Origin of the sequence: Shewanella halotolerans, assembly GCF_019457535.1 — a bacterium.
GTDB lineage: Bacteria > Pseudomonadota > Gammaproteobacteria > Enterobacterales > Shewanellaceae > Shewanella > Shewanella halotolerans.
Map to the genome: position 1 here is coordinate 3,802,692 of NZ_CP080417.1, position 115,343 is coordinate 3,918,034.

The window sequence follows — 115,343 nt, forward strand, 5'->3', positions numbered from 1 at the left end:
AGGCAATCTTGAGGCGGCTATCACTGGGCATAGAGGCTCCTTTTGCAGATAAGATGAGAGACGTTAATCATCAATGCTAATGCCTACTCTAATCCATCTTTCGATGCGCGTCTTTAATCAAGCTGTCGAGCAAGGCGCCGATCCTTCACCTATACCCATACTCAAAACTACACTCACACCCACATTCCTAAACCTCAGTATCGACACAGAATTTATTCATACTAATCATTAAAAGATCATCTGCTTAATTAAATAAATCTTTTATTAACTAGAGCCAAAAAAACTAAATCCTGTACAATTAAGTGCTGCCATCAAATATTTAAAGTTAAAAACCCAAAAGCCAAATCTTTAAAGCCAGCTACAAAAATATGCAAAAACTGATATCACAAATTATTTCTAATTTAGAATAACCCGGAAGATAACACCTATCGGTAAACAACTAGATAATAAAAAGTTAATAAGTTTCACATTAAAGACTGCAATCGAAAAATGAATGTGACAAAGACCGCAATATTGAGGTTAATGTTATTTTCATATTGAATAAAAATTATCGGTTTCATACATTGAATATTCGTCTCGAATTTAAATGTATCACCTTGTATCAAGTTGGTGGTATATCAATTCTCACTTAGCTGGTTATATGTTGAAACAAGGATCTGTCACACTATCGAGCTTAAGCCTGTTACTTGGGCTACTGGTACTCACTCAGCTGAGCGGCGGCCTAATGGCAAAGCAACAAGCCAGCAGTACCTGCCAAAGCCTGAGCTGCAGCGCCATCCAGGGAGATCGCCTGGCCACCAAGGAGGTCGCCCCTGCAAGACAAGACGCAGGTTTATCTTCCTGTTGGCACCACACATATCAGCAGCTATTTCCCAGCATGCCACCGCTAAGTGGCGAGACCCACGAAAGTCAGGGCAACGGCATGACACTGACTGTTGTGATCTTCTGCCTGTTATTTCTCTCTGCCGGACTGCCTGGTTACGGGCAAACGAAATACCGTACCCCAAAATCTATTATCGAGTGCAGCTCTTTATTAATGAGCTGGATTAAACCTATTAAGGGCACTCCATCTTAGCCAACCAAAATACCATTTTGACTCGCGTAGATAGATAGCGCTGAGCCACTATTTATAACGCGATCAATTTTGACGGACAAACCTAGCCGCCAACCAAGCTATTTCTTTTAATTTATTTTAGATGAGGTTTATTTCATGCCTTATGCACACTCACGCCTGTCGAGTGCGAACCCTTGCGCGCCTATTTTCTTGCCCAAAACAGCCATAGGGAAAATAGCCATGTGGAAAAAGACAATTTGGAAAAAAACCATGCGAGAAAAAACGGCGCAGCAAATAACAACATCTCTGTGCTTCATATTGGCTCTGCTGCTTTCGAATCAGGCATTGGCCGATAATGAAAACGTCGCCGCCGCCATAGACACTAACACCTCTCATTGCTCAGGCTATGTCAGTGCCAGCGCCGCCAGCAACACCTTCGAGCAATCGGCCCCCAGCTCCTACCAGGCCCTCAGTGCCAGCGGCAGGATCGCCTACCGCGACACCTGGGGCAGCATACGTCTCTCCAGCGGTGGCGAGGTGGAGACGCGGCATAACCAGAGCTATTTCTACGACACCTTCTTAGAGTATCGCACCCCGTCCAAGGCTCTGGGCAATGACTGGAGCTATGTGGGCAGTGCCGGGGTCTATCTGCCTACCGGCCATACCAGCAAAGAAAACAAGTTAAGGGCCGCCCCTAGGTTGGCGGGCTATCTCTTCTACCGCCCGAACCAAGACTGGAACTTCTATCTCTCACCCCGGCTTAAATATAACGCCTATGAACATGAGATAGGCCGTCACGGCGAGCACTTCATCGAGCACAGCATCAGCCTGCTGGCCGATGCCACCTGGCAGTTCATCAACAACTGGTATCTGGATGTCAACGCCTCCTACACCATGAACAAGCCCTTTAACACCAGTCGTTACGACAACCGTTTCACCATCAGCGAAGAGATCGGCTGGTCCTTTGCCCCCACTTGGGTGGCGGCCATAGGCCACAACAACAGCGGCTATTTCTTCGACCCGGATCGCGGCCCGTCCCACAGCTTTACGCTCTACGACGAACGCAACTCCGTGTTTTATCTATCGATCACTAAATATTTATAAAAAGCACTTATAAATTAAACAACTAGGAGAGGTTTCAATGTACAAGAGCACTGTCGCCATCGCCATATTGAGCGCGATAGGATTGAGCGCCTGCGGCACAGACGAGCCGTATCAGGAGGTCAAGAAAGATGAGCGGATGATCGCCGTCAAAGACTTCAAAGATGCCACCACCAGCGGCGCCACGGGGGATCAACTTACCTCCTCGACCACCACCGGCGAGCTGGCCAGCAAGCAACCCGAGCGACTCTTTCTCTACACCCGCAGCCTGGGTGAAGTACCGCGCTACTCGGCCCCCATCCATGGTTTCTCTCAGGGAGAAGCCAAGCTGGTAACCCTGCGGATGACGGAAAACGGCATCCAGCTGCGTCAGATCGACAGAGACAACATAGGTCTGGACCACGACTCGCGCTTCGATAACGAGTACAACAAGGCCCCAGTGTTGACCATTCCCGGCGACTACATCGACTTCCAGTGCCAGGAGGATAACTGGGGCGACTGTACCAACCGTGAGGAAGAGGTGACAGATCGCAACATCACCTGGGATCAGAAGAAGTTCTTCATTCCTAAGTTTGAAGGGGCGCAGATCGCCGAGGAGAACTACACGGATCTGGTCACCTTCAAGCAGTGCACCACAGAGACAGAGTCGGCCCACCTGGTAAAAGATGGCAACTGGGAAGGCTATGAGATGGACTTGGCCAAGGGGGTGATCAACTTCGAGATCGAACACACCTATCAGGCCAATCCCGCCTGTTTCGGCAAGTTCTTCAAGGGCAGCTTCGACAACCTCTCCTTCACCACCACGGAATATATCTCTGTCGTGGCCTTGGATCAGTTGGCCAGCAAGGACTTTGTCACCATCCCTTATAGTGAGGATGAGAACGGCACCTTCGGCTTCTTCCGCACCCAGCATGAATACCGTGACGGCAACAATGCCGATGGTAAGGATGGCTATGTGCGCCAGTACCTCAACCATTTCAACCCCAAGAAGGAGGCGATCACCTACTTCTTGAGTAACAACTTCTTCGAGCCAAAGAATCAGCCCTTCCTGGACGCGGCCAAACAGAGCATTACCGCCATCAACATCCAGAACAAGCTGTTCGAAACCGGCCTGCCGGAGCTCAAGCTGGCCCAGGCCAACGAACGCAGACACGGAGACTTGCGCTACAGCAACATCACCCTATTCGACGAGCCGTTAGATAACGGCCTGGCCGGTTATGGCCCCTCTGCCGCCAACCCGCTCACCGGCGAGATCGTCAGCGGCCGGGTAGACCAATACAGCGCCAACCTGCAACAGGGCTCGACCCGCTACTACCGCAGGGTGCAGCTGGACTACAACCGCGGCATGCTAGACCCTAACTCAGTCAAAGATCTCACCGGGGTCGACTACACCCCATCACAGGAGGCGGTGGATCGCGCCAATCAGGTGGCGGCCAACAAGCTAATTGCCGAGCAGAACAGTCAGAGCCAAGATCCTATGGTGCAGCAACCGCGCACCGAGGCTCAGCCGCAGACCATCATCCCGGATCTCTCCACAGATGATGCCAGCAACGCCCCCTTCGAGGAGCTGGTCAATCAGCAGAACAAGACCGAAGCCTTCTGGGCCGAGCATAATCTGATGAGTGTGGATCAGGCCTTCGGCCTCACAGGCGGCGCCCTGCGCGAACTGCCTCGCGGCATTCAGGGCTATGAGATTGACTGGAAAGACACTCAATTCTGGGTCGATGGCATCATAGGCGGCAAGCTGAAGGATATCGAGAAGATGTCCACCAGCTTCCAGGAGGATCTGGTGACTAAGCTGGCGGCTCAGGCCTTTGCCGGTACCCTCACCCATGAGCTGGGCCACACCCTTGGCCTGAGACACAACTTCGCCGGTAGCCGGGATCAGGCCAACTTCTTCAACGAAGAGGAGATCGCCAAGTTCAGCCAGGCCTTCAGCGAGGCGGGTTACCCGCATCTGACGGTCAAGGCCGATTTCTCCAGCCAGATGGACTATAACGCCGACCGTTTCGCCACCACCTTCCAGAAATACGATCTGGCGGCGCTGCGCTTCGGCTATGGTCGTCAGGTAGAGACCAAAGATGGCAGCCTGGTATCGCTGGAGGCGGCCGATGCCAAGCGCCGCGAGGAGCTACGCCAGGGCAATATCACGGGCGAGATCCAATATGGTGCCCTGCATCAGATAGGCAAAGAGCACGACCTGCGTTACTTCGCCTTCTGTACCGACGGTCATGTGACCCTCAACAGCAACTGTAACCGCTTCGACGCCGGCACCAACAACGACGACATAGTGCAGTACTATATCGACAGCTACCACGACAGCTATGACACCATGAACGTGCGTCACAACCGTCAGACCCTGTTCGAAGATCATATCCTGCCTTACACCATCAATCGTCTGCGAGGCTTCAGCGACATACGCCAGTTCGTCGAAGACACTGCCACGGTTGAGGAGCTATTTGCCTTCGATCAGAACGAGCTGGCCGAGTTCTGCCCAGGCCATGAGAACTACTGGTTCTGCGCCTCGCAAAGGGCGGTGGAAAAGGCGGCCGATACCTTCCTTACCGCGGCCGGTCTGAGCGACATCTACCTGCATGTCACCTATCGCATGAACAGCGATGACAGCCGCGCCCTGACCAAGGTGCACTCGCTGGAAGATATTCTGACTCGCCTCTATCGTCTCAATGCCGGCAAGCTAGATGAAGGCTTCGAGCTGGGTCAGATCATCACCGCCTACGAGCAAGCCCCTGAAAAACTGAAAGAGCTGCTGCTCAAGGCCGATATCGTCGAGGCCTACCAGGACTTGCTCTATGCCGACGTCAGCGCCAACAAGGGACGCCTGCTCAACGGCGTCAAGGCCCCGGCATCGAGCCCGAACCATCCCTATGTCAACGAGCGCGACGTGCTGGGCATGTGGCCCGATAAACTGCTGGCGATGCGTCAGCTGCTGACCCGCAAGTCGCCTCGCAGCACCACGGGCCGCACCTACTACGCCCTGGTTGATTATCCTAAGGTGAAGGATCAGCTCGAAGGCATGCTGTGTCAGATGACGCTGGGCAACACGGTTCAGGAGATCAACCAGTACCTGACCAAGCCTGTGCTGAGCGACAGCTGTAAGGCAGTAGATGCCAAATACTATGTCAACGACGTCGATTATGCCGACCAGCATATCGAGGCGCTTCCTAGCTACGCTACCTCTCTGGGACGCTACTTCGGCTTCCCCCAGAGCAGTTATGAGATGAAGGGTAAGAGCAACCTGCTGCAGATGATGCTCAAGCAGGTAGTGCTGGCATCGCGCGACAGCGATTATCGTGGCGAAGAGAAGGCCAGAGTGTGGCGCGAGTATGTGGGCATTCATCTTGCCAGCGACGCCGTTGCCGCCAGCAAGCAGATCAGCCTACAGGGCAAAAACTATGTGGCGACCGAAGAGAACCAGCTGGCTCTCATGCTAATCGACCAGATAGACACGCTCAAGGCACTCATCGCCAGCTCACCCGAGCTGATGAAGCATCAGATGAACAGCAAGGGTGAGACCTTTCAGCAATTGGTGGTTGACCCCATCATCGCCCGCGATGAGCGAGTGATCACTTACCTGCCAGTGCTCTAAGACTGCGGATATCGTTCAGCAATAGAAAAAGAAGCCGCTCGTCGGCTTCTTTTTTGCTTTAGGGCTAATGAGTTAGCCATGAATCTTAACAAGTGAATTCTCGTTAAGTTTCGCCCTCCATCTCCCGAATCTTTACCTAGCTAGCGCCATGCCTGGGATGCAACATCTGTAGCAAAATGTATCATCTTGTTTAGACAGTTGTTTCACTACCCAATAATGGTTAACTTATGCCTGACAAATGTAAAGGAGAGCCCCCTCGATGGAGCCCGATGAGCAGCCATCTAATCAGTTAGCCAACACAGAGCCATCGGCAGAGAAAAGTGCCGAGCCAACGGCGGACCTGATCGCCGAGCTAAAAGCCGAAAATGCGGCGCTCAGACGCGAGAACGCCAAGTTAACGCTGCTCAACGATCGCGCCGAAGAGAAACTCTTTGCCGCACTCGATGGCAACCGTCTCTGCCTGTGGGAGCAACATATTCCCAGCGGCAACCTGACCATCTTCAACATGCGGTGGGGCGAACTGCTGGGCTTTAGTCGCGAAGAGCTGGCGGCCCATGTGGACAGCTGGAAACAGAATCTGCATCCGGAGGATAAGGAGTGGGTGATCAAGGCCTTCGAAGATCATGTAGAGGGCAAGTCAGACTACTATCAGGCGGTGCACCGGATGATCCACAAGGATGGCTCGGTCACCTGGGTGTCCGATCGTGGCCGTATCGTCGAGCGCAAGCCGGATGGTACGCCGCTACGCATGATGGGGACTCACATGGATATCACCCAGGAGAAACGCTACGAACAGGAGCTGTCTGAGCTGGCCCACTGCGACCCTCTCACCAATCTGAGCAATCGTAAGGCGATCACCCTGGCATTTGAGGAGCTGTATCAGCGAGACTCGGGCAGCATCTTCTTCATCGATCTCGATGGCTTTAAGGAGCTCAACGACAAGCTGGGCCACAAGTTTGGCGACCATCTCTTGGTCCATGTGGCCGACACCCTCAGGGGCGTCATAGGCACTCAGGCCCAGATCGCTCGTCTCGGCGGCGATGAGTTTTTGATTCTGCACCCAAGCCAAGACCAGAACCTACTGAGTGAGCGGGCCCAGTCGCTGTTGGATGTCTATCGTCAGGCGATCATCTTAGAAGGCACAGAGGTCAAACTCGGCCTGAGTATCGGCATCTACTGCTTCACCCCAAGTGATGACTTTGCCAGCGCCTGCGAATTTGCCGACGCCGCCATGTACCGGGTCAAGGCCCAGGGCAAACACGACTACCAGTTCTGGCAGGCCGAGCAAGCGGCCGAGGGCTAACCGCTATACTCACCTGAGAATTGAACTCACCCGAAGATTTTACTTACCCTAAGATTTAACTTATCTGAATATTTAACTTACCTAAGCACCTTGCTCAAGAACGCCTGGGTACGCGGTTCCTGGGGCTGACCGAACAGCAGCGAAGGCACATTGCTCTCCACCACATAGCCGCCATCCATGAAGATCACCCGGTCGGAGACATCCTTGGCAAAGCCCATCTCGTGGGTGACGATCACCATGGTCATTCCCGCTTGGGCCAGCTGCTTCATCACATCCAGCACGTCGCCCACCATCTCAGGGTCCAGCGCCGAGGTGGGCTCGTCAAATAGCATAAGCTCAGGCTTCATCGCCAGGGCGCGGGCGATGGCGACCCTCTGTTTCTGTCCGCCTGACAGGCTGGCGGGATAGGCGCTCGCCTTGTCGCTCAGCCCCACCTGCTCCAGCAGGCGCATCGCCTCGCTATCGGCCTCGGCCTGAGTCATCAAGCCCAGTTTCACCGGTGCCAGGGTGATGTTTTGCTGCACCGTCTTATGGGGGAAGAGGTTAAAGTTTTGAAACACCATACCCACCTTCTGCCGCAGCTTGTCGATGCAGGCATCTGGCGCGGTGATCGACTGACCATCGATCACTATCTCCCCCTGAGTGGGTTGTTCCAGCAGATTGATGCAGCGCAGGAAGGTACTCTTGCCGCTACCGCTGGGGCCGATGACGCTGACCACCTCACCCCGGGCGATCGATTCATCGATCCCCTTGAGCACCTGGTTGTCGCCGAAATATTTATGCAGATTGCTAATCTTAATCACTTTGCTTAAGCCTCTTCTCAAACTTCGACAACATAAAGGTGAAGCTATAGGTCAACGCCAGGTAGATGAGTGCACAGGTAAACAGGGGCACGCTGTCTTCGAAGGTGCGGCTACGGATGATCTCACCCGAGCGCATCAGATCCACGCCGCCGATGAAGCCTATCACCGCAGTCTCTTTCAAGAGCACGATAAACTCGTTACCCAGGGCAGGAAGAATGTTCTTGATCGCCTGGGGCAGGATCACCTCCTTCATGGTCACCGCCTGCGACAGGCCGAGGGAGCGCGCCGCCTCCGTCTGCCCCTTATCCACCGCCTGTATGCCGGCGCGAATGATCTCAGAGATGTAGGCACCGCTGTTGAGGCCGAAGGCAATGATGGCCGCGCTCACCTTGTCCACATCCCAGGTAGCCAGCACGATAAAGTAGAGGATCACCAGCTGCACCACCACTGGGGTGCCGCGTATCACGCCCACATAGAGGTTGGCCGGCCAGCGCAGATACCAGCGGCTCGACATCTTCATCAATGTGGTGGCTACACCCAGTATGGCCCCCAAGATCATGGCGAACAGGGTCACGATCAGCGTCACCTTTAAGCCATTGAGGATCAGGTAGATACCTATGAGTCCATCTTCACCTATGGGCGTAAACAGCGAGGAATTAATTGCATCTAACATGGCGGCCTACTTCATGTGTTTGGCGAGCAGGGCGTCGTATTCACCATTCTGCTTCATGGTCGCCAGCGTCTTGTTGATGCTGGACAGCAGTTCGGGCTGGCTTTTGGCCACGGCGAAACCATAAAACTCTGGGGGGAAGTCCAGGCTGATAAGCTTAAGCTCAGGGTTCTTGGCCAGGTAGTTGGCGGCCGGCTCGCTGTCGAACAGCACGAGATCCACCTTGCCGTTCTTCAGCTCCATGATCGCCTCGAAACCGGTATTGAAGGCGGTCACCGACTGGGTGTACTTCTTGGCCATCATGTCGGCGGTTGAGCCCAGCTGCACCGCGAAGTGTTTACCGGCGAGATCCGCCAGGCTGTGGATGCTTTCATCCTGCTTATTAACCAAGACCACCTGAGTCGCCTCGTAGTAGGGGTCGGAGAAGTCGACGCTGGCCTGACGCTCTGGAGTGATGGTCATGCCCGAGGCGATCATATCTATCTTGCCGGCGTTGAGGGCCACTATCAGCGAGTCGAACTTCATGTTCTCCACCTTGAGCGTCTTACCCGCATCCTCGGCCACCTTGCGGGCCAGATCGATATCGAACCCCATCACCTGATCGCCGCTGACACCGCCCACATATTCAAAGGGCGGAAAGGCGGCATTGGTGCCTACCACCAGATAATCTTTCTCTTTGCCACAGCCACTCAGCAGCAACAGGGCCGTAAAACCGGCTAACAGGATAGATTTGTTCATTATTTACTCTCTTACCACGAATATTCGCTCAATTGGCCACGACTATAGGCAGCCCGACTCACACAGTCAATACTTATGCGATAAAAATGACTATTTAATCAATTTGTTTGCTTTTTATTAACATAAACTTGCCTATTAGTCAGTGTAGCTCGGCCAGCCCAAAGCGGCGCCAAGCCAAACTTGCAGACTTGCACCAATGCAAGCCATGGCGGCACCAAGTTGGTGAGCCCTGTGCCCGATGTCACACTTGTCAGACGCAATCAAAAACCATTAATAACCATAAAAATCAATTGATTAACAACATTTGAAAAAGTTGGCACAATACTTACATATTACTTTGTAGGTAGTCATTGGGGCGGGCTGAATTGCCAGAGATAAATGAGGTACCACCCTATAAGGAGTTGTAGATGAAACCTTGGTTAATGGCGGTCAGCCGCTTCGAAGATTGGCAGTTTATCTTTCACCTCGGCATCAGCCAGTGGGATGTCGAATAGGCTAACACGCGGATTCATCCATAAGGAGTCACAGATGAGTACAGTATCTAAGAGTATCACGCCTAAGATGGCAGAGCGGATCGTCGCCGAAGTCAAAGGGAACAACTGCCTGTTATCGGATGTCGCCAAACAGTTTGGCGTCTCCACCAAGACGGTCTACCAACTGGTTCGCCAGAGTGAGCAGCAAGGCGGGCGCGTGGGCGTGCTGCGCGCCGAGATCGACCGACTCACTATGCAACTCAATCAGCTCATGCGTGAACTCAAGCTTATCCAAGGATAAGCCTATTCACCAAGAGCTAAGTCGATTCGCCAATGGCTAGGGAAGGCAAGATAACAAGATGGAAACAGAATAAGTGGTCTGCAGGAAGCATGTGATTTCAGGTTAGAGGGCAGCAAACATAATAGCCTAAGTCGAGGGCCAGAGACCGACGACGGGCCTGAATCGCAAAACCATTTAAAAAGAGGTGTTTTACAGGTGGCACCTCTAGCGCTCCCCCAAAGGCGCTTTCGCCTGGTGATAGGCAGGATGCTCTATCACCAGGTTTTTTCTTTTGGGAGAAGCCCCTCTCCGACAGCCCCAAAAAAATTTTCAGTTTATTTAACCCCTTTTCAGAGATCCTGCGTCTATATGCTCAAACAACCGATACCTATCTACTGATTTGTCACTATTACGTGCGTTTGGAGTATTCGATGAAAAAGACCCTGATTGCCACCCTATTTGGTTCATTGGTTTTCACCGGCAGCCTGCTTGCTTTACCTAACGCGGCCGCCGCAGAGCTAAACTTCCCCCATATCGAAACCGTCGGCACCAGCGAACTGGTCGTCAAGGCCGACATGGCCGAGCTAACCGTCGAGGTGGTGACTAAGGCCGACAATCCAGCCAAGGCCAAGGCGGGATCAGACAAGGCGGTCAGCGACTTCCTAGCCAGGTTAGCCAAGGCGGGGATCGCACGCGAGGATGTTCAGAGCGCCAACCTGAATCTGCGTCCCGACTATCTGTACGACCCTGAAACGCGCACCAACAAGGAGATTGGCTACCTCGCCAGTCGCCAGGTGGTGGTCACCCTAAGGGCACTGGACAAGCTCAACGACCTGCTCGACAGCGCGTTGCAGCAAGGGATCAACCGCATCCATCAGATCAACTTCAAATCCAGCAAGGAAGCCGAGATGATTGAACAGGCCAGGCTGATGGCGATCAAGGACGCCAAGCAGAAGGCCGCCGCCCTGGCCGAAGGCTTCGGTGAGCGTCTGGATGGTGTATGGGAGATCCGCTATCAGGCTCAGGGGGCGGTGCGCCCCATGGTGTATAAGATGAGTGCCGCAGCCCGTGGTGATGTGGCCGAGAGTTATCAGGAGGCCCAGACCAGCATCAGCGATCGTGTCGAGGTGATCTACCGCCTCAAGTAATGGCTCATAGAAGACTTAGTCCATACCAGCTTAAGTCCAAGCAAGACATGGCTCATACAAGACATGGTCCATACAAGGCTTAGACCTTCAGGCCCGCTGGCTGACACCGGCGGGCTTTTACATGTGTTATGCTCAGCTAACTCCCAGTAACTGAGCCTTATCCGCTATCGTCATGTCCACACTCAAGCGTCTGTGCCACCTCTTAAGCCTGGCCCTGTTACTCGTCGCCCTCTCCGGCTGCTCAGATAAGCAGACAAGCCAGCCGCCGCAGCGCCTTAAGCGACTGGTGGAAGACAACCTGGTGGCAGGGCTACTGGCAGAGGATGCCAGCCTGGCCGTCACATTGAGTCGAAGTCGGGATCTCAGCGTCTGGAGCCTCCCCGAGGGCAAGCAGCGCTTTCACTGGCCGGCTACCGCCTTCGAGCATCCGGGTTATCAGCTGGCCATGTCGGGCAACAAGCGCTATCTGGCCTATGGCGGCAAACGCCAAATTACCCTGATAGATATCCAGCAAGGCAATATCCAGCTGACCTGGCAGGTCAACGGCTTTGACGACTACGCCAGCATCTCGACCTTGGCGCTTAATCAGTCGGGCAGCCGCATCGCCATCGGCATGAACGAAGGCAGCGTGATCTTGGTGGATTTCACGGCGCAGCAGTTTTCTCTGTTTAAACAACACGACGCCGAGGTGGCCTTCCTCACCTTTGGCAGCTCGGATGAGCGCCTGTTATCGGCCGGCCATGATGGCAAGGTGCTCTGGTGGGTCAGTGGCAGCGGCGAGATAATAAAGCAGTTCTCCCTGCCCCAGCGCATCACCAGCCTGGCGTTTGACGAGGCCGATAGGTGCCTCTTCTTCGCCGACAACCTGGACAATCATCAGCTGCTGGCATTCGACACAGGTGAGGCGCTGAGTAAGCTGAACTACTTCGAGCGCTACCGCTATTTTCGCCGCGCCCGCTTCATTCACAGAGGCGATGAGTTGATCACTGCCACCTCGAAACAGACAATCTTTCGCTGGCAGGTCGCCACCGGCAAAGAGCTAGCGCGCTGGCAACTCACCCCCTTCTCCATGGGCACGACCGTCATGGATATGGTGAGCTATGGTGGGCAGCTCATCACCCTCAGCTCAGACGGCGCCCTAGAGTACTGGCAATTGGGCGCTGGGAATTGAGCACTGGGAATAGAGTTAAACGCTAGCCCTTAATTGTCGCTATTAAGCCCAAGCCGCTTAGCCAGGGGCTCTATGGCCGCCCCCTGCAACAGGATGGAGAAGAGCACGATGAAAAACACCAGATGCACCATCTCCACCGCCCCCTCGACACCGGCCGCCGCCGGGATCAGCGAGAAGACGATAGGGGTCGCCCCCTTGAGACCTATGGAGGAGATAAACAGCCGCTTCTTCCAGCTCGCCTGACGAAACGGCAGATAACAGATTTGCACCGCCAAGGGCCTGGCTACCAGCATCAGTAGCGCCGCCGGAATAAGCGACAGGAAGAACACACTAAACAGGGTCTGGGGGAAGATCTGCAGCCCGAGTATGATGAACATCAGCGACTGCGCCAGCCAAGAGAGGCTGTTAAAGAAATGCCGCGTCACCTCCACGCCCCGGCGTATGCCGTTACCCATCACTACGCCACACACATAGGAGGCGATCAGGATATTGCCGCCAGCCAACTCGCTGCCATAGGCTGCCAGCACGAAACTGGCGAGCACAAACACAGGGATCAGGCCATACTCCTCGAGATGTATGCTGTTCAGTGCCCACACCGCCAACTTGGCCACCACGAAGGCAACGCCTATCCCTAAGGCGATCTGCAAGCCTAGCATCTGGCCTATCGCCCAGGCTGATACCGGCGCGTCCGGCGCCAGAGCGATACCTGTGAGTATCATCACCATCACCAGGGCGACCGGGTCGTTGGTGGCCGACTCGAACTCCAGCACGGTATCCGTGCGCTCCTTGAGCTTGAGTTTCTTCGACTCCAGAATCGAGAACACGGCCGCGGCATCGGTCGAAGAGACCACGGCGGCAAACAGCAGGCAGATCACCAGGCTCCATTCCGTCAGCGGATAGAGGAGTGCCCCCAGAATAAGCGTGGTCAGCAGCACCCCAAAGGTTGCCAGCACCCCGCCCTCCTTGTAGGCCAGCTTAATGCTCTCCGTCTTGGTATTAATGCCGCCGACGAAGACGATCATGTTGAGGGCGACCGCCCCGACCGTGGAGGTCAGGGTGAGGTTATCGTAGACAAAATTAAACTCGCCATTGCCCAGGCTCAGGCCCACGCCCATAAAGATCAACAGACTGGGCAACCCCAGGGTCTTTGAGGGGTGATGCAACAGGATCCCCACGGCGATCAGCGCGGCGATCCCTAACAAGATAACCTGGTAGGACATAGGTCTCCTTCTGGCAGATGAATAGGCTGGGACAATGAGATTTGCCCCCCAATTTTAGCAGAGGATCTATTAATTGGAGATGAGTTAAATGATTGATTAACTGTTTTTAATTGAAAAAAAGCCCGAGCTGAGTCGGGCTTGCTTATCGCTATTTGGTCTTGGATGCCAGATAGGGCTTCACCAGCAGGAAGACCCCCACCAGCAGGAAAGGAATACTCAGCATCTGACCGGCGCTCATGGTCCAGTCCTGGGCGTAGGCCGCCTGCTTCACCTTTACGAACTCTATGGCAAAACGGGCACTGAACACCCACACCAGGAAGAGGCCGAACAGGGCGCCCTGCTTCTGCTTCATCTCTGTGGTCTTGTAGATAACCCAAAGGGCGATGAAGATGCTCAGGTAGGCCAGCGCCTCATACAGCTGGGCCGGATGGCGCGGCAACATGTCCACCCGCTCGAACACTATTGCCCAGGGCTTGTCGCTCGGCACGCCAAGGATCTCCGAGTTGACGAAGTTGGCCATACGCACGAAGAAGCCGAAGATGGCCGTGGCGATCGCCAGACGATCCAGCAGGAAGAGGAAAGGTAGCTTCATCTTGCGATGGTAATAGTAGAGCGCCAGGATCGCCCCCAGGCCGCCGCCATGGCTGGCCAGGCCGCCTTCCCAGATCGCCAGAATCTTAGCTGGGTGCGCGAAGTAATAACTGGGATCGTAAAACAACACATGGGCCAGACGCGCCCCCACCACTATGCCGATAACGCAGTAGATCAAGAGGTTATCCAGTGACTCCACATCCAGGCCTTCGCGCACATAGATGCGTTTCATCACCTGAAAGCCCGCGGCGATCGCCGTGGCAAACAGGACGCCATACCAATGTATCGTCAGCCCCATGAAAGAGACCAACACTGGGTCCATATTCCAAATAAAGTGATCCAAAAACCTAAACTCCCTCGCCTGAGGCCAATTGGCCTGGTGAATAACGCTGCTGACAGGCAGTTTTACGCGCTTCGACTTGCTTATTCAAGGTCTTGTGGCGATTTTCAACATACAGATACAAAAAAGCCCGGGAGAGCGTCCCAGGCTTTTGTTTATTTATTTCAAACAAGCGCGATTTAGTCCACCAGGCTCTCGAACAGCGTCTTAAACTTGGCCAGCCCCTCGGCCATGATCTCATCGCTGATGGTCAACGCCGGCAGGAAGCGGATCACGTTGCCGTAAAAGCCACAGGCCAGCAGCACCAAGCCATGGGCCGCGGCGTTGGCGATGATCGCCTGTGTCAATGCCGTGTTGGGCTGCTCACTGTCACCGTCGATCACCAGCTCCATGGCGATCATGGCGCCTTGATTGCGCACCTCGCCAATCAGCTGTGGATATTGCTCCTTGAGGGCAGAGAGTGCCTGATTGAAGGTGTCGCCTATCTTAACGGCACGCTCCACCAGCTGCTCCTCTTGCATCACCTCGAGCACCGCCAGCGCCGCCACACAGCCCACGGGTGAGCCGCCATAGGTGCCGCCAAGCCCGCCCGGCAGCGGCGCGTCCATTATCTCGCTCTTACCCACCACGGCGGCAAGTGGGAAGCCACCGGCGATCCCCTTGGCCATGGTCATCAGATCCGGCTCGACGCCCGCGTGCTCGCAGCTAAACATCTTGCCGGTACGGCCAAAACCTGTCTGGATCTCATCCATCACCAGCACGATACCATGCTGATCGCACAGCGCCCTGAGCGCCTGTAAGAACTCAGGTGGCGCGGCGTAGAAACCGCCCTCTCCCTGCACGGGCTCGACCACGATCGCCGCCACATCACAGGGGGCGATATCCACCTTAAACAGATGCTCGATCGCCTTGAGGGAGTCTTTCACGCTCACGCCATGGAAGGCCACCGGATAGGGCGCGTGGAAGATATCCCCGGCGAAGGGGCCAAACTGATGCTTGTAGGGGGTGATCTTACCCGTCAGCGCCATGGTTAGGTTGGTGCGGCCATGGAAGCCACCGTTGAAGGCGATGACGCCGCGACGCCCTGTGTGGGCCCTGGCGATCTTGACGCAGTTTTCCACCGCCTCGGCGCCCGTGGTCACGAAGATCGCCTTCTTGTCGCTGTCGCCTGGAGCGATGCGATTAAGCTGCTCCGCCAGGGCTACCGCCGACTCATAAGGGTTCACCATCACACAGGTGTGGCTGAAGTTATCCAGCTGCGCCTTCACCGCCGCCACCACCTTGGGATGGCTATGGCCTGTGTTACACACAGCGATGCCTGTGCCGAAGTCGATGTAGCGCTTGCCCTCGACATCCCACAGCTCGGCGTTTAACGCCCGCTCCACATAGACGGGATAGGCGTTACCTTGTCCCCTGGCGATCGCCTGTACCTTACGCGCCTGTAATTCTACGTTGCTCATCGTCTCTATCCTTCCGTTTACTTATCCAAGCCACTACTTATCCAGGCCACCGAGGCACAGGTATTTAATTTCCAGGTAATCGTCCAGGCCATACTTGGAGCCTTCACGGCCGTTGCCCGACTGCTTCACCCCGCCAAATGGCGCGGCGGCGTTGGAGATGATCCCCTCGTTGACGCCCACCATGCCATACTCCAGCCCCTCGGCGACGCGGAAAATGCGGCCGATATCCCGGGCGTAGAAATAGGCAGCCAGGCCATATCCGGTATCGTTGGCCATGGCCAGCGCCTCAGCCTCGCTATCGAAGCTTATGATAGGGGTCACAGGGCCGAAGATCTCGTTGCGAGCTAGCGGCATCTCGTTGGTCACATCTGTGACGATCACGGGTGCCAGGAAACTCTCGCCCAGTTCACTCGGCTGACCGCCGATCACCAGCTTGGCGCCGCTTGCGACAGTATCATCCACCAGCTTAAGCACGTTTTGCACCGCATCCTTGGAGATCATAGGGCCGACGGTCACCCCATCGCCCAGGCCATCGCCCAGCTTGAGATTGGCCACGGCGGCGGTAAATTTTTCGGTAAAGGCCGCGGCAATTCCCTTCTGCACGAAAATACGATTGGTGCAGACACAGGTTTGCCCGGCGTTGCGATACTTGGAGATCAGGGCGCCCTGCACAGCGGCATCGATATCGGCATCGTCAAACACGATAAAGGGCGCATTACCCCCCAGCTCCATGGAAACCTTCTTCACGCTGGTCGCGCACTGGGCCAGCAAAATCTTGCCCACGGCGGTAGAGCCGGTGAAGGTGAACTTGGCCACATCTGGATGCTGGGTTAGCACCTTGCCCATGCCCACGGCATCTTCGCCCACCACTATGTTGAACACCCCGGCAGGGATACCGGCGCGCTCGGCCAGCTCGGCCATCGCCAAGGCAGACAGCGGCGTCAGCGGTGAAGGGCGTGCCACGAAGGTACAACCGGCCGCCAGCGCAGCCGCTGCCTTACGGGCGATCATGGCGTTGGGGAAGTTCCAGGGGGTGATAGAGGCCACCACGCCCACAGGTTGCTTGATCACCAGAATACGCTTGTCGTTGGCGGGCGCCGGAATGGTGTCGCCATAGACACGCTTGCCCTCCTCGGCAAACCAGTCGATAAAGGCGGCGCCATAGGCGATCTCCCCCTTGGCCTCGGCCAGGGGCTTGCCCTGCTCCAGGGTCAGCAAGCGGCCCAGATCTTCCTGGTGCTCCATCATCAGGTTGAACCATTTACGCATCAGGGCGGCGCGCTCGTTGGCCGAACGCTTAGACCACTCCGGCAGTGCCCGCTTGGCGGCCAATATGGCCTCCTGGGTATCCTCGAGACTGGCGTCAACCACCTGGGCGATCACCTCCTGGCTGGCCGGGTTCACCACGTCGAAGCGTTGCTCGCCCGCCGTCCATCTGCCGTCGATATAGGAGGAAAGTTTGATTAACTGAGTGTCTTTAATTCCCTGCATAACAGTTCCCTGCATAAATAGTTTGAATCTAAAGGGCTACGCCTGAGCTTGAATCAAGACGGGCGCGCTAATTTCTCTATTGAATAGCAAAACTAACTCAGGTTAAATACCAAATATTCAACAAAAAGTTTGAAGCAGGTAAAACTAATGAGCAAACAGTCCATCATCCCTAAGGCGATCACCGAATACGATCTCAGATTACTGCGCATCTTTCGCACCGTGGTCGAGAATGGTGGCTTCGCCGCCGCAGAGAATGAACTCGGGGTCACCCGCTCCACCATCAGCGTGCATATGTCGAACCTAGAGAGTCGCATGAAACTCAAGCTGTGTAGCCGGGGACGGGGCGGATTTGCCCTCACGGAGGCGGGCCAGGCCGTGTATCACGCCTGTATCGAACTATTCGATTCCCTCAACGATTTCTCGATGTTTGTTAACAACTTGGGGGAGGAGTTGATCGGCGAGCTGGTGATCCTCTGCGCCGATCAGCTGGACTACGGCATGCAGCAGAAGCTGGCCCAGGTGATCGCCTACATACACCAACGTCAGCCGCAGCTACACCTTATTCTTGACGGCGAGGCGCTGCACCAGATTGAGAAGTCGCTGCTACAGGACAAGGCCCATGTCGGCCTCTTGCCCAGCTATCAACAGATCCAGGGCCTCAACTATCAGACCATCTTCAGCGAGCCCATCTACCTGTGTTGCAGCGCCAAGCATCCCTATTTTCATCTGAGCGACGAAGAGATCAGTGCCGAGATGCTGGCCAAGACCCCCTCAATCCACCCAGGTGTCGATATCGACCCCGAGGGTAGAGAGCAGCTCAAACGCCTCAACCTGTCGGCCAAGGCGTATCAGTTTGATACTCGTAAAACCTTAATTCTATCGGGTTGCTACATAGGTTACCTGCCCCTAAGCTACATACAGGAGGAGCTGAAACAGCAGGAGATCAAGATCATTCACGGGGATGAGGCCTGTTACCAGTTCAACCTCTCCATGGTGGTCAAGCAGTCGGCGCGTGAGAGCGCCAAGGTAGAGCTGCTCACCCAGGCCTTCAACGAGGTGTTTGGCCTGGAGCCGGGCAGTGATTCAAAAAAGGCTGCGGCCACACCTTAGGTAGCCGCCTAAGGCATAGACCGCAGCCAAGTTGTCCTATGACCATCAACGGCGTCATCAAAAGCAATATCTAACCAAACATTAAATATAATCAGCGGCCATCCCGGCCGCGCAAGCATAAATAATTTGATAAAGGGCCCCACGCCTCAAATGGTGCAGGGAGCGTAAGACGCAGGGCCAGGACTCGCTTTACGTTTTGGTTAACCCATTAAATACCCAGAGTAAGCTTATACTTGATATAGAAACGGGTATCGGTCAGATCCTCTCCATTGTCATAATCCACAATGGCGTGTCTCGCCCGCACACTTAAACCTTTCATCAAACTATCCAGTGAATAGCTGACCGAGAAGTTGGTTTCGCTAAAGTCACTGCCCGAAGTCTCAGGCACATCGAAATCACCATAGAAGACGTAAGCGCTCAGCCCTTTTGCCCCCAGCTTATCGAAGTCGTAGGCCACTCTCAGGGCATTGACCGTCTCGTTGGCACGGGCCGATTGATTGACCTGCAGGATCACCACCTTGTCATCACCCCAAGGGGTCAACACGTTATCATCCCCTGACTTGGCATACATATAGGTGAGGTTTACTCCGGCATATTTTAGGCCGAGGTGCGCGCCATACTGATAGGTATCCAACTCGCCGGCGGTCTCCTTACCAGAGGATTGCTGGGTTAGATAAGAGGGGGTGACATAGAGGTTGGCATCCCCGACATTCATCGACAGATTCAGTTTCACAAAGGTCTGATTGAAGACATCTTCCATGCGGTAGTGCCAGAGATCGGCAGCGCCTTTCACGCCATCGAACTGCAACTTGTATTTGCCGCCCAGGGCATAGACAGGGTTATCGGCGACTTCGACGACCTGACCTGTCGTGCGTCTCACCTCACTGGCGACAGCCTCTGCCACTGTCACAAATTGATTGTCGAACCACCCCATGGAGTCAGTGATATAGAGGGCCGAGAGGGTGAGATTATCGACGCTATTGTTATAGGCGGTAAAGCCACGGAAGGTGCGGGGAATGGCGCGGATATCATGGGGGTTCATCATAGGGGTACGCAGCTCTTGCGCACCATATTTAAACTTGGTGTTCCACCACTCGCCCTGGATGAAATACTCCTGCAGGCGATTCACGTTCTCGTGATTCGGTCCCACCAGGCCATAGAAGCTATCCGAGTCATTGGTCCACAAGGAGTTGGCCGAAGCAAAGCTGGTGCCTATGCTGATGCCATTGACGGCGGCAGTGTTGTAATAGAAGAGTCCACCCAGCGAGGTATCGTGCTTGGTATTGGTGTCTCCGTCGAAATCACGGGTAAAGTCGAAGAGTCTCAACTCGCCCCGCAAGCTGCCTTGACTGAACATCTGATCTAAACTGGTGTCAGCGGCAGCCGGTAGCGCAATAGCTGACATCACCAATAGCGATAAATAGTTTTTTTTCATCATCTTATTTCCCTGTCTCTCGAATAAGTCCGACATCAAGCAGACCTTTGAGAGAATCATTCTTTTGTCGTTATTCGTCGCTGCGCAGCAACACCAAGCCTGAGGTCACCCTTGTCCCTTCGGTGACACTCGATTACATAACGCCAACAATTTAACGTTATACGTTAAATGTACGACATTTAAATTTGGCGGTATATTGCATCGATTGAGATATGAACAGTCGCTCACGGATTTATGTAAAGTGGGGAAAGGGTCACTTTTGTGATAATCAATTGTTAAAAATTGCTAACGCGACTATTGAATTTTTGCGGCAGGGGCTGCTAGGGGAAATAGTGGTAATTCAGCATGAACTACTCAGAAGATGACTAGCTATGATATAATTTTCATCCACTTAATTTTATGGAATTTATCTTGAACACTTTTCAGCCAATCAAACAGGTCAAGGCCTCTGAAGAGGTGTCTAATCAGCTCAAACAAGCCATTTTCCAAGGCAAGTTTAGTGTCGGCGATAAATTACCCTCAGAGCGGGAACTGATCGAAAGTTTCCAGGTGAGCCGCACCGTGGTGCGCGAAGCGATCAAGAGTCTTGAAGCGAAAGATCTGGTAGAGATCAAACAGGGAGCCACCGGCGGCGCCTTTGTAAAAGCCCTCACCTTCGAGCGCCTGAGCAACGACTGTAAGGATCTCTTCTTTCTCGGCCAGATGTCGTTTAGCGAGATCTGCCAGGCAAGATTGGCCATCGAGCCCATAGTGGCCGGCCTCGCCGCAAAATACTGTACCCAAGAGCAGGCCATTCAGCTGCGTGAAGCCAATGCCCATGAGAGCGACAGCCTGGCCTACCCAGAAACGGTATTTCTGCGTAGCCGAGTCCATTATCTGTTGGCCGACATGTGCCAGAACCGTTTCCTGATGGCGATAGACAAGTCACTGATCCAACTGGTTGCCTCTATCGTCCAGCAATTTCAGCCCGATACCGACAAGATACACCCGGCGGGCCTGCATAACTCTATCGTAGATGCCGTCATCGCCGGCGATGAAAAAGCGGCCGAAGAGGCGATGCGTAGCCATCTCACCGAATTTATCGGCCTGTTAGCAGGAATCGAAGAGGAATACCGCAACAGCCGCTAGTCAATGGTTTGAGCCTTGACGGCGTCTTTACTGAAGACGCCAGCCTAACGCTAAAACTTCTCCAGCAGCGATTCGTCGAAATCCTCAGGGCCGATATTAAGCCCAAGCTCGGCGATGCGCGCCTTAACCGCCTCTAGCTCCTTATCGACCTGGCTCAGGGTCAATGTGTTGTCATCCAGCAGATAGACCAGCTTCTGGCTGCTGAAATAGAACACCTGTATGGTGAGGGCGTCGATGTCGTTACGCTCGCCCGCCTGCTTAATCTGCTTAAACTTGCGGTAGATGCGGTTCTGCAGCGCCTTGAGCCTCGACACATAATAGATCTCGCGAAAGTACGCTTTGTGGCGCTGCTGGTAGAGCGCCAAGGCGCAGGTGCCAAAGCCTATCAACACGCCGAAGAAATTCAGGTGCAGGTTGCCGGTCGACTCGCCGCTGACCACCTCCTGATTGCCAAACAAGGCGATCAACAGCTGCCCTGATACCAGAGACAGCAGGGCCAAGCTGGCGATAAACACCGCAATCACCCGATTTAAATGCTGGCGATAACGCGCCTTATCCACCTCGACTAACATCATTTTTTCGATTTCCAATCCGTTTTAGCCTAAGCAAGCCTAGCATGAGTAATAAGTTAAGTGACAGTTTTAACAAGATAAAAAATTTGATCTCTCGGCTTAAGCTAGGCAAGTTAATAACTTGTTACCGCAAGATGTTAACAGGCTTGTCAGAGGATTTAACAGCAACCAAACATTTAGCAGTAAAAACATCTAGACGTCTAAATTGACAGACGTCTTTCGATCTCATATCCTCTCACCTATTGAGATGTCCCATTTCGCAGAAAAGCGAGATGTTCCAGCTAGGAGGGCAAGGGAACGAGCATCCAGTTTTAATGACACGTCTCCAAGGAGACGTTTAGCGAGAAGAGAGAGCGTTTTGACAACACCAACACAAACCACGGCCCCAAAGGCATCGTTTATCGCCCTGCTGCCACTATTCCTATTTCTGGCCCTGTTTATCGGTGCCGGCGTCTATTTCCAGAGCCAGGGCGTCGACTTTGCCTTCTATCAGCTGCCGAGCGTGGTCGCCATCCTGCCCGCCATCATACTGGCGCTGCTGATCTCGAAAGAGAAGCTAAACCAGAGCATAGAGACCTTCATCGGCGGCATAGGCCACTCCAACATCATCGCCATGTGTCTCATCTACCTGCTGGCCGGCGCCTTTGCCTCCGTGGCCAAGGCCACTGGCGGCGTGGATGCTACCGTGGCGCTGGGGCTGTCGTTAGTGCCCTCTAACCTGCTGCTACCCGGTTTCTTCGTGATCGCCGCCTTCATCGCCACCGCCATGGGTACCTCTATGGGCACCATAGCCGCGGTCGCCCCAATCGCGCTGGGCGTGGCCGAAGAGGCGCAGATCGATCTGGCGCTGATGGCCGGGGCTGTGATCTCAGGTGCCCTCTTTGGTGACAACCTGTCGATCATCTCTGACACCACCATTGCCGCGACCCGCACCCAGGGCTGTGAGATGAAAGACAAGTTCAGAGAAAACCTGATCTTTGCCATTCCCGCCTCGCTGATCACCCTGGTAGTGTTCACCCTGGCCGGTCAAGGCCAGGCCGATGTGGCGCCGCAACAGATAGATTTTCTTAAGGTTATCCCCTACCTCACCATCTTGGTACTGGCGGTCGCCGGGCTGAACGTGTTCGTGGTGCTGACAGTGGGCATCTTGCTGGCAGGCATCACCGGCTTTGCCACCCTGGACTATGGCCTGATCCAATTTGGTAAGGATATCTATGCCGGCTTTAGCAACATGCAGGAGATCTTCATCCTCTCCATGCTGGTCGGTGGCCTGGCGGCCCTGATGCAGCAACAGGGTGGACTGGCATTTGTGAGCAAGCAGATTGAGAAGCTGATCGTCCGCTTCTCCAGCGCCAAGGGCGAGGCCTCGACCCGCGCCTCTGAGCTCGGCATGGCAGGCATAGTCGCACTGACCAACACCTGTGTGGCCAACAATACCGTCTCTATTGTGGTGACCGGCGATATCGCCAAAGATCTGGCCGAGAAGCATGAGGTTACTCCTAAGCGCGCCGCCAGTATCTTGGATATCTTCTCCTGCATCATTCAGGGCTTGATCCCTTACGGTGCCCAGGCGCTGCTGATCGCCTCCACCTTCAGCATCAGCCCGCTGCAGGCGGTTGCCCACGCCTGGTACTGCATGATCCTCGCCATAGTTGCCATCGCCATAGTGGTACTGCGTAAGCGTCACTAAGCTGAATTTGTGCGCCCTAACCATGGGCGCACGGATCAATTTGTGACAATCCTCACCTTAACAGTTCCACTCTATGGGGGTTTTCACTTAAACTAATGCCATAGGGATATAATTGCGACGCAGTGAATTAGGTTAAGCATTTACTGAAATTAGCCATGCGTCGAAACGAAAGGAGTACCAAAAATGTACTCCTTTTTTATATTCAAAAAATAACAATAAATGGCATCGCTATGGCCCTACACCAACCCATAAACTATGACCTGCAACGCATGGTGGTCTTCACCATTCTGACCGGTGCGCTCATCTCTGCCCTGGGCATCTCTATCTCCCTGTTCGCCAAGTTCCAGGTGATGGGACTGGAGGCCTTTAACCAGCGGCCGGATCTGCTGGGCAACTATGTGGACTCCCCCCTGGCCTATATCTTCAACATGGGACTTATCCTGGCAGGCTCTTGCATACTGCTGGCCATGTACGGCCTGTTGCAGCTCAAGCTGGGGCACTTTGGCAACTATATCGCCTTCGCGGGCTTTGTGGTGGGGGTGACCATTATCCTCATCGGCATCTACCCCATCAACTACCTCAAAGAGCACAGGCTGTTTTCCACCATCTTCCTGATCGCCACCATCATCCTCTATTTCCTGACCCTCTCGGCCAGGGTCAACCATAAGGCAATCTGTTCGACGCCGCTGTTTATCGTTAGCGGCCTGGGACTGACGGCGGCCAGCAGCCTGGCCCTCATGGTCGATTGGGGGATACTCGACTTCGCCCCCTGCAGCCACCACGACGGCTCTATTTGCGGCGTCGCCTTTGCTATGTGGGCCCAGACCAATCTGGTGATGATCTGGTGTGTCACCCTGGCGCTCACCATCAAGAAGCTCGCCAGACACAGCTATCAGGACAACCTGATCAGCCAAGTCTCGGCCCACGGCTAGGCGCGTCGATGCGCCTCGCCCAGTACCTGGCCTTAACTGGACTCTGCTCGCGCCGCGCCGCATCGAGACTGATCCGCGACGGGCGAGTCAGCCTGGACGATCGGCTCGCCAAACACACTGACAGCATCGAGTTGATAGAGACGCCCGCAGGCACACAGGCATCGCTCAGCGTCTGTGTCGATGGCGAGCCTCTGCCCCCTATCGCCGACAAGGCCTACTGGATATTCAACAAGGCGGTTGGGACAGACTGCCGCCTGCTGGCAGAGGATACAACCAGCTTGATCCATCTGCTGCCACAGCAGCCGCGACTCTACCCCGTGGGCCGGCTGGATAAAGACTCCAGGGGGCTACTACTACTCACTAACGATGGCGAGCTGACCCAGCGCCTGATGCACCCCAATTTTGCCCACCACAAACGCTACCATGTCAGGCTAGACAGGCCCTTCGATGATGATTTTGTGGTTAAGATGGCAGCAGAGGTCAGCTATAAGGATGTCACCACACTGCCCTGTCAGGTGACACGCCTAAGCCCAGACAGCTTCGAGATTGTCCTCACCCAGGGGCTCAACCGCCAGATCCGCCGCATGAGTCAGGCCCTTGGCCACAAGGTAATAGACCTTAAACGCGTCGCCATCGAATCCTTAACCCTGGGCGATCTGCCAGAAGGCGAGATGCGACCGCTAACCCAGGCCCAATTAGACGGGCTTTGGCGCGATCTTGCCTAACCGCCTATAGCCAACTCTTGGCTAACTCTTAGCTAACCCTTAGCCGAATGCCAGCGCAATGTAGTCAGCCTGCTGTTAGCCAGCACTTCATCTAAGCTCCTCTCGCCTAATCCCCATCTCACCTCTCACCTCTCACCTTTCACCAAAGCCGAGCCAGAGCCCAAACCCAAGCCCAAATCTAAGCCTAAACCCAAGCCCGCTCAAAATTTAAGCAACAGCTAAAGTAATGGTTAGCGCACCAGCTTGCAGCATCCACTTAACCACTCGCACTATCCCTCTGCTCACAACCAAACAATAACCAACTGTTTTTATTGCAATAAGTTAACTATCTGTATAGTGGCGCTCAAAATCACACCGTTTTGTGAAGCACAGCAAAGATGTCACCTTTAAGGCTTTCGACCAATTATCATATGTCATACATTTAAAAGGCGGAGTTTAAATTTGGTTTCCCAAGTTTGCCGCTAATTTGAGTTAAAAAAATAAATATCATGGGGCAAAACCCAGTCTGGTGCCTTTCCCTAGCCAGTCAAAGCGCGCAAGACAAAGGCATCAAAGGAGTATGAGATGAGTAAAGAGTATCCACAGAAATCGAAAGAAATTGACCAATACACAGCCAATGTCCTGCAACATGGCATCTCACGCCGGAGCTTTCTGACCCGCGCCGCCATGGGCACGGGCGGGTTAGCCTTCGCGGGTATCGCCGGCACGGCAAGCGCCTCAGAGGCGCCTGGCCAAGAATACGCACAGATAGGCAATGCCTCGCTGGAATTTATGCCTAAGCCCAAGCCAATCGCCGACAGCGAGATCGCCTCGACCCAGACCTTCGATGTGGTGGTGGTTGGTGCCGGCGCATCGGGCGTACCCGCCGCACTTTCAGCCAGAGAGAATGGTGCTAGCGTTGCCGTGCTGCAAAAGCAAGCCATAGTCGTTTCTCAAGGCAACACAGGTTCAGGCCTCGACCTTAAGAAGTGTGACAAAGCCGGTGTTGAAGCCCTGGTTAACCGTCTAATGGCGGATAACGCTCACCGCAGCCACCCTGAACTCATCAGAAGCTGGGCTTATAACTCAGGTGAAGCGGTGAAGTGGGTACTTGACCGCGCCAACAAAGGTGGGGCTAAGGGTGTAGACCAAGGCACTAAGCCACAACACGGTATTCATGGCATTACTGAGCACTCGCTGGAATTCGTCACTTCATACTTCGGTCCTAAGCCATACACCGCGGGCGACGGTATGCGTGCCCTGGCGAAAACCGCTGAAAAAGCCGGTGTTAAGTTTTTCTTCAACACCCCTGCACAACAGCTGATCCAAGATGAAACCGGCAAAGTGATCGGCGTTATTGCGCAAAACCGTGATGGTAAGTACCACAAGTTTATGGCGAAGAAAGGTGTCATTCTTTCTGCCGGCGACTACCAAAACAATAAGGCGATGTGCGACTTCTTTATCCCAGATCTCAAGAACTTCGAACGCAAGCAGATGGATCGTACCGGCGACGGTTTCTCCATGGCCTACTGGGCGGGCGGCGTGATCGAGCCTGCGGGTCACACTAAGATGCTTCACGACTTCGACGCGGGTCCGGCGGCAATGTGTGATATGCCATTCCTGGTGGTTAACGGTAAAGGTGAGCGCTTCGTTAACGAGCAGGTAGAAATGTCATTAATGAACAACTACCTACGTGATGAAGTTAACCAAGGTCGCTACAACCAAATCTTCGACTCTAACTACATGGAGCAGTCAAAAGACTGGCCAGGACGTGCATACACGCCTGAAGAGTTAAAGCATTACATGCCAGAAGTTGAAGGCGAAAAGAAAGGCGTTTACCCATCTCAAATCAATACCTTTGTCGCTGACACGCTAGAAGAGTTGGCAGAGAAACTCGGTTGTGATCCTAAGACTTTCGTTAAAAACGTTAACCGTTACAACGAGCTATGCAAAACAGGTAAAGATGACGACTTCGGCAAGGCGCCAAGCAAGATGGCTCCTGTACTGAAAGCGCCTTTCTACGGTATTCACCGCCGCATGCGTATCTCGGCTATCACCTCTGGTGTACTGGTTGATGCGAATCATCAGGCATTGGATGCAGATGGTAAGCCAATCGGTGGCCTGTTCATCGTCGGTAACATGGGCGGTGGCTTCTACGGCGGGGTCGACTATCCATTGACAGTGTTTGGCCTCTCATTGGGTCGTTGCTACACCTTCGGTTACCTGACCGGCAGACACGTCGCCAAGTTATAACAGGCTGAATCTATTACGGATGCCCGAGCATAGGGCCATCTTGCAAATGATAGAATGGAATAGAAAATGAAAAACGTAAAATTAATCAATATGATACTAGCCGTTGCCTTGAGCTTATTTGCCAACGCAACATTTGCCAAAGAATTGCCACTACTGGATCAGACCCACCTAGAAGCCGGCATTAAGTGTGCGAGCTGTCATGGCAAGGCCGAGCCTCGTCAGGCCGTGACCATGATGAAGTGCGTCAAGTGCCACAACACCCAGAAACTGGCGAAGAAAACGGAGAACTTCAAACCGACCAATCCCCATAAGAATCGCCACTTCGATACAGAAACGGATTGTACTAACTGCCACAAGGTTCACCAGAAATCTGAGAACTATTGCACCGGCTGCCACAATCGATTCGATTTCGTGGTGCCCTAGCAGGCGGGGTTAAACAAGCATATCTGTAAACAAAACCACCTCGTTAAGAGGTGGTTTTCCCCTCGAAAAAGGCGAGCCACTCACCCAAACCCCATCATCTTCCCCTATCCCTTAAGACCGGGTGAGTGACGCGCCTTTTATCAAGACACGCGCTTTATCAAAGTGCGTTTTATCAAAGTGCGCTTTATCAACTTTCGCTTGGCAGCCAGTTGCCTGCAATTCACCAGCTGCCCATCACCATACTAACCATATCCCAGTTAAATCCCTTGGATTAGTGACAGGTCACATTCCCTGTCATAAGCCAGCGCTATAGTGATTATTGCGCGAGAAAACGATATAAAAATAAAACTCACTAGGGGGTTACATGACATCGACAGAAACGAGCGAGCAAATCACAGAGAAGCAGCGTGGATTTTGGCTAAGCGCCTTCTTAGTCCTGATGTTTATCGCCAATCCGCTGACCGCCATCACCTATTTTGCCAATCCACAAGCCATCACAGAGATCTACCCCAGCGCCAGCACCGGCATACTCTATTTTCTCGGACTAATGAGCCTGATGAATGTCGTCCTGGCCACCATGATCTGGCGATGGCAGAAGCTAGGCGTATATGGTTTCTACTGCGTCATCGCCATCGGATTTGTCATCAACCTCTATATCGGCATAGGCGTTATGAGCTCATTGACTGGGCTGCTCGGCGGCGTGCTCGTCTTCGTAACCACTAAGAAACGATGGGAACATTTTTCTTAAGCACTAGCCTGCTTAAGGGGGGCTTTGTTGGGGGGCTTTGTTGGGTGAATAGTCACTAGAGTAACTTCCGGCTTGATTTGTATTGGGTTGGTGATTGAAGGTCGAACCTTCATTGTTATCTAACGCCTGCCCGGCGGGTGCAGTACATGAAGGTACCAATGTCGTGATCACATGGTCAGTGGTGCTCCCTGCATCAGGCCAACATTCTCCATATCCCTATGGGTCAGATATGAAAGAACGACGTATATGCAGATACGCCTGCGACACGCTGTACGCCATCTAACCTCCAAGGATGGAGGGAATGCGGAAAAATGTCAGGAACATATTTGGCCCTGGCTGCTCTGCGAAATCATCTGACCTACATGGATGTAGGGAATGCCGAAAAATGTCAGGAACATTTTCGGCCCTGAAAACGAAGGTCACCGGCGTATCTACACCCGGTGCTTTCATCTCTTCGATTTGGCATTACTGGGAGCTATGGGGTCTTTGTCTTTGTTTCTTGATAACTTATTTGTTAGTGATGCAGTTCATGGACTCAGGCATGGAATAAAGCTAGGCTAATTTGGCGATTAATGGGTTAATTGAATAAGGCTCTGCGATGATAAAAAAGATAACACTTCTTACCTCTGCATTATTACTCACAGCTTGTAGCTCGACCTATCAACACTCGGCGCTACAGGCCCCCATTGCCAAGTTAGATCCTGCCAAAGGCGTATTAATCGCCATGCCCAAAGATGGCTGGTATGGCAACCAAGAATATCGTAACTCAGGCCGGATGACGGCCAATGCTGTGCGAAGCGCCTTCTCCAAATACACAAGTAAGGTCAGTATCGCGGCCGATTGCGTGGATGATGACTGCCTAAAACAGCTCGATGCCAATCAGTTTGGCTACTTTGTCAAACCTATCATTCTTCACTGGGAAGACAGGGCAACCGAATGGTCAGGGATCCCTGACACCATAGAGATTCAGCTTATCGTCTTGGATGCACAGACCAAGCAAGAGATCGCCAACGCGTCATACACAGGCAAGAGTAAATGGGCCAGTTTCGGCGGCGATCATCCGCAGGACCTCTTACCTGAGCCCACCAATGAGTTTGTGAGTAGCCTTTACAAATAGGCTGTGGACTTATGCTCGAGTATCAGGCTGAATGATTATTTAGTAGGTATTTAAAGGGCTAACCTTCATTGTTATCTAACGCCTGCCCGGCGGGTGCAGTACATGGAAGTACCAATGTCGTGATCACAGGGTCAGTGATGCTCCCTACATCAGGCCGACATTCCCCATATCCCTATGGGTAAGATATGAAAGAACGACGTATATGCAGATACGCCTGTGGCACGCTGTACGTCTTCACACCGGAATGGATGTTAGGGAGGTAAATGAAGGTCGTACCTTCATCGCCATCTAACGCCTGCCCGGCGGGGGTTGTGCAGATACGCCTGTGACACGCTGTACGCCATCCCTGGCCGCTCTGCGGTTTCATCCCTGAAACCGAAGGTCACCGGCGTATCTACACTCGGTATCCAACGTCTCTTCGATTTGACCGTGTTTGGGATGTAAAGGGAATGAAAGAGCTGATTTGGTTTTGCCCTAAAGTAAGTTGTTGGTCAGCTAGTAAGTCGCAAACTTACTGCCCTACGATTTTTTACCTAAGTCCTGTTTGTGAGATTTACCATAAGAAGTAGAAACTGGACAGATACACTGTCATATTTAAATTATGTGACTTTTGGGTGATTTTAAGTCTAAATCCGTGCGTGCTTTGCCGTTATTGATAATATAACTCCTTTAAAATCAACTGTATGTAATTCGTGTAAAGTAGATAATAGGTTTGGAAAACGCGCATGCGCGTTTTTCTAGATGGTATATTTAGCAAAATGCTGATAAGTTCATTGTATACAGATAGTTAACTGTGCGCGTTTTCACTGGTCCAACGAGGTAAACGCGCATGCGCACTAATAAGCTGTTATGCAGAAGGATAGATCAGGCATCTAAATATAATGAAAGCTACTTTACCTAAAGAATACATAGAGTTTTTTAAATCATCAGATCAGCTATGGGGTGAGACTGACTATGAATTTGGCGGGTATTTTGAGCTTGAGCCACTAGATAAAATTGAGCAAATGAACAATGACATCGGCATAGCTCAAGATGCACCTGGGTTCATTGCCTTCGCTTGTGATGGCGGAGGTGAAGTATTTGTATTCGATGAGTCTGGCCAAATATTTCTATTGCCCTTAATTGGTATGGAGCCAAGTGTAGCAGTAAAGCTTGCATCGTCTTGGAGTGAATTTGAAACACATATTGTGCAAAATGCATAACAAGGCGCTGCAACCGACCTCCGGTATTTGTCACTTTGTTTGCGAAAACCCCGCAAACAAACCGCCAAACACCTCCGGCGGCTGAGCGCGGCGTTACTGATCAAATACTCTAACGCGTTTCTGTCCAAATATGATTTTGCTTTTGACTTTCCTGTCAGGTTCAAAAGCGGTCAAATCGAAGAAACAATAGACTCAGTGTAAACACATTTGTGACCTTCCGAGGCATGGATGCCGAGGTAGAGCTCACATGGAAGTGCTCGTAGCGTGTCACAAATGTGTTTGCACATAAGGCCTGCGGCAGGCAATTAACCACAGTAACGGTTAACGCTAAAGCATGGCTAATTGAATTCAAACTACGTCAAGCCACGTCGAGCCAATAGGCACATTTCAATACATCACGCAGAAACCACTAACACCAGAAAACAAAAAGGGCCTAGATTCTCATCTAAGCCCTTTCAAAACTGGCGCCTATGGCTCGCTAATAGTAACTAAAGCGCCTCCACTAATCGCTAGAATTAGTGAACAATCTCCATTTCCGCCAGCAGGTTGTCGGCGTTGTCCAGATACTTCATCACCCATAGCATGTAGCGGCTGTCTACCTGGATAGAACGGTTGGTGTCGGTATCGTAGCCCCAGTCGCCGATAATTGACTCATAGACGCCGTCAAACAGCAGGCCAACCAGCTCGGCGCGGCCGTTAAGGGTTGGTGAACCTGAGTTACCACCTGTGGTATCTAGAGTCGACAGGAAGTTCACCGGCACAGAGTCGATAGACTTCACATAGTAGTCGCCATATTGCTTCTGCTTGATCAGCTCAAGCTGCTTCTTAGGCGCGTCGAACGGATCTTCACCCGTGTCTTTAGCCACTATGCCTTCCAGGCGAGTGAAAGGTACGGCAACCAGACCATCTTGTGGCGAGTAACCCTTCACATGACCCACGGTCACACGCAGGCTAGAGTTGGCGTCGGCGTACACTGGCTTACCCAGCTCCTTGTTGTAGGCGATGATGGCATCCATATATTGAGGACGCACCTTCATCAACTTGCCATACAGCTCCTTCTCTTTCTTCTCCTGGGCCATATCAGTGTCATACATGGCAACGGCAAACTGAATGAAAGGATCTTTAGAGGCCTTGAAGTCGGCTACCGACTTGTCCATCCAGGCAAGACGAGTCGCCTTGTCACCCAGCTCTGTCTTGGCGTACATCTTATCCAGTACCTTGCTCAGCTTGGCAGCGTCGAACTTCTTGCCTATGCCGAATGCCTTGTCCAGCTCAGGGATGCGCTCTTCGCTAGGCAGCTTGGCGTAACGGCTCAGCAGATCCAGTACCACGGCCTTATCCACACTCGGTGCATAACGACGGTCGATACGCTCAAGGCCCGACTTGAAGCGGGTCATGTCGCGATCCTGGTAGCCAGGCTCACGCGCCATGTCGTCCAGCTGCTTCTCGTTAGCCAGACGGTAGAGGCTACGGGCAGTCGGCAGCATGGTGGTGTAACCGATATAACCTAAGATGATGTCGCGGGCCTGATGCTCCTGACTCTCTTTGATCAGCTTGTCCAGCTCCGCCATGGTTTGGCCATACTGGGCCTGACGCTTGCTGTCTTTGTTGATCCAGGCAGTCAATGCCGCCTCGCGGGCCTTGCGATCGTCGAGCATGGTCGACTTGCCATAGAACTCGATCATCGAGGTGAAGTTTTTGGCATAGTTGGCCAGACCGGCGATCAGGCTCTCATACTTGATGCGCTCGTCGCTGCCCTCAGGCGCGGTTTCCTTGATGATCTCGATGAAGCGTTCACGCAGCATCTTGCCTTCTGGATAGGCCCACTCGAACTGGTTTTCCACCTCGTTGGCGGTGCGGTAACGATTGGTGCGACCCGGGTAGCCGGCAACCATGACGAAGTCGCCATCGCTCACGCCCTTGGCAGACACCTTAAGGAAGCTCTTAGGCTCGTAAGGCACGTTGTCTTTGCTGAAATCAGCAGGCTTGCCATCTTTCGACACATAGCCGCGATAGAAAGAGAAGTCACCTGTATGACGTGGCCACATCCAGTTGTCGATGTCGCCGCCGTACTTACCTACGCTAGCCGCCGGGTTATACACCAGACGTACGTCACGAATCTCAAGCTGCTTAACCAGGTAGTACTCCAGGCCGCCGTGGAAGCTGTAAACCTGACAGCGATAGCCATCATCGGCCTCACACTGGGCAACCAACTGCTTCTCTTTGGCTTCGATGCCCTGATAGAAGTCATTGCCTACCTTGTTTTCAAGGCCGGCTTTCACCTCATCGGTCACATTGGTCACGGCTTCGGTGACATAGATGCGTGAACCTGGGGTAGCGGGTAGCTCTTCGCCGTAGTTCTTCGCCAGGAAGCCATCTTTTAGCAGGTTCTTCTCTGGGGTCGAGTTGTATTGAATCGAGCCATAGGCACAGTGATGGTTAGTCACTACCAGGCCCTTAGGCGATACGAACGACGCGGTACAGCCACCTAGGCTGATCACGGCGTTCATGGGGAATTCGGTGAGTTTAGAGATAGATTTGGCGTCGATTTCCAGCCCTTTGGCCTTCAGCTCATCTGCCATGGCAGGCAGTTGATAGGGCTGCCACATCCCCTCATCGGCTTGAGCGCCGAAGGCAGCGGCGAGCGCCACTGACACGAGTAACTTTTTCATTTGCTAAGTCCGTTTTATCGTTATAAAAATTTTTATAATACCCAATGGCCTTTTAAGTCCTCAGCGCATGAAGCCTTAAAAGCCCTACAAAAAAGTCGGGCAATGGCCCGACTTTATCATAAATTCTTGAGTAACAAACAGCTTAGCAAATTAGCGAAAAGGTAAGCAGGTATTTCCAGCAATCCCCTGCCCCTTCGCTTAGGCGCAAATTGTCAGCCTCTTTTTACAGCGCAACCCAGAGCTGGGCGGCGATAATCACCAGACCCACCAACGCCGATGCCGCAAGTGCAAACTGACCACCACTCACCTGGTAACCGCCCAGGTTTTGCTTACGCTGTCCCAGCGCCATGGCGATAGGCAGGAAGATGATCATCACCACCAGCGGCAGGGCCGCGAAACCTAATACCTTAATGAAACCATCAGGATAGTAGAGGGCGCACAGCAGCGGCGGCACAAAGGTTATCAACCAGGTCTGCAGGCGACCCAGCAGGTTGTCTCTGGCGCGAGTCAGCTCAGCAATATAGTCGAACAGGCTCATGGTCACCCCGAGGAAAGAGGTGATCAGCGCCAGGTTTGCAAACAAATCGATACATTGACGTAAAATGTCTGAGTGGGCGATGCCCTGCAGCGCCGACACCAGCTTAGGCAGAGAGCCTTCGAAACCGTACACGGTCGCGCCGCCCACAGTGCCCAGGGTCACCATCAACCAGAGGATGTAGCACACCAAGGGGATGGTCGAGCCAATCATGAGTACCTTACGCAGTGACATGGCGTCGCCATCCAGGTAACGCACAATCGTTGCGATACAGACGTGGAAACCGAAAGAGGTAAACACCACAGGAATGGCTGCCAGCCAGAGGTTACCCAGCTCGCCCTTAGACACCAATTCGGTGGCTGATTCACGCAGGATATAGTTTGGGCTGACTTCGGGTAGCAGGAAGAGCACCACGATAACAAACAGGGCTACCATGGCGCTAAAGAGCAGACGTGAGACCTTATCGATCCAGGAGACGCCGATGGCGATGAAACCACCGAACACCAAGGTAAAGATGAGTACCGCCGCCTCGTGGTTCACCTTGATCCCCAGAGGTTCGAAGCGAGACTCCAGCAGGGAGGAACCGCCCATCAGATAGACCATGGTCAGGGCAAACAGCAGGCTCAAGAAGGAGCCCCCCTGGATCAGCTGGCCAACCTTGCCTAAGGTCTTGCCCGTGATGGCGTGGACGTTCAGCCCCACACCGGCACGTAAGTTAATCTCTAACATCAACAAAGAGGTATAGATAGATACCCCCCAGATCGCCACTAATAGTAGTAAGGCTGGAATCGTCCCCAATGAAGCAGTTGCCAGAGGCAAGGCCAACATGCCTCCCCCAATTGCGGTCCCCGCAACGATGGCAATAGAGCCAAGCATTTTTAAGTTCACAAAATTGTCCTGTCTTTATTTATTATCTCTTTTTGGAAGGTCAGATTTAGAACGACTGCGAAGGCGGGAATTAGTCATGAAACACACTAAGCGATAGCCTCCTAACCGAACTATGGTTCTCTGCCCTAGTACGTGTCGGGTTGGCCTCAACAGCTTAGCTCTTACTATCTTACGATCTAGCTAAGCCCCTGAGGCTGCCTAAATCGGTAACAATATCGATAGGTATGTTTCATCACTACCTTTACTCTATAAATTTGACTGATTGGCACATTAACAGAGCCACAGGCGGCGCACAAGGTATGCCGCCTGATCGGATGCAAGTTTGTACAAAGGCGTAAAAACCACGAAACAAGCTGTCTACAGAGTGATCACCACAGGCGAGCAGGCACCTCCTTGCACCTCAAAAGTATTTGGGTATAATGGCCGCCACTGCTTCAGGGGAGTAGCTAACAAGGCAAAGCCATTTGCCTTGAGTGAGTGTCAACATACTTGGCCACATGCCATGGTACTCACGGTAAGGGGAACATCTCTTACTCTGCAAGACCTGAGCACGGTTACCGTTCATTCATTAGGGGGCGGCGGATCGTGCTTGGAATTTTTGCCCCCTTAGGAACTATGATGGAAGCATTACTCGCCTCAACCTTCACTGTCGCTATCGCCGAGATAGGTGACAAGACCCAGCTGCTGGCACTGATCCTCGCCGCAAGATTCAAAAATAAGACCGCGATTATCCTGGGGATACTGCTATCTACCCTGGCTAACCATTTTGCCGCCGCCTGGGTTGGCCAGTGGGCCATCAACTGGATAAGCCCAGAGATGGCCACCTATATCGTCGCCTTCTCCTTCTTCGCCATCGCCCTCTGGGTACTGGTGCCCGACAAGGTCGACGCCGAAGAGAGTCGCTTCTATCAGATGGGCCCCTTTATCGCCACCTTCATTCTCTTCTTCCTCGCCGAGATGGGCGACAAGACTCAGGTTGCCACGGTCGTGCTGGCCGCCAAGTATGACGCCCTGCCGCTTGTGGTACTGGGCACCACACTGGGGATGATGATCGCCAACGTGCCTGTGGTGATCGCCGGTCATTTCAGCGCCGAGAAGCTGCCGATGAAATGGATCCACCGAGGCTGCGCCGCCCTGTTCGCCCTGCTGGGTGTGGCGACTCTGCTCTATTAAGTTAAGGCTGCTCGGCGCATGGCTTAAGCTAAGCGCATGAACAGAGAGCGGATAGCAAAAAGCCAGTGACTCAGGTCACTGGCTTTCTATTTTCAGGCTGTACACGCCTGGTTATCTACCAGCCTAATTTACAGACCTTACTTACAAACCTAAGCCCTGCTTGATGCGTTGGCCATAGTCTTCATCAGCCTTGAAGAAGTGGGCCAACATGCGCTCCTGCACATCCATGCTCGCCTGACTGAGAGAGCCTGAGATGGTCGCCGCCAGTCTGGCCTTCTCCTCTTCTGAGAAGATGCGATACAGGTTACCCGCCTGGGTGTAGTCATCCTGGTCGTAACGGCTGTAACGGTCGGCTTCACCATCGAGTCTCAGCGGTGGCTCGGCAAACTGTGTCGGCTCCACCAGGGCAGACTGAGTGCTGTTCGGCCCATAGTTGGCGCTGGCATCGCCGCCCGTCTGACTGCCACTGAAGGGGCACTGGGTTCCCGCCATGGCACCGCCACGCTGATGATGGTTAGCCTGAGTCGCATGAGGGCAGTTTACCGGCAACTGGTTATAGTTGGCGCCGATACGGTAGCGCTGGGCATCGGCATAGGCAAACAGACGGGCCTGCAACATCTTGTCCGGCGAGGCGCCTACGCCTGGCACCAGGTTACTCGGCGCTAAGGCCACCTGCTCCACCTCGGCGAAGTAGTTCTGCGGCAGACGGTTAAGCTCCAGCACACCTATCTCGATCAGCGGGTAGTCGCCATGTGGCCACACCTTGGTCAGATCGAACGGGTTGATGTGATAAGTGTTAGCATCGGCCTCAGGCATGATCTGCACATTCACCGTCCAGCGCGGGAAGTTAGCGTCCTGGATAGCCGCCACCATGTCACGCTGTGACGAGTCGGGGTCGATCCCCTTAAGCTTGTCCGCCTGCTCGTTGGTCAGGTTAACCACGCCCTGCTGTGACTTGAAGTGGAACTTGACCCAGAAACGTTCTCCCTTAGCATTCCAGAAGGAGAAGGTGTGCGAGCCGTAGCCGTGCATCTGACGATAGTTAGCCGGAATACCACGGTCTGACATCAAGATAGTCACCTGATGCATCGCCTCTGGATTAAGCGACCAGAAGTCCCACATCGCCTGTGGATCTTTCAGGTTAGTCATAGGGTTACGCTTCTGGGTGTGGATGAAGTCCGGGAACTTGATGCCATCACGCAGGAAGAAGGTCGGGGTGTTGTTACCGACGATATCGTGGTTACCGCGCTTGGTGTAGAAACGCAGGCCGAAACCACGGGGATCGCGCTCGGCGTCGGCCGAACCCATCTCGCCGCCCACGGTCGAAAAGCGCACGAAGGTCTCAGTCTGCTTGCCTTCGCCGTTGAAGTGGTCGGCGACGGTGTAGTCGCTCAGATCTTTGGTCAGGGTGAAGGTTCCGTACACACCCGTGCCCTTGGCGTGGACGATACGCTCGGGGATACGCTCACGGTTAAAGTGCGCCAGCTTCTCGATAAGGTGCCAGTCCTGTAGCAGTAGCGGGCCACGCTCGCCGGCAGAGAGAGAGTTTTGATCGTCCGCAATGGGTGCGCCATTTTGGCTGGTTAAGTAGTTGGTTGTCATAATTCGCTCCATCCTGTTTAGCTTGTTGGGCCCTCGGCTAGGGTCTTAGCCTGGGTAAAAATTTCGGTATTAGTTTAGGTATAAATTTAGCTTTTCGTTTCCGCGGCCTGGTCAGCTCAACCAGTCTTCGATAACATCAAATATTGTGGCCATAGCTCTTCTCCAAATTAGCTCTGCTCCAAATTAGCTCTACTCCTCTAATCGCTCATTCCAAGCACTCATTACAAACACTCGTTCCAAGCGCTCAGGTTAAGCGCTAGGCCATTGAGTTAAGTGACTCGCTTAGCGATTTAACTTGTCGATGTAGCAAGATTAGTCGAGCCTCAGAGAAATATAAAACGATTAAAATTGATGACTGTAAACTAATTTATAGATTAGAATTAGGTTTCGAATTAGGTTTCTAATCAGATTCCTAATCAGATGCCTAATCTGTATGTGGTATACGAGCCGATCTAACTGACGAGCCAGCCTAAGAGGGATTGGTAGAAACGAGGAAGAAACGAGGTAGCAACGAGATAGAAACGATGCAGATACCAAGGAAAGGCGAAGGAGAAATAGAAACGCAAAGCAGGAAAACAGAAAAGAAGAGTGAGCGGAGAACCGACAGCAGAAGGTGAAGAGAGTGGAAAGAGCGCAGAGAGTGGAGAGAGTTAGATAAATAGAAAAACAGATGGCAGGGGTTTCGCCGCGATCTTAGCCGCGGGGAGTAAGCGTCAACACTCGCACTTATCGCCCCCGCATAGCAAAATTTGGCTCAGATCAGCTGTCCTTGTCCAGCTTAACCTTGGCGACCTGATACAGCTTCACCAGATAGAAGGCATCGATCAACACGATGAAGAAGTTCACCAAGGCCACAGGCAGGGCGCCGATGGCCAGGCCGTAGGCGACAAACAGGGCTGCGCCGATCAGGTTCCACCAACGCAGCTTCTTGATGTTTGACATCATGAGGGAGATGGCGACCACCACAGAGGCCAGATAGCCGACCCATTCCCAAATTGTTGCCGTTTCCATAGGCACTCCTTAACCCTTAAACATATCTTCCCTAATTATGGCACCGGGCTGCACAAGTGGCAGCCAATCTGACTAAATTATCTTACTAATTCAGGTGCATGTCAGATGCATGCGAGCTGTACACCAGAGCCTTGCCAATCCTGACGTCGAGCCATCAGACCATCGCCTGACGCTTAACCACGGCCGCCGTCATACGCGAGATACAGCAGAGTTCACCCGCGCTGTTGTGGATCAACACCTCCCACACCGAGCTGCGTTTGCCCAGGTGAACCGGCTTGGCGGTTGCCGTCAGGGTGCCGTTGCGCGACGCCTTAAGATGGTTGGCGTTGATCTCCTGACCGACACAATAGTAGTTCTCAAAATCCACCACGAAGTTGGCCGCATAGCTGGCCACAGTCTCGGCCAGTGCCACATTGGCGCCGCCATGAACTATCCCCAAGGGGTTGTGCACCGCTGGCGAAGCCGGCATGGTCGCCTTCATGTAGTCCTCGCCAATCTCGCTGATGGTGATCCCCAGGGTCTGCATCAAGGTGCCTTTGCCATGCATGCCTGCGTCCATCTTGGCGCAATCTTCCAGGGTAACGGGTCTAAACCAAATGCTCATGTCTCATTCCACAACGATCAAAAGTGAGCATTTAGTCTACTTCTTCGCTAATCAATAAGAAATAGGGCATTAGGATATTGAAGCATAAGGGGCTGGAATCGCCTAGCGAGGCATGCAGCTTTGAACAGACGACAGTGTTCAGAGATCACCAGAAAAACATACTGGGGTTGGCCTTCATCCGCCCTGAATTGTTAGTCTCGTTTGCCGCCAAATTGGCCGCATCAAGTGGGTTTGTGTGACGAATGAAGGCCTAGGGTAACTGGTAACGCTTACGCCGAATCAAGGGCTCTGATTCCAAAGGCTCTGAATCAAGACTCTTAATCAAAACGCTGTATCATGGCGCTAGCATTTGGGCCTGGCCGATAACGCGCGACAGTTTATCCTGAAAATACAAATTAACAAGCCCGATGAGTGAGGGGAAAAACAGAAAAAGATCACAGCGTTATCTGAGCCGCATAAATCGTAAGGCGGCGCTACACAAAGCAAAACAGCCGCTAACAAGGCGCTAAACTTGTGGCTAAATGGATTAAACAGAATTGAGTGGCATCAGCAACAGGCTTAAAGACTAAATGACGCGAAGGCGATACAGACTAGACGGTTAAATGCAGGGATAAAAAAGCCAGCTGGGGAGAACAGCTGGCTTGGGAGAGACTTGGCAGACTAGTTGCGGCGACGCAATCCAGCCAGTCCAAGTAACATCAGTCCTAGATAACCCAGTGAACCGCCGTCATCCTTTTCTTCCGGCTCAGGCTTAGGCTCTGGCTTAGGCGCTGGGTAGCTTAGCGCCACGATCACAGGGTCGTGATCCGATGCAGAGAAAGCATTCTCAGACTTGGCAAGCTCACCTGTGTATTTGCTGCCGTATTCGAACAGGTTCGATTCGACCGCATTGATGTGCCAGTCTTGAATATCCAGTACGCGCTCGGCCAGGCTAGTGTTAGCCAATGCATGGTCCAGGTTACCCAACTCGCCGTTGTAGCTGTATGAGTAAGTATCTGGGCCATGAACCTTGGTATTTAGGTTGATCAGGCCATAGCCCTTCTCAATCTTGCTACCTTCACGCTCATATACCTTGCCATCTAGCGTTGTCCAAGAGGCGGTCATGATGTCACGATCGCTGTTTGCGGCATCGAAGTCGGTCAATACGCGGATAGGATCTTCTTTGCCGTAGGCGTTCATGTCGCCGATCACTAAGAGATCACCCTTCACGTCTTGCAGCGCATCACCAATGACCTTAGCGGCCGATACACGGAACTCGTTACACTTGCCCTGAAGATCCGCTGGATCACTCTTGTCTTCATAGTTAGCCCAATCTTCGACACAACCTGAGCCCTTAGACTTGAGGTGGTTCACCACGACAGTTAACTGCTCGTCATGGATCTTGAAGGTTTGACCTAGGCTGTGACGTTGATATTTATCGAACGCTGGGCTGAGTTCCGCCTTGTCGCCTTCGCCGCGAGTCACTACGCCTGCGGTAGCGTGTTGCTCAGGTGTGGCGATCAGGAAGGCATCACCACTCGGTGTCACCTTAGCGGCGCGGTACAGCATGCCCACAGTGATAGCATCGCTACCGACAAACTTGCCTTGGTATTTATCGGCATCGTTGATCTCGACGAAGCTATAGGCGTCGGCATCGCTGAGTTCGGCATTTAGTGCATCGAGTAGGTTTTGAATCGCACTCTTCTCGCCAAAGCCGTTGTTACCAATCTCCATCAGGCCAACGATGTCGGCGTTCATGGCGGTGATGGCATTCACTATCTTAGTGCGTTGCAGCAGCATCTCTTCTTCGGTGTTAGCACCACGGTTATCGGCAGGCGTATCGTCACCACCAACCGCATTGTTGAAGAAGTTCAGTACGTTGAAGCTAGCTACACGGATATCACCCTTAGTGGCAATGGCTGGTGCATCGCTGCGATCATCGCCGCGAATGAAGTCACCCGCCACAATCTCGTTGGTCGCCACCAAGCGGTATTCGTTGTAGCTGTAGCTCACCACACCTTGAAGGTTAGTCAGTTGGTCACCGACACGGATATAACCGTTCTCGGCATTGAAGGTTGGGAAGTAAGGGACTTCGCCATCTTTCGCCTTATAGTCTGACTCGATAAATAGCTGATTAGCGCGGTTTTGTGCTTCCAGCGCAATCGCTTCATCGCTCATCGCTGGATAGAGCTGGGTCGCCTTCATCAGCGGCGCCTTGTAAGACAACATCATGTTGTTACGACGGGCGGCGTAGTCATAGCTGAAGGTACGGCTGACTTTCATGTCGCTACCGGCATCGAGTACCACATGCATGCCTTCGAAACGCTCTAGCGCATCACCCAGGCTCTCGCCGTCGGCCACATAGAAAGGTTGAGCAGCAGGCGCGCCTACGTTCTCACCCACTTCGATCTTCTTGTCGGCCTTGATATCGACTTGAGTCAGGCCATAGTATTCTTTCACCAGACCTTGAACACAGACTTCAACGCCAGGCTGGATCTCTTCGCCGGCCGCTTCGCCTAAGAAGACAAAGATACCGTCAGAAGTGTAAGGCGAGTTGTCACCCTCAACTTCTTGCAGGTAGAAGCCCTTGAACAGGCTGTCGCCACGAGCGGTTACCACACCGCGAATCGTCACTTCCTCTTTAGAGGCATACTCGCCGTCGGCGATCAGTGGGCTAGACTTGCCTGCACCCTGAACGCTGTAAATTGGTGTGATCTTAGCGCCGGTACAGGTGAAGGCAGGAGCTTCAGGTTCGGTTGGTGCGCTGGCGCCATCTAGGTTACCCAGGCCGGTAAAAGTATCGACAGGCAATACTTTCCACTGGCTTTCGACGAAGACATTTGATGCAACAAGGGCATCTGTGTTGCGCTGCATGGTGATGTTCATGCCCCAGCCGCTAGGCGTAGGCACGGCACCTATGATGTCAACCACGGCACCATCTTTGACCAGTGCTACGGCATCACCGCCGTTGAAATAGAGATTACCCGTGCTGCTGTCGACATCGCTACCTAGGGCGATTTCGGCACTTGGGTGTAAGATCACTTTGAGTTTTTTGGCATCTATGGTGAGACCGTCTAGGGCGACCATATCTAAGGCATTGGTATCGCCATCTTTGTAGCGCACCAGCTTGTAGCCGGTAAGATCTAAGGCGGCGTCGCCTGAATTGTACAGCTCGATCGCCTTATTGTTGCTGTTGCCTTCAACGTATTCGCTGATGAGCAGGTCGGCTTTCGCAGAAACGGGCAAAGCCGCGGCTATTGACAGTGCAAGCACTGACAACTTCTTAACATTATCCATTGTTCAACCCCATTTTTATAATAATGCCGCTAATTTTTATTAACGTGCGGCGAGATTGTTGCAGAAGTGCCTAAGCCAATTTGTGACCAAGATCACATTCCAAAATAGCGAACATTATGTTTATAAAATACGGTTAATATCTATACAGCAAATGGCATACATATTAGTAAATTGTGATTAACCGATTGGTTTCACGGCACAAAACATGAGGCCGTAAGAATTCATTTGTGATGTGACTAGATAATTTCAAGCAAAACAATAGATAAGTTTGAGCATTCAAACACCCAGCACCAAACCTGATTAGTGCAAATGCTCAACGATTTTACAAACCGTGGTTTTATTTTAAGGTCAATTTAACCTTTCTACTGACAAGAAGGTAAAATGTCGAAAGTGTGACAAGCCGCAACTTGGACTGGCGGGGAATCCGATGCAATTCAAACCAGATTCAGCCGCCTGACAAAGTTTGTAAGCTAAATCCAGGATTTAAAGCCAAGGTGTCAGGCAAATGCCAGAAGCTAATGCTGCTAGCCGGTGCGACGAGCTAATGCCAAAAGCAGATGCCAAAGCAAACCTCAAAGCCTAGCCCAAAGCCTAGCTCAGCAGACACTGAGCTTGCTTAGGTATGAAGGATTAATAGATTAACAAAACTCGAAGTGACAGGCGTTTGCCTGGGACCAGCGCAGCAGCTCTACCCGATTACGAGACTGAGTCTTACGGAAGATTGAGGAGATATGGGCCTTGACCGTGTGCTCGCTGATACAGAGGCGATCGGCGATCTCCTTGTTGCGGGCACCGCTTGAGACCAGCTGTATGATGGTACGCTCACGAGTGGTGAGCTTTTGCAGCATGGCGACCATATCCTGGGTCAGCTCGACGCCGCTATCCTGGCGACTCACCAGCTGACGAAACACCTTAGAGATCAAAGGTCTGTCATACCACAGCTCATCGTTGACCATCTTACGCAATCCGGTCAGCGAGAGATCCATACGCTGATCGGAAAACAGCAGGCCGCGCACCCCGAGCAGCAGGGCAGATTCCGGCTCCAGGCTACCGCGTTCGACCTGATAGAGGGCGATGGGCACATGAGGTAATAGACGCGCGACAATCAAAGGCACGCCCTTGCTGTCCAGCGCCGCACCCTTCTGGGCAATGAGGTAGAAACTATTGCGATCCCGCTCCGGATCCAGGTCGCTGACCTGACGGGCGATACGTGTCTTTAGACCGATCGATTCGGCCAGAACGGCCAGATGGCACGGTGTTGAATCTTGGTGTAGAAAAACCAGTTCATCAATTTTACTCATACGCTTCTCTCCCTGAAAAGCATCTCAATGCAGTTAACCATATGTGAGTAAGCTATCCCTGTTATTGATCTTTATGAACTTCATTCCTCCTAGTCATAGATACCACTTAATTTATCCATTTATGACTAGTAAAAAAGTATGTCAGCTATATTAACTAACTCTAGTGAGAATAGTTATCACTATTAGTTATATAAAGCTAACTCATCACATCATTAGCATATAATAATGCTTCTGATGTGATAGGCAAGCTACAGATTATTATTGCTTTTTCAGTTTAAGCAGCAGTCTGTCATGCCAGCGTGAAAGCAGCATCACGCTCGCTAGGGCGCCAATAAGCGCCATCCCCATGTCAGACTGGGTGTCCCACACATAGCCCTGGGTGCCTAGGAATGCCTCGGCATCTTCACCCGTTGCCAACGCGACCCACCACTCGATTAACTCATAAAATGCCGACAGCGCCAGGGCGAAACAGCAGACCAGGAAATTGCACCAGGCCCCCTGCTTCACCACTTCGAGGCGCAGAAACACCTCACGGGCCAGCAGCGCGGGAATAAAGCCCTGAGCGAAATGGCCCACCTTGTCATAGTTATTGCGCTCGCTGCCCATCCAGTCGGCTATGGTGTCGAACAGCGGCACCTCGGCATAGGTGTAGTGCCCACCCACCATGAGAATGATGGCGTGGATCAGAATCAGGCCATAGGCCAGAGAGGTGAGTGGAAACTTCTTGCGGGTCACAAAGAGGATAGGCAGGGCGATCAGCGCGGGAACAACCTCTAAAAACCAGGTAAAGCTATCTTTTGGTTCTATCCCTGACCAGATCAGCACGGCGAAGAAAATTGTGAGCCACACGGTGCTTTTATTCAAAATAAGAACTCCTTAGATGATATTGTTTTAATATCAGAATAATAACTTTAGCCATCTAGCCCTCCACACTGACCAAAAAAGGTGCTATTTTGTGGAGGCATTGACAGGCAACAGATAAAAATCACCACAAGAACAGGGCTTGTAGACCTTTCTGGGCGCATTTTTACCAAGGTTTAAAGGGCTTTGCGCTAAACGCTTGCTCTGTGTAGTCATTCTACACAAGTCAGCCGGAAACCGTACAGCATCCAAAATAACCTTGCCCGACTGGGCTCAGCGTCCTGCCATCCTTAGAAGCTCGTCGTCTCTGGCCCCAGGCCAATAGCGAGACGACGAAGATTCATTGGTATCAGGCCACAGAGCAAAAGCCGAGTAAAAATTGTCCCCGAGAGCGATACTCACCTAGCAACAATTGAGCAAGAGGGTACCTAAATCATGGCGAAACATTCGCTGGACAAGGATAAGATCAAGATCCTGCTGTTGGAAGGCGTCCACCAATCTGCGGTAGATGTATTCAAGCGTGCAGGTTACAACAACATCGAATATCACAAGGCATCGCTGGGGGAAGAGGAGCTGTTAGCCTCGATTAAAGATGCTCACTTCGTTGGCATCCGATCCCGTACCCAACTCACCAAGGCCGTGCTCGACAAGGCTGAAAAGCTGGTCAGCATAGGTTGCTTCTGTATCGGCACCAACCAGGTCGATCTCGCCGCGGCCGAAAAACTGGGAATTCCAGTCTTCAACGCGCCGTTTTCCAATACTCGCTCCGTCGCCGAGCTGGTACTGGGTGAGATCATCATGCTGCTGCGTGGTATTCCACAGCGCAACGCCCTGGCCCACCGTGGTGGCTGGCTCAAGAGTGCCAATGGCAGCTTCGAGGCCCGCGGCAAGACCCTAGGTGTGATTGGCTATGGCCACATTGGTACTCAGCTGGGGATCCTGGCCGAGACCCTAGGCATGCGCGTCATCTTCTTCGATATCGAAGACAAGCTGCCTCTGGGTAATGCTCAGCAGATCCACTCGCTGGAACAGTTGCTGTCCCTCGCCGACGTGGTGAGCCTGCACGTGCCAGAGACGCCGCAGACCAAGAACATGATTGGCAGCAAAGAGCTGGCGGCCATGCGTCAGGGCAGTATTCTGATCAACGCCTCACGCGGCACTGTGGTAGATATCGACGCCCTGGCTGAGGCGATCCGCGGCGATCATATCGTCGGCGCCGCCATCGACGTCTTCCCGGTCGAGCCTAAGTCGAACGACGACGAGTTTGTCAGCCCACTTCGCGGCCTGGATAACGTCCTGCTCACCCCACACGTGGGCGGTAGCACTCAGGAAGCCCAGGAAAATATCGGCATCGAGGTGGCAGGCAAGCTGGCGAAATACTCAGACAACGGCTCAACCATGACGGCCGTCAACTTCCCTGAGGTATCGCTGGCGCAGCATAAAGACACCTCGCGTCTGCTGCATATTCACCACAACCGTCCGGGTATTCTTATCAAGATTAACCAAGCCTTCGCCGAGAAAGGGATCAACATCGCCGCCCAATACCTGCAAACCACCGCAGAGATTGGTTACGTGGTGATGGAGGTCAACTCAGATCAGGCCGATGAGGCGCTGGAAGAGATGAAGGCGATCGACGGTACCATCAGGACTCGTCTGCTGCACTAAGACGGCCCCGTCTTTGGAAATAAGCGTCGCGAAAAAAGGCATCACTCTGTGGTGCCTTTTTCTTTAACAGCGCTTTATTTCACGATTCAGTCTCTCGACCACTCCCCCTTGGCTAGGACGACTGAGCATAGGGTATGTTGCCGCGCAGGAAGCGGCTCTGCGACTCACGGCGCTGATACCACTGGCCAGAGACACAGTGGCTAATTAGTCTACCCGGACTTTAGCTAATCACTACTGACTCCGGCGTGCCATACCAAAAGCGTTTAGGGATCATAATTTTAAAGATTGGCCTTAATCATTTGAAAGATTCATCCTCTGGCCCCTTTAAATTTTTCCCCGCGCCCCTATATTGATGATAATGAGCCCTTAACCGGCCAACCCCAAATCTGCCCATTCGCCCAGGAACATGATATGACGCTTACCGTTTCTCAACCTCAGTGGCCCCTCAATGAGGCGCAACCCGCCATCGTTTTCAGCCAACTCTCCCATCTCGGCCTTATCTCTGTAACCGGCGAGCAGGCACGGACTTTCATCCACGGTCAGGTGACCACAGATATCACCTCTCTTGAGGCCGATCAGTGGCGCTGGGGCGCCCACTGCGATCCTAAGGGCAAGATGCTGGCAAGCTTCAGAGCCTTCGCCCATCAAGATGCCCTGCTGATGATGATGCCAAGAGAGACGCTGGCGCTCGATCTGCCGCAGCTGCAGAAATATGCCGTGTTCAGCAAGGCAGAACTGGTGGATGCCAGCGACGACTGGTGTCTAATAGGCGTCAGCGGCGAGCAGGCCCCAGCCTGGATAGCCCAGGCCTTTGGCGAGATCGCAGCCGAGCTCACCGAGATCCCAGGCGGCGTCATCCTAAGAGACGGCGATCGCTTTATCATTGCCGTTAAGCGCGATACTCAAACCGAGCTGCTGAGTAAGATAGACCAACCCATCTATGACTTCAGCGCCTGGCAGGCGGTCGAGATCGCCGCCGGTCTGCCAAACATATATGCCCGTCATCAGAGCCAGTTTGTGCCGCAGATGTGTAACGTGCAGGCGGTCGATGGCATCAGCTTCACCAAGGGCTGCTACATGGGTCAGGAAACCGTGGCCCGCATGAAGTATCGCGGCGGCAACAAGCGCGCCCTCTATATCGTCCAAGGCTCGGCCAGTGTGGCGATAGATGACGACAGCCAGCTCGAGATGAAACTGGAAGATGATGAAGGTTATCGCCGCGCCGGCACCATTGTGGAAGCCGTGCAGCGTGACGGTCAGCTGCTACTGAGTGCCGTACTGCCCAACGATACGCCGTTGACGGCTCAGCTGAGAATGGCGGGCGATGAGGCATCAGTTCTCACCCTAGCACCACTGCCCTACTCCCTAGATGAAGAGTAAGCTTAGATTTAACGAAGAAAGGCGCCAATGGCGCCTTTTTTAATGTACGGCTCTATATTCAAGGCACTCTACCTAATGCTCAGTTCCTAATTATCAGAGCCTAATGCTCAGAGCCTAATGCTCAGAGCCTAGTGCTCAGAGCCAACTGACTACTCCTTGTCCTGATGGCTGTCGCGGATCTTCACCGCCTCATCGACAATCGCCTTGAAATGGCTCACCAGCTCGGGGTCGAAATGTTTACCCGCCTCGCGGTCGATCAACGCCAGGGTATCCTCCACGCTCCAGGCCTGCTTGTAGGGACGAATCGAGGTCAGGGCATCGAACACATCGGCAATGGCCACTATGCGCCCCTCGATGGGGATCTCCTCGCCACTCAGCCCCTTAGGATAGCCCGAGCCATCCCATTTCTCATGGTGGGTCAGGGCGATGCGCCGCGCCATCTCCAGCATGGGATCCGGATGCTCACCGATGATCTCGGCGCCTATCTCGGCGTGACGCTGCATCTCTCGCCACTCCTCATCGTCTAACTTGGCGGGCTTCTTCAAAATGGCGTCCGGCGTGCCTATCTTGCCGATATCATGCATGGGAGAGGCGTTATAGATAAGCTCACAGAAATGTTCCGACATCCCCGCCTGGCGGGCCAGAAGACGGGCGTAGTGGCTCATGCGGATAACATGCATCCCCGTCTCGTTGTCCTTATACTCGGCGGCGCGGCCCAGGCGGCGGATGATCTCAAGCCTGGTCACCTCCAGCTCACGGGTTCTGGCCTTCACCTCCTGCTCCAGCAGGCGTTTCTGATCGTACAGCGACAGATGAGTCTTCACCCTCGCCTTAACCACGGGGGCACTGACCGGCTTGGTAATATAGTCCACCGCCCCCAGCTCGAACCCTTGGGTCTCGTCGGCCACGTCGGTCAGGGCGGTGACGAAGATCACCGGAATGTGCGCCGTCAAAGGCTCTTGCTTGAGCCGCTTACACACCTCATAGCCATTCATGCCCGGCATCATCACGTCGAGCAAGATGATGTCAGGCGCGCTCTTGCCTGCGATCGCCAGCGCCTTAGGCCCGTCGATCGCCACCTTCACCTTATACTCATCCCCAAGAATACCCACTAAGATATCGATATTCTCCGGGGTATCGTCCACAACCAATACCGTGGCTTTCTCCATCAATCCCTTCTCCCGTTGCACCCTGTGATACTCAGCTGTTTGAGTATAGTTCCTTCACGCTTAAGGCCCCGCAGCCCTTCGAAGCGGCGCACGGCCAAATCTTGCTATCCTTCTTTGTCATACGCCCCTGGCGACTATCACGATCAGCCAGCTCACTCACACTTAGCCACTGCGTATAGCCTAGCTAAAGATCTCCTCCACCAGCTCGATCGCCTCGTCAAACTGATAGGCGTTCACCATGTTGAGCACGGGCGCTATCTTGTTAGCGAGCGAGGTTGGCAAACGATCGCGAACCGCCTGTAGCTTCTCCACCGCCTCGGCGTCCGCCTCCTCCAGCATCTTGAGCAGCTCCTTGATGGCGGCATCCAGCTCCTGGGCCGACATGGCTGGCGCATCGGTAGCCGCCCCGGGCTCGGTGCCATCTTCTTGCGGCAGCGTCTCGGCCCCGGTCTGACTGAGCCAGTCGCCTATAGTGGTGCACAGGCTGTCTAACAGCTCACCCATCTGAGTCAGCGCCTCAGTCACATCGGCCTGGATCGAATCGCTGAGTGCCTGCTCTACCTGCTTGGCCAAGGTCACCAGCTCTGGGCAGCAGAGGTTACCGGCCACCCCCTTGAGGGTGTGGGCGTAACGCACCGCCTCCTCCTGCTTGCCCTCACGCTGTGCGGTGGCGATAAGCTCCGCGCAGCGGGACTGACCCGTATAGAAACGCTCGAATATCCGCCGGTAGAGACGCGCCGAGTTCTGCACCAGCTGCAGCCCCTTATCGATGTCCAGCGCCGGGTGTTGGGGCCAATAGGCATCCTGGCTGTGCTGATCAGTCTGCTCAGTGCTGCTCTCCTCAATCACCTGGCTGTCATCCCCCAGGTATTCCAGCAGCGTCTTGTAGAGCAGCGACACCTCGATAGGCTTGGCGATATGGTCGTTCATGCCGGCGCGCAGGCACATCTCCTTGTCGCCCGCCATGGCGTTGGCCGTCATGGCGATCACAGGCAAATCTGCCAGCTCGGGACGCTTACGCAGCTCGGCGGTGGCCTGATAGCCATCCATTACCGGCATCTGACAATCCATCAGCACCAAGTCGAAGCTCTGCATGGCCAGCTTCTCCAGCGCCACCTGACCATTCTCGGCAATCGAGAGGATCACCCCCACCTGCTCGAGGAACTCGCTGGCCACCTCCTGGTTCATCTCGTTGTCTTCCACCAGCAGGATGCGCTTGCCCTTGAGCTGCGCCAACAGGGCAGGACTTACCTCGCTGCCTTTGCGCCGCACCGGCATGGCACCTTGCTTACCCAGGGCCGACATGATGCCGTCCAGCAGGCGCGAGGCGCTGATCGGCTTAGTGATATAACCCGAGATCCCCGCCTGCTCCGCCTTGTCGATAAAATCACCGTCGGCATGGGCCGAGACGATCAGCGTCTTGGGCGGGTTAGCGCGCTCGCTCAGCAACCGCCGCGCCGTCTCCAAGCCGTCCATCTCAGGCATGCGCCAGTCGATCAACGCCACCCCATAGTCGGTCTCCTGACAGCGACTCAGCGCCTCGGCGCCGCTGCGCACCGTATCGACGGTAAAGCCCATGCTCTCCAGGGTGCTGCGCAGAATATCCCGGGCGGTGGCGTTGTCGTCAGCCACCAGAATCCGCATTCCTTCCAGCTCCTGGGCCACCTTGATCAGCTGATTGTCGGCGACCTTGAAGCGCACGCTGAAGAAGAAGGTGCTGCCGTTGCCGAACTGACTCTCGACGCCGATCTCGCCGCCCATGAGTTCCACCAGCTGCTTGCAGATCGCCAGCCCAAGGCCTGTGCCGCCATACTTGCGGGTGGTGGAACTGTCGGCCTGACTGAAAGACTGGAACAGCTTGCCGCGCTGCTCCTCGGTGAGGCCTATGCCGTTGTCGCGCACGCTGAACTTGAGCAGTATCTCCTCATCCTCGCGCACCAGCTGGCTGATCGACAGCATCACCTCGCCCTGCTCGGTAAACTTGATGGCGTTGTTCATCAAATTGATCAACACCTGGCTGAGACGCAGCGGATCCCCCACAAGATGGCGGGGAATATTGGGCGCCACGGCAAACAGCAGCTCGAGCTGCTTGTCGGCGGCCTTGACCGAGAACATGTCGCTGAGATCTTCCAGCATAGTGTCGAGCTGGAAAGGCACCGCCTCGATATCCAGCTTGCCCGCCTCTATCTTGGAGAAGTCCAAAATGTCGTTGATGATCCCCAGCAGCGACTTGGAGGCGCGGTCGATCTTCTCCACATAGTTCTGCTGCTTCTTATCCAAATTGGTCTGTAGACACAGCTGCGACATGCCTATGATGGCGTTCATCGGAGTGCGGATCTCATGGGACATGTTCGCCAGGAAATCGCTCTTGGCCTTGCTGGCGGCATCGGCCGCATCCTTGGCCAGGGTCAGCTCCTCGGAGAGCAGCTTGAGGGAGCTGATATCCGCCATGGAGAGCACGGCGGAGCGATATTCCCCCTGCCTGTCGGACAGGCCCGTCATGTTGACGTCCATCCATCTGGCCTCGCCAGCTTGATTGAGCAGACGGATCTCCAACTTGACGCTGTCGGCGCCGTCGCTCATCAGGCGTTTAAAGCTGTTCTTGGCCTCGAGCCCCTGATCCGGATCCTGATAATCGAAGAATATACTGCCCTTGAGACGCTCTATGGGTAGCTGCAGGTATTGGCTAAACTGCTCGTTGCAATCTAAGATGACGCCGCGATCGTCGACATTGACTATGCCGATGCCGGCGTTATCGAACAGGGCCCTGAAGTGCGCCTCGCGCTTGGCCAGTTCCCTGTCCATCTGCTTGCGCTCGCTGATATCCATCAGGTAACCGTTCCAGACTATGCTGCCATCGTCCTGACGGTCGCCCCTGGCCCCCGCCTGTAGCCAGCGCTGCTCGCCCGTGGGGTGTTGGTAGCGAAACTCTTCGATCCACTTAAGCCCCGACGCGCTCTCGCCGGAGAGGGCGCGAATGATGCGGGCCCGCTCCGACTCTATGATGCAGTCGGCCACCAGGTCGAAGTTGGCCAGCAGCTGATCCCGGTGGAAGCCCAGGGTGGTGATGCAGGCGCGGGAGAGGAAGGTGAAGTAGCGCTGATCGTTGGCTATCCAGCGCAGCTGATAGACGGTGTTGGGGATCGACTCAGTGATCGTCTCCAGCTGCTGCTGGGACTGGGCAATCTTCTCTTGGGCCAGCTTGCTCTGGGTGACATCCTGTATGCTGCCATCGAACCAGAGGGCATTGCCCTCATCGTCATAGCTGGCCTTGCCCTTCTCGTGCACCCAGCGTAGGCTGCCATCCCGGTGATGAATACGATATTGCACCTCGAAGCTCTGCTGCTCGGCGATCCCCTTGTTGATCGCCGTGTCGGTGGCTTCCCTGTCCGCCTCCAGGATCAGGCTGGCAAAGACCCGCTTCTTGTTCTCGATAAAGTCGGCGGCGGGATAGCCGGTGATCTCGGCGATGTTGTCGCTGACATACTCCATCACCCACTGCTCGCCTAATCGGGTACGGTAGACGGCGCCTGGAATATTGCCCACCAGACCGCGGAAGCGACTCTCGCTGTCCTTGATCCGCTTGGCGGTGGCCAGCTCTTCTGTCATGTCCCGTATCGAGGCCGCCACCTGGCGCAGTCCGTCGCTGTCGGCGGGCAGTAGCCCCAGGCTGATCTCCACCGGAAACAGGCTGCCGTCGGCCTTCTTGGCCTTGAGCGTCTTACCCAGCCCAAGGCCCATGCGACGATCCACCCCTTCGGCGATAAACTTGGCTCTTAGGGCCTCATGATGCTTGACGCTATCGGGCACCAGCTGGTCGACATTCAGCGCCAGCATCTGCTGGGCATCAAAGCCAAACAACTGCTGGCAGCGACTGTTGCTGAAGACGACACTACCCTGCTCGTCAACGATCAACATAGCCTCGGGAGCCGATTCCAGCACGGCGTTGGACCAGGCCGCCGCCGAGAACTGTTCGGTCACATCGTTAAACAGCATCTCGATGGAGAGCAGCTCGCCGTTGTCCGCCAGCAGCGGCTGCATGAAGAGATCCAGGCGGCGCACGCTACCGTTGGCGGCGATCATCTCCACCTGATGGGGCGGCACACTATTGCCTTGCAGGGCACTGTCCATGTACTCCCAGTTCGCCTCATTGATAGGGTTGTCGGAGAACATCCGCTGATATTTACGCTTGAGCAGATCCGGGCTGACCCCCAGCACCTTCTCGACTCCGGCAGAGACCTGGGCGATCTGGCCATCGGGCTCCAGCGAGCAGTAGAAGGACTTGTCACTCATGCCATCGATCAGCTTGGCAAAACGGTTGCCGCGTGAATCCAGCAGCGCCTGCTCCCGCTGGGCCAGCACCTCGGCCAGCTCGTTAAACTTATCCGTTAGGGTCTCCACCTCGGCCACCGCGCCCCGGGTGCCTTCGATATGTTTGGTCTTACCGGCGCCGAAGGCCACTATGCCGGCGGCCAGACGTTCGATGGGCAGTGACAGGCGTCTGGCGGTGAGATAACCCGTCAGATAAAGCACAGCGGAGATCAGCAGCAGGGTCAGCACCAGGGAGGAGAGCCCCATGTAGAGCTGGTGGGAGAGCTTGTCCTCCTGGGTCATGATCACCACCCGCCAGTTGAGCTTAGGCACCACGCCTACGCTGGCAAGATAGGCCTGACCGTCGGCGGCCAACATGCGGCTGTTACCGGATTTGGCCGACTGGAGCAGGGAGATGAAGTCGCCGTTGTCATTTGATGGGGCGAGCCACTTATCCGTGCCCTGGGACATCAGCAGCTGCGCATCCTTGTGGTAGATAAGCCGCCCCTTGTCATCCAACACCAGCATGCGATCGGCATCGATCCCCGCCATGGCCGGCAGGGCGTCCAGGGCCAGATCAACCGTCACCACGCCCCAGTAGGGGCTTGAGGGGCCGAAGGACTGGGAGAAGGTGATCATCAAAATGTTACCGGCCCCCTCATCGAAATAGGGCAGCGACCAGTAACCCTGAGGCTTGTCTATCGCCTCGCTCCACCAGGCCCATTGGCCGTCGGTATAGTCGTAGCTGTCCGCGCCGATATCCAGGAACTTCACGCCGTCCTGATCCCGGAAGACATAGGGGGCATAGGGCCGTTGATTAGGCGTCAGGCTGGGGCGAAAGGCGATGGCGCTGGCATAGAAATCGCTGTGGCGCTCCAGGCGCCGGGTCAGCAACGCCTTGAGCTCGCCATCTTGCTGGAGAAGCTGATCGCGACTCATCTGGCCTAAGAGATCGGCAAAGGTGCGGGTATCCTTCTCGGCGAAGGAGAGAAAATGATGCACCCGGCTGGCCACCATCTCGGCCTGCTTCTCGAGATCGCCATAGAGGTAGCTCTCTTCGGCCCGGTAGTTAAACCAGGCGATCAGGCTCAACACCATGGCCATGATGGCGATAAGGGGTAAGGCAATCTGTACGATTATCCGGCTACGAAAGGTACGAAGTCTGCTCATGTCCATATTCCACAGTGCAATCGGCTTAGCGGCGCGCAGGCCTGCCACGGCTCACCCACTCAGCGCCAGTTTCATGACTTGACTAAGTAACGGGTAAGCTCACCCACTCCCGTGTCTGCCTGGGGCCGTTTTCCGACACGAAAGACTCTGCTCTTCAAATAGTGAAAACTTGCTAACTTCATGATGAACCAGAAAAATACTTGCTCATTAAATCACCTTGCCCATCGACAATCAACCAGTTAGCACGATCTTTACCTTTGGTCGAACACTCGATTAAACAGGTGAAAAATAAGCCGCTTTTCACCAGCCCCTGAGCCGCCATCTGAAAGTGAAAATTCAACATCAAGCGCATGAGATTTCACGACGATAGATCCTTTGCTCAAGGCGCTGCGTAAGTAATAAGTATAACCCTGTCTATTGGCTCTGGTTGGCGGTTGCAATCTGCTATCGATAGGGTTATCAATGGGTTTAATGGGCTATTGATTTAATGGGCTGTGGCTTCAATGAACAATGGCTTTAATGGAAAGCCTGCCGCAAGCCAACTTCAGCGCTTGGGCGATCAAAGGATAAGGACTGGCAATGACGAGTGTCGCGACCCTGAGCGAGATCTCAAAGGGCTTTAACGACGGCGATAAGTTTCACCTGGTGCTGGACAGGCTCGACCTAGAGCTCGCCCTCGGCGAAACGGTTGCCCTCACAGGCCCGAGTGGAAGCGGCAAGAGCACGCTACTCAATATCATCGCCGGATTCGAGCGCCCCAGCAGCGGTACCCTCACCCTATTAACCCAAGATACCCGAACCTGGGACGACAGCCGCTGGAGCCAGTTCAGGCATCATCAGCTGGGCGTCGTCTTCCAGCAATTTAACCTGCTCACCCCGCTCAATGTCGAAGACAACATCGCCTTTCCCCTGCACCTTCAGGGAGACGGCTGGAACGCCTGGTGCGATCATCTGGTCGACGCGCTCGGGCTAAGGCCCCTGCTCAAGCGCCATGTGGAGGCCCTGTCTGGCGGTCAACAGCAAAGGGTGGCCATCGCCCGGGCCCTGGCCCACAAGCCGGCATTATTGCTGGCGGACGAGCCCACGGGCAACCTGGATCAGACCACCAGCCTGGAGGTGATGGCGCTTATCTGCGCCCTGGCCGCCGAGCACGACACCAGTATCTTAATGGTGACCCACTCCATGGAGTGCGCCGCCTTCATGCAGCGCCGCTGGCACCTGGATCTTGGTCGGGTACATGAGTAGCCTAGTTGTTAACAGTCAGGCCGACGACGGCGCGAAGGCGCTGCTGCGCGCCACCCGTCTCACCCTCAGGGTATTCGCCGCCCACTATAAGAAGGCGCCGCTGCAGGCCGGGGCGATACTGATCGGCATAGTGCTGGCGGTCACCCTGCTGACCGGCGTCAGGGCCACCAACGAGAGCGCCATCGACAGCTATGGCCAGGCCAGCGAGCTACTGAGCGGCCAGGCCAGCAATCTTGTCACCCCGCTACCGGGCAAAGTTCTCTCTGAGAACCTCTATTTTGATCTCAGGGCCCAAGGGTTCCACCACAGCCTGGCGGTGCTTCAAGGCTCTGCCTTGGATAGCGCCCAGCATCGCTGGCAAGCCACAGGCAGCGATCTTATCGCCGCCCTCTCCGCCTTAGCGCCAAACAGTAAAAACAAACCGCAAACAGACGAGCCATCAGATAGCAAGATGCCCATGAGCGGCCCCCTGCCCCTAGCGGCCATGCTGGCGGGCGAGCCAATAGTGGTGATGAGTGAAACTAACGCCAAACGATTGCCAGAGCCCTGGCTTAGCCTCAATGGCATGCGTCTGAAGGTGGTGGCAGTCGATGAGAGTTACCAGCTAGGCGATCGCCTGCTGATGGATATCTCCCTGGCCCAGCAGCTACTGGGCAAGCCGGGCGAGCTTAGCTATATCGCCCTGTTTGACTCGCCGAGGGAAGATCAACAGCAGCTTCTTACATCCTTACTCACCGGCCGGGGCGAACTGGTAGAGAGCGACAACGGCGAGGCGATGAAGGCCCTCACCAACAGCTTTCATCTCAACCTCACCGCCATGAGCCTGCTAGCCTTTATCGTCGGCCTGTTTATCGCCTATAACGGCGTGCGCTACAGTCTGCTCAAACGCAAACGGCTGATCATCCAGCTGCAGCAACAGGGCGTGCGCCGCGCCGCCATCATGTTCGCCCTTGGGCTGGAGCTCACCCTGCTGGTGCTGCTGGGCTCACTCATCGGCTTCTTCCTCGGGCTACAGCTGAGCTTCTGGTTGCAGCCTATGGTGTCTGTCACCTTGGAGCAGCTCTATGGCGCCAACATACTGCCGGGAAGCTGGCGCTGGCAGTGGCTGGCCCAGGCTAGCCTGCTGACCCTGAGCGCCGCCCTGCTGGCCTGTGGCTCCCTGTTGAGGGAGCTGCTCAATCAGCCCCTCGCTCAGAGCAGCGGCCAGCTCAGTCAGCAGCGCAGCAGCCAACTGGCGCAGAATCGCCTCATGCTATTGGCCTGCCTGCTGGGCATCATGACCCTTATCCTGATGCCGCTCAGTCAGGACTACCGATTCACCATGGCGCTGCTGGGTCTGGTGGTGATCGCCATCCCCCTGGCCCTGCCCTATCTGCTCAGGCAGCTCATCGGCCTGCTACAGAGAATCAGCCCCAAGGGGCTTATCGGCTATCAGATCAGCGAGACCCGGGAGCTGCTGGCGCCGCTGTCGCTGGCCATGATGGCTATGCTGCTGGCGCTCACCGCCAATATAGCCATGAACAGCCTGGTGGGGAGCTTCGAGATCACCCTCAAGCAGTGGCTGGACGCCAGGCTCCATGCCCAGCTCTACCTGCGCCCGCCCGCCAGTCAGATGGCCGAGGTGGAGAAGGCGCTGAGCCAGGCCCCCGAGGTGACCGGCCTCTACAAGCAATGGCTGCTCAAGAGTCACTACCAACAGACGCCCATCTTCCTGCTGACCCGGGATCCCTACTCTATTGAGCACACCACCATCATCAAGCAGGCGAGGCCGGATCTGTGGCGAGATTTTTTCTCGGCCGATCCCGAGACTAAGCCACTCGCCCTGGTCAGCGAGCCCTTCGCCTTCAAGCAGGGTAAGCAGCTGGGCGATAAGATACAGATAGCGGCCCTGGGCGAGACCGAACTCACCATAGGCGCCATCTATTATGATTATGGTAATCCCTACGGCGAGGTGATCATCCCGCCATCTCTGTGGCGCAGGGCTAACCTTGGCGAGACGCCCTTGAGTCTGGCCCTCACCCTGAGCGCTGATGTGACCGGATTTAGCCAGCAGATCCAGACACGCTTCCAACTGCCAGACGCGCTGGTCTACAGTCAGGAGAAGATCAAGGCCCAGGCGATCACTATGTTCAAGCGCACCTTCTCCATCACCCAGGTGCTTAACAGCCTGACCCTGATGGTGGCCGCCATCGGCCTGTTCAGCGCCTGTTACATGTTGACTCAGGCACGCCTGGCACCTATCGCGCGCCTCTACGCCCTGGGGGTCAATCGCCGTCAGCTGGTGTGGCTGGTGGTTGGCCAGATGCTGCTCATGGTGCTACTCACCTGTCTGGTGGCCCTGCCGACGGGCGCCCTGCTGGGGTATCTGCTGATCCATAAGGTGACCCTACAGGCCTTCGGCTGGACCATCGCCATGGTATGGGACTGGCTCGCCTACCTCGAGCTGGTGGGGCTGGCGCTGCTGGCCAGCACGCTGGCACTCGCCTTCCCCCTCTATCAACAAACCAGACGCCCCCTGGTGTCGAGCCTGCAACGGGAGGTCATATGACGCGCCGGCAACACCTTGGAATGATCGCGCTACTGCTAACGGCCCTCCTACTACCTGGCCTTATGCTGCTGGGCTGCGATTCGCCCAAACCGGAGTCTAAAGGCATGGGGGATCTTATGGGCTCAGGAGAAGGAACAGACACAGACGCAGAGCAAAGTGGTTACGCCAAAGTGCTCCCGGGAAAACCGCTCAGCTTCCCTAAAGATCATCTGGCCCACGACGACTTCCGGCAGGAGTGGTGGTATCTCACCGCCAACCTCACCACAGACACGGGCGAGTCGCTGGGGCTGCAATGGACCCAGTTTCGCATCGCGCTCTCACCTAATTCACTCGAGTCACCACAGTCTCCTGGCACAAAAGAGTCGCCGACTTCAGAAACGCCAAAACCAGAGAAGCCAGAGAAACCAAAGCCAGAAACATCTTGGGCGACCAAGCAGCTCTACATGGCCCACAGCGCAGTCACCACGAGTAAGATCCATAAGGCAAGCGAGCGCTGGTCTCGGGCGCATCCCAAGCTGGCAGGGACAAAAGCCTCACCGCTCAGCATAGCCCTGGATGACTGGCGCTGGCAGAGCGAAGGAGACGATCTGTTTCCGGCGACACTAACGGTTAACAGCGACGACTTTAGCTATCAGTTAACACTGAGTAGCGGCGCGCCGTATCAGCGACAGGGGGATGAGGGCTACAGCATCAAGAGCGCGGATGGCGAGGTGGCCTCCTACTACTACAGCCAACCCTTCATCGCGATCACCGGTAGTGTCACCCTGGATGACAAGGTTCAAAGGGTCAGGGGGCAGGGTTGGCTGGACAGGGAGTGGAGCTCGCAGTTTCTCACCCGTCAGCAGCAGGGCTGGGACTGGTTCGCCCTGCGCCTCGACGATGCCTCTACCCTGATGCTGTTTCAGCTCAGATCACAAGAAAGGAACTTTTACAGTGCGCGGCGCATGTTCGCCGACGGCAGCGGCCGCAACATAAAAAGCAGTGGCATCACGATGAAAGCGACTGAGTGGCAGAAGATAGACGGGGTCAACTACCCCATCGCCTGGCAGATAGCCATCCCCAGCGAACAGTTAAACCTCAACATCTCGCCCCTTAACCCCGCCAGCCTGATGCCGCTGAGCGTACGCTACTGGGAAGGGCCAATACAGGTGAGCGGCTCCCATCGAGGCGAAGGCTATATGGAGCTGACTGGCTACTAGCTCTAAGTGCTCCCTAGCGAAATGGGGAAAATCTGACTAAGGCAGCGGCCTGCGTTTCTTGTCGGTCCACATGGCCCGCACCAGATTCTCCCTGTGGGCTAGGCTGCCGACAATCACCCCGGCGATATGCACCACAATCAGCGTCAGGCTAACGTTGGCGAAGAACTCATGCACCTCCTCCAGCGCGCCATCGGGACAAGTGGCTACAAAGGTGGCGGCCAGCGGGCCATGGCCTGTGGTGGCGTAGAGCGCCATGCCGGTCAGCGCCGTCAGCGAGACGCAGACAATCAGCGCAACTATCATCAGGCCGCCGGCGGGATTATGGCCAAGATAATCTTTGGCCCTGGCGGCAAAGAGCTGCTTGAGATACTCCATCGCCAGGGCCGGAGGCCTGACGAAACTGCTGAATCTGGCATTGCGCGTGCCCACCAGCCCCCAGACAATGCGCAGCGCCAATATACCTAAGATGATATAGCCGCCGTAGCTGTGCACCAGCATCCATTCATCCTCAGCCTCGGTGAGATAAGTCAGGGTAAACAGCAGCATTAAGGATCAATGAAACAGACGAATGTACAGATCCCATACGGGGATCTCCCGCGTATTTTCCTGTGTCATAGCGAGCTCCCTACAGGGCAAAACTCAAATCACTAAATTAGTGCTAGCCCAACTAAGCTTGGGCTTTCGCCGCAGGGGCAGCTATCACCTTCGCCCCTCTTTCGGTTATACGCCCCGATGTCAAATTGAGCAAATTAACGACTGTTAAGGTGTTTGAAACCTTAAATTGTCCAGCCCTAAAAACTGTTTAAATTTCGAACTGAGAGGCAGGTCACACGAAAAACTTTGATCTCGATCTACAAAAGCTCCAGTTACCTCTCAAGAGGTATACCCCTATCAAAAGCAAGGATTAGACTGAATCCTATCCTAATGCGGCCAAGTCCCTAAATATCGCCAATATCCCGGGAAGCAAGGCCGCCACAGAAGGGTTAACCCATGACACAGGAATATCATGTGACCAGCCTGGTGGTACACGCCGCCCCCGGCCAGGTCGCAAAAGTTACAGAGGATATCAACGCCCTTGCGGGCGCCGATATTCACGCCGTCACCGACGAGGGTAAGTTCATCATTACCCTGGAGGGGGCCACCCAAGGTGCGATCCTCGATAACGTCGAAGCCATCAACGCCCTTAGCGGGGTGTTATCAAGCAGTCTTGTCTATCACCAAGTTGAACCAATAGAAGAAAAGAGTGAGGAAACACCATGAGCATTAGCCGTCGCGAGTTTCTAAAAGCCAACGCCGCAGTTGCCGCTGCGACCACGGTTGGCGTCACTCTGCCAGTGAAGATCGTTGAAGCCGCTGAGCAGAATGACAACATCAAGTGGGATAAGGCCCCCTGCCGTTTCTGCGGCGTGGGCTGTAGCGTTTTGGTCGGCACCAATAACGGCAAAGTCGTTGCCACCAAGGGCGATCCAGAAAGTCCGGTCAACAAGGGCCTTAACTGTATTAAGGGCTACTTCCTGTCGAAAATCATGTACGGTAAAGACAGGCTAACCACGCCGCTGCTGCGCATGAAGGACGGCCAGTATGACAAAGAGGGTGAGTTTACCCCGGTCAGCTGGGATAAGGCCTTCGACACCATGGCCGAGAAGTGGAAAAACACCCTCAAGACCAAGGGCCCAACCGCCGTCGGCATGTTCGGCTCTGGCCAGTGGACAGTATGGGAAGGCTACGCCGCCTCTAAGCTACACAAGGCTGGTTTCCTCACCAACAACATAGATCCAAACGCCCGCCACTGTATGGCCTCTGCCGTAGGTGGCTTCATGCGTACCTTCGGTATCGACGAGCCTATGGGCTGTTACGACGACCTAGAAGCCGCCGATCAGTTTGTGCTCTGGGGCGCCAACATGGCCGAGATGCACCCGATCCTATGGGCACGTCTGTCAGACAGCCGCCTTAGCAAGCCAAACAGCCGCGTGCATGTGCTGTCGACCTTCGAGAACCGCAGCTTCGATCTCGCCGACAACCCTATGGTGTTCCGCCCTCAGTCTGATCTGGTGATCCTCAACTTCATCGCCAACTACATCATTCAGAACGGCGCGGTAAACAAGGAGTTCATCAGCAAGCACACTAAGTTTGCCCTGGGCACCACAGATATCGGCTACGGTCTGCGTCCAGATCATCCGCTGGAGAAGAAGGCCAAGAACCCAGGCAATGGCAAGTCTACCGCCATCAGCTTCGACGAGTACGCCAAGTTCGTCAGCACCTACACCCTGGAATATGCCGCCAAGATGAGTGGCGTCGAGCCTGAAAAACTTGAGACCCTGGCCAAGGCCTACGCCGATCCAAGCGTGAAGATCATGAGCCTGTGGACCATGGGTATCAACCAGCACGTACGTGGTGTGTGGGCCAACAACATGCTCTACAACATCCACCTGCTGACCGGTAAGATAGCCACCCCAGGTAACAGCCCCTTCTCGCTGACGGGTCAACCATCAGCCTGTGGTACCGCCCGTGAAGTGGGTACCTTCGCCCACCGTCTGCCGGCCGACATGGTTGTGGCCAATCCTAAGCACAGAGCCGTCACCGAGAAGCTGTGGCAGCTGCCGGAAGGCACGATTCCGCCTAAGCCCGGCTTCCACGCCGTGCTGCAGAGCCGTATGCTCAAAGATGGCAAGCTCAACTGTTACTGGACCATGTGTACCAATAACATGCAGGCCGGCCCTAACATCAACGATGAGATCTATCCTGGCTTCCGTAACCCAGACAACTTCATCGTGGTCTCGGATCCTTATCCAACGGTTACCGCCATGGCCGCCGACCTGATCCTGCCGACCGCCATGTGGGTCGAGAAGGAAGGTGCCTATGGTAACGCCGAGCGCCGCACCCATATGTGGCACCAGCAGGTGAAGGCACCAGAAGGCGCCAAGTCAGATCTCTGGCAGCTGGTTGAGTTCTCTAAGCGCTTCAAGGTATCAGAAGTCTGGCCCGCCGAGCTGGTGGCCAAGAAGCCTGAATACGCCGACAAGACGCTCTATGACGTATTGTTTGCCAACGGGGTGATCAACAAGTTCCCCACCTCTGACTGCAAGGGCGACCTGAACGATGAGTCTGAAGCCTTCGGCTTCTACCTGCAGAAGGGTATCTTCGAGGAGTACGCCCAATTTGGTCGCGGCCATGCCCACGACCTAGCCGACTTCGACACCTACCACGAGACCCGCGGCCTGCGCTGGCCTGTGGTCGAAGGCAAGGAGACGCTGCGCCGCTTCGTCGAAGGTAGCGACCCCTATGTCAAAGCCGGCGAGGGCTATAATTTCTATGGTAAGCCAGACGGTAAGGCGGTGATCTTCGCCCTGCCTTACGAGCCTGCCGCGGAAGAGCCTAACGCAGAATACGATCTCTGGATGTCGACGGGCCGCGTGCTCGAGCATTGGCATACAGGGTCTATGACCGCCCGCGTACCCGAGCTGTACCGCGCCTACCCAGATGCACAGATCTTCATGCATCCGGACGACGCCAAGGCCCGTGGTCTTAAGCGTGGTGATGAAGTGGTCGTGGCCTCGCCTCGCGGTGAAGTCAAGACACGTGTTGAAACCAAAGGCCGGAACAAACCGCCACGAGGCGTGGTATTTATGCCATTCTTCGATGCGCGCCAACTGGTCAACAAGTTGTTACTGGACGCCACGGATCCCCTCTCGAAAGAGACGGATTTCAAGAAGTGTCCGGTAAAAGTGATGAAAGCCTAAAGCGGTTCATCGAACCCTTTAATCGCTTGAGTCAAACATCAGATATGAAGAGCTAGATATGAGCCAGGTCAATCGCAATAGCAAAGCCAAGGGGGTCAACCGCCGCCAGTTCTTAGCCACTACGGCTAGGGCAGGCTGTGCCATGGGCCTCTTGGGATTGGGCGTCAGTGGGGTTGCCAAGCAATCCTCACACCTTGATCCTATGGCGATTCGACCGCCTGGCGCGTTAGATGAGCAAGATTTCTTGTCTGCCTGTGTACGCTGCGGACTCTGCGTACAGGCCTGCCCCTACGACACCCTGAAACTGGCACGCTGGTTTGAGGGTGCACCGACGGGCACGCCCTATTTCACGGCGCGCACTGTGCCCTGTGAGATGTGCGAAGATATCCCCTGTGTGAAAGCCTGCCCCTCTGGGTCGCTGGATCACGCCTTGACCAATATCGACGAGGCCAAGATGGGGATTGCTGTACTGATCGACGAGAAAAACTGCCTCAACTTCAAGGGCCTGCGCTGTGACGTCTGTTACCGCGTCTGCCCCTTGATCGACAACGCCATCACGCTTGAGCGGCAGCACAACCAACGCAGCGACCACCACGCCATGTTCCTTCCCACGGTCAACAGCGACACCTGTACCGGCTGTGGCAAGTGTGAACATGCCTGCGTGTTGGAAGAAGCGGCCATTAAGGTATTGCCTGCCCATATCGCGCTCGGAAAGACGGCAACCCACGATACCTATATCAACACCGAAGAGACCACGCTTGAGATGTTAAACAAGGGGCTCACACTATGACAAACGGCATGAGTAATACGAAGATGAAGACGCCAGGTGCGGCTCAGACACGTTTCGCTCAGGCGGCGATAGATGAACTCGGCTGGTGGCGCGCCCACAAGTTCCTGTTCCTGCGCCGTGCCAGTCAGCTGTGTGTGCTGCTCACCTTTGCCATCGGCCCCTGGATGGGGCTCTGGGTACTCAAAGGCAATCTCTCTTCCAGTGAGCTACTGGGCACTGTGCCCCTGTCGGATCCCCTTGTGACCCTGCAAGTGCTGATGACGGGACACCTACCCGAGACCGCGCTGCTTGTCGGCGCGCTGCTGATCGCCCTCTTCTACCTGCTTGCGGGTGGACGGGTGTTCTGCAGCTGGGTCTGCCCGGTCAACCTGGTCACCGACTGTGCGAGCTGGCTAAGGCGCAAGCTGCGTCTGCCCCGCACCGCTGAGATGCCTCGAGGCCTGCGCTACTACCTGCTGGCCCTGGTTCTGTTACTGCCCCTGGTCACAGGGATCACAGTATGGGAGTGGGTCAACCCAGTGCCTATCCTCTATCGCGCCCTGCTGTTTGGCGCCGGTAGCGGCCTGTGGATACTGGCGATGATCTTCTTGCTGGATCTTTTCATCAGTGAAAGGGCCTGGTGTGGTCACCTGTGTCCCACAGGCGCCCTGTTTGCCCTGCTGGGCAAGGCGAGCCCGGTCAAGGTATCTGCGGTCAATGCCAGTGCATGCGACAACTGCATGGATTGCTTCGAGGTCTGCCCAGAGCGGCAGGTGTTGAAGCCCGCCCTCAAGGGCGACAACCCCATGATAGTCGACAGCGATTGCACCCAGTGCGGCCGATGTATCGATGTTTGCGCCCAACGCGTTTTCCAGTATCAAAATCGAATTGCCCTAAAGGCGGAGAACAACCAATGAAAAAAGTACTCACTTTAGTCGCGCTGATGGCGCTAGGTGCCTGTTCCGGTCAGCAAAGCAAACCTGCGGCCGAACCCGTGAACATCAGTTCACTCGGAAAAGGCGAGATCACCGCGGTTCGCGCGGCCGACGAGATGCCGACCTATCCTAAGAAGGGTCAGGCCATCGAGCGTGGCTTCGTCCACCAGCCACCGCTGATCCCCCACAAGGCGGACTATCAGATCAGCATCAAGAAGAATGGCTGCATGACCTGTCACAGCCCAGAGAAGGCCAAGCGCATGAAGGCGACCGAGATTCACTCGTCGCACATCCTGGCCGACAACAAGCTCAACTATGAGTATTTCAACTGTACTCAGTGCCACGTGCCACAGGCGGAAAACAAGCAGAAGTTGGTTGAGAATAATTTCTCGAATCAATAAGAGGTGAAGTTTGGGTCTTTCAGACTTGAACGTTAGACGCTGCAAACAAAAAACCACCCGATATTGGGTGGTTTTTTATTGCCTGGCGGCAATGGTATTACGGTTTTTTACGGTAGGCGGCATTGTGACTTACTTGGTCAGTTTTAGTTCATACCTTCATGGCTACCTAACGCCTGCCCGGCGGGGATGTGCAAGCACTCTTTTGGCACGCCGAGGTTCCGTCCCTGGAGGCTTCACGGCGGCGTCCATGCCGCCGAGAGCCAAAAGTGTGCTTACACTCGTATCTAAACGTCTCTTCGATTTAACTTCATCTGTTTTAATTTAGGCAGATAGCTTGAATGCTCTTGGAATTTGCCAGGGCATTAAGTCCGCTTGATTTTTCCTATCTGACACCCATTTAAATTAAGACAATGAATTGATAGGTTAGGCAAATGGATCTTGTAGGGCGATTGGGTGGCTGGGAGCCGCTATTATGCTATTTCGTGGCGGGCTTTCTCTTTATCCTGCTTTTGTGGGGATTGGCTAGGCTAGTCGGCTGGACCAAGGGGATGCCCGCCGGGACCTACCTCGCCTTGGCGCTGTTCCCTTTAATTTCGCTGTTTCCCATACCGCCGAGTGAGATCAAGAAACTGCAGCGTATCAAACAAGAAGAGGTTAAACGGGAGCAGGAGTCTGGCGACCCGGCTGGCGATGATCCGCCCTCGGGTGCTTTGTAATTAGCGAGTTCAAAACAGCGTCTGTTTAGCAGGCGCGAATGGCATAAGGAGTATGTGTGAAAATCTACGGCGATCTGCAGTCTGGTAACTGCTACAAGGTGAAGTTGTTGTGCGCCCTGCTGGGCATTGAACATGAATGGATTCATGTGGATATTCTCGCGGGCGATACCGGCAATAGCGAGTTTCTGGCCAAGAATCCCAACGGCAAAATCCCCCTGCTCGAACTCGATGATGGCCGCTGCCTGTCAGAATCCAACGCCATCTTGAACTACCTCGCCGCCGGCAGCGAACTCCTCCCCCAAGACAGCTTTGCCCTCGCCAAGGTGCAGCAGTGGCAGTTCTTCGAGCAATACAGCCATGAACCCTATATCGCCGTGGCACGCTTTATCGCCAAATACCTCGGCTTGCCGGACGATCGCCGCGCCGACTATGAGTCGAAACAGCAAGGCGGCCACAAGGCGCTGGCGGTAATGGAAGCCCAGCTGCAAGAGACACCCTATTTAACCGGCGAGCAGCTGACCACGGCCGACGTCGCTCTGTATGGCTACACCCATGTGGCCCACGAAGGCGGTTTCGACCTTACCCACTACCCGGCGATTCAAGCCTGGCTTAAGCGCATCGCCGCGCATCCCAAGTATGTGGCGATGGCCTAATGTGACTGTACCTAGTGTGGCTGTGACCTAATGCGACTGTACCTAGTGTGGCTGTCGTTTATAGTGGCTGTGACCGAAACGGATAAGGGAAAATAAAGGGGCAACAGATGGCACATAAGGGAAAACTCTTCCTTTTCTGCGGCAAGATGGGCGCGGGTAAGTCGACCAAGGCGAGAATCATCGCCGATGAAAACGGGGCGCTGTTACTGTCGGAAGATGAATGGTTAGCGGCCCACTTCCCCAATCAGATCGAGTCGTTTGATGACTATATTCACTATGCAAGCCTCATCAAGCCCTTCATCAAAAACCATGTGGCGCGCCTGATAAACCTAGGCACTAACGTGGTGATGGATTTTCCCGCCAACACCCGCAAGCAGCGGCAGTGGTTTGTCTCGCTCTGCAACGAGCTAGCTTGCGAGCATCAGCTCATCTATCTGGATCTCAGCGATCAGCAGTGCCTGGCTCAAATAGACAAGCGGCGCCAGGAGCAGCCCGAGCGCGCCCGCTTCGATAACGAAGCCGTGTTCCGTCAGGTGACGCAATATTTTGAGCAGCCGACTGACGATGAGGGGCTGGATATATTGTTAGTCACACGGAATTACTAAGTTACATTAGAACTTTCCTTTTTATTTTAATAACTTAACTAAATTGCTTAACCAAACAACTTAAGCCCATGGCGCAAGGAGAACACTTTGATTCCAGGCTACAGCATCACCACAGACAAGGATGCGTTCGATTTCGATGTCATCTACGGCTTTATCTCCCAGAGCTATTGGGCCATGGGGATCCCCAAGGAAACCATGAAACGAGCCATTGCCAACTCCCTCTGTTTCGGGGTTTTCGATACTGATAACAAGCAGGTGGGCTTCGCACGCCTCATCACGGATACCGCCACCTTCGCCTACCTCGCGGACGTGTTCATCCTGCCCAGCCACAGAGGCAAGGGGCTGAGTAAGCATCTGATGGAGACCATTGTCGCGCATTCCGATCTGCAGGGGCTAAGACGTATCGTACTCGCGACGCGGGATGCCCACGGGCTCTATGCCCAATACGGATTTCAACCAATCGAGAATCCCGAGATTCTCATGCAGATCTGGCATCCGAATGTTTATCAGAGGGATCAGGTTACGGCCAACTAGGCCAATAGGTTTCGAGCGCCAGCTTGGAGGGGGAATATGGAGACACGTTGTAATTAGTGTCTGAGAAACTGAATATTAGCGCAAAGCTTCATGGTCATTGGCGAAGTGGATTTGAAGGTCGCACCTTCATGGCAATCTAACGCCTGCCCGGCGGGGGTTATGCAAGCACTCTTTTGGCACGCCGAGATTCCGTCCCTGGAGGCTTCACGGCGGCGTCCATGCCGCCGAGAGCCAAAAGTGTGCTTACACTCGTATCCAACGTCTCTTCGATTTGACCTAATTGAATGCCATTGAGACAAGTTATTCTTTTTAAGAAAAAAAACGTACAAAAATGTGACAGAGCTTGTTGATTGCTATCTGACAAATAGCTTAATGTGTAACCAATCAAGGACAGAGCTAGGCCAACTCGAATCAAACATCGACCACGCCATTCAGGGAATGAAAAAGCCTATCTCCACACGCCAATCAACTCCCTCAAAAAGTTAACTCTGCTCCCAGTTATTTACATGCTTGGTCTCCTACCTTACAAGGTAGCGAACCTTGCAAGGTCTCTCTAATAAATGGTTATACAAAAATAGGAATGCCATGAATCTGCGATATTTGATAGGTCTCTGTCTTTTCCTTGTTGGTTGTGACGGCGATGGCATCAAAGATAAGGACCCCGATGAAAGAATGGTTCGGGAAGCAATGTGTGCTGTAGCGTCAGAACGATTTCAGCTATACGACGAGGCAAAACGTCACCGGGCACACGGAATTGAGGCAGGACGAGTCCGCTTTAATAGAGACGGGACGCCGAACGATTTCACTGAGCAAATTCACAAAGTCAGGCCCATGATGAATAACTTATCTAAAGATTACAACGCCGAGTACTTAAAGACTCGATGTGATAAAAAAATTACGGTAGGTGAATTCAACAGTGCATAACAAGGCGCTCAAACATCGGCCACTACGTGGCCTAGACCTCCGTTACGGCGCTTTGCGACTTCTCTGCGGCCGTTTAGTGCGGCGTTAGGTTCTCGCAGCCCCCCAAATAATCAAGGATTCGAAAATGGGAAAAATAAAAAATCCAGCCACGATTTCGAGTGAATTCGGTATAGATGTAGCGGTTCTGGAGAGGCTTGGGGTTGTAAACGTACTGCTGAATACAGACACCTTGGTCTTTATAGATCCACTGTTATTGGAAGGAAGTGCTCACAAGGAGATTAGTGATGGGGCTTATCAATCTTATAGAGAGCGCTTTGAAAAAATCATCAAACTTTTATCCGTATCTAAAACAGTAGATGATGTTCCATGGCGTAATGCAAAAAGACTTTTCCATTTCTCAGAAATTAGCTGGACTTGTTTGGGCTATGGTACAACCGTTAAGGGATCTGGATTTGGAAAGGATTTAATCTCTAGCACACTGGATACTGCTTCTCAGATTGTCGCGCTTGGTGTGGATGATATAGATCTTTTTATGGCTTTAGCTTTATTCGAAGAAGGTATTGGGCCTGATCGAATCAGCGATATGACAACCAACATTATTCTGCCGAACTTGATTTCTTTTTCTGAGCGAGTCAATCAAACACTTAAAGTACCTACTAAACAATTTAAGGTCGGAGCCAATAACTATAATTTGGTAGTTAATCCGTACTCAGATCAACCATTAATCTTTGTGCCAAACGATATCGTGCGTGATTTGCCAATTGCTTCCGATTGGAGTGATATATCGAGAGTTGTCAGGGAAAATGAAGATCTTAGAGAGCGGGTCAATGGTCACGTTGGTGAAATCTGGGCAACAATGACTAAAAAGGATAAGCAGAGACTCAAAAAAGCTGCTCTCAGTAGCAAAGAAGCTTTCCAACAGGTCATGGATATGATTCTTGAGGTGGAACCCAAGCCATATGACTTTAAAAGTGACAGAAACGGTGAGTCATTTTGGACTGAGTTACTGAAGCAAATTCCCAAGGACTACCCCTACGATCTTTCTAACTATGCTGGAAGAAAACTAAGCGCAGAGGAAGTAGTAGAGATAGTTAACAAAATACTAAGTCAGTTCCAAGATTTGGTTGAGAACAAGGGTTTATGGAAAGAGCTTTGGGATGAAAATGGAAAGCCTAGAAAGGAGAAAGCGTCACAACGGCTTTTCTTCGCTGTTGCTTATAGTTATTGCAAGGCTAACAATATTGATTTAACACCAGAAGCAGATTCCGGTAATGGGCCTGTAGATTTCAAGCTCTCTCAGGGCTTTGACTCTAAATTGGTGGTCGAAGTTAAGTTGTCCAATAATAGTAGTTTGGTCCATGGATATGAAAAGCAATTAGAAATCTATAAGAAAGCTGACGACACAGATTTAGGTGTATTTCTAATTATCGACGTTGGCGGTATTGGGCAAAAATACGATGTAGTGCAGAAAATGAGAAATGACTTCATAAAAGAACATGGTAAAGCATCCGATATATGGTATGTCGATGGAAATCAAAAAGCGTCTGCAAGCAAAAGAACCTAACAAATTGCTGCACAAAAAAATTAACCTAGAGCTCACATATATAACTCTGTAGTTCTAACTCATTTTTGTCCAAAAAGGACTTAGCTTTTAGAAGATGATGGCTGCCAAGTGCGGCTGAATCGAAGAGATGGATAACTCAGTGTATGCGCGCTTTTGGCCCTCGGCGGCATGGATGCCGCCGTGGAGCGTATAGGGACATATCCACAGCGTGCCAAAAGAGTGCATGCATATTCCCCGCCGGACAGGCGATTGATAAACCATAAAGCTATGGTTCAAAGCTCCCACCCAAGTACCTAAGTCAGGTAGATGCAAAAACATCAAAATTAAGCAAGGGTTAACACTACAACGCGGTGATGGACACCAAACCAAAGGTAAGGAACAGTTCCATAGAGAGCGACTAAGGCTCTCCTTTAGCCAACTTCAACTCCACCACATTCCCCTCGGGGTCGTTAATATAGAGGGAGCGCCCAAACCCTTGGGCCCCATATCTTTTGGCAAAGCCTTCGGTCGCGATGCCCTGCTCACTAAGATAATCCAGCAAGGCCTGTTCCTCCATGGCCTCGATGAGCAGGCAGATATGGTCGACGTTGCGGCCATCTTGCTGCGGCGGCCCACCACCGAGTCGCCCCAGGGGGCTGTCGCAGGTGACGATATCGATGAGCGCATTGCCCGCACGCAGTTGAGTCAGCCCCTCCTCGGGAAGTTCTCGCTCGATGACGCAACCGAGCACGCCCCGATAGAAGGCCAGCATAGCAGGCAGATCTGTGGTGCGAAACACCAGATGATCAATCCCCAAGATCGCTAACATAGTCCCTCTCCTCTGATTATCTCCTGTGTTTATCTCCCCATGAGTATAGCCCGCCGCTAATTGTCACTGACAGTCGTGGCGAGCTAGTCTCGGCTAACCGTTTCGGCCAATAGTTGTAGCTAATATTTTTGGCCAAACGCCCACTCCGGGTAATTGGCGGTAGGCTTAAACGCAAAATTGGCGTAGCTTGTCATTATCAGGTTCCATGGAGATAGGTGATGAAACACGGTAAGCACGACGCACAGCTGTTAAAACTGGCCCTGGAGATTGGCGTTGGCTACGCCAAGAAACGTGGCTTCGCCGATTTCGATAAGGGGATCTCCCCCAAAGACAAGGTAGAGTGCATCTACCGCCTGCTGGTGCAAGATAAGCTGATCCAGCCTCTGGCGACCGACAAGGAGGATGGCCCCAACATGAAGCACAAGCTGATTTTGTGGATCCATCGCCAACTACCCGAGGAGCATCCCCTCAAGGAGTAAAATATCTCACTAAGCTCGAAGCCATTGATCTCTATCAAGCCTTAGGCCGATTCCCGGCAGCGAGGGCCGAGATGAGCTATAGATCTAGCATCACCTCAGCCTAACTGCACAAGGAGTTTTCGTGGCCGGGCCAGGACTATCGAGTCAAGCGGCGGCCGAGCGGCTGGAACAATATGGGCCCAATTGCCTGCCCAAGCCGGCAAGACTCAGCTTCATCCGCCTGTTTATTCTGCAGTTTAAGAGCGCCTTCATCTATGTGCTGCTCGCAGCCTTCATCGCCTGTCTGCTGCTCGGCCAGATCCTCAACGCCATCTTCATCTTCGCCGTGCTCATGCTCAACGCCATCATAGGCACAGTGCAGGAATACTCGGCCCAGCAGGCCGCCGACGCCCTGAGCAAGATGGTGCCCTCCCAGACCAAGGTGATCCGCGATGGCCACCCCAAGATGGTGGACAGCCTGATCCTGGTACCCGGGGACTATATTCTGCTGTCCAATGGCGATCGCATCGGCGCCGATATCAAGATCGAACAGCATAACCAGTTTAAGGTGGACGAGTCGGCCCTCACCGGCGAGTCTGTGGCGGTCAATAAGACAGATCTCGCCTTCGCCGGCACCCTGGTCACCCATGGGCGAGCCGAGGGCGAGGTGATCGCCACCGGTGCCCGCACCCAGATAGGTCAGATAGCCGATCTGGTTCGCCAGGGCGGTAGCGCCAAGCCGCCGCTGATGCAGCGTATCGAGCGCTTCACCCTGATCATCGCCATAGCCACCTTAATCATCATCGCCCTCATCTTCGGCCTGACATTGCTGCGGGGCGCAGATCTCTCCCAGGTATTCCTGCTGGGGGTCGCCCTGGCGGTCTCCGCTATTCCCGAGGGGCTACCTGCGGCCATCACGGTCGCCCTGGCCATTGGTATGAAACGCATGTCCCAGGCCAATGTGATCGTCCGCAAGCTGGTGGCGGTAGAATCCCTCGGCTCCTGCACCTATATCGCCTCAGATAAGACGGGCACCCTGACGGTCAACGAGATGACCATCAGCCAGATCAGCCTGCTCTCTGGTGAGCGCTATCACGTGGCGGGCACAGGGCTGACGCCCACTGGCCTGGTGCACAAGCATGGCCATGGGGTGCCAGTATCAACCGCGCGGGATCCCGAGCTATACCGCCTTGCCCTCACCGGCGTGCTGGCCAACGAGGCTCACCTCAGCTTCGAGGCCAGACAGAGCCATGCGGATCAGATGCATGCCGACGGCGACGGGGTAGATCTCGCCTTCCTGGCCCTCGGCTATAAGCTCAATCTCGAGATGGACAAAGCCAAGCAGCCACCACAGGAGCAGCTGTTTGCCTACGAGTCGGAGAACCAGTTCAGCGCCAGCATCAACCGGATAGAGGGGCGCTCCGTCATCTCGGTCAAGGGCGCGGTGGAGAAGCTGCTCACCATGTGCCAGCTGGATGCGCAGCAGACTCAGGCCATATTGGATGAGACCCACTGGCTGGCGCGCCACGGCTACCGGGTGTTGGCGCTCGCCAGCGGCGAGGTCAGCGACCCACACCATCCACTGGCAGGTCTGGATTTTCTGGGTTTAGTAGCCATGAGCGATCCCCTGCGGGAAGATGCCATCGAGGCGGTGGCCCTATGTCAGCAGGCACAGATCAAGGTAGCGATGATCACCGGCGACCACCCTGTGACCGCCCTGGCGCTGGCGCGTCAGCTCAAGCTGGCCAACGACCAAGATGGGGTGATCACCGGCGAGCAGCTCACCCAGGCCCAGCAGCAGAGTCTGGCCGAGTTCGACCATCTCATCGCCAGCCACAGGGTATTTGCCCGGGTACAGCCCAGGCAGAAGATGGAGATCACCGAGTCCTTGATCCGCCAGGGCGAATTTGTCGCCATGACGGGTGACGGGGTCAACGACGCCCCGGCGCTGAAGCATGCCCATGTGGGCATTGCCATGGGCCTCAAGGGCACGGATGTGGCCCGTGAGAGCGCCGATCTTGTGCTAACCGACGACCGCTTTAGCTCTATCGTCAAGGGGATCATCGAGGGGCGCATCGTCTACAACAATATCCGTAAGGTGATCTACCTGCTGATCAGCACAGGGGCCGCCGAGCTGCTGCTGTTTATCTTAAGCGTGCTGTTTGCTCAGCCTATCCCACTGTTTCCGCTGCAAATCCTCTGGCTTAACCTGGTCACCAACGGCGTGCAGGATGTGGCGCTGGCCTTCGAACCCGGCGAAGGCCACGAGATAGATCAGCCGCCGCGCCGCCCCAGCGAGCCCATCTTCGATCGCCTCATGCTGGAGCGGCTGATCGTCAGCGCTCTGTGGATGGGCATAGTGGCCTTCGGCCTCTTCTCTCTGGTGCTGGCCATGGGCAGCAGCGAGAACGACGCCCGTAACCTCACCCTGATGTTAATGGTGTTGTTTGAAAACGTGCACGCCCTCAACAGCCGCTCGGAGCGTAACTCGCTGCTGCGCATGCCCGTGCTGAGCAATCCGCTGCTGCTGTTTGGCATCATACTGGCTCAGGGCATTCACATAGGCGCCAGCTATACCCCTGGATTGAGTCAGGCGCTAGGCATTAGCCCTATCGGGCTAGGACAGTGGTTGATGCTGCTGAGCGCCGCCTCGACCTTGTTGTTCATCGATGAATATCACAAGCGTCTCTGGCGTCAGCAGCACAAACCTAAGGTTAGGCAGGCAACAGCTGATCGTCAGCTGGAATGATCAACACATTGCTGCGGATGCGGGTCAACATGGCCTCGGCGGTATTGCCTATGACCATGCCCATCAGCCCCTTGCGTTGGCGAGCGCCCATCACCAGATAGGCGGCCTTGAGGCGACAAGAGAGCTCGTAGAGGCAGAGATCGGGGTCGCCCGCCAGGAAGTGGACATGCTCCTGATGCAGGCCGATCTCGTCCAGCTGAGGCTGATACCTGTGATAGGCGTCCTTCACCAGGGTGCGGGTGTCGATAAGATCCATGTCTCGCAAGATCTTAGGCACACGTATGATATAGGCCAGATGCAGCTGGCAATCGAGGGCCTCGGCCAGCTGGCGACCATGCTGAATGACGCACTGGTTGAGTTTCTGCTTAATGGGGTTGTCGCTGCCCAGATCCACCGCCATCAACACGCTGCGGGCGCGCTGCAAGAGGTTGTCGCACAGCATCATCAGCGGGATGCGCACATGGCGGATCAGCTGCCAGTCCATCGGCAGATAATGGGTCTTGTGATGCACCGCCTTTACCATGAGGTCGAACCCATGACGAATGGAGTGATGACAGGCATGTTCGAACAGATCTTTGGTCCACACGCTATGCACGGCCACGTCTTCCGCCTTGAGCGCCTTGAGCTTGGCGGCGATCTCCTCGCTGCGCTGATTCATCAGGGCCACCTTGGCCGCCGCACCCAGCCTGGGGTTGTAGTACTCCTTACCCGCAAAGGATTCGTAGCTGTAGGCAAACACCTCAGCCTCCTTCTCCAGTTCCCTGGCCAAGGCGATCCCCGTCTCTATGGCATCGGCCTGCTGCTCGGCTTTCTGGGAAATAATAAACACCTTGTCCATGGTTTCCTCCTGTCGGCAAGTTTCCATTTGAGCTTAGTCACACTCCATGGGTTACGCCTTGATCTCGGTCATCAAAATGATCAAGATCACATTATCACCACTCTCGGGGAGTCGTGCCTGCTATGGCCATAGATAACTTTGTCTTGTCCCTGTGTTTGATCCTGCTGTTCGGCCGGGTGCTGGGCGAGGTCTTTAAGTGGCTGCAACTCCCGGCGGTGGTCGGCGAGATCCTGGCGGGGATCCTCATCGGCCCTAGCCTACTGGGCTGGATAGCCCCCCATGAGACCCTGGCGGTAATGGCCGAGCTGGGGGTGATGCTGCTGCTCTTTTCCATCGGCTGCGAAACCTCCATCAAGCACCTGTTTCAGGCGGGCAACAGCGCCGCCGGGGTGGCTCTGCTGGGCATCGCCCTGCCCGCCGTGGTCATCGGCTTGGTGTGCCTGCTCTACCTGGAACTGCCCGGCTTTACCGCCCTCTACCTGGGCTGCGCCCTGACCGCCACCAGCATAGGCATATCGGTCCGGGTGATGGCCCAGGCCAAACAGTCCCAGAGCCAGGAGGGTCACATCATCCTCGGCGCGGCGGTGATCGACGATATCGCCGGGGTGATCCTACTGAGCCTGTTGTTTAACTTTGCCAGCTCGGGTGAGGTGGGGCTGATCCCCAGCGGCCTGTTGATCCTCAAGATAGTCGGCTTCCTGCTGCTGGCACCGCCTATGGCACGCCTACTGCTGTATCTGTTTCGCGCCGTCAAACCCAAAGAGGAGGAGACAGGATACGAGGCGATAGTCACCATGATCCTCATCTGCCTGTTTGCCTGGCTGGCCCACGCCCTGCACGCCCCGGCCCTGCTGGGCGGCTTCGCCGTCGGCCTGGCGCTCAGTCGCCAATTTATCTCGCCGCTGAATCGCTATCTGCAAAACCCCTTCGCCTTCACCCACGAGATGGAGGTGGAATCTAAGCCCCTGGTGGATATCTTCGCCCCCATCTTCTTCGTCTACGTAGGAATAAGCCTAGATCTCAGCCAGATAGATCTCGGCTGGACCGGCCTATTTACCCTGCTGATGTTATCCTTGCTGGCGATAGTCACCAAGATGATGGCGGGGCTGAGGGTGCCAGGTCCCCTGCGCACCAAGGCGATTGTCGGCAGCGCCATGGTGCCAAGGGGCGAGGTGGGACTGGTGTTTGCCGAGATGGGGCTGCAGATGGAGATCATCTCGCCTAAGCTGTTTACCGAGCTGGTGCTAATCATCGCCATCACCACAATTGCTGGGCCGCTGCTACTCAAGTGGACGCTGGCGAAAGACGATAAATAGACAGTAAGTAGAGGGAAAGCCTCAGGCAAAAAAATACCCGCCAATTGGCGGGTATTTAGCAGCTAGCGTCTTAGGTTAGACGGGAGAGACCACGAAGAGTAGCTCGCCCTGTGAAACCTGCTGACCATTGCTGTTCAGGATACGCTCGATACGGTACTGCTTATCCTCTGGATAGAGCACGGCACCCTGGCGGTTGAAGCCAGCCAGTGTCACCTGAGAGAACATCTTCATCGCTTCGGTCAGTGCCAGTGTCTGATCCACAGTCACTATGTCGCCTTCCTTAACGAAGTCGGCTTCACCCGGCGCCGGAGAGGTATAGAAGATACCTGCACCCTGAGCCAGAACCTTAAGCTCGTTACTCTCACCCACACGTAGCGACTCGGTATCGACACCAACAGTCTCTGCGGCGGCTTCCATCTCGGCGATCAGCGCTGGAATATCCAGCTCGGCCATGAAGCGTGGCAGGTAGTTGGTGTCGTATACGCCTTCGTTGAAGGTGCCATCTTTCAGGATACGCGTTAACAATGGAATGTTAGTCGCGATGCCCTTGATCACTACTTGGTTCGCCAGGTAGTCATGCAGCTTGTTAATCACATCTTCACGGCTCTCACCACGGCAGATGATCTGAGCGATCAGGCTGTCGTAGTATGGTGAAACCTCTTTGCCTTCACCGGCGATAGAGATGATCTCGATATCGTCACGCTCTGGGATCACACACTCGGTGATCATGCCAGGATGTGGCAGCAGCTGCAGTACGCCATTGCTGTCCAGTGCGGCCTTCTCGGCGGTCACACGAACCTCGATGGCGTAACCGATCTCTTGTGGCTCAAGATCTTCTATTGAACGACCGGCGGCGATGTCGAAGCCTGCGCTCACGATATCAATACCTGAGGTCGCCTCGGTCACAGGGTGTTCAACCTGCAGACGTGTGTTCATCTCCATGAAGTAGACTTCGTTGGCATCCAGGTTGTAGATGAACTCTACGGTACCTGCGCCCATGTAGTCTGTGGCGTCGCCGAGGGCGCGAGTATATTCCATCACCTTCTGCTTCAGCTCTTCTGGCAGCATGGTAGAACCAGACTCTTCGATCACCTTCTGGTTGTTACGCTGTACCGAACAGTCACGTAGACCCAGTACCTTGGTATTACCAAACTTGTCACGCAGCAACTGCACTTCGATGTGACGCAGTGAGGTCACATACTTCTCTAGGTAGAGGTCGCCGTTGCCGAAGGCCGCAGCCGCTTCGGTAGAGGTCTTCTGGAACAGAGAGATCATATCTTCTGGACGTTGAACGACCTGGATACCCTTACCGCCACCACCTTGTACCGCCTTAAGCAGCACAGGGTAGCCGATTTCGTTGGCCACGTTCACCGCCTGCTCGGCATTGGTCAGAATACCGTGGCTGCCAGGTACTACAGGCACATTTTGCGACTGCGAGGTCTTAATCGCGTTCGACTTGTTACCCATAGTCGTCATTGAGTGAACACTTGGACCGACGAAGTTAACGCCGTTGTTCACACACAGGGCCGCAAACTGCGGGCTTTCCGACAGGAAGCCGATACCAGGGTGCAGCGCGTCGACCTGCTCATATTCGGCAACCTTCAATACCGAGTAGGCGTTGAGGTAACTCTCGTCTGAGGTGTTACCACCGATACAGACCAGCTTGTCGTTTTCGTTCAGCATGTCGGCTGGTACTGAGGTCATGTCAGGATCTGACGCCACCAGTACCACCTTGATGTTATTGTCGTGTGCCTTGCGGATCAGTTTCACCGCAGTACAGCCACGGGCGTGCACCAGTACCTTGTCGATCGGCTTCATCAGCTGACGCGGATCATCCTGTACCAGCTCTTCCTCGGTGATCAACATCTCAGGCACTAGGGTCGAAATGGCGTTGCCAATCACATCCACAACCTTGGCCGTTGGCTTAGGCATCAGCGGATCGATGCTGCTTAGCTGATCGTCGATAGTGTCGCTAAATGGGTTGGTGACCAGGGCGTTCATGGCGCCAGGTACCTTAGACAGATAGTTCGACAGAGTCGAGGTAGACGGCAGATACGCAGGAACCACCATCTGACCCGCGAACGGCATGTTAGTACCCGAGAAGTAGTAAGTCTGTACTAACGGGTGAGTCACGAAGCTCGCCTGTGCACCACCGGTACAGTCACCGAAACCAAACATCAATACCGGCAATTCGTTATCACGAACGAAACGGGTAATACGGTCGTTCACTACCGCCATAGAGAAGAGCGCCGCAGCACCTTCTTTGGTCTGCATACCGCCAGAGCTGATAAAGCAGATCACCGGCAGCTTACGCTTGGCACATTCGATCAAGAGCGCTGAGAACTTCTCGGCAGAAGCCATATCGAAGGCACCGGCCTGGAAGGCGGTGTTAGACACAGCCACACCAACGCGCATGGTCTGTCCATGGTGCTCGAAGTCCGCAGTACCTGTGATCAGGCCACAAGGACGGATACCCTTGTCTAGCGCGTCTTCGATAGAGAGACGGAAGCCAGGGAAGTTCAGCAGGTTAGCCGACATCTTGTCGCCGTTTAGCTCTTCAAATTCGGTGAAGAACTTGGCAATCACATTTTCCCAGCTCATCTTACCGGCGCGCTTCTCGTCACGCAGTACCTTCTGGATCAGCAGATCCTGGTAACCCATGGTCAGGCGGTTCCAGAAGTCTTTACGACGACCGATACGCACTGGGTTAATGGCACCCGTGTACTCGCTGCTCTCCTCTTCGCTGGCGAAGTATTCAGGCAGCAGACGCTCGAAGAAGTAGGTCAGGATAACGAACAGAGAGTCGTTAAGCTGAGGGAAACCGACACTCTTCCACTGCTCAGTCTTGGTCAGCAGATCGGCGCGGTTAGACTGAGACATGAAATACTTCAGCCACTTGTAGAACTTGTTCTTATCGTTAGCGGTATCTTGCTTAGAGATAGCGCGGTCAATAGAGTCATGTAGCAGACCGTCAACCGAGGCCCGCGACAGACTCTTAGACATCATGGCTTCTTTCGCGATAGAGGCAAGGTTGCCCACGACGTTGTCGTACAGCGCGTTGAAGATCAGGATGTTATAACATTGCCAGATGAAGTCTTCGCGCAGCTCTTCGTGCACGATCACATCCAGAACCGTCAGCTGGTTCAGCTCTGGCCAATCTGCCTGAGTCACCTCGTCTGGAAGGCTCTCTAGATAATGGATCAGTCCCTTGAAGTTGTTCTCGGCGTTGCTCTTCCATCTGTGGTACAGCGACCAACCGATGTTGAACAACAGCGCCTTACGGGCCTTCTTATAGTTTTGCTTCGGCTCACCCAGGATGAGACGAGTCAGCATGTTACGCTCGGTAGAAACTTCGTCACGCTTGGCGGTGAAGTTGCTCCACAGCTTGTTCAGCTCTTCGTCGTATACCAGCTTATCTGGGCTAGATAACCAAGATTGGAACACCTTGTCCTGCTCCTGCTGAATACGCGCCAGCAGATCACCCTCAGGCACACTCACCTTAGACAGGCGACCATATTGCTCCTGTGAGATCGAATGGATACGGCTACGCAGCGTCAGGTAACGCAGGTAACGGTATGAGCTACCAAACAGGTTGAGGTGCATGGTGGGGTTGTTAGCCACCGACAGTTCGGCGTGGTGCTCAAGCGCTTCCAGGTTCTTTGAAGGCTCCAGGAAACGGTGGAGACTGCGGTCGTAGTGCTCGCGCAGATCCTTAGATTCGCGTACAAACTGTACCGCCGCATGCTCAACGGCCTCGATGCTGCTGATAATGGCGCGGCGTAGGTTGTGCTGACGCTCATCCTTGTCAGATGGCGAGAAGTCGATGATGCCATCGATACAACCTGAGGTGTACAGCTCTTCTGGCGACACACCAACCGACTTAGCACACTCCTGCCAAGAAAGGTTGTACTTACGCGCGATGCTCTGTAGACCCTGTGGCTGGATGGTGTTGAAGATACCGTCACGTAGCGACAATAGGATGTTGGCAGCAGCCAGTGGAATAGCACCACCAGAGTAACCGGCACCGATAACGATACCTACGGTAGGTACGTCGACGTTAGCACTCTCGGCAATCGCCTTAGAGATGGTGTGCGCCTGGTTTTGGCTGTTGGCTATCTCACCCGCATCGGCACCCGGAGTGTCGATGAGGTAAACGATAGGCATTGAAAGCTCGGCAAAATGACGAATGGCCGTGCAGGCCGCCAGGTGATGCTCAGGCATCCAGGCACCATTACTTGTGGTACGTTCCTGGGCGATAAAACCTATGCGGCGAGTACGAGATCCAAAATTCAGTTCGATCTCGGCACTATAAAAAGGCCCCATATGTTTTTCGACAATTAACTTGCCTTTCAGATCCGCAATCACGCGCTTGGCGCCTGGGCGGCTCTTGTCTAAAGTAGGTTGAATGACTTTGGCCACGTAGCCGTCAACATCCAACTGTTCTAACTCTTTTAAGTTAGCTTGAATTTCATCGTCGCTGAGCAGACCCTTGATCTGCTGTGAAAGGCTCTGCTTACTATGCTTAGGAAACAGAGAAAAATCCTGTGCCAAATGTTCAGCTTGAAGAAAAAGCGGATCGGCTGTTTGAACCTGAGTCGTGTTTGTGGGCTGATTGTTGCTGGTCATCAATAGATCCTCTGCTTTAGCCTCTAAAATTTTTAGCCCATAAATATAGCTTTGTTATAGGGTCAAATGCTATTAAACTGGCTTAGACGCTTTGTTCCATATTTGAGACAGTGATAAATAATGCCAGATTTAAACGGTATGATGCTCTTTGCGGCCGTCGTTCGCGCCAAGGGTTTCTCCCAGGCTGCTCGTAATACGGGCATGCCAAAATCAACCATTAGTCGTAAGGTGGCTCAGCTCGAAGAGCAGCTAGGCGTGCGCCTGTTGCAACGCGATACCCGCAATCTCAGCCTGACTCAGGTTGGAGCGCTTTTTTACCAGCATTGCAGTAGTATTAGCGATGAAATCGAGGCTGCCAAGGCAACCATAGAAAATACGCATAATGATGTATTTGGTTCACTGCGCATCGCCATTCCGGTTTCCTTCAGTCAGGAGCTTATCGCCAGCCTCTGTAGCAGCTTCATGCGGCTCTATCCCAACGTGGATCTCGACGTCCAATTTACCGACAGTGATGTGGGCCTGGTGGGCGAAGGCTATGATATCGCCATCAAGTATGGGCCGCTGCAATCATCCGACTTAGTCGCCCGCCTGCTGTTTGAACGCCAGCCCATATTGGTGGCCAGCCCTGGCTATCTCAAGGCCAACGGTACCCCGGCGACACCCCAGGATCTCAAAGAGCACAGCGGCATACTGCTGGGGACCTCACGCTCGGCCCCCATCTGGCCCCTGGGCAAGGGCGAACGCAAGACCATGGTCAACTTCAAGCGTAAGGTGAGAGTGAACAGCGCCATCATGGTTAAACAGCTGGTGCTGGACGATTTCGGCATCGCCATGCTCTCTAATTCAGTATGTAAGAACGAGCTGGCCGGTGGCAGCCTGGTGCCACTACTGCAGGAATGGCCAATGGAGCCTTTCAAGGTCTATGGCGTCTATTCCAGTCGCCGACAGCTGGCCACCAACATCAGCGTGTTCCTGGATTTCTTCACCAAGCGCTTCAACAGCCACGAGTCGCTTCAGTCTCTACTCATGTAGCTAACCTCTACTGATGTAGGCCGTCTCCGTTAGATGTAGGTTCTCACATCCAACCCTTGGCTTTTAAGAGATGCTTCACCACCCGCTTACGCAGCACCAGATCTTTATCTGAGGTGATATCCATATTCATGGCGAAGAAATAGGTGTTCTCCTCGCGCTCGAGCCAGCCGACCCACCATCCCAGTTTCTGCCCCTTGCGCACGCCATAGCCCGTCTTTGCCCTTAGTACCCAATCGCCGCTGGCCTCGTTGAGCATCATGGTCTTGACGATACGCTGGCTGCGCTCGGACACACGCAGTTGATTGTGATACAGACGCCTTAAGAAGTTCACCTGCTCGAGGGCCGATATCGCCAAGTCACCATCGAGCCAGAAGCTGTCCAGCCCGCCGCCGATATTGACGTTACCGTAATCGAGATTTGTCAGGCCGCGGGCCATACGCTCGGCCCCCAGCTGCAACGCCAGTTTCTGGTAGATGGGCACCACAGAATACTTCATCGCACCAATAAAGTTATGGTCGCGATTCCAGCTGCTGTAGGCGCGCTCAACGCCGTCCCAAACAAACCGGCTGTGCTCATCTTCTACTATGCCCGCCTCGAGTAGCAATAAACTGTGGGGGATCTTAAAGGTCGAGGCGGGAATATAAGGATGCCGGCTGCGGGCGGCGTCGTTAGTCAGCAGTTTTCCCTGTTTGTCATCTAATAGCACCATGACACCTTTCGCGCCCACGGCATCGAATGCCGCCTGTATCTCGCCATCTAGCCTGAGCGGCCCGGCCGACTCTTGCTCGGCCGCCGGTTTATCAGGCCCAGTTTGAGGTGCTGCCGCCGCGCTGCCAGCCCAACTTAACAGAGCCAGGCTGAGCAGCCCCAGATACCCCAAGGAACAAAGCAGCCGGTAACCTAAGCCAGCACTAAAACCAGCACTAATACCAGAGCCTAGACCAGAACTAAAACTGGAACGAAAGCCACAACTAAGACCAGACTCCGAGCTAACCCGCATTTTCATCTTCACACCCCACTAAGCCGTATAAAATCCCTGCTTCGAGTCTAGCAACTTGCCCCTGCGCCGTGGGGGCAAACTCATGATGATTTGTGTCAAGAATCTGGCATTTTATCAAGCCATCTCAAGTCTTTATTTGCAGGCAGATGTCGTGCATACTCAGTTGTTGACTATAATAAATTCAAATTGATAACCGCCCTGAGCCATCATTGCCCAACATCAGCCTTAGGCTGAGTGTAAGGGTAAGAGGTTTTTGCAAAGGAACCATGTCATGCGTAAAACAGCCATAGCCCTGGCGATGACCAGCTTGCTGAGTAGCAGCGCCTTCGCCGCTCTGGATCTCGAAGAACTGCGCCTTCCCAAGGCAACCCAGGCCATGCCCGACGTCGTCAACCGCTATCAAGCCCTGGTCGATAGCCTGGACGACAAGTATCGTCAGCAAAAAGATGAACTCATCATGACACAGATGGTGGCCCACCAAGGCGAGCGCCTATGGCAACAGGCCGTGAGAGACGTGCAATCTGGCGGTCAGGACGACAGACCCCTCTACTGGAGTCGCCTGGCGATGAAGAAGACCCTTAAAGAGTCTAAGCCCGCCTTTAACATGGCCGACTGGCAGCGCAGCATATTACTCAAGGCGGTAGAGAAATCTTCCCGCGGCTTCAGCGACATCCACTTCGATGACGACAGCCAGATCCGTATTCTGCTCACCGGCTTCGATCCCTTCTTTCTGGATCGCAACATAGATCAGAGCAACCCATCTGGCTTAACCGCGCTGGCGCTGGACGGCTACAAGTTTAGCGTCGACGGCAAGAAGGCCCAGATAGAGACGGTAATGATCCCGGTGCGCTTCGCCGACTTCGATCAGGGGATCATCGAGTCCCTGCTCACCCCTGTCTATCGTGAAAACAGCGTCAATGCCATCTTCACCGTCAGCATGGGCCGTGACGACTTCGATCTGGAGCGCTTCCCCGGCCGCAACCGCAGCGCGGCAGCACCCGATAACCTCAATGTGCTGACCGGCGCCACGGCCCAGTCACCACAGGCGCCTATGTTCGATGGCAAGCCACTCTATGGCCCAGAATTCGTCGAGTTCTCCCTACCTGTCGGCGCCATGCAGTCGGTCAAGGGTAAGTGGAAGATCAATGACAACCACACAGTGACCACGCTATCGAGAGGCGAATTCGACGCCAGCTCACTGAGCGAGCTGCAAAACACGACTCAGGTCAATGGCTCGGTCAACGGCTCGGGCGGCGGTTACCTGTCCAACGAGATCTCCTACCGCGCGGTGCTCCTGGGACAGCGTTTCAACAGCGGCATCAAGGTCGGCCATATCCACACCCCAAGGGTAAAGGCCTATGAGGCAGAGACAGAGATGGCCATAGTGAATCAGGTCAAGGAGATGGTCAAAGCCGCAGCAACCCGGCTATAATCACTCCTCCTGAAAACGCCCGCCAAACCGGCGGGCGTCTATCACCTAACGCCTAGGGCCTGTTGACCTTTCATGTTTCGACGATTGCAATCCCTGTTTCACACGCCTACGCCAGAATCATCCAGGCTTAGCTCCAAAGCGTCAAAATCAAAAACGTCTAAGCCTCCAGCAAATAGTACCGAGCTTAACGAACACCAGCAGCTTATTCTCGAGGCCGTTGAATCTTGCTATCAAACGGCAGAGGGGCAACTTAAGCGCAACTTTCCCCGACCCGAGGTGAACTTCAAACTCAGGGGCAAGAGTGCCGGCACCGCCCACCTGCAGCTCAATAAGCTGAGATTCAACCCTGTGTTGCTGGAGGAAAACCTGGATGAGTTTGTCCAGCAGGTGGTGCCCCACGAGATCTGTCACCTACTCGCCTATCAGCTCTATGGCCGGGTCAAGCCCCACGGCAAGGAGTGGCAGGCCTTGATGGTGAAACTCTATGGCCTGACACCCAGCACCACCCACAGCCTGAATACCGACTCGGTCGCCGGCCGAACCTTCGACTATCGCTGCCGCTGCGGCGTCGTGCCACTGAGCATTCGCAGACACAACAAGGTGCAGCGCCAAGAGACCCAGTATCGCTGCCGCCGCTGCCAGGAGACGCTAAGCCTCCTGGATGGCACGGGCGGCGAGGCATGATGAATCCGGCTTAACTTGCCTGAACTGAGTCGATTCCCGTAGAATCGGCTTGAATTACGGCGCCATATTCAGCAATACAAAAAGAGTGGGCGCCAACACAAGAGTCGCCACCAAGCCGGCCAAATAGAGAGCACGGCGGAGATAGGCGACGAATTTTTATTTTTAGGGAATAGATGTGCTAACTACCTCATTGAGTTTGAGGCCGCTGCTGCGCGGCGCCTTGGCGTTGCTGGCGCTCGGCTTTACCACGGGCGCCCTCGCCTCCCATCCCACCAGTTTTAATCAGGCCAAGCAGGTCGCACGCAGCATCTACAGCGAGGCGCTACCAGCCCAGAGCTTCTACTGCGGCTGCGACATCAGCATCTCGGGCAAGTTGTGGCAGCCCGACTTCGAGCGCTGCGGCTATCAGGTACGTAAACAGGAGAAGCGCGCCAAGCGCATCGAGTGGGAACACATAGTCCCCGCTTGGGAATTTGGCCACCAGCGTCAATGCTGGCAAGAGGGCGGCCGCAAAAACTGCGGCAAGATAGACAAACAATTTAAGAAAATGGAGAGCGACCTGCACAACCTGGTGCCCGCCATCGGTGAGGTCAATGGCGATCGCAGTAACTTCCGTTTCAGCCAGTGGAACGCCAAGGCTGAGCAATATGGTCAGTGTGCCATGGTGGTCGACTTCAAGGGCAGAAAGGTGGAGCCTCCCAGCCAGACCCGCGGCCAGATAGCCCGCACCTATCTCTATATGCAACAGGCCTATGGCCTCAAGATCGCCAAAAGTCAGCTAAAACTGTTTCAGGCATGGGATAAAAGCTATCCAGTTGATACTATTGAGTGCCAGAGAGACGCCGCCATCGCGGCCAAACAGGGCAACCACAACCCCTTTGTCCAGGCCCAGTGCCAAAAGCGGACAGATACCCAGCGTATCGCGGAGTAATGCATGAGAATTCCAAGGATCTATCAGCCCGGCAACTATGACCTTAACCAGCAGTTGATGCTGGACGAGGAAGCCGCCGGCCACGTCGGGCGCGTATTGCGCATGGGCGCCGGCGAGCAGCTCGAGCTGTTCAACGGCGATGGCCACAACTACCTGACCGAGATCGTCGCCGCCAGCAAGAAAAATGTCGAAGTGCGGGTCCTATCCAAGGAGGCGAACGACAACGAGTCACCCCTCAATCTGCATCTGGGTCAGGTGATCTCCCGCGGCGATCGCATGGACTTCACCCTGCAAAAATCGGTCGAGCTGGGGGTCAATACGATTACCCCGCTGTTTTCCGAGCGCTGCGGCGTCAAGCTGACCGGCGAGCGTCTGGAGAAGAAGATCCAGCAGTGGCAGAAGATAGTGATCAGCGCCTGTGAACAGTCAGGCCGCAGCACGGTACCAGAGGTGAGACCAGCGATGCAGCTCGACGACTGGTGCGGTGAAGCCACCCAGGCCCTCAAGCTCAATCTGCACCCCAGGGCCGACCATGGTATCAATGGCCTGGTGATGGAGACTCCAAGGGTGCGTCTGCTGATCGGCCCCGAAGGCGGCTTGTCGCCCCAGGAGATCGCCATGACAGAAACCCATGCCTTCACCGACGTGCTGCTCGGCCCCCGCGTACTGCGCACCGAGACCGCTGCCCTGACGGCCATCAGCGCACTGCAACTTAAGTTTGGCGACCTGAGCTAAAAGGCTCGGCCCTTAGTATTAACAAAAGGAAAGATGAGATGATAAAGCTTGGCATAGTGATGGATCCCATCAGCGACATTAACATCAAGAAAGACTCCAGCTTCGCCATGTTGATGGCGGCGCAGTCGCGAGGCTATCAGCTCTATTACATGGAGATGCAAGATCTGGCCATGGTGAACGGCGTGGCCATGGGTAACATGCGTCGCCTCACGGTGAAGCAAGATCCCCAATCCTGGTACCAACTGGAAGAGGCCGTCGATACACCGCTGGCGGATCTCGACGTGATCCTGATGCGTAAGGACCCACCATTCGATACCGAGTTCGTCTACGCTACCTATATGCTGGAGCGCGCCGAGGAGCAAGGCACGCTTATCGTCAACAAGCCCCAGAGCCTGCGCGACGCCAACGAGAAACTGTTTACCGCCTGGTTCAGCGAATTTACCCCAGACACGTTAGTGACCCGCGATGCCCAGCGCATCCGCGCCTTCTATCAGGAGAAGGGCGATATCATCCTCAAGCCGCTGGATGGCATGGGCGGCAGCTCTATTTTCCGCGTTAAGGCGCAGGATCCTAATCTAGGGGTGATCATCGAGACCCTCACCAACCATGGTCAGCAATATGCCATGGCCCAGGCCTTCATTCCGGATATCACCGCCGGCGACAAGCGCATCCTGGTGGTAGATGGCGTACCGGTTCCATACAGCCTGGCGCGTATTCCCCAGAAGGGCGAGACCCGGGGTAACCTGGCCGCCGGTGGTCGCGGCGTCGCTCAGCCCCTGTCTGAGAGCGATTGGGCCATCGCCAATGCCATCGGCCCCGAGCTGAAGAAGCGTGGCCTGATCTTCGTCGGCCTGGATGTGATCGGTGACAAGCTCACCGAGATCAACGTCACCAGCCCGACCTGTATCAGAGAGATCGAGGCCGCCTTCGACGTGGATATCACAGGCATGCTGATGGACGCCATCGAAGCGCGTGTCGGTCGTTAATCTGGAGCCAAGATGAAACTAACCCGCTTATGTTCCCTCCTCTGCCTGGGTGCCGCGCTGGTATCGGGCAGCCTCTGGGCCGACAACTTGCTCGGCCCGCAGACGGCGCCGAGCCGTCCCAAGAATATCGTCATCATGGTGGGCGATGGCATGGGCCCTGCCTACACCAGCGCCTATCGCTACTATCAGGACAATCCCAATACCCAGGAGATAGAGCAGACGGTGTTTGACCGCCTCTTGGTGGGTAACGCCAGCACCTATCCGGCGCCCGTCAGCGGCTATGTCACCGACTCGGCCGCGGCCGCCACCGCCCTGGCCACAGGGGTGAAGACCTATAACGGCGCCGTGTCGGTAGATGTCGATAAGCGTCCCGTCCCCACCCTGCTGGAGCTGGCCAAGAAGCGCGGCATGAGCACAGGCGTGACAGTGACCAGCCAGATCAACCACGCCACCCCGGCCGCCTTCTTAAGCCACAACGAGAGCCGCCGTAACTATGAGGCTCTGGCCCAGAGCTACCTGAGCACAGATGCGGACGTCATGCTCGGCGGCGGTCAGAAATATTTTTCTGACAAGCTGATCAAGCAGTTCGAGGCCAAGGGGTATCGGGTACTCAAGGATTCAACCCTGCTGGAGGGTGTAACCCAACCTAAGGTGATGGGTCTGTTCGCCGACGTGCAACTTCCCTGGGCGATCGATGAGCCAGAGGCCAGACGTCTGAGTACCATGACCGCCAAGGCGCTGGAACTACTCTCCCAGAACGACCAAGGCTTCGTGTTATTGGTGGAAGGCAGCCTGATCGACTGGGCCGGCCACAACAATGATATCGCCACCGCCATGGCCGAGATGCATGAATTTGCCAGCGCCATCGAGGTGGTCGAGCAGTATGTGCGTCAGCATCAAGATACTCTCTTAGTCGTCACCGCCGACCATAACACCGGCGGCCTCTCTATCGGCAAACAAGGCGATTACCGCTGGGACAGCCAGATGCTGCGCCAGATAAGCGCCAGCCCGACACAAATCGCTAAGCAGGCATTGGCCCAGGACGAGTGGTGGGGCGGCGTGAGCGACGCCCTAGGTTTTACCCCGAGCGATGACGAGTTTAGCGCACTGGATAACGCCAGAATGCAGGGCGAGCAGGTGCTGACCACCCAGCTTAAGAAGCTAATTGACCAGCGCTCCAACACAGGCTGGACCACGGGCGGTCATACGGGAGTGGACGTACAGGTGTTTGCCGCCGGCCCGGCCTCATCCCTGTTTGCCGGCCATCAGGACAACACAGATATCGCCCATAAGCTGATCAGCCTGCTACCTAAAGCGGCTAAGACTAAGCCAGAAGCTAAACAGGCTCCAGCTAAGCCTCTAAAGCCAAAGTCAGCTAAGCCAGTCGATGCTCTGGCAGTAGAAGCCGAGCCAGAAGCGGCGCAGCAGAAAACTGAGGTGAAGGTTAAAGCTGAGATTGAAGCTGAGGTTGAGAGCAAGGCAAAGGATCTCATCGACTCACAGGTATTGCCGAAAGAAGATGTGAAGTCGGCCGTCGAGGCCAAACCGGCCACCGAGGGCCAGTCTGCCGCCAGCGACTCTAACGCTAAGGAGATGGACGCTAAGCAGGCGCTGCAACAGGCAGAAGATCTACTTAGCGAGGGCGCCGAGAGCCAGTCTGCCGCCCCCGTGTCTCAGGTAGACAATCAAGAATAAGCCATATCTTTCACTAGCTACTGTTACTAGCATCAGGCGCTAGCCTATCTCACTAACTCCCCTGCCTAGCCAACTTAGGCTGGGGAGCCTGGCTGATCGGCCACAGGCGAGTCTCCTCTATCTCCTGCAACACCTTAAACACCGACGCCACGTCCAGTGGCCGCGAGAAGTAATAGCCTTGACCCAGCTCGCAGCGCTGACAGCTGAGGCACTCCGCCTGCTGCTGAGTCTCAATCCCCTCTGCCACCACCTGACGCCCCAGATTATGAGCCAGCTCGATCACTGTGGTGATGATATGGGCATCGGCCTCACCATCGAGCACATTGGCGGTGAAACAGCGATCTATCTTCAAGAGATCGAAGGGTAACTGCTTGAGATAGCTAAGCGAAGAGTAGCCGGTGCCGAAGTCGTCGATGGCGATCCTCACCCCCAGTGCCTTGAGCGCCGCCATGGCCGCCATGGCTTGCTCTACCTGCTCGATCACGCTCTCCTCGGTCACCTCAAGCAGCAGGGATTGGGCCGAGATTTGCTGCGCCTCCACCTCCTGACGCACCACGTTGAGTAGATCGGTCGCCAGGAAGTGTTTTGCCGACAGGTTGACCGCGATATAGAGCTCGGGCCAGCCGGCCGACTTGAGCTGGGCGACTAACTCCGAGGCCTTACGGATCACATAGTTACCCACCTCGATGATCGCCTCGCTATGCTCGATATCGGGAATGAAATCCCCCGGCATGATGAGGCCACGCTCGGGATGGAACCAGCGGATCAGCGCCTCGAAGCCGCGCAGCCTGCCAGAGGGCAGTTCGACTATGGGCTGCAGGAAGAGCACCAACTGCTCCTCGTTGATAGCCGCGCCTATGCTCTGCTCTATCATGAGACGGTTGTTGGCCTGATGCAGCATCTCTTCGCTGAACACCCGGTAGTTGCTGCGACCGGCGCTCTTGGCCTGATACATGGCCAGATCCGCATGCTGAATAAGCTCCTCCGCCCTGAGCTGCGAGGTGTTGCAGTAGGCCAGGCCGATACTTGTGGTGACGATCAGCTTGTGGCTGCCCAGCACCACGGGATGCTGCAGGGCCGAGAAGATCCTGTGGATCACATTGCTCACCTCCTGCTCGTCGCGCACCTGCCTGAGCAAGATAAGAAACTCATCGCCCCCCTGACGGAACACGGTATCCATCTCGCGCACGCTGTTGGTCAGCCTGGCGGCCACAATTTTGAGTAGCTCGTCCCCCTGAATATGACCCAGGGTATCGTTGATCCGCTTAAACTCGTCGAGATCCAGGAACATGAGCACCACACAATCCTCCTCGCTGGCGATACAGGCGATGGCGGTCTGCAGCTCATGATGCAACATCGCCTTGTTGGGCAGCCCCGTCAGGGTATCCAGCATGGCGAGCCGTTCCAGCTCATGGGTGTACTCGTCCACCTCATTTTCCATCCCCTGCATGTTATCGGCCAGCTGTCGGGTCGCCAGATGGATCAGATCCACCTCGTCGGGAAACAAGGATGGCTTGCTCGGCAGGCTGGTGCGTACGCTGCCAAAGTCGTGGTCCGCCAGCAGGGGCAAGAGGCTGGCGTGGCGCGCTAGGCTTATCACCGGCGACCAAGCCACTAACAGCACCAGACCGGCGGCCAAGATCAGTCCTACCAAGAGGGTGCCCACCATCCCCAGCTGGAAGGTAGATAGCATCTGCTGCCACTGCTCCAGACTCATCAACACCACGATCGCAGGGGCGTTTTCCACCTTATCCAAGGGAAAGGACCACACCGCCCAGTGGCTGTCCTGATAGCTGTAGATACCATCACCCAGGGAGATCTGCTGCCAGGAGTAGCTGTCGGCCATGTGACTCAGCAGGGCGAAGCTGCTGGGACGGTTGCTGATACTATAGAGGTGACGCCCCCACAGGGGACCGGGGCCGGCGCCGCGAGACTGGGCGCCTAATACCGCCAGCTCGATCGACTTGTCGGTACGAAAGTGGCTGATCACCTCCGTGAGTGCCGACTCGAAGAAGAACAGATGAGGCTTGCTGTTCACCAGGGTCGGTACCAGCACCTGGATCACGCAGTCCTCGACACACACCACCCTGGAGGTGAGTTCATAGGAGGCCTCGCTCTGCATCAGCCACTGAAGATCATCCTGAGAGTGTGGCTCGCCCGCATGGGCCAGTCGTTCACCGTTTAGCTGATACAGGCCAAAGCCCTTGAGATCCCAATAGAGCTGTACGTCGGGCCAGTTCTCGCTCAGCAGTAGCTGATAACCCTCGGCGCCATCATCGCCCTTGGCATTGGCCACAAACCCAAGCTGCATCGCCGCCTGCAGTGAATGTTCCACCGCCGTGTTCATGGAGAAGGAGAGGCTCTGGGCCAGCTTGTCCCGCTGGGCCTCCAGCAACATCTTCTGCTGGTTCAGTAGCTGCTGGTAGGCCAAGGTACAGATCACCCCACCCACCAGGGTCAAGATCAGAATCACCGCGATAAGGAGTTTCCATTTGATACTCAAGAAGCGATTGGGGTGATTCACTATCATTGGATCACCACTGGAACTTGTAGGATATTTCGATGGCAAACAGCGACCAGTCCTTGTCCTGCACCGCCGGATTCGGCAGCAGGATAGGCGTCACCCAAGCCGCGCCGCGCACCTTGTGGTATTCCGCCGCCACCATCCAATCTTTCGCGGGCAGCCAGCGGGTCCCCAGGGTCCAGTCCTGGGCGTAGCCGAAGTAGCCGGGCAGTCCTCGTTCGGCCAGCTTGTCGCCATCTGGGTCCTTCTCATCCTGTACCTGATGATCATAGCGAACAAACACCTCGACATCCCCCGGCAGATAGCCGCGCACATCCAGGTAATAGCCATAGCCCCTCACCTCATAGATACCCAGCTCCGGCGGCACAAACACCCCGCCCACATAGCGATCCCAGTGCAGGTACTCGCCGGTAAATTCGAGGGAATTGACCCGGTACTGGGCCGACACTATCCAGTGTTTGGAGCGCAGGCTGCCATCGGCGAAGGGGCCGCCCAGGTGGGACTGATAACGACTCTTGGCGTCGAAATAGGTGAGTCCTAGCCTCAGGCTGTCGTCCTGATACTCGAGATCCGCGCCCCAATAGCCATCGGCATCGAAGCGGCCAAACTCCTTTGAGCCCACCACGTTACGGGTCAGATCGTCGGAGGTTTGTGCATCCCCCAGGGTGAGGTGCCATTCCAGTGAGCCGTCCAGCACGGGATGGCCACCAAACAGCTCGCCGCCAGTGATATGCAGCAGGGCATCGCGAAGATAGTCGCTATAGACAGACTGGGGCAACAAGATCCCCGGCCGGGTAAAGGAGACATCCCGGGTACTGGTGTAGAAGCCGGCCTCACTCTTAAACAGGCCGCCCCTGGCCCCCACATACCCCTGATCTAAGATGAACTTATACTCGGCGAACAGATAGTCGGCGGAGAGACCTGACTCATCCAGGTTCCCCCATTGGCGATAACGGGCGGCCCCCGCCACACGGAAGTGTTCATCCGGCATCCAAGAGAGGTGCAGCGCCGCCTCGGTGACATCGAAAGTGTCTCCCGACTCGCCAACGATAAACTCGCTGCCATCGGCTGAAATATAGCCCTGACCGATAAAGCCATTGACCTGCCATTGGTTGCTCTTGGTCTGCGCAGCAAGAGGCAGGCAGAGGGCCAGCTGCAAACCTAAGATGCCTGCCAAAAGGATTAAGCGACTAGTGCTCGGCTTCATCTTGTCCTCCTTGACGCTCGATACCAGCCTCGACGGCGAGCTCGCCGCCACCGCCAGACACATAGCCTATCGCCCCGGGCGTGCTGGCCACCTTCTCGCGCATCTGCGCCTCGGAATCCAGGGTAACCGGCCGCTCGCCGACGCCGGAAAACACCAGGCGGTCCCAGCGATGACGCAGCACATAGGGCATCATTTCCAGCTGCTGATAGCAAAATTCTTCATGTATGGGGGAGTTGCTGGGGAGGACGAAGACATGGATCTTCTGACCGTCGGACCAATAGAGCTTCTGCATGGCGAAGATCAGCTTGAGATCCTTCGGGGTGATGTCGGCGATCTCCACAGAAGAGTTGACGATCACCTGAGCGGCGAAAACGTTAGCGCAACAAAGGCCCAGTAGGCACATCCATGTCGACAATTGCCGCATCCTCGCTCCTCTATCTCCTATAGACCTCAGTTATGCGCCAAATCTCACATAACAAAGGATATTTATCCTCTAATGAGATATAGCTTAGGCAAGAATCGGCAAACTGGCATAATAAATGTTACTGATAATATAGTGGCTTGGGCTATAATTGCCGCAAATTCCCCTTTGGCCTGTGGTTGCGCGTGTTATCTAATCCTTCTCAAGTCGTCCTAAGAAATATCGAACTGTTTGAATCAAAGAATGTTTTACTCATCAATCATGAGTGCGATCTTCTGGCGACAGCCCTGTTGGAAGATGCCGCAAAAGTCACGACTCTGGCCCTGGATTTCAACCATTTTCAACGCATCAAAAGCCATGAAAATGCCCGTCTGCAGTGCCATTTCGGCCATCAGCTGCCATCGACGCAAACATTCGATGCCGTGGTGCTCTTCTACCCCAAATCTAAGAGCCTGGCACCCTACCTGATCAACCTGGCCGGGCGTCATCTGATCCCGGGTGGCGAGCTGGTGATCGTCGGAGAGAAGAAGGGCGGCATCCGCTCTATCACCAAACAGCTGCCTGACTACTTCGATGGCGGCATCAAGCTAGACAACGCCCGTCACTGCATGCTCTACAGCAGCAGTCTGCTAAGCGAGGCGCCAGAGATCAAACTCAGCGACTGGGTCAAAGACTATATGCTGAGCACGCCGCAGGGGGAGCTGACCATCTGCAACCTGGTGGGCGTCTTTAGCGAGAAGCGACTCGACGAGGGCACAGAGCTGCTGCTTGAGCACCTGCCCACACTTAAGGGGCGCGTGCTCGACTTTGGCTGCGGCGCCGGGGTGATCACCGCCGCGCTGCTCAAGGCCAACCCAGATCTCGAACTCGAGTGCGTCGACATCAACGCCATGGCGCTGGCCTCCTGCGAGCTGACCCTGGCGGCTAACGGCATGCAGGCCAAGGTCTATGCCTCGGACGGGCTGACACAAACCCAGGGCATGTTCGACGCCGTCATCTCCAACCCACCGTTTCACGACGGCCTGGACAGCACCACAGAGATAGCGACCCGCTTCGTGCAAGAGAGCGAGGCGCAGCTTAAGTCTGGCGGTATTTTTCAGATAGTGGCCAACCGCCACCTGCCCTACAGTGACACCATAGCCAAATTCTTCAAAACCGTGAATGTGGCTGCCGAGAACAACAAATACAAGATCTACGCCAACCGCAAGGCGTAACTCGCTAAAAAAACACTGTTTAATCTGTTGTTTAACGCCGGGGTCGCCCGGCTTTTTTCGCACGAGATCTCATTTCAATCATGCGCTTCATCTGCATCATAAAATAGGGCTTCATAGGTCAAACTTTATGCTGTTATACTCGGGAGAATACTAACTAAAATAATAATTAACCTGCGGAAATCTCTATGCTGGATCCTGGACTGATAGAACTGAGTAGTGACGGAAACTTAGCCGAATTAAAAGTCATTCCCAATACCCATGGCCCACTGACGGTGGATGCCATTCTTGAACTGCTCACCCTCCCCGAATTTTGCCAGCTTTTCCCCCGTAAGAATGTTATCGAAAAGGCCGTCGCCCAGGTCAACAAGGTTATAGGTCAGGACGATGGTCAGTATGAACTCTTCTTCGAGATCGCCGAGCGCCGCGACGCCGAGATAGCCATCACCCTCAGCGACGACAAGATGAGCGCCGAGATGACGCTCACCGCCCCCTGGGGTGGCAAGTCACTGACACTGCAAGATATCTTAAGGGCCCTCAAGGCCGAACAGATCAGCATGGGGCTGAGTAAGGTCAAGATAGAGGCCCTGCTGGCCAAGCTGCCGACCTTGGCCCCAGGCGAGAGTTGCAGCGAGGTGATTGCCCACGGCAAGCCTGCCATCAATGGCACCAATGCCATCGTCGAGCGTAAGGTGCCCCTGGCGAGGGAGCGTCTGCTGCAGCCCCAGGAGCGCGCCGACGGTACGGTGGACATGCGTAACCTCGGCGAGATCATCATGGTCAAACCCAAAGACAAGTTGATGGTTAAGCTCCCCGCCACCGAAGGCACTAAGGGCTACAACGTTCAGGGTGAGCCGCTACTGCCGATCGCCGGCAAAGATCTTAAACTTACCGCAGGCACGGGCGCCGAGCTGCTGGAATCCGATCCCAATGTGTTAGTCGCCACGGTCGCCGGCCAGCCGGTGGAGACCAAGACAGGCATGCAGGTCGATGACGTGCTGCAGATTAAGGATGTGGATATCGGCTACGGCAACGTCGACTTCAAGGGCAGTGTCCTGGTTACGGGCGACGTGCATGAAGGCATGGTGGTCAAGTCCACCGGCGATATAACCGTGATGGGCTTCGTCGACTCGGCCCAGCTGATCGCAGATGGTGACATCACAGTCAGCAAGGGGGTGATCGGCCGCCAGCTCAAGGAAGATCAACTCTCTACCAAGCTATCTGCCAAGGGGCAGATCTCCGCCCAATTCGTGCAGTATTCGGAGCTGCAGGCCGAGGGCGACATCCTAGTTACCAAGCAGCTACTGCACAGCCACACCCAGACGGCGGGGAAACTAATCGTCAGCGACGCCAACGGCCGCCGCGGCGACCTGGTGGGCGGCGTGGCCCAGGCCGATAAGGGGGTCAAGGCGGTGATCATAGGCGCCACGGCCGGTACCCGCACCGAGGTATTCTGCGCCATGAAGTGCGGCGAGCTGAAAGAGGAGCTCAAGCAGCTGGATCATGGGATCAAACACATGGTGGTAGCCAAGCTCAACATAGAGGCCAGCCTCAACAAGCTGCCCCCCAAGGCCGAATGGCAGGACGATGCCCTGATGGTCGAGCAGGTCAAGGGGATGCTGGAGGAGAAGCGCCGCATCACCGAGGAGTGGTCCCGGGAGGAGCAGGAGTTCAACGCCATCAAGCAGGAAGTGGAAAACTATTATCAGGAGTACCGCATCGAGGCCTGCAAGCATATCTTCGCCAACGTCGAGCTACATATCGGCCCGGCCTTTAACCGCACCCAGCGCGAACACGGCCCCTGCATAGTGGTCAACGAAGGCCAGGAGATCAGCTTCGACTATAGCAATCGTAAGTGATCTCAATTGATTAGACGACTAACGAGGCCCGGCAAAATTGTCGGGCCTCTTTTCTTTGCCATGGCTTTACAGGCATAATCCCCGCCAGATAGCGGTAACGGATAACGGAAAACACGTGGAACTACTGAGAATAGACTGTTTAGGCAAAGAGTTGCGCCTCGAAGGCTCAATGGCCGGCTGGCAACAACTCTTCTGGGACAATCAGCTGGTGTCGGTCAAGGAAGCCAGTGCCGATAATCAGGGGCTGAGAAACCACGAGTTTGAGTTAAGCCGCCACGACCCACAGCAAGAGACGGTGCAGAAGATCCCCCTCACCCTGGAGGTGGACCTCATCTGGCAACCCTTCACGCTTAACTATCGCCTGCTGAGCGAAGACGCTGTGCTGAGCGAGGGCAGCCGCAACGCCAAGGATATCGAGCGCCAGACGCCGGTCACCCCGGTAAAGGCACCACAGAAACTGAGCCTGGTGGGCCTGGCCTCCTTAGGCTTTAAGCTGCTCAAGAGCGCCAAGGTGATCAAGGTGGTGCTGGCCGGTGCCAGCGTGGCCGCCTACTCCTGGCTCTTCTCCTTCCAGTTTGCCCTGGCGCTGATCGCCTGTCTCATGTTCCACGAGTATGGCCATATTCGCGCCATGAAATATTTCGGCATGAAGACCAAGGGGATCTACCTCATCCCCTTCATGGGTGGCCTGGCGCTCAGCGATGAGAAGATCAACACCCGCTGGCAGGATGTGGTGATCTCCATCATGGGGCCTACCTTCGGCCTCCTGATGTCGATAGCGGCCCTGGTCGCCTACTGGATCACAGATAACCCGCTGTTTGCCGGGCTTGCCGCCTTCAACGCCCTGCTGAACCTGTTCAACCTGCTGCCCATATTACCGCTGGATGGCGGTCATATCCTCAAGAGCATCAGCTTCTCCATGAACAGCCTGATGGGGCTGGTCGCCTGTGTGGCCGGCGCCGCCATCGGCGTCTTCATCAGCTATAGTCTGGGGCTGGCGCTGCTGGGTTTCCTGCTGCTGATCGGCAGCTTGGAGATCGTCTTCGAGTGGAAGAGCCGTCACCAGAGCCATCTGCTGCCGCTGGACAGATACGGTCAGATCTTCTCTACCATCTGGTATCTGCTGACCGTCGCCGCCCTGGTCGCCATCATCTGGTACCTGGCCGGTAGCGGCGATGACGTGCTTGGGCTGCCGCTCAAGATACTGCAGAGCTAAGTCATCTAAGAAGCTCCCCCTCTATCGCCTCGCCCTCCTCTGAGGGCGAGACGCCTCTCAACAAAGCAGCCTTCCTCATAAATCCGGCCCTTCTCCCTCAACAGTCCCAGCCCAGACAAGGTGAACAAAAGGTAAAATTTTTCACATTTTCTCGCCATCTCGTTGCCGAATAAACAATAAATATATTTATTCAAATAAAACAGATAAATAAACAAACAAAAACTAACCATTATCAGGCTGTTTTTAGTCAAAAAAACAGCAAATATAGGTATTTTCCGATCCCCACCTAGGGACATTTGCGGATATTTTTAAAAGTTACAATAACGTTACAATCGATACATCATCAGAGGATGACCAAGAGCAAATAGATAAAATTTTATTTAAAAACAGATAGTTTTTTGAGGTGCAACATGATTAAGTCCATATCGACAGGTAGAACACAGCAGGGTAATTTCAGCCCAGTTGAAAAACAGATGTTCGGCGCTGCGTTACTGGCCGATACCGGCACCTCAAGCCCATTCTCCGATGCACTCAGCATTGCCGAAAGTGGATGTTCAAGCAGTTTACTGCAGCAACTCACCAGCGTGACCAAGCGATTTCGTCACCTCAAGGCGGAGCAATATCTGCTACGCCAACAGGACCAGTTTGACTCGCTGTTTGTGGTCAAGAAGGGCGCCCTCAAGAGCTATCGCCTGACCCCGGAAGGCGAGGAGATAGTGACTGGCTTCTATATGGAGGGCGACGTCATAGGCGCCGGCGGCCTGGGTAACCATAAACACTTCTACTCTGTGGTGGCGCTGGAACCTTCTAGCCTGTATGAGATCCCCTTCGCCAAGTTGCTGCAACAATCCGCCATGGAGCCGATAGTGCAGCAGCTGATGCTCAAGCTACTCAGCCAGGAGATGCAGGCGGATCAGAGCCTGAGACTGATCCAGCTTAAGCAGGTCAAGGCGGCCATCGCCTCGCTGATCCTCAACATCGCCAACCGCCTGACGGCGACCCAGATCACCCTGCCCATGAGCCGGGTGGATATCGCCAACCTGTTGGGAGTCGCCTCGGAGACCGTCTGCCGCGAGTTCACCCGCCTGCAGAAGCAGGGGCTGCTGTCGGTCAACCGTAAGCATATCGTCATCAACGATCTTCCCCAGCTACAGCAAGCGGCTGGCGGAGATTGCTACTAAGCAATCATTCATCAAAAACTAAGGCACCCATCTGGGTGCCTTTCAATGCTTCATTTTAGTTAATTTCAATTGCCTTTCGCGGCTAATTTAAAACGCGTTTCGGCGCTAATCTAAAGTGCCTTTCGCAGTTAATTTAAAACGCCTCTCGGGGCTAATTTAAAGTGCCTTTCGGGGCTAATCTAAATTGCCTTTCGGCGCTAATTTAAAGTGCCTCTCGGCGCTTATCTAAATTGCCTCTCGGCGCTAATCTAAATTGCCTTTCGGCACTAGGCCATAGATAGCTCTGACATCCTTGGCGGAGAAGATCCGCTCAGACATCACAACCTCATCGATGATCCCGGGAAAACGCGCCTGACCGAAGTTAGGATAGTCGCCGGGGATCCCGCCGATAAAAATATCGTTCATGATGGAGCCAACCTTACGATCCAGGATATCGCTGGCATCCAGCTCACCGTCGATATAGAGGTTGGCCTGATGACCGTCGTGTACCAGGGCGATGTGATACCAGCGATCGTTGCTGAGCAAAGTGCGGGAGCGCACCGCCACCTCGGGGGAGAAACCTGAGGCGTCATAGATCAGCAGCTCCAGATGCCCCTGATTGATCCTCAGCTTGTTGCTCTGCACATCGCCATACCAGCCGCCAAGCAAAGGGTAGATATCCTGCTCGTTGATAGCTAAAGGTTTTATCCACATCCCCATGCTGATACCGCCAAAATCGAAGGTGATCTCCCGCCCTCTGGCCCGTTTCATCTCATCGCTCTTACAACAGATGTCGAACGCCACATAGGCCTGCTCATTGGCGGAAAAATCTATCCCTTGGCCCTTGATGCCGGGTACCCGCTTGCCGCCCACCAGGGTGCCAGTCCATACAGAGCCGAAGGTGTCGGTAACGTCCTCGTTCTGCTCCTCGAATGACATCAAGGATGAGTGACCATAAATGTTGACCTCCACCACCTTAAGCAGGGGATCGCCCTCTCCGGCCCCCGAATGCAGCGGCTCATACTGCCACAGGGTGACGCCAATGAAGCCGATAAGGATCAGAGACAGGGCGCCAGCGAGTTTAATCAGAGGCCCATGCTTCATGATACCGGCCCCTGCTCGCTCTGCGGCTTATTTTCCGATAGTGTTTCAGGCTCGGCTGTTAGCTTGTCCCCCTGGGGCAGCAGCATGGTGAAGTCGCAGCCGCCAAACTCGTTGATACTAAAGAGCAGTTCGCCGTTGTGGGCATCGATTATGGTCTTACAGATGGCCAGGCCCATGCCCATCCCCTCCTGCTTAGTAGTAAAGAAGGGGGTAAAGATCTCCTTGGCCGCCTCGGCGTCTATGCCACAGCCACGATCACGAATGCGAATGCTCACCTTATCGCCACACTCCTCAACCCAGATCTCGATAATGCTCTCGGGTGGGCTGGCCTCCATAGCGTTGCGCAGCAGGTTAAACAACACCTGCTGTAGCTGCACCAGATCGCCGATAACCGTGAGCCGCTCGTCGGCAAGCCCTTGCACCAAACTGACCTTATATTGCGACTCAAGTGTCTCCAGCAGATGGCTGGTGCTGGTCATCAGTGCCTTGACCCCAATCTCGCTGCGACTACTGGCCTGCTTGCTGATGAACTGACGTATGGTGCGGATCACCTCGCCAGCCCGCAGCGCCTGCTCGGTGATCTTCTCCAGCGCCTTGATCAGCGTCTCAGGCACACGCTCATCGCCCTTGTTGCTGCGCAGCGCGGCCTGGGCATAGGTGGCGATGGCCGTCAGCGGCTGGTTGATCTCGTGGGCGATGCTGCTGGCGATCTCCTCCATGCTGGTGACCCTGTCCATATGGGCCAGCTGCTCGCGGCTGCTGCGGCTGTCAAACTCCGCCTCTTCCCTAAGCCTTAGCTCCTGCGCCAGCCTGGTCTGCATCTCGTTGAGCGCCGTCACCACAGTATCTAACTCATCCACCTCGCCTCGGCGCGCTGGCATTCTGTCCAGGGTCAGGGCCGGCGCATGGCCGTTAAGGGTTAAGTTGTGGGCGTACTGGCTGATCTTATTCAGATGACGGGTTACCAGGTACTGGAACAGCAGCAGAATAAAGGCGGCGATAAGAAAGGTCTTCACCGCGGTGGCAACCAGGATAAACCAGATCTTCTGTTTGAGGCGCTCATAGAGGGGATCTAGCCCTGCCACCAGATGCAATGTGCCCAGCGGCTCCTTGGCGTTCGTACTTTTCGTGGGATAGAGCAGGAACTTGGTGTCTATCACCCTATCGGACATCACCTTACCGGTGCGCTGTAACACGCGATCCCGGGCGATGATGCTGATGCGCTCGATATCCGGCAACTTGACCAGACCATCGATCAGCAGCTGTAGCTGGGTGGGATTATTCTGCTCCAGGTAGTGGGCGATGCCGTCGAGGTGGGAATTTTGCACCTGCTCGATCTGCTGCTCTATCTGGACCACCTCGTCTTGGTATTCCACATAGAGTTGCAGCGCCGACGACAGGATAGTGATCAGCACACTGAATAGAATAATGTATAAGATTAACCGCTTAGCGGTTCTACCGGTAAATGCGCCCAAATTGAATTTGCTTATCATAATCTGTGATCACTTCCCATAGTGTCATATTGGGGCACACTTCTCCAGCATCGCCGCCAGCGCCCGTTGGCCATAGGCACAGGGCCTCGCTCTTGCCACAAGGCTTAATCAAACTGCCCTAACGATCTCTTATCAGGCATCCTCTTTTTTCATGAGCTTATTCTTGTCGCGGTTTGTCGCACTCGGGATTAGATTCACCCGGTTTTACTGACTCACTCACTTTTACTGCCTCGCCCGGCTTGATTGGCGCAGCCTGCTCTTCACTCTTTAGCGGCGATTCGCTCTGATCTGCCTGCTCTGTGGTATCCGCCTGGCAGGGAGCACTCTCTGATTCTGACTGCGCTTCTACCGCTTTACCCTTCTCGTCCAGCTTCTGCTCGAACGGCAGTCTGTGATTGGGCACTATATGATCGCCCTGACTGTTATCTGCCTTGACGGGCGACATCTCGCGCACAGGTTCTGACCCCGCTTGTGCCGCACTCTGCTGCACCTTAGGCTTGTTCTTGGCCTTCTCGGCATCGCTATTGGGTTCGCAGGCCATCGCGCCTCCTAGCAGGGGGAGTGTCAGTAAGATGATTGCCAGATTGTGATTACTCATTGTCTGTTACCTCTCTACAGGTAAAAAAGGTGCCCGAAGGCACCTTTTATCGTTTAACGATTCACTCTTCTGCGCCATCCGAAGGCGAGCAAGGCACCCAGCAATAGCTGTAGACCCGCGCCCCCTTTCGACGAGCTGGTGTTATCGACAATGTTGACATTGGCAATGCTGTTGTCAGAGACGGCAACTTGCTCATCATCGCTCGACAGAGCCAGGCTGAAGGACTCGGTCGCCTCCTCCTTGTCGTCCGCACTGATGGCAACCACTATCTCCTTGGCCGCACCGTCTTGGTCGGCCCAGGTCAGCGTACCTTGCGCCAGGGTGAAGTCTTCACCGGCAGTGGCGGTACCATCGACGGCGCGGTAGTTAACGCTCACCTCACCATCGACACCACCGAGACGCTCAACCATCAGAGTCACGCTGCCATCGGCCTCGTTCACCTCATAGCTTGTGGCCTTAAAGCCCACTACGCCCGGCACTTTGGCTTCTACCGTCAGCGACAGCGGAATCGCCTGAGTACCATATGGGGTATCGCTTTGCAGCAGCAGCTGTACCTGATGCACGCCTGGCGCCAACTCGCTGGTATCGACATCGAAGGTCACCTCTTGCTCGCCAGCGACATTCAGCTGACCGCTGGTGTGTGACACGTCAAGCCAGGTCACATCCTTATGGTCACACACGCCGGTCTCACCAGAAGAGACGGTAAACATCTTGCTGCCTTCGATATCGACCAGACGCAGATTACCGTCACAATCGATATCCAGACCCGTCTGGCCAAAGTTGCTCATGCCATCGACATTGAGCGCGCCAACCATACGGAAGTCGTCACGGCTATCCAGTACGTAGATATCCAATACCTGGTCGACCTTCTCAGAACCTGGATCTGCCGGACCATTGGTACTGATGAACAGGTGACCGCTGGCCGAGTTGTAAGCCATGCCAGATACCGACACGCCCACTTCCTCAGTCTTGTGCACCTCACCAGACTCATCGAAGTAACTAATGGTCATATCGCTGGCAGAACCACCAATGAAGTCACCAGACACTGGATCATAGGCCAGCCCAGAGATAGCGCCGACACCAGGACAGACACGCTTGCCTGTCACCATCAGCTTGCTTGGGTCGATCTCATGAATACAGTCGTCGGCAAACAGCGTCGCCTGCCACAACATGCCGGTGCGGCTGTTATAGGCGCCGTCGGTTAACAATCCGCCTTCAGGCAGCATGGCATCTAAGTCGATCACTTCGCCGGCTGGTTTGCCTTCTGCGTCATAGCGATACAACTTGTTGTCACCGCCAAATATCTTAACGTTGTTCACCCACAAAGAGCCGCTGCTGCGATCCATGGTGGCGCTATAAGGAACGGCCAAGCCAAGACTCGATTTCTCGACTGACTCACCAAAGCCTAACTCAGCCTCCGCCATCGGATTTTCCAGCTCGCCCTCGACGGTCGCGGCCAATTCACCCAGTCGGTAATTCACCTCTCGGCTACCCACGTTCTTGACCGTCAGGCTCAGCTCACTCTGCTTACCGCTGCGCACGGTTGCCGCAAGCTCTGGCTGATCCACCTCCAGCATACCCGCCTTAAGGCTAAGGTGCTGCACGGCAATCTTGTTGTCGGTAACGGTCAACTGGCTGTTACTCACGCCATAGCCGCTCTGGGTCGCCGAGACAATCTGGCTGCCTGCGCTTTCAAACAGACGATATTGCCCCTCGGTGTTGCTCGATACCTGAGTATCGCCCAGCCATACCTTGGCCTGTGCGATAGGCGCTTGGGTGTTGGCATCTGTGATGTTACCCACGGCCAAACCACCCTGCTCCATGGCACAACCCAGACCAAACTCGACGTCGTCGATTTGCGCCCACCAATCCCAGGCAAATTCGTTGGCATTATGGTAGCGCCAACGCAGACGGAAGTTGCTACCGCCCACTAAGGCTTCGCCAATATCCACGTTAACCACTGTACCTTGTTCGCTGGCATTAGCCGAGTGCAGGGTCTGCCACTCGCCGCCATCGACGCTGATGTCCATATCCAAGGCCGAGTCGCCGGATGGGCGGAAGCCCTCCTTGAAACGAACCGTGGTGAAGCCACCCAACTCGGCAACTGACATGATAGGCGTTAGCAGTGAGGAGTCATACGCCTTACGGCCACCCTTATCACTGTCGATAGAGGCCGCAAGCCCCTCACCCGTAGTGTTGTTAGGACGTTCCCACTGCTCGTTGGTCTTCCAGATAACACCGGTACCTGCGGCATCGACGACTGTCCAGCCTTGAGGCGGGAAGTCTGGCGACTCGAAGTTCACCAGTGATGCTGTGTTGGTATCTATCTTGCGGTAACCCAGGGCGCTACAGACCTGCTTGTCTACCGCCAGGTTAAAGGCAAGACCACTCACGCCATCGCCGCCTGGCACTAGATCCATGGTCTCTGGCAGATAGCCAGGTGCACGGGCGGTGATCGCCACAGGCCAGCCTTCATAACCCACGACGCTAAAGCTGCCATCGATCGCATCGGTAGCGATCGGCGTAGTCGGGATCAGCTCACCGTTCTGGCCGATCGCACCGGGTACGCCCCAGCCGTGACCTGAACCGTCGTTGATCTTGCCCGAAATCGTCACCTGAGGCATCTCGGTCAAGACCACGTTGCGCTCTAAATCAGAGTCCTTGGCCACAGAGACACTGCCCTGGCTCGCCTTGGTATGACCGTATGCACGGGCCGACACCTGATAATCGCCCACAGGCAGTTGCAGCTGATACTTACCTTCAGCGTCGGCCACAGTGCTGTAAGGGCCGGCAACCACTTCGGCGTTCGCCAGTGGCAAGCCAGTGACGCTGTCGGTCACCACACCGTGAAGCATACCGGTAGGATCGGCCACACAGTTAGGGAAGCTGAACTTGCCGATGCGAGTAGCCCACATAGACTCGAAGTCGTGATCGGCGCCATACTCCTGGGTATACCAGAAGCTACAATCGTCCGTCGGGTCGATCGTCATCATGCTGCGCTTACCATAGTGACCATCGAAGGAGTTCACCTGGGCCGCCTCGGCATCCACCAGCACCTGCTCAGCCAATGAGATCTGACCCAGAGGATCGCCGTTCAAACGGCCGGTATAGCGTACAGAAGGCAGCATCTCTTCACCCGAGATGGCGTAACCCATGCCTATGTTGCCCGTGGCATCCATCGCCATACTCGCCAGCCAGCGGTGGTTGGCGTCCGGGGCATAGCTGCCCTGCTGATAGATCTCGGCGCCTGCACCCAGGTTGCGGATCTCATACCAACGTACACCGAAGTGTTGCTCGCCCACGTCAACCGTATGGTTAACCACCAGGCTCTGGTGGTCGCCAAACTGTCTAAAGGCGGCGCGGTACATCAGCTTCTCTTGGTAGGCTTTCAGGGCGTTGTAAGAATCGCCACCCCAGGAGTCCTGCTCGATACAGGTATTGCCACAGGCCTGGTTAATATCAAATGGCTCGGTCGCCAGCGCAGCGACCTGGCTGAACTGACTGTTTTGCGGGTTGTTCCAGTCGGTCTTGAAGGCCCAAACCTGGATCTCATCCTGGGCACTGCCATGGACCTTATCGTCCTGCAGGCTGAGGAAATAGTTAGGTGTCCCGGCGGCAGGCGCGCGCTTACCGTCGAGATCCACCGGCAGCAGGTTTGCTGTCAGCGGCGCATCGAAATAGATAGAACGTGCAGGTACGCCGTAGAGCATCTTGTCACGTTCAAACACCACGGCGGCGGTACCGGCTTTGCTGTTGTCGCTCTTGTTGTGTTGATTGGCCGACAGATAATAACCGTCGCTCCATACGCCGAGCTGGGCGCCGTTGTGCCACTTGTCGCCGTTTAATTCAAATTCATATAGATGCCAGTCGCCGGTAGGATCGCTGGTCTTAGAAACGGCGAAACATTGACGGCTCTCCTTTCCGGAGACATAGGCGTGTTGGGTCACTACCCAGCGGTCGGCGAGCTGATCGTAAAGCACGATAGGCTCACGCTCAGTGGTCGGGCTCTCCCAGGGTTTAGCCGGAGCCGGGTTGGCATTAGGGTCGCCACAGACACCGCCCAGACGCTTCCAGAACTCTGTCATCGGGGTGCGGTCAACCAGCAGGTTGCCCTCTTTGTCCCACACGGCAAATGCCATGTTGACCACCTGAACATAGTGGTCGCGGCCGACATCACCCGCCACATCAGGCATTGCAGCCTCATTGAAACCGCTACGGGTTAGGCCATCGAAGTTCAGCTCGGGGGCTGGCATGGCGCCTGTGCCAGGCTCAGCTTGCACCACGGTATCGCTGTACTGCTCCAGTGCAACGGCCGAAGCCATCTGCTCCTGGTATTGAGCTTCCATCAGCGCCTGATTCGAGGCCGAGATGCTAGGTTTGGCCAGCTTGGTCTGAGCTGTCGGTTGGAATTTTAGTTTATTACTCACCAGCATCTTGTTGGCGAGTTTCACCAAAGGTGTCGACGACGCTTGGTTCAATGACTCCCCGACAACCGGAGAGCTGGCTGCACAAGAAAAGGCGCTGACCGTCGCCAATAATCCCGCTAGCCCCACAGAGCTGCAGCCTTGCCATGTTGACTTTTTGATACCCATCAAAAGTCTCCTTATTATAGGTTTACCTTGGCTCACGTCGTCATTGGGCGCCCTAAGACACACTCTTATCTAAAGTCGCCACTAAAGTTGACGTGATTTGCCGTTATTCGATGCTTGTGTGTATACCAGTGATACAAACTACCCGTTATTGCGCGCGGCCAACTGACAAAGATCAGTTGGGCTCAAAGATTGTGCGCTAACAGCGCCTTTAGCTGTTTGGCCTTAGCCAGTAACACCTGTTGCTGGGCCTGATAGGCAGGCACGGCATCCACTAACGTGCTGCCCACGGTGAAGGCGGCGGCATACTTGGGCTGCTTGATACGCTCTTTCTTATCCAGATACTTGTCGCTGCCATGCTTGAACTGTTCGAGACGCGGTGACAGCGCCGCCATGGCGTCCAGAGACTTATTGGTGGCCTGAATCACCTGGGCCAGCTTGGCTGGGTCTTGCTCGGCTTCGATGGCCGCACTCAGCTTGGCGTTGACCTCGCTCGCCTGCTCGAGATAGGCGTTTAGCCGTTCGGCGTAGGGATAGCTGCCCTGGCTGAAATCTGCCGAGGTTAGCGGCGACAGCGCGTTGAGCCCCGGCAGATAGTTATCGCGCTGCACCTTGGCGAAATGAGCCGAGATGGCCATAAAATCCAGCATCAGCTGTGATTGATCCTGATTGAGTTGATGATAGGGATCGCTGGCCACCTTGCGGGCATGGGCCAGATCGCGCCAGCCTACCGTTTCGGCTTGGGCGCCGCTGGCCAGCAAGGCGATAGAGATGGCAAAAACAGAGAGGAAACGTGACATATCGATTTCTCCAATTTGAATGCTAAAGGTAGAAAGCCAGCGCGAGGCTTCGCGCTGGCTTAATCACACTTATGAACGACGCGCTTGGCGACGGCTAAACAGTGAGCCGACACCCAGTAGCAGCAGTAGGACTGGGCCTAAGCTACCACCGCTGGACTTCTTGTCTTCCAGCTCAACCGTGGCTATGGTTGCCGCGTTCAGGGTCGCACCACCAGTCGGTTGTGACAGTGCCACACTGAAGGACTCCATAGACTCCTCGACATCATCGCTCAGCAGCTTGATGCTGATGGTCTTGTCGGCCATGTCCATGTCCTCCCACTTGATGACGCCCCAGGCGGCTTCGAAGTCTTCACCCGCCTTGGCCGTTGCATCCAGAGTGCGGTACTCCAGGGTCAAGGCGTTGTCGCTGCCACCTTGACGTGAAACCGTCAGGGTCACAGTGCCATCGGCCTCGTTAGCCTCATAGTGAGTCACGGCAAAGCCAAGTACGCCAGGGACACGCTCATTCACGGTCAGTTTCACCGGAATAGACTGCATCTTGTATGGGCTGTTGCTGTTGAGCAGCACCTGAACCTCATACTCGCCCGGCGCCATGTTGGCGGCGTCCACATCCAGGGTCACCTGCTGGTTACCCGCGACACTCAGTTCACCGACGTTAGGGTTAAGCGATAACCAGTTCACATCCTGGAAGTCACACACGCCAGTCTCGCCAGACTCGATCTCGAACAGCTTCTGCGCTTCGATATCCAGCGCCCACAGATGACCCTGACAATCGATAGTCAGACCCGAACCACCACCGTCGGCACGGCCGTCGATGGCGTAACCGCCGATCACCTGGTAATCGTTCGCCACATCCAGGATGTAGATATCGATATCCATAGGCTTGAAGCTGTTGGTCGCCACAAACAGGTGCTGCGATGTTGGGTTGAAGGCTAGGCCTGAGATAGGCAGACCCACATCGGTCGACTCAAGCAGAGTACCGTCGCTGCTGAAACGATGGATCAGACCGTCGATGAATGAACCCGAGAAGAACTGATCGTTCACCGCGTCATAGGCCAGGCCACGCTGCGAGGTAGTCACGTCAGGACATAGACGCTTGCCAGTAGCCTGCTTCTCAACTGGATCCAGCTCGTAGATACAACGCTCACCGCCCACCATGATCTGCCAGAACTTGCCACTGCGACTGTTATAGGTCATGCCAGCGTGGGCACCACGTGTAGTCATCAGCGGATGCAGGTCGATCTTGTCTTCGGTCTTGGTACCATCTTGCTTGAAGCGATAGACCTTATCGTCACCACCGAACACACCCAGGTTGTTGATCCAGAGATCGCCCGTTGACTGGTCGAAGACCACGCCGTTAGAGGCTACTAGATCTACTGCCCAGCTCTGTACCACCTGGCTCTCTTCGAGATCAGCCTGTGGCAGTATGAAAGGCACGCGGATGTTACGGGTCGTCAGATCCCACAGGTTCTTAGGTCCAAACTTACGACCGCCGATAGCCAGCTTAGGCCCTTCGACAGGCGCGGCCTGCGGTGCATTGATCTCGCCTAGCTTGAAGGTAAGATCGTTGCTGCCCGAGTTTTGGATCTCGAAGCTTTCGCTCAGGTTACGACCACTGGTCACAGCCAGCTCGATGGTTTCAGTTTCAGAGCTGAGACGACCCGCCTTAACGCTGAAGTCCTTGGCAGTCACTTCATCGGCAGCCACGCTGACATTCTCTTTCACGTCGGCATAGCCGGCCTGATGCAGGTTAAGCTGCTGCTCGCCCTGGGCCGAGAAGATCACATACTGACCCTGGTTATCGCTCATCGCCTTGTTACCCAGACCGTCGATGATCTCGACGTTGGCTACCGGCAGTTGAGTGTTGAAGTCGGTAATGGTACCAGCCACCAGGCCACCCTCTAGCGAGCTACAACCACGGGCGATAGAGATATCATCTACCTGAGCCCAGTTATCCCACTGCTTGTTGTCACCATAGATGTGGTGATAATGCCAACGCAGACGGAACTCGCTCGCGCCTAGTACCTCAGCGGCCAGATCGTAGTCAACCAGACGCTCTCTGGCGGTATCTGGATAGCTCAGCAGCGTCTTCCAGGCGCCGCCGTCGACACTGATGTCGAGATCAACCATAGAACCGCCGAAGATGCCACCGACGAAGTCCAACTTGAACTGCAGTGCCGTGCTCTCTTCCAGGGCGCTGACCTGAATGCTTGGTGATACCAGGCTGGTGTCATACTTACCCCAACCGTAACGGTCGTTATCTACCGCCGCAGCCTTACCGCTACCGCCGGTAAAGTTAGGACGATCCCAAGCGGTATTAGTACGCCACTCGATATCATCACCAGTTGCGTCATTAACCACGGTCCAGCCCGCAGGAGGAAAGGTCTCACCATCGAAGTCTTCGACAATACCGTAGGCCTTGTAACCTGGCGCGCTACAGACGCTGTTGTTTACATCCAGCGCTATGGTCACACCGTTGGCGATCTGAGTATCGCTCGCCACGAAGTCAAGTGACTTCTCGTGATAGCCGCTCAGCGCAGTCGAGGCAGTGATCTTATAGCCCCAGCCCTGATAAACCTCGACGCTGAACTCGCCGGTTGCCGGGTCGTTCATCAACTCAAGGTTTGGCGCCAGTTCGCCAGCAAGGGCCAGCTTGGCCGCCAATGGCCAGCCATGACCACTGTTGTCCACCACCTTACCGCTTAGGGTAACCAGTGGCAGTGGCGACAGTGAATCACTCAGCGTCTGCTCGCTATCTTCGGCGATCGCCAGATCCGCGTGCTTGGCTTCTTGGTAGCCGTAGGCGCGAACACTCACGTCATAGCTGCCGACAGGCATGGTCACTTCATAGTGGCCATTCTCGTCAGTAAAGGCGGTCACCGCGCCGGCTTTCACCATGGCATTGGCCAGTGGCTTACCTTCGACGCCGGTCACAGTGCCGACCAGTGTGCCCTGAGGACCAGTGGTACAGTTAGGGAACTTGAAGGAGCCGATGCGTGTCATCCAGTCGATATCACCGGCGTTAAGATCACCATAGTATTCCTGGGTGTACCAGAAGGTACAGTCGTCTACCGGGTCCACACTCATGGTGCTGTAGTCACCCCAGCGACCGTTGGCGCCGCGCTGTGAACTGCCACCAGCCACCAGCTCGTTTTCACCCTGTGGCATGGTATTTAGGGGATCCGATGCCAGACGGCCGGTATAACGTACCGACGGATAGGTGTTAGGGCCAGAAACCGTGTACCCCAGGGCGATGTTGCCCACGGCGTCCATGGCGACACTGCCCATCCAGCGGGTATCGCTATCAGGCGCGTAGCTGCTCTGCTGATGAACCACAGGCGTGGTGCTTGGGTTGCGGATCTCGTACCAGCGTGGGCTCCAGCGATTGGTATCGGCGTCGCCGGTAAACACTGTATGGTTGAGCACCATGGCCTCATGATCGCCATAGTTACGATAGGCGAGACGGAACATGAGACGATATGGAATGCGGTCCAGATAATCTTCGCTGCTCACGTCAGGCTGAGGAATACAGCCACCCTTACAGCCACTGAACTCCATGCCGGTCACCGGCAACATGGCGATCTGCTCGAAAGTAGATAGCTCTGGATTTTGCCAATCTGTCTTGAAGGCCCAGATATGCAGCTCATCGGTGGCAGGCCCCTGGCTGTCATCGATAGGTTGCACGAAGTAGTTAGGCGCCCCTTCCGGTGGCGGCGTCAGACCATCGAGGTCGGCCGGTAGCATACCGCCCAGCTCTGGTGCAGGATCGTCGAAGTAGACCATGCGGGCTGGTTCACCGCGCAGCATCTTCTCACGCTCGAACACCACGGCGCCGGCGCCGCCCCACTGATCTTCACGACCATCGAGGTAGAATTGGTTCACCGACATATAGTAACCGTCTGGCCACACACCGAAGTGCGGGTAGTCGTTCATCTTGATGTCGCTGATCTTAAAGTCATACAGGTGCCATTCACCGGTAGGATCCGGCGTCTTAGACACGGCGATACACTCGTGGTAGTCCGACTGGTTGATGGCGAACTGGCTCATCATCCAGCGATCCGCGAGGGGATCGTAGAGCACGATAGGGTCACCATCGTTGTTCTGGGCACAGATGCCCCCCAGGCTCTTCCAAATCGCATTGGTCGGCGTTGGCGGGATCAGCTGATTGCCCTGCTTGTCCCAGATGGCGAAAGAGACGTTAACCATCTGCACATAGTGATTCGGGCCGACATCGCCTGTGGTATCGGGCGGGGCAACACGGTTGATATTGTCGATGCCGTCGAAACTCATCAGCGGCGCTGGCATGTTGTCGCCGAGGAAGTCACGCTGCACGGGATCGGCTGCGTCCAGGGCCAGGACGCCCATCGTCTTACTGGATTTACTCAGACCAGAGGCGCTCTTACCCATGCCACCAACGAAGGGAAGTTCGAAGTTTTGGATGATTTCGCTGGTCTTACGGGTGGTTTCACCGGACGCCGAATCCATCTTACCGCGCACGAGACGTGCCTTGGTATCTTTGCTCAAGTTGAGCGCAATATCGCGCAGCGCAGGGATAGTGACGTTATTAACAGACTTACTAACCACAGGTGCTGACGCAGCGGCCTGGGCGTGATTCACCGCCATCAGGCTGACAAAGCCGAGACACAGGCTGTTGTATAATGTTGACTTTTTGAACATAGTCAAAAGCCTCCTAGTTATTTTATTACTACCAAAATTGCACCTTAAGTCCGTGTTACCCACTTAGCATCGATGCGAATTTTTGTCGTTTGAGTGTGGTTGGTTCGTATACACAAGCTGTTTCACACTACAGGCAGAAATAAATAGCCAACTGACAAAGATCAGTTTGGCGAAAAAAAGCGCCGGCTCACTCGGCTCGGCATGCAGAAAAGCCGTCGTCAGAGCCGACTGGCGTGAATCAGCGGCTGACCGAGCAGGCAAAAAAATTGAGCTAGAAGTTTGCGACAGAAGGTCGAGATAGAAGGTAAAAATGGGGAAATAGGTGTCACGAAAACTGTCTTAGCTTAAAAGCCAAGACAGTTAGCGAATGAATGTGTGGTGAATCGGACGCCCTAGGGTCAGGCGTCTGCAGACTTGATCAGCGTGATGTCATGTACCAGTTCGGCCAGGGAGTCGCAGGCCATCTTCTCCATCACCCTGGCGCGGTGGATCTCCACCGTGCGCTGACTCAGTTCCAGCTCGATGGCGATCAGCTTGTTGGATTTCCCCATGACGATATTGTCGAGGATCTCCCGCTCACGTCCGGTGAGGGTAGCCAGGCGTTCTTTTATCTGACTTAGCTGCTGATGCACCAGACGCAGCTGCGCCTCCTGCTCCAGCGCCAGATTGATGCGATCCAACAGCTCCTGATCGCGAAACGGCTTAGGGATGAAGTCGAAGGCCCCCTGACGCATCGCCTTGACCGCCATAGGCACGTCGCCGTGACCACTGATGAAGATGATAGGTAGTGCGACCTGTCGCTCATTTAACTTCTGCTGTAGCTCCATGCCGCTCATCTTGGGCATGCGCACGTCCAGCACCAGACAGCCGCTCATCTGCGGCGAATAGTCGTCGAGAAACTCCTGCGCCGAGCAGTATAGCTTGCAGGGCAGGCCCACTGACTCCATCAGGAAGGCCATCGCCTCACGGATCGCCTCGTCGTTATCGACAATATATACGGTTTGCTCTATTTGTTGCGCCATCAGCTCATAGGGTCTCGTTTTGTTATCTATCTAGGGTATTGCATCGAACTAGGTGAATTCAATCTAATTTTCCCACTCATCCGCCGCCCCGCCCCTAAGGCCCATTTAACCGGCCAGGAAAAATAGTTTTGGCCAACTGATCTTTGTCAGTTTGCCGGGCCTGCGCCTTGCTAAGGTATGTCCCTAAGCACACTGGAGTACGCCTTATGTCTTTATCTTTGAACAGAATCACTTCATCGATACTCACATCGCTCCTCGTGTTGACCTCTTCATCGGGGTTGGCCGCGCAGTCGATTGAACGTATCACCATCAATGGCAACAGGAATGCTACTCAGAGTCCTGTGGTCACGACGGCGAACGTCAATACCCTTAACCCGGACGACAGCGATTCGACCCCGACTAACCTAGCACGTTTGTTGCATTCCGTTCCCGGAATTAGTTTTGTCGGCCAGGGAGGGCTTTTTCAAACCGTCGGACTCAGGGGGATGTCCCGTTGGCGAGTGCCAACCTTTATCGGTGACATTCCGCTCTACACAGAACGCCGGGCCGGAACGACAGCTTCATTTATACCGCCGCAATTTCTCGAATCGGTCAATGTGATCAAGGGGCCCTCCTCCACCTACTATGGCTCTGGCGCCCTGGGTGGTCTGGTGCAGCTCAACCCCAAGCACGCCCACAATGTGGCGGCCAGCCTGACCCTGACCGATGCCAAGTATGATCAGCAGACCCTGGAAGCCGGTAACGAGCAGTGGTCGGTGGCGCTATCGAGACAACACGCAGGCAACAGCGAAGATGTGCAAGGCAACACCCTTTATGATCATTTCGACCAGCAATCTGCGCTGATCGCTCACCACTGGGCATTCGACAATGGCCTGGAGAGCGACACCTTCTACCTCTACAGCAATGGCGACGACATAGGTAAGTCCAGCAAGGACTATCCCAACAAGAAGATCGTCTCCTACCCGGATGAGCAGCACCACCTGCTGCAATGGCGCCTGACACGCCCCCACGACTGGAGCCTGAGCCTGTTCGCCCACGATCAAAGCCTGGAGACTGAGACCATACGCCCGGCAAAGCGGGTCAACACCGTCAGCAACGAGTCGCTGGATCTTGGTGGTCACTGGGTCAAGGAGTGGCAAGTCAGCGACTTTAATGGCCGCTGGGGCGCCGACTATATCGCCCGTCGCGGCGTTAAGGCCAATGAATTCCAGCACTCGCTGAAAAACGACAGCACCAGTCTGCAGCAGAATATCGATGCCAGCCAGGATGAATACGCCCTGTTTGCCGACGCCAGCACTCAGCTGGATAACTGGCAACTGGTGGCGGGCATGCGCGCCGCGCGTTATCAACAGTCTGGCGAGGGGGCTGAGGATCATTCAGATACCGCCGTCACCGGATTTATCGGCGCCGTCTATACCCGCGGCGAGCAGCAGGAGTGGAAACTCAATCTGGGCAACGCCTATCGCTTCCCTTCGCTGACCGAACACTACTACAGCGGCAGCACGGGGCGCGGCACCATAGTGGCCAACAGCGATCTGGTGCCTGAGACGTCCACCACCGCCGAGCTGACCCTGACCGATGTCTATGGCGACTTCGCCTGGCAGCTGGCGGCCTACTACTCACGCGTCAGCGACTATATCGAGCGCGTCAGCATCGCCGAGGAGACGCTGAGCTATCGCAACGTCGACAGCGGCAGCATCAAGGGACTGGAATATCGCATCGACTGGCGCCCTAGCGAGCAGTTTACCCTGGGCAGTACGGGCCAGTGGATAGACGCCGTCAGCGACGAGGGCGATCGCCTGGCCGATGCCGGTCGCAACGAGCTTGGCGTCAACATGGAATACAGATGGTCTGACTTTAGCTTCAGCACAGGCTATCGCTACCTGGCACCGGTGAAGGAGCCCGCCTCGGGCGAGCTGACCCGCGAGGCCGCCAACCTGGTCGAAGCCTCCATGCG

General features: G+C 54.9%; 83 protein-coding genes and 1 pseudogene (2 of these 84 cut by a window edge). 49 read left to right on the forward strand and 35 right to left on the reverse strand.

All coding sequences use genetic code 11. The features are described from left to right. A protein-coding gene (locus tag K0H81_RS16485; protein ID WP_220059034.1) for a glucosaminidase domain-containing protein crosses the window boundary here: on the reverse strand, window positions 1-31 show its 5' end (the start). The gene continues 1,073 nt to the left of window position 1, outside the view; the window shows 31 of its 1,104 coding nt (coding positions 1-31); its start codon is at window positions 29-31; the stop codon falls past the left edge of the window. A 609-nt stretch (window positions 32-640) separates the two neighbouring features. Here K0H81_RS16485 and K0H81_RS16490 point away from each other — a divergent pair. From K0H81_RS16490 to K0H81_RS16505, 4 genes are all read left to right on the forward strand, one after another. Then, window positions 641-1,075, forward strand: coding sequence for a hypothetical protein (locus tag K0H81_RS16490; RefSeq protein ID WP_220059035.1), 435 nt, complete (start codon window positions 641-643; stop codon window positions 1,073-1,075). Between the two features lie 249 nt (window positions 1,076-1,324). After that, window positions 1,325-2,158 (forward strand): hypothetical protein, encoded by an 834-nt coding sequence (locus K0H81_RS16495; RefSeq protein ID WP_220059036.1) that lies wholly within the window; start codon window positions 1,325-1,327, stop codon window positions 2,156-2,158. Between the two features lie 37 nt (window positions 2,159-2,195). Further along, window positions 2,196-5,762: a zinc-dependent metalloprotease gene (locus K0H81_RS16500; RefSeq protein WP_220059037.1), complete on the forward strand. Its 3,567-nt coding sequence runs from the start codon at window positions 2,196-2,198 to the stop codon at window positions 5,760-5,762. Window positions 5,763-6,021: 259 nt separating this feature from the next. After that, entirely contained in the window at window positions 6,022-7,065 is a 1,044-nt protein-coding gene (locus K0H81_RS16505) for a diguanylate cyclase domain-containing protein (protein ID WP_220059038.1), read from the forward strand. Between the two features lie 77 nt (window positions 7,066-7,142). Here the strand turns inward: K0H81_RS16505 and K0H81_RS16510 are convergent, their stop codons facing one another. From K0H81_RS16510 to K0H81_RS16520, 3 genes are read right to left on the reverse strand one after another with little or no spacing between them, the layout of a single operon-like run. Continuing rightward, window positions 7,143-7,868 (reverse strand): amino acid ABC transporter ATP-binding protein, encoded by a 726-nt coding sequence (locus tag K0H81_RS16510; RefSeq protein WP_220043315.1) that lies wholly within the window; start codon window positions 7,866-7,868, stop codon window positions 7,143-7,145. Continuing rightward, the gene (locus K0H81_RS16515) at window positions 7,861-8,541 is read right to left on the reverse strand and encodes an amino acid ABC transporter permease (RefSeq protein WP_011866961.1); all 681 of its coding nucleotides are present in this window, start codon (window positions 8,539-8,541) and stop codon (window positions 7,861-7,863) included. The genes K0H81_RS16510 and K0H81_RS16515 overlap by 8 nt, the downstream gene beginning before the upstream one ends. A 6-nt stretch (window positions 8,542-8,547) precedes the next feature. Beyond that, window positions 8,548-9,276: a basic amino acid ABC transporter substrate-binding protein gene (locus K0H81_RS16520; protein WP_220059039.1), complete on the reverse strand. Its 729-nt coding sequence runs from the start codon at window positions 9,274-9,276 to the stop codon at window positions 8,548-8,550. 528 nt (window positions 9,277-9,804) lie between these two features. On the opposite strand from K0H81_RS16520, the gene K0H81_RS16525 reads away from it, so the two are divergent. From K0H81_RS16525 to K0H81_RS16535, 3 genes are all read left to right on the forward strand, one after another. Continuing rightward, complete coding sequence (locus K0H81_RS16525; RefSeq protein ID WP_011866963.1) at window positions 9,805-10,050, forward strand: hypothetical protein; 246 nt, start codon at window positions 9,805-9,807, stop codon at window positions 10,048-10,050. A 410-nt stretch (window positions 10,051-10,460) separates the two neighbouring features. Beyond that, on the forward strand, window positions 10,461-11,177 hold the full coding sequence (locus tag K0H81_RS16530) for an oxidative stress defense protein (protein WP_220059040.1): 717 nt from the start codon (window positions 10,461-10,463) through the stop codon (window positions 11,175-11,177). Window positions 11,178-11,349: 172 nt separating this feature from the next. Continuing rightward, window positions 11,350-12,348, forward strand: a complete 999-nt coding sequence (locus K0H81_RS16535) for a WD40 repeat domain-containing protein (protein ID WP_220059041.1) — start codon at window positions 11,350-11,352, stop codon at window positions 12,346-12,348. A 29-nt stretch (window positions 12,349-12,377) separates the two neighbouring features. Here K0H81_RS16535 and K0H81_RS16540 read toward each other — a convergent pair whose 3' ends face one another. From K0H81_RS16540 to K0H81_RS16555, 4 genes are all read right to left on the reverse strand, one after another. Continuing rightward, window positions 12,378-13,568 carry a potassium/proton antiporter gene (locus tag K0H81_RS16540; protein WP_220059042.1) on the reverse strand — a complete coding sequence of 397 codons (1,191 nt, stop codon included), beginning with the start codon at window positions 13,566-13,568 and terminating at the stop codon, window positions 12,378-12,380. A gap of 148 nt (window positions 13,569-13,716) precedes the next feature. Further along, on the reverse strand, window positions 13,717-14,481 hold the full coding sequence (gene lgt / locus K0H81_RS16545; protein WP_434086891.1) for a prolipoprotein diacylglyceryl transferase: 765 nt from the start codon (window positions 14,479-14,481) through the stop codon (window positions 13,717-13,719). A 197-nt stretch (window positions 14,482-14,678) separates the two neighbouring features. After that, on the reverse strand, window positions 14,679-15,959 hold the full coding sequence (gabT, locus tag K0H81_RS16550; RefSeq protein ID WP_220059044.1) for a 4-aminobutyrate--2-oxoglutarate transaminase: 1,281 nt from the start codon (window positions 15,957-15,959) through the stop codon (window positions 14,679-14,681). 33 nt (window positions 15,960-15,992) lie between these two features. After that, window positions 15,993-17,450: an NAD-dependent succinate-semialdehyde dehydrogenase gene (locus tag K0H81_RS16555; protein WP_220059045.1), complete on the reverse strand. Its 1,458-nt coding sequence runs from the start codon at window positions 17,448-17,450 to the stop codon at window positions 15,993-15,995. Between the two features lie 147 nt (window positions 17,451-17,597). Between K0H81_RS16555 and K0H81_RS16560 the strand changes: the two genes are divergently transcribed. After that, complete coding sequence (locus K0H81_RS16560) at window positions 17,598-18,560, forward strand: LysR family transcriptional regulator (RefSeq protein ID WP_220059046.1); 963 nt, start codon at window positions 17,598-17,600, stop codon at window positions 18,558-18,560. Window positions 18,561-18,768: 208 nt separating this feature from the next. Here the strand turns inward: K0H81_RS16560 and K0H81_RS16565 are convergent, their stop codons facing one another. Further along, window positions 18,769-19,998 (reverse strand): OprD family outer membrane porin, encoded by a 1,230-nt coding sequence (locus K0H81_RS16565; protein ID WP_220059047.1) that lies wholly within the window; start codon window positions 19,996-19,998, stop codon window positions 18,769-18,771. 408 nt (window positions 19,999-20,406) lie between these two features. On the opposite strand from K0H81_RS16565, the gene K0H81_RS16570 reads away from it, so the two are divergent. Beyond that, window positions 20,407-21,123, forward strand: coding sequence for a FadR/GntR family transcriptional regulator (locus K0H81_RS16570; RefSeq protein ID WP_258406319.1), 717 nt, complete (start codon window positions 20,407-20,409; stop codon window positions 21,121-21,123). A gap of 50 nt (window positions 21,124-21,173) precedes the next feature. Here the strand turns inward: K0H81_RS16570 and K0H81_RS16575 are convergent, their stop codons facing one another. Beyond that, on the reverse strand, window positions 21,174-21,713 hold the full coding sequence (locus K0H81_RS16575; protein WP_258406320.1) for a DUF3087 domain-containing protein: 540 nt from the start codon (window positions 21,711-21,713) through the stop codon (window positions 21,174-21,176). Window positions 21,714-22,053: 340 nt separating this feature from the next. Here K0H81_RS16575 and K0H81_RS16580 point away from each other — a divergent pair, with 340 nt between their 5' ends. The 8 genes from K0H81_RS16580 (at window position 22,054) to K0H81_RS16615 (ending at window position 30,764) form a co-directional block, all read left to right on the forward strand. Continuing rightward, window positions 22,054-23,385, forward strand: a complete 1,332-nt coding sequence (locus K0H81_RS16580; RefSeq protein ID WP_011866974.1) for a Na+/H+ antiporter NhaC family protein — start codon at window positions 22,054-22,056, stop codon at window positions 23,383-23,385. A gap of 230 nt (window positions 23,386-23,615) precedes the next feature. Then, window positions 23,616-24,317 (forward strand): DUF998 domain-containing protein, encoded by a 702-nt coding sequence (locus tag K0H81_RS16585; RefSeq protein WP_258406321.1) that lies wholly within the window; start codon window positions 23,616-23,618, stop codon window positions 24,315-24,317. An 8-nt stretch (window positions 24,318-24,325) separates the two neighbouring features. Next, on the forward strand, window positions 24,326-25,042 hold the full coding sequence (locus K0H81_RS16590; protein WP_144202159.1) for a 23S rRNA pseudouridine(2604) synthase RluF: 717 nt from the start codon (window positions 24,326-24,328) through the stop codon (window positions 25,040-25,042). A gap of 564 nt (window positions 25,043-25,606) precedes the next feature. Further along, the gene (locus K0H81_RS16595) at window positions 25,607-27,274 is read left to right on the forward strand and encodes an FAD-dependent oxidoreductase (protein ID WP_220059050.1); all 1,668 of its coding nucleotides are present in this window, start codon (window positions 25,607-25,609) and stop codon (window positions 27,272-27,274) included. A gap of 66 nt (window positions 27,275-27,340) precedes the next feature. Continuing rightward, complete coding sequence (locus K0H81_RS16600; protein ID WP_144202163.1) at window positions 27,341-27,697, forward strand: cytochrome c3 family protein; 357 nt, start codon at window positions 27,341-27,343, stop codon at window positions 27,695-27,697. Between the two features lie 364 nt (window positions 27,698-28,061). Then, window positions 28,062-28,445 carry a hypothetical protein gene (locus K0H81_RS16605; protein WP_220059051.1) on the forward strand — a complete coding sequence of 128 codons (384 nt, stop codon included), beginning with the start codon at window positions 28,062-28,064 and terminating at the stop codon, window positions 28,443-28,445. 598 nt (window positions 28,446-29,043) lie between these two features. Then, on the forward strand, window positions 29,044-29,562 hold the full coding sequence (locus K0H81_RS16610) for a DUF4823 domain-containing protein (protein WP_220059052.1): 519 nt from the start codon (window positions 29,044-29,046) through the stop codon (window positions 29,560-29,562). Window positions 29,563-30,443: 881 nt separating this feature from the next. After that, window positions 30,444-30,764 carry an SMI1/KNR4 family protein gene (locus K0H81_RS16615; protein ID WP_220059053.1) on the forward strand — a complete coding sequence of 107 codons (321 nt, stop codon included), beginning with the start codon at window positions 30,444-30,446 and terminating at the stop codon, window positions 30,762-30,764. Between the two features lie 515 nt (window positions 30,765-31,279). Here the strand turns inward: K0H81_RS16615 and K0H81_RS16620 are convergent. Further along, window positions 31,280-33,436: a S46 family peptidase gene (locus tag K0H81_RS16620; RefSeq protein ID WP_220059054.1), complete on the reverse strand. Its 2,157-nt coding sequence runs from the start codon at window positions 33,434-33,436 to the stop codon at window positions 31,280-31,282. A gap of 223 nt (window positions 33,437-33,659) precedes the next feature. After that, on the reverse strand, window positions 33,660-34,859 hold the full coding sequence (locus K0H81_RS16625; protein WP_220059055.1) for an aromatic amino acid transport family protein: 1,200 nt from the start codon (window positions 34,857-34,859) through the stop codon (window positions 33,660-33,662). A gap of 618 nt (window positions 34,860-35,477) precedes the next feature. On the opposite strand from K0H81_RS16625, the gene K0H81_RS16630 reads away from it, so the two are divergent. Further along, window positions 35,478-36,032, forward strand: coding sequence for a TMEM165/GDT1 family protein (locus K0H81_RS16630; protein WP_011866985.1), 555 nt, complete (start codon window positions 35,478-35,480; stop codon window positions 36,030-36,032). A 141-nt stretch (window positions 36,033-36,173) separates the two neighbouring features. Here the strand turns inward: K0H81_RS16630 and katB are convergent, their stop codons facing one another. The 6 genes from katB to K0H81_RS16660 form a co-directional block, all read right to left on the reverse strand. Beyond that, window positions 36,174-37,634 (reverse strand): catalase KatB, encoded by a 1,461-nt coding sequence (katB, locus tag K0H81_RS16635; protein WP_220059056.1) that lies wholly within the window; start codon window positions 37,632-37,634, stop codon window positions 36,174-36,176. Between the two features lie 759 nt (window positions 37,635-38,393). After that, a complete protein-coding gene (locus K0H81_RS16640) occupies window positions 38,394-38,645 on the reverse strand; it encodes a YgjV family protein (protein ID WP_011866987.1) in 252 nt (83 codons plus the stop codon). A gap of 154 nt (window positions 38,646-38,799) precedes the next feature. Beyond that, the gene (locus tag K0H81_RS16645; protein WP_144204402.1) at window positions 38,800-39,249 is read right to left on the reverse strand and encodes a PaaI family thioesterase; all 450 of its coding nucleotides are present in this window, start codon (window positions 39,247-39,249) and stop codon (window positions 38,800-38,802) included. A 660-nt stretch (window positions 39,250-39,909) separates the two neighbouring features. After that, entirely contained in the window at window positions 39,910-42,525 is a 2,616-nt protein-coding gene (gene exeM, locus K0H81_RS16650) for an extracellular exonuclease ExeM (protein ID WP_220059057.1), read from the reverse strand. A 638-nt stretch (window positions 42,526-43,163) separates the two neighbouring features. Next, window positions 43,164-43,826: a helix-turn-helix transcriptional regulator gene (locus K0H81_RS16655; RefSeq protein WP_011866990.1), complete on the reverse strand. Its 663-nt coding sequence runs from the start codon at window positions 43,824-43,826 to the stop codon at window positions 43,164-43,166. A 258-nt stretch (window positions 43,827-44,084) separates the two neighbouring features. Beyond that, on the reverse strand, window positions 44,085-44,690 hold the full coding sequence (locus K0H81_RS16660; protein WP_220059058.1) for a DUF2238 domain-containing protein: 606 nt from the start codon (window positions 44,688-44,690) through the stop codon (window positions 44,085-44,087). A 432-nt stretch (window positions 44,691-45,122) separates the two neighbouring features. Between K0H81_RS16660 and serA the strand changes: the two genes are divergently transcribed. Both serA and ygfZ read left to right on the forward strand, forming a co-directional pair. Next, window positions 45,123-46,352 (forward strand): phosphoglycerate dehydrogenase, encoded by a 1,230-nt coding sequence (gene serA / locus K0H81_RS16665; RefSeq protein WP_011866992.1) that lies wholly within the window; start codon window positions 45,123-45,125, stop codon window positions 46,350-46,352. Between the two features lie 411 nt (window positions 46,353-46,763). Next, complete coding sequence (gene ygfZ, locus K0H81_RS16670; RefSeq protein ID WP_220059059.1) at window positions 46,764-47,732, forward strand: tRNA-modifying protein YgfZ; 969 nt, start codon at window positions 46,764-46,766, stop codon at window positions 47,730-47,732. Window positions 47,733-47,881: 149 nt separating this feature from the next. Here the strand turns inward: ygfZ and K0H81_RS16675 are convergent, their stop codons facing one another. Next, entirely contained in the window at window positions 47,882-48,901 is a 1,020-nt protein-coding gene (locus tag K0H81_RS16675; protein ID WP_220060881.1) for a response regulator, read from the reverse strand. 180 nt (window positions 48,902-49,081) lie between these two features. Continuing rightward, on the reverse strand, window positions 49,082-54,388 hold the full coding sequence (locus K0H81_RS16680) for a PAS domain S-box protein (protein WP_220060882.1): 5,307 nt from the start codon (window positions 54,386-54,388) through the stop codon (window positions 49,082-49,084). A gap of 573 nt (window positions 54,389-54,961) precedes the next feature. Between K0H81_RS16680 and K0H81_RS16685 the strand changes: the two genes are divergently transcribed. The 3 genes from K0H81_RS16685 to K0H81_RS16695 are packed head-to-tail and all read left to right on the forward strand — an operon-like array spanning window position 54,962 to window position 59,374. Further along, on the forward strand, window positions 54,962-55,627 hold the full coding sequence (locus tag K0H81_RS16685) for an ABC transporter ATP-binding protein (protein WP_220059060.1): 666 nt from the start codon (window positions 54,962-54,964) through the stop codon (window positions 55,625-55,627). Beyond that, window positions 55,620-58,175, forward strand: a complete 2,556-nt coding sequence (locus K0H81_RS16690) for an ABC transporter permease (RefSeq protein WP_220059061.1) — start codon at window positions 55,620-55,622, stop codon at window positions 58,173-58,175. Before K0H81_RS16685 ends, K0H81_RS16690 begins: the two co-directional genes overlap by 8 nt. Continuing rightward, a complete protein-coding gene (locus K0H81_RS16695) occupies window positions 58,172-59,374 on the forward strand; it encodes a lipocalin-like domain-containing protein (RefSeq protein ID WP_220059062.1) in 1,203 nt (400 codons plus the stop codon). The genes K0H81_RS16690 and K0H81_RS16695 overlap by 4 nt, the downstream gene beginning before the upstream one ends. 36 nt (window positions 59,375-59,410) lie before the next feature. On the opposite strand, the gene K0H81_RS16700 is transcribed toward K0H81_RS16695, so the two are convergent. Next, complete coding sequence (locus K0H81_RS16700) at window positions 59,411-59,920, reverse strand: cytochrome b/b6 domain-containing protein (protein WP_258406322.1); 510 nt, start codon at window positions 59,918-59,920, stop codon at window positions 59,411-59,413. Window positions 59,921-60,364: 444 nt separating this feature from the next. Between K0H81_RS16700 and K0H81_RS16705 the strand changes: the two genes are divergently transcribed. The 11 genes from K0H81_RS16705 to K0H81_RS16755 all read left to right on the forward strand — a co-directional run bounded on the left by K0H81_RS16705 (window position 60,365) and on the right by K0H81_RS16755 (window position 70,215). Further along, the gene (locus K0H81_RS16705) at window positions 60,365-60,634 is read left to right on the forward strand and encodes a chaperone NapD (RefSeq protein ID WP_011867001.1); all 270 of its coding nucleotides are present in this window, start codon (window positions 60,365-60,367) and stop codon (window positions 60,632-60,634) included. Then, on the forward strand, window positions 60,631-63,114 hold the full coding sequence (gene napA / locus K0H81_RS16710; RefSeq protein WP_220059063.1) for a nitrate reductase catalytic subunit NapA: 2,484 nt from the start codon (window positions 60,631-60,633) through the stop codon (window positions 63,112-63,114). Before K0H81_RS16705 ends, napA begins: the two co-directional genes overlap by 4 nt. Window positions 63,115-63,172: 58 nt before the next feature. After that, window positions 63,173-63,904 carry a ferredoxin-type protein NapG gene (gene napG, locus K0H81_RS16715; RefSeq protein WP_220059064.1) on the forward strand — a complete coding sequence of 244 codons (732 nt, stop codon included), beginning with the start codon at window positions 63,173-63,175 and terminating at the stop codon, window positions 63,902-63,904. After that, the gene (napH, locus tag K0H81_RS16720; protein ID WP_220059065.1) at window positions 63,901-64,800 is read left to right on the forward strand and encodes a quinol dehydrogenase ferredoxin subunit NapH; all 900 of its coding nucleotides are present in this window, start codon (window positions 63,901-63,903) and stop codon (window positions 64,798-64,800) included. Before napG ends, napH begins: the two co-directional genes overlap by 4 nt. Further along, a complete protein-coding gene (locus K0H81_RS16725; protein ID WP_144204387.1) occupies window positions 64,797-65,219 on the forward strand; it encodes a nitrate reductase cytochrome c-type subunit in 423 nt (140 codons plus the stop codon). Before napH ends, K0H81_RS16725 begins: the two co-directional genes overlap by 4 nt. Window positions 65,220-65,650: 431 nt before the next feature. Further along, entirely contained in the window at window positions 65,651-65,935 is a 285-nt protein-coding gene (locus K0H81_RS16730; protein ID WP_220060908.1) for a hypothetical protein, read from the forward strand. Between the two features lie 56 nt (window positions 65,936-65,991). Continuing rightward, complete coding sequence (locus K0H81_RS16735; protein WP_220059066.1) at window positions 65,992-66,588, forward strand: glutathione S-transferase family protein; 597 nt, start codon at window positions 65,992-65,994, stop codon at window positions 66,586-66,588. Between the two features lie 107 nt (window positions 66,589-66,695). Beyond that, entirely contained in the window at window positions 66,696-67,193 is a 498-nt protein-coding gene (locus K0H81_RS16740) for a P-loop nucleotide/nucleoside kinase family protein (RefSeq protein WP_220059067.1), read from the forward strand. Between the two features lie 90 nt (window positions 67,194-67,283). Next, window positions 67,284-67,727 (forward strand): GNAT family N-acetyltransferase, encoded by a 444-nt coding sequence (locus tag K0H81_RS16745; RefSeq protein WP_258406468.1) that lies wholly within the window; start codon window positions 67,284-67,286, stop codon window positions 67,725-67,727. Between the two features lie 585 nt (window positions 67,728-68,312). Beyond that, a complete protein-coding gene (locus tag K0H81_RS16750) occupies window positions 68,313-68,651 on the forward strand; it encodes a hypothetical protein (protein ID WP_220059068.1) in 339 nt (112 codons plus the stop codon). A 124-nt stretch (window positions 68,652-68,775) separates the two neighbouring features. Next, on the forward strand, window positions 68,776-70,215 hold the full coding sequence (locus tag K0H81_RS16755; RefSeq protein ID WP_220059069.1) for a DUF8370 family protein: 1,440 nt from the start codon (window positions 68,776-68,778) through the stop codon (window positions 70,213-70,215). Between the two features lie 397 nt (window positions 70,216-70,612). On the opposite strand, the gene K0H81_RS16760 is transcribed toward K0H81_RS16755, so the two are convergent. Next, a complete protein-coding gene (locus K0H81_RS16760) occupies window positions 70,613-71,023 on the reverse strand; it encodes a VOC family protein (RefSeq protein WP_220059070.1) in 411 nt (136 codons plus the stop codon). Window positions 71,024-71,241: 218 nt separating this feature from the next. Here K0H81_RS16760 and K0H81_RS16765 point away from each other — a divergent pair, with 218 nt between their 5' ends. After that, window positions 71,242-71,502: a DUF5062 family protein gene (locus K0H81_RS16765; RefSeq protein ID WP_011867010.1), complete on the forward strand. Its 261-nt coding sequence runs from the start codon at window positions 71,242-71,244 to the stop codon at window positions 71,500-71,502. Window positions 71,503-71,623: 121 nt separating this feature from the next. After that, window positions 71,624-74,230 (forward strand): cation-translocating P-type ATPase, encoded by a 2,607-nt coding sequence (locus K0H81_RS16770; RefSeq protein ID WP_220059071.1) that lies wholly within the window; start codon window positions 71,624-71,626, stop codon window positions 74,228-74,230. Here the strand turns inward: K0H81_RS16770 and K0H81_RS16775 are convergent. Then, entirely contained in the window at window positions 74,196-75,068 is an 873-nt protein-coding gene (locus K0H81_RS16775; protein ID WP_220059072.1) for a universal stress protein, read from the reverse strand. The two genes, K0H81_RS16770 and K0H81_RS16775, sit on opposite strands and share 35 nt — an antisense overlap. A gap of 122 nt (window positions 75,069-75,190) precedes the next feature. On the opposite strand from K0H81_RS16775, the gene K0H81_RS16780 reads away from it, so the two are divergent. Next, complete coding sequence (locus tag K0H81_RS16780; protein WP_220059073.1) at window positions 75,191-76,384, forward strand: cation:proton antiporter; 1,194 nt, start codon at window positions 75,191-75,193, stop codon at window positions 76,382-76,384. A gap of 75 nt (window positions 76,385-76,459) precedes the next feature. Here the strand turns inward: K0H81_RS16780 and K0H81_RS16785 are convergent, their stop codons facing one another. Further along, a complete protein-coding gene (locus K0H81_RS16785) occupies window positions 76,460-81,010 on the reverse strand; it encodes an ATP-binding protein (protein ID WP_144204340.1) in 4,551 nt (1,516 codons plus the stop codon). Window positions 81,011-81,130: 120 nt separating this feature from the next. Here K0H81_RS16785 and K0H81_RS16790 point away from each other — a divergent pair, with 120 nt between their 5' ends. Continuing rightward, the gene (locus K0H81_RS16790) at window positions 81,131-82,042 is read left to right on the forward strand and encodes a LysR family transcriptional regulator (RefSeq protein WP_011867015.1); all 912 of its coding nucleotides are present in this window, start codon (window positions 81,131-81,133) and stop codon (window positions 82,040-82,042) included. Between the two features lie 43 nt (window positions 82,043-82,085). Here the strand turns inward: K0H81_RS16790 and blaOXA are convergent, their stop codons facing one another. Continuing rightward, window positions 82,086-82,913, reverse strand: a complete 828-nt coding sequence (gene blaOXA / locus K0H81_RS16795; RefSeq protein ID WP_434086892.1) for a class D beta-lactamase — start codon at window positions 82,911-82,913, stop codon at window positions 82,086-82,088. Between the two features lie 400 nt (window positions 82,914-83,313). On the opposite strand from blaOXA, the gene K0H81_RS16800 reads away from it, so the two are divergent. The 6 genes and pseudogenes from K0H81_RS16800 to K0H81_RS16825 all read left to right on the forward strand — a co-directional run. Next, a complete protein-coding gene (locus K0H81_RS16800; RefSeq protein WP_220059074.1) occupies window positions 83,314-84,474 on the forward strand; it encodes a PA0049 C-terminal domain-containing protein in 1,161 nt (386 codons plus the stop codon). A 72-nt stretch (window positions 84,475-84,546) separates the two neighbouring features. Next, window positions 84,547-85,158, forward strand: coding sequence for a SprT family zinc-dependent metalloprotease (locus tag K0H81_RS16805; RefSeq protein ID WP_220059075.1), 612 nt, complete (start codon window positions 84,547-84,549; stop codon window positions 85,156-85,158). 196 nt (window positions 85,159-85,354) lie between these two features. Then, a complete protein-coding gene (locus K0H81_RS16810) occupies window positions 85,355-86,089 on the forward strand; it encodes an endonuclease (protein WP_434086893.1) in 735 nt (244 codons plus the stop codon). 3 nt (window positions 86,090-86,092) lie between these two features. Next, window positions 86,093-86,824, forward strand: a complete 732-nt coding sequence (gene rsmE / locus K0H81_RS16815; RefSeq protein ID WP_144204335.1) for a 16S rRNA (uracil(1498)-N(3))-methyltransferase — start codon at window positions 86,093-86,095, stop codon at window positions 86,822-86,824. 38 nt (window positions 86,825-86,862) lie between these two features. Beyond that, complete coding sequence (gshB, locus tag K0H81_RS16820) at window positions 86,863-87,810, forward strand: glutathione synthase (protein WP_144204334.1); 948 nt, start codon at window positions 86,863-86,865, stop codon at window positions 87,808-87,810. A gap of 12 nt (window positions 87,811-87,822) precedes the next feature. After that, window positions 87,823-89,139, forward strand: a pseudogene (locus K0H81_RS16825) (alkaline phosphatase); the annotation flags it as partial. 418 nt (window positions 89,140-89,557) lie between these two features. Here the strand turns inward: K0H81_RS16825 and K0H81_RS16830 are convergent. Genes K0H81_RS16830 through K0H81_RS16840 form a run of 3 tightly spaced genes read right to left on the reverse strand, consistent with a single transcriptional unit; the run spans window position 89,558 to window position 93,660 of the window. After that, window positions 89,558-92,035 (reverse strand): putative bifunctional diguanylate cyclase/phosphodiesterase, encoded by a 2,478-nt coding sequence (locus tag K0H81_RS16830; RefSeq protein ID WP_220059078.1) that lies wholly within the window; start codon window positions 92,033-92,035, stop codon window positions 89,558-89,560. 4 nt (window positions 92,036-92,039) lie between these two features. Then, entirely contained in the window at window positions 92,040-93,236 is a 1,197-nt protein-coding gene (locus K0H81_RS16835) for a hypothetical protein (RefSeq protein ID WP_220059079.1), read from the reverse strand. Next, complete coding sequence (locus tag K0H81_RS16840; protein ID WP_144204330.1) at window positions 93,220-93,660, reverse strand: type 2 periplasmic-binding domain-containing protein; 441 nt, start codon at window positions 93,658-93,660, stop codon at window positions 93,220-93,222. Before K0H81_RS16840 ends, K0H81_RS16835 begins: the two co-directional genes overlap by 17 nt. Before the next feature lie 182 nt (window positions 93,661-93,842). On the opposite strand from K0H81_RS16840, the gene K0H81_RS16845 reads away from it, so the two are divergent. The 4 genes from K0H81_RS16845 (at window position 93,843) to K0H81_RS16860 (ending at window position 99,124) form a co-directional block, all read left to right on the forward strand. Then, window positions 93,843-94,871: a methyltransferase gene (locus tag K0H81_RS16845; RefSeq protein WP_220059080.1), complete on the forward strand. Its 1,029-nt coding sequence runs from the start codon at window positions 93,843-93,845 to the stop codon at window positions 94,869-94,871. A 185-nt stretch (window positions 94,872-95,056) separates the two neighbouring features. After that, window positions 95,057-96,727, forward strand: coding sequence for a flagellar assembly protein A (locus K0H81_RS16850; RefSeq protein WP_220059081.1), 1,671 nt, complete (start codon window positions 95,057-95,059; stop codon window positions 96,725-96,727). Window positions 96,728-96,896: 169 nt separating this feature from the next. Continuing rightward, window positions 96,897-97,943 carry a site-2 protease family protein gene (locus K0H81_RS16855; protein WP_434086894.1) on the forward strand — a complete coding sequence of 349 codons (1,047 nt, stop codon included), beginning with the start codon at window positions 96,897-96,899 and terminating at the stop codon, window positions 97,941-97,943. Window positions 97,944-98,353: 410 nt separating this feature from the next. Further along, entirely contained in the window at window positions 98,354-99,124 is a 771-nt protein-coding gene (locus K0H81_RS16860; protein ID WP_144204326.1) for a Crp/Fnr family transcriptional regulator, read from the forward strand. Between the two features lie 243 nt (window positions 99,125-99,367). Here K0H81_RS16860 and K0H81_RS16865 read toward each other — a convergent pair whose 3' ends face one another. From K0H81_RS16865 to K0H81_RS16895, 7 genes are all read right to left on the reverse strand, one after another. Continuing rightward, the gene (locus tag K0H81_RS16865) at window positions 99,368-100,207 is read right to left on the reverse strand and encodes a LamG domain-containing protein (RefSeq protein ID WP_220059083.1); all 840 of its coding nucleotides are present in this window, start codon (window positions 100,205-100,207) and stop codon (window positions 99,368-99,370) included. Continuing rightward, a complete protein-coding gene (locus K0H81_RS16870) occupies window positions 100,204-101,622 on the reverse strand; it encodes a sensor histidine kinase (protein ID WP_220059084.1) in 1,419 nt (472 codons plus the stop codon). The genes K0H81_RS16865 and K0H81_RS16870 overlap by 4 nt, the downstream gene beginning before the upstream one ends. Before the next feature lie 235 nt (window positions 101,623-101,857). After that, window positions 101,858-102,298 (reverse strand): hypothetical protein, encoded by a 441-nt coding sequence (locus K0H81_RS16875; protein ID WP_220059085.1) that lies wholly within the window; start codon window positions 102,296-102,298, stop codon window positions 101,858-101,860. A gap of 53 nt (window positions 102,299-102,351) precedes the next feature. After that, the gene (locus tag K0H81_RS16880; RefSeq protein ID WP_220059086.1) at window positions 102,352-106,890 is read right to left on the reverse strand and encodes a Calx-beta domain-containing protein; all 4,539 of its coding nucleotides are present in this window, start codon (window positions 106,888-106,890) and stop codon (window positions 102,352-102,354) included. A 182-nt stretch (window positions 106,891-107,072) separates the two neighbouring features. Then, window positions 107,073-107,687: a hypothetical protein gene (locus K0H81_RS16885; RefSeq protein WP_220059087.1), complete on the reverse strand. Its 615-nt coding sequence runs from the start codon at window positions 107,685-107,687 to the stop codon at window positions 107,073-107,075. Window positions 107,688-107,756: 69 nt separating this feature from the next. After that, a complete protein-coding gene (locus K0H81_RS16890; protein WP_144204320.1) occupies window positions 107,757-112,364 on the reverse strand; it encodes a Calx-beta domain-containing protein in 4,608 nt (1,535 codons plus the stop codon). 398 nt (window positions 112,365-112,762) lie between these two features. Further along, window positions 112,763-113,386 carry a response regulator transcription factor gene (locus K0H81_RS16895; RefSeq protein ID WP_144204319.1) on the reverse strand — a complete coding sequence of 208 codons (624 nt, stop codon included), beginning with the start codon at window positions 113,384-113,386 and terminating at the stop codon, window positions 112,763-112,765. A gap of 257 nt (window positions 113,387-113,643) precedes the next feature. Here K0H81_RS16895 and K0H81_RS16900 point away from each other — a divergent pair, with 257 nt between their 5' ends. Beyond that, a protein-coding gene (locus K0H81_RS16900; protein ID WP_220059088.1) for a TonB-dependent receptor plug domain-containing protein crosses the window boundary here: on the forward strand, window positions 113,644-115,343 show its 5' portion. Its footprint extends 142 nt past the window's final position; 1,700 of the gene's 1,842 nt are visible here — the first part of the coding sequence; it begins with the start codon at window positions 113,644-113,646; the stop codon falls past the right edge of the window.

What these genes read in the sequence shown, in the direction of transcription:
- K0H81_RS16490 (WP_220059035.1), top strand. Translation starts at nt 641, where the DNA reads ATGTTGAAACAAGGATCTGTCACACTATCGAGCTTAAGCCTGTTACTT.
- K0H81_RS16495 (WP_220059036.1), top strand. Translation starts at nt 1,325, where the DNA reads ATGCGAGAAAAAACGGCGCAGCAAATAACAACATCTCTGTGCTTCATA.
- K0H81_RS16500 (WP_220059037.1), top strand. Translation starts at nt 2,196, where the DNA reads ATGTACAAGAGCACTGTCGCCATCGCCATATTGAGCGCGATAGGATTG.
- K0H81_RS16505 (WP_220059038.1), top strand. Translation starts at nt 6,022, where the DNA reads ATGGAGCCCGATGAGCAGCCATCTAATCAGTTAGCCAACACAGAGCCA.
- K0H81_RS16515 (WP_011866961.1), bottom strand. Translation starts at nt 8,541, where the DNA reads ATGTTAGATGCAATTAATTCCTCGCTGTTTACGCCCATAGGTGAAGAT.
- K0H81_RS16520 (WP_220059039.1), bottom strand. Translation starts at nt 9,276, where the DNA reads ATGAACAAATCTATCCTGTTAGCCGGTTTTACGGCCCTGTTGCTGCTG.
- K0H81_RS16525 (WP_011866963.1), top strand. Translation starts at nt 9,805, where the DNA reads ATGAGTACAGTATCTAAGAGTATCACGCCTAAGATGGCAGAGCGGATC.
- K0H81_RS16530 (WP_220059040.1), top strand. Translation starts at nt 10,461, where the DNA reads ATGAAAAAGACCCTGATTGCCACCCTATTTGGTTCATTGGTTTTCACC.
- K0H81_RS16535 (WP_220059041.1), top strand. Translation starts at nt 11,350, where the DNA reads ATGTCCACACTCAAGCGTCTGTGCCACCTCTTAAGCCTGGCCCTGTTA.
- K0H81_RS16540 (WP_220059042.1), bottom strand. Translation starts at nt 13,568, where the DNA reads ATGTCCTACCAGGTTATCTTGTTAGGGATCGCCGCGCTGATCGCCGTG.
- lgt (WP_434086891.1), bottom strand. Translation starts at nt 14,481, where the DNA reads ATGGACCCAGTGTTGGTCTCTTTCATGGGGCTGACGATACATTGGTAT.
- gabT (WP_220059044.1), bottom strand. Translation starts at nt 15,959, where the DNA reads ATGAGCAACGTAGAATTACAGGCGCGTAAGGTACAGGCGATCGCCAGG.
- K0H81_RS16555 (WP_220059045.1), bottom strand. Translation starts at nt 17,450, where the DNA reads ATGCAGGGAATTAAAGACACTCAGTTAATCAAACTTTCCTCCTATATC.
- K0H81_RS16560 (WP_220059046.1), top strand. Translation starts at nt 17,598, where the DNA reads ATGAGCAAACAGTCCATCATCCCTAAGGCGATCACCGAATACGATCTC.
- K0H81_RS16565 (WP_220059047.1), bottom strand. Translation starts at nt 19,998, where the DNA reads ATGATGAAAAAAAACTATTTATCGCTATTGGTGATGTCAGCTATTGCG.
- K0H81_RS16585 (WP_258406321.1), top strand. Translation starts at nt 23,616, where the DNA reads ATGGCCCTACACCAACCCATAAACTATGACCTGCAACGCATGGTGGTC.
- K0H81_RS16590 (WP_144202159.1), top strand. Translation starts at nt 24,326, where the DNA reads ATGCGCCTCGCCCAGTACCTGGCCTTAACTGGACTCTGCTCGCGCCGC.
- K0H81_RS16595 (WP_220059050.1), top strand. Translation starts at nt 25,607, where the DNA reads ATGAGTAAAGAGTATCCACAGAAATCGAAAGAAATTGACCAATACACA.
- K0H81_RS16600 (WP_144202163.1), top strand. Translation starts at nt 27,341, where the DNA reads ATGAAAAACGTAAAATTAATCAATATGATACTAGCCGTTGCCTTGAGC.
- K0H81_RS16605 (WP_220059051.1), top strand. Translation starts at nt 28,062, where the DNA reads ATGACATCGACAGAAACGAGCGAGCAAATCACAGAGAAGCAGCGTGGA.
- K0H81_RS16610 (WP_220059052.1), top strand. Translation starts at nt 29,044, where the DNA reads ATGATAAAAAAGATAACACTTCTTACCTCTGCATTATTACTCACAGCT.
- K0H81_RS16615 (WP_220059053.1), top strand. Translation starts at nt 30,444, where the DNA reads ATGAAAGCTACTTTACCTAAAGAATACATAGAGTTTTTTAAATCATCA.
- K0H81_RS16620 (WP_220059054.1), bottom strand. Translation starts at nt 33,436, where the DNA reads ATGAAAAAGTTACTCGTGTCAGTGGCGCTCGCCGCTGCCTTCGGCGCT.
- K0H81_RS16630 (WP_011866985.1), top strand. Translation starts at nt 35,478, where the DNA reads ATGGAAGCATTACTCGCCTCAACCTTCACTGTCGCTATCGCCGAGATA.
- katB (WP_220059056.1), bottom strand. Translation starts at nt 37,634, where the DNA reads ATGACAACCAACTACTTAACCAGCCAAAATGGCGCACCCATTGCGGAC.
- K0H81_RS16640 (WP_011866987.1), bottom strand. Translation starts at nt 38,645, where the DNA reads ATGGAAACGGCAACAATTTGGGAATGGGTCGGCTATCTGGCCTCTGTG.
- K0H81_RS16645 (WP_144204402.1), bottom strand. Translation starts at nt 39,249, where the DNA reads ATGAGCATTTGGTTTAGACCCGTTACCCTGGAAGATTGCGCCAAGATG.
- exeM (WP_220059057.1), bottom strand. Translation starts at nt 42,525, where the DNA reads ATGGATAATGTTAAGAAGTTGTCAGTGCTTGCACTGTCAATAGCCGCG.
- K0H81_RS16655 (WP_011866990.1), bottom strand. Translation starts at nt 43,826, where the DNA reads ATGAGTAAAATTGATGAACTGGTTTTTCTACACCAAGATTCAACACCG.
- serA (WP_011866992.1), top strand. Translation starts at nt 45,123, where the DNA reads ATGGCGAAACATTCGCTGGACAAGGATAAGATCAAGATCCTGCTGTTG.
- ygfZ (WP_220059059.1), top strand. Translation starts at nt 46,764, where the DNA reads ATGACGCTTACCGTTTCTCAACCTCAGTGGCCCCTCAATGAGGCGCAA.
- K0H81_RS16675 (WP_220060881.1), bottom strand. Translation starts at nt 48,901, where the DNA reads ATGGAGAAAGCCACGGTATTGGTTGTGGACGATACCCCGGAGAATATC.
- K0H81_RS16680 (WP_220060882.1), bottom strand. Translation starts at nt 54,388, where the DNA reads ATGGACATGAGCAGACTTCGTACCTTTCGTAGCCGGATAATCGTACAG.
- K0H81_RS16685 (WP_220059060.1), top strand. Translation starts at nt 54,962, where the DNA reads ATGACGAGTGTCGCGACCCTGAGCGAGATCTCAAAGGGCTTTAACGAC.
- K0H81_RS16690 (WP_220059061.1), top strand. Translation starts at nt 55,620, where the DNA reads ATGAGTAGCCTAGTTGTTAACAGTCAGGCCGACGACGGCGCGAAGGCG.
- K0H81_RS16695 (WP_220059062.1), top strand. Translation starts at nt 58,172, where the DNA reads ATGACGCGCCGGCAACACCTTGGAATGATCGCGCTACTGCTAACGGCC.
- K0H81_RS16700 (WP_258406322.1), bottom strand. Translation starts at nt 59,920, where the DNA reads ATGCTGCTGTTTACCCTGACTTATCTCACCGAGGCTGAGGATGAATGG.
- K0H81_RS16705 (WP_011867001.1), top strand. Translation starts at nt 60,365, where the DNA reads ATGACACAGGAATATCATGTGACCAGCCTGGTGGTACACGCCGCCCCC.
- napA (WP_220059063.1), top strand. Translation starts at nt 60,631, where the DNA reads ATGAGCATTAGCCGTCGCGAGTTTCTAAAAGCCAACGCCGCAGTTGCC.
- napG (WP_220059064.1), top strand. Translation starts at nt 63,173, where the DNA reads ATGAGCCAGGTCAATCGCAATAGCAAAGCCAAGGGGGTCAACCGCCGC.
- napH (WP_220059065.1), top strand. Translation starts at nt 63,901, where the DNA reads ATGACAAACGGCATGAGTAATACGAAGATGAAGACGCCAGGTGCGGCT.
- K0H81_RS16725 (WP_144204387.1), top strand. Translation starts at nt 64,797, where the DNA reads ATGAAAAAAGTACTCACTTTAGTCGCGCTGATGGCGCTAGGTGCCTGT.
- K0H81_RS16730 (WP_220060908.1), top strand. Translation starts at nt 65,651, where the DNA reads ATGGATCTTGTAGGGCGATTGGGTGGCTGGGAGCCGCTATTATGCTAT.
- K0H81_RS16740 (WP_220059067.1), top strand. Translation starts at nt 66,696, where the DNA reads ATGGCACATAAGGGAAAACTCTTCCTTTTCTGCGGCAAGATGGGCGCG.
- K0H81_RS16750 (WP_220059068.1), top strand. Translation starts at nt 68,313, where the DNA reads ATGAATCTGCGATATTTGATAGGTCTCTGTCTTTTCCTTGTTGGTTGT.
- K0H81_RS16755 (WP_220059069.1), top strand. Translation starts at nt 68,776, where the DNA reads ATGGGAAAAATAAAAAATCCAGCCACGATTTCGAGTGAATTCGGTATA.
- K0H81_RS16760 (WP_220059070.1), bottom strand. Translation starts at nt 71,023, where the DNA reads ATGTTAGCGATCTTGGGGATTGATCATCTGGTGTTTCGCACCACAGAT.
- K0H81_RS16765 (WP_011867010.1), top strand. Translation starts at nt 71,242, where the DNA reads ATGAAACACGGTAAGCACGACGCACAGCTGTTAAAACTGGCCCTGGAG.
- K0H81_RS16775 (WP_220059072.1), bottom strand. Translation starts at nt 75,068, where the DNA reads ATGGACAAGGTGTTTATTATTTCCCAGAAAGCCGAGCAGCAGGCCGAT.
- K0H81_RS16780 (WP_220059073.1), top strand. Translation starts at nt 75,191, where the DNA reads ATGGCCATAGATAACTTTGTCTTGTCCCTGTGTTTGATCCTGCTGTTC.
- K0H81_RS16785 (WP_144204340.1), bottom strand. Translation starts at nt 81,010, where the DNA reads ATGACCAGCAACAATCAGCCCACAAACACGACTCAGGTTCAAACAGCC.
- K0H81_RS16790 (WP_011867015.1), top strand. Translation starts at nt 81,131, where the DNA reads ATGCCAGATTTAAACGGTATGATGCTCTTTGCGGCCGTCGTTCGCGCC.
- K0H81_RS16800 (WP_220059074.1), top strand. Translation starts at nt 83,314, where the DNA reads ATGCGTAAAACAGCCATAGCCCTGGCGATGACCAGCTTGCTGAGTAGC.
- K0H81_RS16805 (WP_220059075.1), top strand. Translation starts at nt 84,547, where the DNA reads ATGTTTCGACGATTGCAATCCCTGTTTCACACGCCTACGCCAGAATCA.
- rsmE (WP_144204335.1), top strand. Translation starts at nt 86,093, where the DNA reads ATGAGAATTCCAAGGATCTATCAGCCCGGCAACTATGACCTTAACCAG.
- gshB (WP_144204334.1), top strand. Translation starts at nt 86,863, where the DNA reads ATGATAAAGCTTGGCATAGTGATGGATCCCATCAGCGACATTAACATC.
- K0H81_RS16830 (WP_220059078.1), bottom strand. Translation starts at nt 92,035, where the DNA reads ATGATAGTGAATCACCCCAATCGCTTCTTGAGTATCAAATGGAAACTC.
- K0H81_RS16835 (WP_220059079.1), bottom strand. Translation starts at nt 93,236, where the DNA reads ATGAAGCCGAGCACTAGTCGCTTAATCCTTTTGGCAGGCATCTTAGGT.
- K0H81_RS16840 (WP_144204330.1), bottom strand. Translation starts at nt 93,660, where the DNA reads ATGCGGCAATTGTCGACATGGATGTGCCTACTGGGCCTTTGTTGCGCT.
- K0H81_RS16850 (WP_220059081.1), top strand. Translation starts at nt 95,057, where the DNA reads ATGCTGGATCCTGGACTGATAGAACTGAGTAGTGACGGAAACTTAGCC.
- K0H81_RS16855 (WP_434086894.1), top strand. Translation starts at nt 96,897, where the DNA reads ATGGCCGGCTGGCAACAACTCTTCTGGGACAATCAGCTGGTGTCGGTC.
- K0H81_RS16860 (WP_144204326.1), top strand. Translation starts at nt 98,354, where the DNA reads ATGATTAAGTCCATATCGACAGGTAGAACACAGCAGGGTAATTTCAGC.
- K0H81_RS16865 (WP_220059083.1), bottom strand. Translation starts at nt 100,207, where the DNA reads ATGAAGCATGGGCCTCTGATTAAACTCGCTGGCGCCCTGTCTCTGATC.
- K0H81_RS16875 (WP_220059085.1), bottom strand. Translation starts at nt 102,298, where the DNA reads ATGAGTAATCACAATCTGGCAATCATCTTACTGACACTCCCCCTGCTA.
- K0H81_RS16880 (WP_220059086.1), bottom strand. Translation starts at nt 106,890, where the DNA reads ATGGGTATCAAAAAGTCAACATGGCAAGGCTGCAGCTCTGTGGGGCTA.
- K0H81_RS16885 (WP_220059087.1), bottom strand. Translation starts at nt 107,687, where the DNA reads ATGTCACGTTTCCTCTCTGTTTTTGCCATCTCTATCGCCTTGCTGGCC.
- K0H81_RS16890 (WP_144204320.1), bottom strand. Translation starts at nt 112,364, where the DNA reads ATGTTCAAAAAGTCAACATTATACAACAGCCTGTGTCTCGGCTTTGTC.
- K0H81_RS16895 (WP_144204319.1), bottom strand. Translation starts at nt 113,386, where the DNA reads ATGGCGCAACAAATAGAGCAAACCGTATATATTGTCGATAACGACGAG.